This window comes from Marinobacter sp. Arc7-DN-1, from assembly GCF_003441595.1.
GTDB classification, from domain to species: domain Bacteria; phylum Pseudomonadota; class Gammaproteobacteria; order Pseudomonadales; family Oleiphilaceae; genus Marinobacter; species Marinobacter metalliresistant.
Genome location: NZ_CP031848.1, coordinates 2,816,483 through 2,931,825 on the forward strand (window position 1 = coordinate 2,816,483; position 115,343 = coordinate 2,931,825).

The window sequence follows — 115,343 nt, forward strand, 5'->3', positions numbered from 1 at the left end:
TGTATTTCGCCCCGAACCCAGTCGAGGGCGATGCTGTCATGGTGATTGCCCATAACCACTCCGGTTATTCTTCGTCAGTCTGGCGTTTGATCCACGCCAGCACATGTTCCGAGGGAACTCTCTGTAACCCTGGAGGCTGCCAATCGGTCAGTTCCCCCTGGCCCAGAACCAGCAGCCCCCCGGGCGCCAGCCGCTCTGCAAGTCGCCTGACAATTTCCCGCCGGCGCCAGCGGCGAAAATAAATCAGCAGATTCTGGCAGAAGATAATGTTCATCCCGTGCATGGGTGCCTTGTCGAGATCCAGAACGTTCAGTCTGGTAAAGCACACCCTGTCGCGGATGCTGTTCACAATTTCTACAGTATTCCGCTCGGCCGGGCGGAAATACCGGGATTTCATGTCCTCGTCCACTCCCAGCAATTTGCGGGGATTGAACTGGCCGTTCCTGGCCTTGTCGATCACGGGCTTGCTGATGTCAGAGCCGGTGACACCAAACAGCGGCTGCAACGCCAGCTGGCTCATGCACTCGTTCAGCACCATGGCCAGTGTGTACGGCTCCTCTCCGGTGGAGCATCCGACACTCCAGGCTTCCAGGGGACGCTTTTTCAACGGTTCCCGGGGCCGTGTCAGAACATAGTCGGAAACCAGCCGGAAGGCGTCGGGATCCCGGAAGAACCGGGTTTCCTGAACCGTCAGCCTGTCTACCAGCGTTGACCATTCCCTGATCGCATCAGGCCCGGAGACGATTTTTTCGTAATAGGCCTGATAGCTGCTGCAGCCGATTTCCCGCATCCGGATGCCAAGGTTGGTCTCCAGAAACGAACGGCGCCCGGCCGGCAGGGTTATGCCGGTGCGATGTTCCAGCAGGGTTTGCCACTGGCTGAACTGCGCCTCGTCCATATCCGGGAGTCGGCGCAGTGACCAGATGCCCTCGGCGGGTGACAGGTTGTTATGCATTTGCGCCATAAACCGTCAACAGCCCTGGATCCGAAATCAGCCCACCACCGGAACGTCGCTGTCTTCCTCTTCTTCCTGATCAGCCTCGTCTTCTTCCGGCAGGGTGAAGCCGGCAACGGAGGACCGCAGCTCGGACGCCATTTCCGCCAGGTTACCGATAGACTTCGCAGTGGCGTTGGTGCCGGAGGAAGTCTGGGACGTGATTTCCTGGATAACGTTCATGGTGTTGGAAATGTGCGCCGCAGACGACGACTGCTGTCGTGCCGCGTTGGAGATGTTCTGGATCAGTTCCGCCAGAGACATGGATACGTTCTCGATTTCCTCGAGGGCGATACCCGCGTCCTGGGCCAGACGGGCACCACGGACCACCTCGGCGGTGGTGTGTTCCATGGAGATAACGGCTTCGTTGGTGTCAGACTGGATCGTCTTGACCAGTGCCTCGATCTGCTTGGTTGCCGCAGAGGAACGTTCCGCCAGCCGCTGAACTTCGTCCGCAACCACCGCGAAGCCCCGGCCCGCGTCACCGGCCATGGAGGCCTGGATTGCGGCGTTCAGGGACAGGATGTTGGTCTGGTCGGCAATGTCGTTGATCAGGGATACGATGTCACCGATTTCCTGGGAAGATTCACCCAGGCGCTTGATCCGCTTGGAGGTTTCCTGGATCTGCTCACGGATGTTGTCCATGCCGCGGATGGTGTTCTGCACCACTTCCGCGCCTTTCTTCGCGATCGCAACCGACCGCTCCGCAACCGCGGAGGATTCCGCCGCGTTCGAAGATACCTGGTCGATGGACACCGCCATCTCATTCACCGCGGCGGAGGCGCCGGCAATTTCCTGGGCCTGGTGCTCGGAAGCATCGGCCAGGTGCATGGCCGTGGCCTGGGTTTCCTGGGCGGCTGAGGCTACCCGTACGGCAGTACCACGAATCGCCTGTACCAGTCCGCGCATCTGGTCAATCGCGTAGTTGATGGAGTCGGCGATGGCACCGGTGAAGTCTTCGGTGACCGTGGCCTCGGTGGTCAGGTCACCGTCGGCCAGGTCGGCCAGTTCGTCCAGCAGTCGCAGGATCGCGTTCTGGTTCTGTTCGTTCTGTTCCTGGGTGGCCGCCAGCCGGGCCTGGGCTCCCCGGTAAAGGGCGAGGCCGATGAACACAACAATGGCCACCATGGCGGCCAGGATAGCAAAGGCCAGGGTCGGGCTGATCAATCGCGAGCCGGGCTGGTTGCGGAAACTCTCCGCCAGTACAGAGAGTTCGGAAAGCAGGATTTCGGAATTCTGGAAGATGTCGCTGGCCGCAGTACGCACCTTGAAGAGGTCGGGAGAGGCTTCAAGGATGGCGTCTACGTTCTGGGAAACGAACTGGAACAACTCATCAACGGCCTCGAGGCCGTAAATGGCATCTTCATCGTTTACCCGGGAGATGCCCATGGCTTCATTGCCATTGAGCTGGCCTTCAAGAACCCGGCCAAACAGGCTGGCGTCCCGGCCGAAACGGTCGGCGGCGATAACCGCATCCTCGTCACCGGACAGTACGTTGTTAACCGAGCGGACAATCCGCTCCGCCAGCAGGGACTGGCGCTGCGCCAGTGCGATCTGTTCGGCGGGCGCGTTGTTGTCCAGCAGGATCTGTACGATGTCGTCGTACTCGACCTGAAGCTGCGGGATGGTTTCGTTGAGGGTCCGGGCTACTTCGTGCAGGCCAAGTACCGCGTGCTGGGTCGAGAGGATGCTGTCGGCGTTTTCCCGGACAGTGTTCCAGTTCTCCTGTACACCGCTTTGCCGGGCCAGCTCACTCGGTGGCAGGTCGGTCTTCGGGTTGCCCTCGGTCACGTTGGTCCAGAGCTGCTGGAAATCATCACGGGAGCTGCGCAGCTGGTTGAACGCTTCGGCGGTACCACCGGCAGCCTCAGTCGCGTTCTTCGCGATCTGCTGCGAGAGCACCCTCAGCTCGGCGGTGTTGGAGATGTATTCCTGATCGTGCTGGCTGTCTTTATTGAGAATGAACAGCACCACAACGAGCAGGACGGTGAGTGCGATCAGTGCGGCGATCAGGCTGGCAACCAGCTTGTTGCCTCCCTGTCCCATACTGAGTCTTCCGGCTCTGTTCTTCATTTTCTGGCTCCCGGCCTCTTCAAGAAATTGGCAAGTTTGTTTTATCGGGCTTCAGGCGGTCAGGGTGATGTTCCTGCCATTGTCACCACCCTTACCACTGTGCGACGTCCAGGAAGCGTTCGTCTTCGAGCAGGTCGACGGCCGAAAACACTTTCCAGACTTCTTCGTTGCGCTCGTAACCGCCTGAGACAAACGGCCGAACGTTTTCAGGTACGCCTTCGGGCGCATCCTTGAAACTGTCTGTTGCGAAGTACTGCATGCCCAGTACGCTGTCGACCACGAGCCCGCTGAAAATGTCCCCCTGTTCAACAACCAGTACCCGGCGCTCCCGTTGGCTTCGGGACGAGCGGGGAATATCAAAAAAGCCGGCGAGATCGACAAGAGGCAGGAGGCGGCCGCGAACATTGGCCGCTCCGAGCAGAAACGGGCGAACCCCCGGAATATGGGTAAACCGGGGGACGTGGAGGATTTCAGTGACTTCGCCCATTGGGGTAACGTAGCGTTCACCTGCAAGAACGAAGCCGATGCCGTTCCACAGTTCAACGGCTTCCTGTTGTTCCGGCAGGCCGGCGGCCATGGACCGGCTGCGCTGGGCGATATCCGTCAGAACGGCGAAAGGGGCGGCCTGGGCGGACATGCATACTCCACGGTTGGGGATCAGGCAATCAGGCTGTTGATTGTTTTGATCAGATCGTCTTCGTTAACCGGCTTGACCAGATAACCCTTGGCGCCCTGGCGCGTGCCCCACACACGATCAGTTTCCTGATCCTTGGTGGTCACGATAACCACGGGGATGGATGCGGTCTCCGGCGCGCGGGTCAGTTGACGGGTTGCCTGGAAGCCGTTCAGGCCCGGCATAACCACGTCCATCAGAACCAGATCCGGGGTTTCAGCACGGGCCTTGGCAACGCCGTCCGCGCCATTATCGGCGGTCAGGACTTCGTGCTTGTGCTTTTCCAGAATGGTGGAAATTTTCTTAACCTCGGTAGGGGAATCGTCAACAATCAGAATGCGGGCCATGGTTTCCTCGATGGTTCTTGGTGTCAGCAGGTTTACTGTTCCGCCTGCGGAACGTACTGGCGGATGGTATTAAGAAGCTCATCCTTGCTGAACGGTTTGGTCAGGTACTGGTCCGAGCCTACGATCCGGCCTTTGGCCTTGTCGAACAGCCCGTCCTTGCTGGAGAGCATAATAACCGGCGTCTTTTTAAAGGAGGAATTGTTCTTGATGAGTGCGCAGGTCTGGTAGCCGTCCAGGCGGGGCATCATGATATCAACAAAGATGATGTCCGGCTGGGAATCGGCAATCTTGGCGAGAGCGTCAAAGCCGTCAGTTGCGGTGATGACCTCACAGCCGACCTTTTTCAGAAGGGTTTCCGCGGTGCGACGTATGGTTTTACTGTCGTCGATCACCATGATCTTCAAGTTCTCGAAGTTGTCATCCATTGTCCAACTGCCTTGCGCTCAGCGACTGTCATTATTTTAAAACGGGGTTTTTAACACAAACCTTAGGGTTCTTCTATAAACCCCGCTCATTTATAGATTATCAATGGCCGGATAAAAAGTATTAGTTTGTGACCAAATGTACTTCTGCCCGCAACGTCACGTAACTGACTGAGGATTTCTCCGGATGCATTCGCAGCTCGGGTACAATACCATCTGATATCACAGCATAGCACTGTTTGCCCGGTGCACTCTGCAGACCGGTTCGTGTTTTTAATCCTCAGGAGCGCAAGAGAGCCTATGACCGTCCGCCTCGGGATCGTGATGGATCCGATTGAAGATATCCACTTCAGGAAAGACAGTTCACTGGCCATGTTGCTGGCTGCCCAGAAACGGGGCTGGCAGATCGAGTACATGGAACTGCCGGACATGTATCTGGATGGCGGCAAGGCAATGGCCCACACCCGGGATCTGACCGTGCACATGGATCCCGAGAACTGGTACAGCTTCGGCCCGGGCCAGGATAGGGCTCTGGGCGATCTGGATGTGATCCTGATGCGCAAGGACCCTCCGGTGGACCGGGAGTTCCTGATGGCCACCTATATTCTGGAGTCGGCCGAGCAACAGGGCGCGCTGGTGGTCAATCCTGCTTCAACATTGCGCGATTGCAATGAAAAGCTGTTTGCCACCCAGTTCGAGGATCTGACACCACCACTGTTGGTCAGCCGGTCGGCGACCCGTTTCCGGAAGTTCTACGCCGAGCACGGCGATGTCATCATGAAGCCGGTGGATGGCATGGGTGGTCACTCCATCTTCCGTATCCGGGAAAACGACTTCAATCTCGGTGTGATCATTGAAACCCTGACCAACTATGGCAGCCATCAGGCCATGGCCCAGAAATACATCCCGGAAATCAGTGATGGCGACAAACGCATTCTGCTGATTGACGGTGAGCCGGTGCCCTATGCACTTGCGCGAATTCCCTCCCAGGGAGAGAATCGCGGCAACCTGGCAGCTGGCGGGCGAGGCGAGGGCCGTGAGCTGACCGCCCGGGACCGTGAAATCTGTGACCGGGTAGCCCCGGCGATTCGGGAAAAAGGCCTCATCTTTGTCGGGCTGGACGTGATCGGTGATTACCTTACCGAGATCAATGTCACCAGCCCGACCTGCATCCGGGAGCTTGATACGGCCTTCGGTATCGATATCGGGGGCATGCTGATGGACGCCATTGCAAAGCGTCTGGGACAGGCGTAACCCGGCAACACTGGCGGGACAGGTTTAACGACAGGACCAAGATCAGGAATGGCAGTTCAGGTAAGCGACTTTGACCGGTTTTCCTTCACCCTTTTTATGGCATTGGCGGTGCACGCCATTGTTGTACTGGGGATCAGCTTTGCGCCTGAACCACCCCGGTCGTCCGCTCAGACCATGGAAATTACCCTCTCTCAGTTTGATGACGAGAAAGCACCGGAGAAAGCGGACTTTCTTGCCCAGACCAGCCAGCAGGGCAGTGGTACTGAAGAAGAGGTCCGGGAAATGACCACGCCCCTGCCGGCCGAGGTCAGCCAGCCGGAAGTGGCCCGGGTCCAGCCGGAGCCACCCGCGCAGACCGAGCCGCAGCCGCGCCAGGAAAAAACGGTGGTGCAGACCGAAAGCCGGTCCAGTCAGACAGTGCAGCAGCCGGAGGAGCGGACGACACCGGAAGAAGAGCCACTGCCGGTGCGCAAGAAAAGGAGCCTGATGGAGCGCAGTCTTGAGATCGCCAGCCTGGAGGCCCGCTTCGACGCCCAGCAAAGGGCTTACGCCCGGAAGCCGAGGGTGATGCGCGTAACCGCAGCCTCCACACTCAAATCCACCAACGCCTGGTACGTACAGAATTGGGTGACCAAGGTGACCCGGGTTGGCAATATCAACTACCCCACCGAGGCGCGCCGTGCCGGAATCTATGGCACACTGAGAATGCTGGTGTCCCTGAAGCAAGACGGCACCCTCAAAGAGGTAGCGATTCTGCAGTCCTCCGGCAGCACCGTTCTGGACGATGCCGCCATCCGGATTGTCAGAATGGCCGCACCTTTTGCCCCGTTCCCCGAGGAAATGCGGCAAGAGGTGGACGAACTTGAAATCATACGCACCTGGTCCTTCCAGCGTCGGGGGCTGACATCCGGATGACAGCGTCAAAACATTCTCCCCACAGCCTGCGGCACCACTTTCTGGTGGCTTCGCCTTACCTGGCCGACCCGCGTTTCCATGGCGGCGTCATCTATCTCTGTGAACATTCCGATGACGGTGCCCTGGGATTAATGATCAATCACCCGTTGGACATCCATCTGGGCGAGATTCTGGAGCAGCTGGACTTGCCTGGAGGTGAGCTGGATTTGCCGGTATTCAGTGGTGGCCCGGTGCAGCCGGAACGGGGCTTTGTCCTGCATTCTCCCGGGACCAGCTGGCAGAATACGGCAAAGGTGACCGAAGACGTTCTGCTGACCACATCCCGTGATGTACTGGCGGGCATTGGCCGTGGGGAAGGGCCGGAGGAATACCTGGTGGCGCTCGGATACTCGGGCTGGGGCGAGGGCCAGTTGGAGGACGAACTGGGCAGCAACGCCTGGCTCACGTGTCCTGCTACCACGGATATCCTGTTCCGGACTCCCTGGGCAGATCGTTACAAGGCCGTGCTTGAAGTGATTGGTATTGATCTTAACCAGCTCAGCGAATCGATTGGCCATGCCTGAGACCGGTAACCGTCGCGTGATGGCGTTTGATTTCGGAACCCGCCGGATCGGGGTTGCCACCGGCCAGGAAATGCTGGGAACCGGCCAGCCCGTGGCGCTGATAGCCGCCCGGGACGGTATTCCGGACTGGCAAAAGATTGAAATGCTGCTGCAGGAGTGGCGTCCGGATCTGGTGGTGGTTGGTCTGCCGCTGAATATGGACGACACTGAGAACGACATGTGTGCCCGGGCGCGCAAGTTCGGCAAGCGCCTCCACGGCCGTTACCATGTGCCGGTTGAAATGGTGGACGAGCGCCTGACCAGTTTTGAGGCCAAGGGCGATGTAATGGCAGCCGGTGGCAATCGCGACTTTGGCCGCCATGGGGTGGATGACCGGGCGGCGGTTCTGATTCTGGAAACCTGGTTTGGCCTGCAGGGCAACCTTGCCGGTGAATGACAGTAAGGATAGTCCCCGGCTTTTAATAACAGTGAGGCATTAATGACCGCATTGCTTGATATCGACCAGTTACTGGATCAGATGGAAACCGGATTGCGCCAGGTTCTTGAGCAACGGGGCGCTGAATCCCCAGTGCTCATTGGTATCCGTACCGGTGGGGTCTGGCTGGCGGATGTGCTTAGTAAGCGTCTTGATATTGAAGAGCCGTTCGGGGAACTGGATATTTCCTTTTATCGTGATGACTTCAGCCGCATCGGGCTGAACCCCAGGGTCAAGCCTTCCAGTCTGCCCTTTGATACCGAAGGACGGGACATCATCCTGATTGACGATGTCATCATGAGTGGCCGCACCATTCGCGCGGCAATGAATGAAATTTTCGATTATGGCCGTCCAGCCAGTATCATACTGGCCACCCTGATAGACCTCGGAGCCCGGGAACTGCCGATCCAGCCGGACGTGACCGGCAAGACGCTGGCACTGGACTCCCATCAGCGCGTCAAGCTCCGTGGCCCCGACCCGCTCCGCATCGAGTTCCAGGAAGCCAGACAGTAAACCTCCGAAACAGATAACAGGCGACCCATGACCGCAAACGACGCTTCCCCGCACCCCTTGCAGCTGACCCGGGATGGTCAGTTGCGGCACTTTCTCACCCTTGATGGCCTCGACCGCGCCTTACTGACCGACATCCTGGATACCGCCGATTCGTTTATTGAAGTCGGCGAACGCACCATCAAGAAAGTGCCCCTGCTTCGCGGCCGGACTGTGGTGAACCTGTTCTTTGAATCCAGCACCCGGACCCGCAGCACCTTTGAGCTGGCCGCCAAGCGTCTGTCTGCCGATGTGCTTAACCTTGATATCAGCACCTCGGCCACGTCCAAGGGCGAATCCCTGTCCGACACGCTTCTGAACCTGGAGGCCATGGCCAGCGACATGTTCGTGGTTCGGCATTCCCAGAGTGGCGCGCCGCACTTTATTGCCGAGAGCGTCACCCCGGGCGTGGCCATTATCAACGCCGGTGATGGCCGCCATGCGCACCCGACCCAGGCCATGCTCGACATGCTCACCATTCGCCAGCACAAGGGGCATTTTGAGGGCCTGAAGGTGGCCATTGTGGGTGACGTGCTTCACTCCCGGGTGGCCCGCTCCCAGATTCGTGCCCTGAATGTGCTTGGGGCGGAAGAGGTCCGGGTGATTGCCCCGGGGACCTTGCTGCCCAAGGATGTGGAAAGTCTGGGTTGTAAGGTCGAGTACGATATGACCCGAGGCATGAAGGATCTGGATGTGGTGATCATGTTGCGCCTGCAGAACGAACGGATGGAAGGCGCCCTGCTGCCGAGCGAGCGTGAGTTTTATCGGCTCTATGGCCTGAATCAGGAAAAGCTGGCTCTGGCTCATCCGGCGTGCATTGTGATGCACCCGGGCCCGATCAACCGGGGCGTTGAAATTGAATCGGCGGTGGCCGATGGCCCGCAATCCGTGATTCTCAATCAGGTGACCAACGGCATCGCCATCCGGATGGCGGTCATGTCCATGGCCATGGGTGGCCAGGTGGCCGAGCGCCAGCAGAAACTGAGTGGGAGGGGGCAGGCATGAGCAGTGTTGAAACATCCAGCGGCAACAGCCTGAAAATCACTGGCGGACGTCTGTACGATGGCGAAGGAAATGAGTCTGAAAACATCGCCTTGCTGGTTCGGGATGGCCGGATCGCCGCTATGGGTGAAACGGCCACCAGGGAGCGGGCGGACGAAACCATCAGCGCTGAAGGCTGTGTGATTGCCCCGGGTTTTGTTGATCTTTGCTGCAACCTCCGTGAACCGGGCAATGGCCAGAAAGGCAATATTGCCTCGGAAACCCGGGCAGCGGCCCACGGTGGCTTTACCACCGTCTGTGCCTCTCCGGAAACCTCTCCGGTGAACGATTCCAGTGCCGTTACCCACCTGATTCGTGACGGTGCCGCCAGCCGGTCGCCTATCCGGGTGCTACCCGTAGGTGCGATTACCAGGGGCCTTGAAGGCGACCTGCTCAGCGACATGGCTGGGCTGGCCGCTGCCGGTTGCGTGGCGGTCGGTAATGGCTCCCGGGGTGTGCGCAATGCCCGGATATTGCGCCGGTGCATGGCCTACGCCCAGACCTTCGGTTTAACGGTGATGTTCAGCCCCGAGAACCAGGCCCTGGCGGCGGACGGCTATGCCCACGACGGGCTGGTAACCTCCCGTCTGGGTCTGCTGGGTATTCCGGAAGTGGCGGAAACGGCGGCGGTGATGGAAATGCTGTTGCTGGCAGAGGAAACCGGCGTGCGGTTGCACCTGAGCCAGCTGTCCTGTGCCCGCAGTGTTGAGATGCTCGCGGATGCCCGCCGCCGAGGCATTGCCGTGACGGCCGACGTGGCCATGCACCAGTTGGTGTTCACCGACGACGCCCTGGCCGGATTCGACAGCCGGTTCCATGTGCGTCCGCCACTGCGCAGCGAGAAAGACCGAAAGGCCTTGATTGCAGGAGTCCGAGAGGGCGTCATTGATGCCATCGTGAGCCAGCATCAGCCCCATGACACTGCGGCCAAGCAGGCGCCCATGGCGGCCACCGAACCGGGGCTCTCCAGCATTGAGAGTGTGTTGTCGCTGGGGCTGGAACTGGTGGAAATGAACGAACTGGCTTTGCCTGACCTGGTCCGGGCGCTGACCACCGGTCCCGCCTCCGTGCTTGGCCGAACGGCCCGCCTTGCGGAGGGTGAGCCTGCCGATCTTTGTCTGTTTGATCCGGAAGCGTTCTGGGCACCGGGTCCGCAAACGCTTGTCTCGGTTGGCCGTCATGCGCCGGTAACCGACCGGGAATTGCCCGGCGTGGTCCGGCTCACTCTTGCTGAGGGCCGAAAAGCCTGGCAACAGCCGGCGGGCTGATTTCCGGTCGCCGGTCCAAAATGCGGCAGGGGTTGCGGAACCTCTGTCGACACCATCACAGAATCACCCCCTCTTGCTGAAAAACCCTTGATAGCAGGCACCCGTGCCGACGTATTCTTGTAGCCGTCGTCCTATGGTCGACCAAGGAACGTGTGGCCCGGCCGGTGCCCGACAATAAAAATCAGGAGTCATCCCGTGAAATCAACAAATCTCCCCCAGTGGGTAGCCATGGCGGCTGCCCTGTGTGCCAGTCTGGCGTTGCCCTCGCTGGGTCATGCTCAGGCACAGAACGAGCCTCTTGAGCGCAGCTTCTGCGTCTTCGACCCGGTTGGTGCCAATGGCCCGCTGTTCGCCATCACCAAAACCTTCCAGCCGGCTGCCCTGAATAGTGGCATCAAGCTGGATCTCCGGGCCTACACCGATGAGAAAGTTGCCGCCGAGGACTTCAAGGCAGGGCAGTGCGATGCCGTCCTGCTAACCGGCACCCGGGCCCGGGAGTTCAACAAGTTCACAGGCAGCCTGGAGGCCATGGGTGCTGTGCCCGGTGAAGCGGAAATGCGGCTGCTGTACAACACCCTGAGCCAGCCCAAGGCCCGGCCGTTCCTGATCGACGGCCCCTATGAGGTTGCCGGTGTCTTCCCGGGCGGTGCCATTTATCTGCACACCCGTGACCGCAGTATCGATTCGGTCGAGAAGCTGCAGGGCAAGCGGATCGCTACCCTGGACTATGATCAGGCGTCCGTCCGTATGGTTCGCCACGTAGGCGCATCGGTGGTGGGATCGAACTCGGCCAACTTTGCCGGCAAATTCAATAACGGCAGTGTCGATCTGGCGTACGCACCGGCGGTCGCCTATACCCCGCTTGAGCTCTACAAGGGTGTGCAGCCAAACGGCGCGGTGGTGAAGTACGCTTTGGGTTACATGAATTTCCAGGTGATCATCCGCCGCGACCGTTTCCCCGACTCCGCCGGCCAGATGGTGCGGGAACAGGCGATCAAACGCATTGATGAGGCCTATGAAATCATTGCCCAGGCAGAGGCGGAGATCCCTGAGGATGTCTGGATGATTCTGCCACAGGAAGACACGGCGGAGTATGACAAGATGCTGCGCAAGGTTCGTCTGTCTCTGCTGGAAGACGGGGTTTACGACGAGCGCGCCATCAAGCTGATGAAAGCGATTCGCTGCCGGGTTGATGCCACCCGTTCCGAGTGTGCGTCCGTGGCCGGAACCTGAAATTCGGTCAGAGGGTAAACAGGCCCGCGTCGGCGGGCCTTCGACTGCCTACCGGATCTTGTCTTTCAGTGCCTTGCCGGCCTTGAATCCGACCGTTTTGCTGGCAGGGATGCGAATGGTTTCGCCGGTTTTCGGGTTTCGCCCTTCCCGCGCCTCGCGGCTGCGGATATTGAACGTGCCAAAGCCGGTCAGGGTGGTATCTTCGCCCCGGGAAGCAGCGGCTGAGACCTGGTCGGTAAAGGCGGTGATCACTTCGCTGGCTTTTTCACGGGTCAGGCCTGTGCGGTCGGCAATGGCCGCGGCGAGTTCAGGTTTGCGCATCGGATACTCCTTTTTTGTAGTTCTGCTTTGTAATTCTGCTGTTTGGTCTGGGTCCTGGCCGGAATCACAACGACTCACGGTTGCTTCAATCTATAGTGGCTCGCGGCCTGTTGTGCAAACGATCGGGCGTTGGCGGTGTGTGTAATTTGGCGTCATTTGCGGCATCGGTCGCATAAAAACAGAATCTCGTACGCCATAATGCGTGCCTGATTACACTCTGTAACAAACCGGTTGGTTAGCCGGTGTGACCGGCATCGCATAAGAGTGCATCAGAACAAAACACGCAAAAGGTGAAGAAGGTATGACCCATTTCCGGAATCCATCCCGCAAGGCGCTTTTTACGGCGCGCCGTTTCCGTAACCTGGTGGCAGCCTGTACAGCCAGTGCGATCCTGAGCGGCTGCGGTGCGGTCAATCACATGATGTACAAGACCACCGGGGATGTCATGCAAGGCTTCTCCCGCGATCACACCGTTCCCTTTCTCATGGAGAGCGGTGACCTGGCCATGGGTTGTGCCATGAGTGAGGCGACGGCACCGTTGCTGATGTCTTTCGGCCGGGTGACCAGCGAGCCGGATCAGCTGGCGGTCATGCTCTATCTCTCTGCCGGCGGTTGTGCCGATGAACAGGCGCGGGAACATGAGCTGGCGGCCCTTGCCGCCCTGCACGCCATGAACGGGAATGCCGCAGAAGATGCGATGATCCGTCAGAAGCGGGCCCATGCCCTTGCTGCCCGGCGCTATTTCAAGGGCTGGCAGCACCACAACGCCCATTACGGTGAGCCAGGCAATGGCGAGTGTCCCGATTTTGACGACGACATGGATGAGTTCATCTACATGGCCGGCCTGCTTTCAGGTCTGCAGTCCCTGAACGCCCAGACCCAGTCCACCTCATCCATTGGCGTTCCGGCGAATATCGGTTCGGTCGTGGCCCGGGCCACCGGCTGTCTTGAAAATGACAAGTGGTGGGGCGCACCTATGGCTTTGCGGGCAACCGTATGGGCCATGATCCCCGGCGCCCAGCCGAAGGGTGAAGACGCCTTCGAGCGACTGGAAATTGCGGATGCCCAGGGGGAAGCGGCCGGTGTTCGGCTGCCCCATGTATTTCACGCCATCGCTGCCCTGAACAGGGGTGATGAGGCCATGGTCCGCGAGGTGATCCGGAACCATGCCGAGTCCCTGGAGAGTGCGCCAGCCAACGAGGACTGGCGGTTTGTAGATGCTATGGCAACGGACATGATCGTGGCAGTCTCCGACCGCCTCTGGGTTGAGAACACAGGCCACCGTACACCGCTTGGCCAGCTTGGTACCTTCTGGGATGACAAGCAGGAAGCCGTTGAAACCATGGATCTGGACGATCTGCTGTAACCATTCCATACCCAGAGTGATCAGTTATGTCGAAGCGCGGTTTTCATCGTAGCGGGCTGGAGTGGTTTTCGTCGCTGCCCGCGTGTCTGCTGTTGCTGGCAGTGGTCATCTTCTCCACCAGCAGTGATATCCATAACCAGATGTTGCGCGGAGGTGAGCAGCTGTGGAGCGGGTATTACAAGTTGCGCGTGGATCCGGTTCAGCCAACCTGTGATCCCGATCGGGACATTGAGGCGGCAGTGGCTGCTGAACTGGCCGCGGATGCCCCTGCAGACGACCCGATGGCCGCCTTGCTGGGCGCCGGGGAAAAGGACCCGGCAGACATCCGGCTGGCCATCGAGCGGTCTGTCGCCGACTGCAGGCAGGCCCATCGAAGCTTCGAGAACCTCCGGGACCAGCTGACGCCGGGTGTCACAGCCTACCGGACAGTGGAACTGTTCATTGCCGACCTGATCGCCTTTGGCCTGGAATCCCAGCGTTTCATTCTGGTGATTTTGGTCATGTTGTGCGCGGTGACCGCCACGTTGACCCGCCATCACATCGCCATGCGTGCGATGGAGACCCGGCTGGACCACACGGTATCCCATACGCTGCAAACCATTGCTAACGCCATGTTGCTGGGTTCCAGTGCCATCTTCCGGCAATCCAGCCTGGGCTCGGATACCGCGGTTTCATCGGAAGAACTGCTGCTGCACAATTTCTGGATTATCGGTTTTGCCTGCCTGACCCTGGCCAGCCTGTACCGGCTGTTCCGGGTGCCGGATGATCTGCCCGAAGGCGGCAGCCTGAACAAGGCCTTCCTGGCGGTGCCGCTCTACACCGTTATGACCCTGATTTCCGGTACCTATTTCGCCCTGATCGGGCACGCCTCGGGGATCGGCATCTATCTCGGCAAGATGATGGAACTGTCCGATATGTTCCTGAATGTCGGTCTTTACGTGTGGGTGGGTATGATGCTCAAGCAGACCCGACTTGCCACTCTGGTGTTCAATGTCTTTCGGCCCTGGCGCATGCCGCCGGAGATGCTGGCCGTCGTAGCCGTTCTGGTTGCGGCGGTGCCGACCGCCTACACCGGTGCTTCCGGCATCTTTGTGATTGCGGCCGGGGCGGTGATCTACAGTGAGTTGCGAGCCGCCGGCGCCCGCCGCCATCTGGCACTGGCCGCGACGGCCATGTCCGGTTCGCTGGGGGTGGTCTTGCGGCCCTGCTTGCTGGTGGTTGTGATTGCCTATCTGAACCGGGAAGTGACCACCGACGAGCTGTTCGGCTGGGGCATCTGGGTGTTTGTGCTGACCGCCACCCTATTTGCGGTGGTGGCCCTGACGGTAAACCGCCAGAGCCAGTTCAATCTTGCACCGTCCGCCGAGGCCTTCCCGGCCATGACTCAGGCCCTTTGGCCGCTGATTCCCTATGTGCTGGTGATCACCGGTGTGGTGCTGTTCTACCGTCTTGCCCTGGACGTGAGCATGGACGAGTTCTCCGCACCCAGGCTGTTGCCGGTGATTATGCTCGCAATCCTGGTGTTTGAGCATGTCAGCCTGAAAAACCGCAGGGGCAGGGCATCCGGGGAGATTAATCATCAGGGACTGGAGCGAAGCCTGCGTGGCGCCACCAATGACACAACGGCCGAGATCGGTGCACTGCTCCTGTTACTGGGGCTGTCGGTCAGCATTGGCGGGGTTATCGAGCGCTCCCACATCATGGCGGCCTTCCCGCAGTCCTTCGACAGTGCCTGGTCGGCGATGCTGCTGATGGTGGTCATTCTGGTGGTACTGGGCATGATCATGGACGCCTTCGGCGCCGTGATCCTGGTGACCGCCACGGTTGCGACCATTGCTTACTCCAGTGGCATTCACCCCATTCATTTTTGGATGGTCACTCTGGTGGCGTTTGAACTGGGTTACCTGAGCCCGCCGGTGGCCCTGAATCACCTGCTGACCCGGCAGGTGGTGGGCGAGGCAGAGGTGCTGGCCGCGCAGCAGGAACCCGGGACTTTCTATCAGCGCCACGAGCGCATTATCATGCCGCTGATTGTCATGGGCATCTCGTTGTTGTTGGTGGCCTTTGTGCCTTTGATGTTCTACGCGGGGTAACGGCAAAACGTGAACCCGGGGTCAGATGAACGCTTTCATCTGACCCCTCTTTCAGTATTTAGCCTCAGCTCAGCTTGGGGCCAGCGTCTACAATCGCCTCTGCCACATCGAACTTCTTGAAGTTCTCCACGAACTGGGCAATCAGCTCCTGGGCCTTGCCGTCGTAGTAGTCCGGGCTTACCCAGGTATTGCGCGGGTTCAGCAGCTTGGTATCCACGCCGGGTACACGTTTCGGAACGTCCAGATTCAGGGTGGGCAGGTGCTCGGTTGCCACATCGTCAAGATCACCGTTCTGGATCGCGGCGATGATGGCGCGGGTCGTCGGGATGCTGAAACGCTCGCCTTCACCGTAGGGACCACCGGTCCAGCCTGTATTGACCAGGAAGACCTTGCTGCCAAACTCGTCCATGCGCTTCATCAGCAGTTCTGCGTAAACGCCGGCCGGGCGCGGGAAGAACGGTGCGCCGAAGCAGGTGGAGAAGGTGGACTTCAGCTTGGAGGAAGATCCCATCTCGGTGGAGCCGACCAGCGCGGTATAGCCGCTCAGGAAGTGATAGGCGGCACCTTCACGGCTCAGGATGGACACGGGCGGCAGTACGCCGGTCATGTCACAGGTCAGGAACACAATGTGCGAGGGTTCACCGGCACGGTTCTCGATCACCCGTTTCTCGACGTGCTCGAGCGGGTAAGCGCAACGGGAGTTTTCGGTAAGAGAAACGTCGGTGTAATCCGGTTCGCGGGTCTCCGGGTCGATCATCACGTTTTCGACGATGGCACCAAAACGGATGGCGTTCCAGATGATCGGTTCGTTCTTCTGGGAGAGGTCGATGCACTTGGCGTAGCAGCCGCCCTCAATATTGAATACGGTGCCAGGGCCCCAGCCATGCTCGTCATCGCCGATCAGGAAACGGTGCGGGTCAGCAGACAGGGTGGTCTTGCCAGTGCCGGACAGGCCGAAGAACAGGCAGGTTTCGCCGTCCTCGCCCACGTTGGCGGAGCAGTGCATCGGCAGCACGTCTTTTTCCGGCAGCAGGAAGTTCTGCACGGAGAACATGGCTTTTTTCATTTCGCCGGCGTAGTGCATGCCTGCCAGCAAAACCTTGCGCCTGGCAAAGTTGATCATGACGCAGCCGTCACTGTTGGTGCCGTCCCGCTCGGGCACGCACTCGAAGTTGGCGGCGTTCAGGATCTGCCATTCCTGCTTGTCGGCCGGGTTGTAACTGTCCGGGCGGATAAACAGGTTGCGGCCGAACAGGTTCTGCCAGGCGGTTTCGGTGGTCATTTTCACCGGCAGATAGTGCTCGGGGTCGGAGCCGACGTGAACGTGGGATATAAAACGGTCTTTTTCGGCAATGTAGGCTTCAACACGGTCCCAGAGTGCGTCGAATTTTTCAGCGTCAAACGGACGGTTGATCGGACCCCAATGGATGTCGTCAGAGGTGCTTGGCTCCTCGATAATGTAACGGTCCATGGGAGACCGGCCTGTGCGATCACCGGTTGTTACCACCAGTGACCCGTTGGAAGCCAGCTGGCCTTCGTCACGTGCCAGTGCCACCTCGACCAGTCGTGCTGTACTCAGATCATGATAAGTGTTGCTCACTTCGACCTCGCCCTCGGGATGTCTTAGTGATTGCTCAGGCTGCCCCCAAAATTGACGGAAATCTGAACAATCGGGTCAATTCAGGCGCGCTATTATGCCAGACACGCCGGTAAAAAACGACTGCCCGGGAAGCCTTGCTATCAGTGGCTTCCCGGCGAATCAGAAGAGCTGTTAGTGTAGCGTATGACCGGTGAAAAGATGATCGATATCATTTCTATCGAAACGATAGTGAGCATGACAGAACTGGCAATCCATATCGATGGTGCCCTGTTCATCCAGAATGCTGTAGCACTCTTCACTGCCAATGGCCTCCAGTGCACCGAGGGTTCGTTCCCTGGAGCAACTGCAACGGAAGGCGACCGGTTCGGCATCGAACAGGCGCACGGTCTCCTCGTGGAACAGGCGGTGCAGGAGCGTTTCACTGTCCAGTTCCAGTAGCTCGGAGGCCTCTACCGTCCGGGCGAGATGGTTGACCCGGTCCCAAAGGTCGTCGTCCTCTTCGGTGGCGCCCGGCAGGCGCTGAAGCATCAGGCCGGCGGCGGCATTTTCATCGGCAAACAGGAACAGGCTGGTGGGAATCTGTTCCGAGCGCTCGAAATAGTCTTCCAGGCAGCCGCCGAGGGTGCCCTGTTCCCGTGGCACCACACCCTGATAACGGTTGCCCTTGTTCGGAGTAATGGTGATGGCCATACGGCCCTCGCCTAACAGGTCGTGGAAGCTGTCCTCGCTGACGGCGTGTTCGTCAAAGCGTGCCAGCCCCCGGATGTAGCGGTCATGGCTGCATTCTGCCATCAGTGTGCGCAGAGGCCCTTCCCCCTGGGCCTGGATCGACAGGGTGCCCTCGAACTTCAGGGTGCTGCTCATCAGAATGCTGGCAGCCAGGGCTTCGCCCATCAGGCCTCTTACGGTGTCCGGGTAAGGCGCCTGGCTGCCGATTTCGCGAAAGCTTTCTCCCAGCTGTACCCAGGCTCCCCGCACCTGACTGTGCTCGAAGATAAAACGCTGGAACTGGTCGCGGGATGCCATTATGTGTCTCCTGAAAACTGAATGCCGGTCTTGGCAGTGATGATCCCGACATACGTGCGGGGGTGCATGAATGGGCTCAGATGCGGTTTTGCTCGCGGAAGCGCTGAATATCCCGGCGGTCCTTTTTGGAAGGACGCCTGGCCGGAGGAAGCTGCGCTGCCTGCATGGTTTTACGCTGCCAGGCCATTTCCTCGCGTTTTTTTACGCTGTCTTCGGTTTCGTGGTAAAGCTTCTGGGCTTCCGGTGCACCGCGGCGCCGGTCGCTGATGTCATCAACAATGACCACCTTTTCCTGCCAGCCCAGGCGCAGGGTCAGTTTGGCACCGGTCTCCACCAGCCTTCCGGGCTTGCAGCGCTGGCTGTTGTAGTGAACCTTGCCGCCCTCAATCGCTTCCTTGGCCAGGGATCGGGTCTTGTAGAAGCGCGCAGCCCAGAGCCATTTGTCGAGCCTTACGTGTAGGTCGTCAGGGGTTGATGCCGTCATATCTCCTCACCTGATGGGCTTGTAACCTGATTATAACCCTGTCATCGGCCGGATGGCAGGGGTGAGCGCTTTCGCAGGGCCGGAAGGATTTCGTCAAAGTGGTGAATGCAGGGTATTTCCGGGTGCCGGGCCCGGGCCTGTTGCTGGCTGTCTGGTGCCAGTACCGCAAGGCATTGCGCAATGCCCGCACTTCGAGCGCTCTCCAGCACCGGAAAGCTGTCGTCCACCATCAGGGTGGTTTCGGCCCGGTAAGGCGCCAGCCCCTGAAGATCCTGCCAGAATTCGGGGTCTTCCTTGGGTTTGCCAAGCTGGTGGCTGGAAACAATGTCATCGACCCGCGCTTCAAGACCGGTACGCCGGAGTTTCAGGGCCAGGGGGGCCGGGTGGCAGTTGGTGACAATGACCGAGCGAAGGCCGGATGCCCGAAGGGCGTCAAGAAAATCGGTCACGTGGGGCCGGTAACCGATCCGGTCGCCGACTTCCGCTTTCAGGCCGGTGATGTCGAGGGAAAGCCGTTCACTCCAGTAGTCGGTGCAATACCAGTTCAGGGAGCCGCGTTCGGCCATGATCATCTGGATCAGCCGGTCCTTGGCCTCCTGAGGGTGGAGGTCATAGTGCTCGGCATAGCGTGCGGGCAGATGCTCGAGCCAGAAGTGGTTATCAAAATGCAGATCCAGCAGTGTTCCGTCCATATCAAGGAACACCGTTTCGAGGGAAGACCAGTCAACCATATACAAAAACAGCCTGAAAATTTTTCTTCAGGCTGCCGGAGATCGCTCGCCGGGGCAAGCCGTGATAGTACGGAGGCTGTCCCGCTGGGTCCGGATCAGTTGTCGGTCTGTTTAACCGTTTCCGGCTTGCGGCCGGTACGGGTGCAGCCGAGACAGCGTACAAAGGTGGCTCGCGCCGGGCCCATTACCAGCACTTCACCGGCTTCATCTGCGTTACCGCCCAGCAGGGAGAAGGGCAGTGATACGAGGTATACGGCGCTGCCCACGATGGTGGTTGCCAGCAGGGCCGGGCGAACAAAAATGGCGTCGCCGGTCATCGCTAACGCTGACGGGGTTTCATCCACAGCCTGAGCGTGTCCGAGGGATGAAAATACCAACAGGCAGGCCGCCACAGTGGCCACCAGGGTGCGGGAAATCTTGCGGGTCATCGTACTGTCTCCTGAGCTTTTTTGGCCCTTGTAGGTGCTGTCTCCAGAGAAAATGGCACCAGAATCGCATCGAGTGGATACAATCCTAATTGTAAACCGTGGGCGTTAATCCTCTGTTAACTATGAATCATATTTGCGCATTTTCAAACGATTTTCCGTTGCGGAATGTGCATTTTCGTTAGCGTTCAGTGCTGGCAGCGGGGGCAGTAAACCGTGGCACGGTTGTTCATGCGAATTTCTTTTAGCGGGGTTTCGCATTCCTTGCAGGGTTCTCCGCCACGGCCATACACCAGAAGAGACTGGGCGAAGTAGCCGGGTTTGCCGTCGCTGTTGACGAAATCTCTCAGGGTGGTGCCGCCCATCAGGATGGCTGCGCTGAGGGTCTCCCGAATGGCCTCAGCCAGCCGGTGATAGCGGTCCCGGCTGATGCGACCCGCCTTGCGCCGGGGGTGTATGCCCGATTTGAACAGGGCTTCATTGGCGTAGATGTTGCCAACGCCCACCACCACATGATTGTCCATGATGAAGGACTTCACTGGGGTGTTTTTGCCTCGGGAACGCCGGAACAGCATCGCACCGTTGAATTCCGGCGCCAGAGGTTCAGGTCCAAGGTGGCTGATCAGCGGGTGATCTGTGACGGAGTCGGCCCAGAGCCAGCAGCCAAAGCGCCGGGGATCGTTGAACCGCAGAATGACACCGGATTGTAGTGCCAAGTCAATATGGTCATGGGCCATAGGTGGTGTGTCATCAGTAATGATCCGGAGGCTGCCGGACATGCCCAGGTGAACAATCACCGTTCCCTGGTCCACATTAAGGAACAAATATTTCGCACGCCGGTCTATACTTCTTATCATCTGCCCCCTGAGTCTCTCGCCCAGATCCGCTGGAACGGGCCATCGCAGGCCGCTGTTTCGTACAGTAACGCCAACAATGGTCTGGCCTTCGCAATGGGGCGCAATACCGCGGCGGGTGGTTTCGACTTCAGGCAGTTCGGGCAAAGGGGAGTCTCCACAGGAAAAGGAATAAGTGTAATCAGTAACAATTTTGCAGCCAAATGCTGTTGTTGTGGCTTACAGCTGTACGCTAAAGTGATGAAGTTGGCCTTGCGCCAGGGATTATGATTTTGAGGGTTTGCTATGTGGTTTAATGGTCTTCTTGACCTGTCGGTGATGCAGCTCATTCTGGTTACGCTCGGAATGACCCATGTCACGATTGTCAGTGTAACGCTCTACCTGCATCGCCATTCGGCGCACAATTCGCTGGATCTGCATCCGGCTCTGAAACACTTTTTCCGGTTCTGGCTGTGGCTGACCACGGCCCAGAACACCAAGGAGTGGACCGCTATTCACCGGAAGCACCACGCCAAATGCGAAACTGAGGAAGATCCTCACAGCCCGGTGGTGCTGGGTATCCGCAAGGTACTGTTCCAGGGCGCCGAACTTTATGCCGATTCGGCAACGGCTGAGACCCTTGAGCGCTACGGCCAGCGCACCCCGGAGGACTGGGTCGAGCGCAACGTCTACAGCCGGCACAGGACGCTGGGCATTACCCTGATGGCGATCATCAATCTGGCGCTGTTCGGTGTTCACGGAATCTGGATCTGGGCGGTGCAAATGATGTGGATCCCGGTATGGGCCGCTGGCGTGGTGAACGGTATCGGCCACTGGATGGGTTACCGCAATTATGAATGTGCCGATAACGCCCGCAACATCTCGCCCCTGGGGCTGCTGATCGGTGGCGAAGAGCTGCACAATAACCATCACACTTACCCGAACTCCTCCAAGCTATCCCGTCGCTGGTTCGAAGTGGACATTGGCTGGGGCTACATCCGGCTGTTCCAGTTGTTCGGACTGGCGAAGCCGAAAGGGTTCCGCCCGATTGCCCATCATGTGCCCGGCAAGATCGATGTTGACGTGGAAACCGTTCAGGCTATTGCCAATAACCGGTTTGATATCATGCGTCAGTACCGCAAGCGGGTGATGGAGCCCGTGCTGCGCCAGCAGAAGGCGCTTATGGACGATGAAATCCGTCCCCGGTACCGGAAGCTCAAACGGCTGCTGTCTCGTGAAGTCACACTGATTCAGCCGACAGAAAAGGAGACCCTGGAGTCCGTATTGGCGCGAAATCCGGTGCTGCGTCAGATCTATGAGAAAAGTCATGAGCTGCAAGCACTCTGGCGCCAGCGTGGTCTCAAACCCCAGGACAAGCTCAACGCTCTGATGGAGTGGTGTCGGGAAGCGGAAGCCAGTGGTATTCGCTACCTGGAAGAGTTTGCCGAGCACCTTAGGGCTTATTCTCTGCGGCCTTCTGCCGGAGTTTGATAGGCGACTGAATATGGGGTCAGATGAACGCTTTCATCTGACCCCGTCTTTACCGTCTTTACCCTTTGTCATTCCGCCTCAGCCATCACCCGAAACAGGGAATAGGTCACCTGGCCAGCGCTTTTCTGGCGATGCAGCTGCCAGGTGCCTGGCACGGCAGGGGTCGGGATCTCGCTTTCGTGTTCCACGTAAACCCAGCCCCCGGGCCTGATCCATTCCTGTTGGTCAAGGAGTGGAAACAGTCTTCCCAGCCAGCCCTGACGGAATGGTGGATCCATGAACACAATGTCAAACGGTGGGCGGTTCCTCTGTTTCAGGTAGCTTTCAACGTCGGCACAGACCACTTCACCGCCGTTGGATTTCAACAGCCTTAGATTGTCTCTTAATGCCGTGGCCAATGCCGGGGTGTGGTCCACGAGGGTGACCGTGGCAGCGCCCCGGGAAAGTGCCTCCAGTCCCAACGCGCCCGAGCCGGCAAACAGATCCAGACAACTACTGCCGGCAAGGTGAAAGGTGAGCCAGTTGAACAGGGTTTCCCTGGCACGGGCTGGTGTCGGGCGGACGCCGCCGGCGTCCGGAAAGCGTAGTTTCCGACTGCGCCAGTCGCCGCCTATGATGCGCAGCTCGCCGGCACCAACCTCTTTCCGGGATGAGGAAGCACCCGGCCGGGGTTTTGGTTTTCCTGGCTGGCTCCGGTTTGCGGGGTTTCGGCGCGCCATGTTTGCAGCTCCAGAGGCGGGTCTGATTCGGAATATCCGGTGCATGGTAACGGAAAGCGGGCCCGGCGTGATAATCCGCGTAGTCCTCACTTCACCGGGACAGTCTGCTAGAATGTCGGCTTTAATTTGTCCCGCCCATTCAGACTGATGGTATGACTTTATGACGGCAGAGTGGATTTCGATCGGCCTTCTGGCCCTTCTTGTGCTCGTATTTGTTCTGGATATCGCCGGCAACCGAAGCCGCGCACCACGGCCACGGCCGGTTCCGCAACGTAAGCCGGAGGTCGCGAAGGGTCCGGCGCCTGCACCCGGGCCAGAATCATCCGAGGGCGAAGCACCGCCCGCCATCGTACCGCCGTCTCAGGCGGAACCGGAGCCCGAGGCAGCCCCCGAACCGGAGCGCACTCCGGAACCTGAGCCCCAGGTCAGTGTGTTTGAGCGCATCCGGCAGGGCCTGGGCAAAACCCGGGCGAATCTGACCGGTGGCTTGTCGGATATCTTCTCGCTGAGCAAGAAAATTGACGAGGATCTGCTGGAGGAAATCGAAACCACCCTCCTGATGGCAGACGTGGGCATTACCGCCACCTCCGAGATTATCGAATCTCTGACCGACAAGCTTGGGTGTAATCAGCTCAAGGATGGCGAGGCGCTTCGCAAGGCCCTGAGGGATGAGCTGAACGGTCTGCTGAAAGATGTCACCAAGCCCCTGGAGGTGGATGCCGGCAAGGCGCCCTATGTGATCCTGATGGTGGGTGTTAACGGGGTGGGTAAAACCACGACCATTGGTAAGCTCACCAAAAAATTCCTGAATGAGGGCAAGTCGGTGATGCTGGCGGCAGGTGATACCTTTCGCGCCGCCGCCGTTGAGCAGCTTCAGGTTTGGGGTGAGCGGAATAACGTGCCGGTGGTGGCGCAACACACCGGCGCCGACAGTGCATCGGTCATCTTTGATGCGATCCAGTCTGCCAAGTCCCGGGGCGTGGACGTGGTGATTGCGGATACCGCGGGCCGGCTGCAGAACAAGGATAACCTCATGAGCGAGCTTGAGAAGGTTGTCCGGGTGATGAAAAAGCTGGACGAATCCGCGCCCCATGAGGTGATGTTGGTGCTGGATGCAGGCACCGGCCAGAATGCCCTGAGCCAGGCCCAGGTTTTCCAGCAGGCGGTCGGCGTGAGCGGCATTACGTTAACGAAACTGGACGGTACCGCCAAAGGCGGTATTGTGTTTGCCATTGCCCGTCAGTTGCAGTTGCCCATCCGCTTTATCGGTGTTGGTGAGCAGGTGGACGACCTGCGCAGTTTCGATGCCGAAACCTTTGTGGGTGCACTGTTTGACGAATAGCCCGGAGTTAAGCCCAGCGGTAGCCGCCCATGATTGAGTTTCGTCAGGTCACCAAGCGATACGACAGTGATCACACCGCCCTGCGCCAGGTCAATTTTGGCCTGGAGCGTGGTGAGCTGGCGTTTCTCACCGGCCACTCCGGTGCCGGTAAAAGTACCCTGCTGAAACTCATCATGGTGATGGAGCGCCCCAGTGCCGGCGAGGTTATTGTGGGCGGGCAAGTGCTGAACCGTTTACCCCGTCGCCAGATTCCCTACATTCGCCGTCACATCGGAGTGGTCTTTCAGAACCATCAGCTGCTGTTTGACCGTACGGTCTTTGACAACGTGGCCATGCCTCTGGAGGTTATGGGGGCATCCCCGAGGGATACCGGGCGCCGGGTTCGGGCCGCCCTGGACAAGGTGGGGTTGCTGAACAAGGAAAAAATGAACCCGGTGCAGCTTTCCGGTGGTGAGCAGCAGCGCGTGGGTATTGCCCGGGCTGTGGTTAACAAACCCCCGGTCCTGCTGGCGGATGAGCCGACGGGTAACCTTGATCCGGCGCTGTCTGCCGACATCATGAACCTCTTTGGTCAGTTCAGCCAGGTGGGTGTTACCGTGCTGATCGCGACCCACGACACTGCCCTGATCAACAAAATGGGGCGGCGGACCCTGACGCTTGATCACGGTCGCCTGACAGCGGGTGGCGCACCAATGGCAGGGGGTGTGAGTGGCTACTGACCCCCGACGAAGGCCGGAGCAGACCCGTGGCGCAAACAGGGTCCGCTCGGCATGGCGCGAGCAGGTGGAAAGCTACCTGACCCACCACCGCAAGGTGGCCCGCGACAGCGCCCGGCGTCTGGGGCGCACCCCGGTTGCCAGCCTGATGACCTGGGCAGTGATGGGGGTGGCGCTGGCGCTGCCGGTCGCGTTGCTATTATTGCTGACCAGTCTTCAGGGTGTGAGTGCTGGCTGGGAGAACAGTGCGCGGGTGACCGCCTATATCGACCTGGAGGTGCCCCTGGAACAGGCTCGCGAGCTCCGTGATGAGATGGCGGCGGACGGCCGGATCGCCAGTGTCGAACTGGTGGACCGCGATCAGGCGCTGAAGGAGTTCCGGGCATCGTCCGGGCTTGAAGATGCCCTGGATTACCTGGAAGAAAATCCCTTGCCGCACACCCTGCTGGTGACGCCGGAGGAAGGTGCCCGCTCTGCGGAAGGTGTGGAAGCTCTGGTCCGGTTTATGGAGGGGATGGAAGGCGTTGAGCGGGTTCAGGTGGACCTGGGCTGGTTGCAGCGCCTGAATGCCATGACCGACCTGTTGGCCCGGGCGGTCTGGGCGCTGGCTATCCTGCTGGCGGCTGCGGTGGTGCTGGTGATAGGGAATACTGTGCGACTGTCGATCGAGAGCCGGCGGGATGAAATCCTCGTCGCCAAGCTGGTGGGCGGCACCGACAGCTTCGTTCGCAGGCCCTTTCTCTATACCGGCGCCTGGTTCGGTCTGGGTGGGGGGGTGGTAGCACTGATATTGTTGCAGCTCTCCTTATGGTGGCTCAGCGGGCCCATAGAGCGGCTGGCAGGCCTGTACCGGAGCGATTTCTCGCTCAACGGACTGAACTTTGATGGTGCGCTGGCGTTGATTATTGTAGCAATGCTGCTAGGCTGGCTTGGCGCCTGGGTCGCGGTGAAACGTCATCTGGATGACATGGAACCGGGCGATATTACCGGGGGTTAATGATCCGGATAGCGGGAAAACCGTATTGTGGAAACAGCTTCCGCTGACGTAGTGTCGAGGACAGCATATTCAGGGTGGATTTTCCAGATAGTTGATTCATAACGGTTTACTGGGGAGTCCGGGAACTATTAAGGTTCTTGGCGGTCTAAAACGCAGTTGGTATATTTAAGGATCGTCGGGTTCGGAGGTTAAAGCATGGGTACGAGTTTACAACTGGTTGACAGACTGGTTCCGGGCGCAAATCTCGAGTCGTACATTCAGGCTGCGAGTCGCATTCCGGTGCTCACAGCGGATGAAGAGCGGGAGCTGGCCGAGCGGCTCCATTATGAGGGCGACGTGGACGCAGCCCGTTATCTGGTTATGTCACACCTGCGTTTCGTGATCCACATTGCCCGGAGCTATTCTGGTTATGGCCTGGCACAGGCAGACCTGATCCAGGAAGGCAACGTTGGCCTGATGAAGGCAGTCAAGCGCTTTAACCCTGAGTATGGGGTTCGGCTGGTGTCTTTTGCCGTGCACTGGATCAAGGCCGAGATTCACGAGTTCATTCTGCGTAACTGGCGTATTGTGAAAGTGGCCACTACCAAGGCCCAGCGCAAGCTGTTCTTCAATCTGCGCAGCCAGAAGAAGAAGCTGGCCTGGCTCAGTCACGATGAGCTGAACGCGGTGGCGGAAGATCTGGGTGTTGCGCCCAAGGTTGTTCGGGAAATGGAAGGCCGGCTAGCCTCCCATGACACGGCGTTCGATGGTCCGATGGACGATGACGAGGACAACGCCTATCAGGCGCCGGCGTATTATCTGGAAGATACCCGTAGCAATCCGGCCACCCAGTTGGAGAATTCCGACTGGTCAGAGGATTCCAATGGCCGCCTGATGGAGGCTCTGGAGCAGCTGGATGAGCGTAGCCAGGACATCCTGCGCGAGCGCTGGTTGTCTGAAAGCAAGTCGACGTTGCATGAGCTGGCTGATAAGTATGGCGTGTCTGCGGAGCGAATTCGGCAGCTTGAGAAGAATGCGATGAAGAAGATCCGCGTGCAGATGTCTGAGGCTGCCTGATTTATCGGCCAGGCTTTCTGGGCTGCGCAGTTAAGAACGCCACCACCGGTTCCGGTTGGTGGCGTTTTTGTTTGGTGCGCCAGGCATGGCGCGTAGCGCCTTGACGGGCGCTGTTCCGGTACAGGTGGTGCTGGCCGGATGACTTGGGGGTGCAAGTCCCCTGTGGGCCCGGTAAGGGGAACCACTAGCCGGACGGCAAGGGTGTCCATCGCGAGGTGGAATCTGAAGGAAGCCGCAGGCAAAACACTGACCTGACGAACAGAAATCGCATACGAGGCGGTCACACCGGGTAAGGCGGCCAATATCGTCAAAGCCCGATACTTGCACAGAAGGTGTGAACGTAGATGCGGCGGGTATAAGTGTGAAGGTCACGCGTCTTACCCTGGGAAGTCTGGTTTTCTGCCACCGTGCTACTCACCTCGTGAGGGGTGGGGATGGGAAGCCAGAACTCAGCAGAGGCCATAGTAGGTGTGTCACCGCACACTGAAGGGCCTGAACATGGTTGACCGCAAGTAGGCGATGAGTGCTCGTGGTGTGCTTATGAAGACAGAAGCGGCCCGGATGGGTCAGGGCAATCAGGGAGGCGCCGGACGGAATCCGGCAGAGACTGGTGCCCGTGTCGAGGCAGACGCGGAGGCTCATTCGTGGACGAACGCGGAGCCGAACGCGCGGATGGAACAGGTGCTTGAGCGCCCGAACCTGATGCGTGCGTATCAGCGGGTGGGTGTCCAACAAGGGCGCAGCTGGCGTCGATCAGATGCCCACAACGGCCCTGAAAGGCCACCTGCAACAGCATTGGCCAACGGTGCGTGAGCGCTTATTGGCCGGACGCTACCATCCTCAGCCCATACGCCGGGTCAGTATCCCCAAGCCGCAAGGCGGCGAACGGGTACTGGGTATTCCGACGGTACAAGATCGCCTGATTCAACAAGCCCTTCACCAAGTGCTGAGCCCGATGCTGGAACCGACCTTCTCGGATCACAGTTACGGCTTCCGGCCTGGGGAGAAGTGCCCATCAGGCGGTCAAGGCGATGCAGCAGCACATCAATGAGGGCCACCGTTGGGTGGTCGATCTGGATCTGGCCCAGTTCTTTGACCGGGTCAACCACGATGTGCTGATGAGCCTGCTGGCTCGTCGCATCACCGACCGCCGGATACTGACCCTGATCCGACGTTATCTGGAAGCCGCATGCTGGGACGGTGGGGTGGTCAGCCCGAGACGGGAAGGGACGCCACAAGGCGGCCCGCTCTCGCCTCTGCTCTCCAATGTTCTTTTGACCGAACTGGACAGGGAGCTGGAGCGCCGGGGCCATCGGTTCTGCCGCTACGCGGACGACTGCAATATCTACGTTCGTAGCAAGCGAAGCCGGGCACCGGATCATGGCCAGCCTCACCCACTATCTGGAAACGCACTTGCGCCTGAAGATCAACACGGAGAAAAAGCGCCGTGGATCGGCCTTGGCGCCGGAGCTATCTGGGTTACAGCGTAAGCTGGCACAAACAGGTTCGGCTGAGGGATTTGCGCCCAAGAGCCTGAAAGCTCATCAGGCCAACCTGCGTCAGTTGCTCCGACGATCACGGGGGCGATCGCTGCTGACCACCATCCAACACCTGAATCCAGTGCTGCGAGGGTGGGCGAACTACTACCGCCTGACCGACTCAAAGCGCTCGGGTAGAGGCGATGGACGGGTGGGTACGGCGACGACTCCGCCTGATCCTGTGGCGACAATGGAAGCGAGTTCACACTCGAGCTCGCAACCTGATGCGGCTTGGACTGGTGGAGGAACGGGCTTGGAAAAGCGCGACAAACGGGCGCGGGCCTTGGTGGAATAGCGGGGCATCGCATATGAATGCCGCACTCCCCAAGAAGGTCTTTAACCGCCTGTCTCTGGTAAGCTTGTTGGATACGATGACTCGGCTTCAGAGCCAGCCATGAACCGCCGTATACGGAACCGTACGTACGGTGGTGTGAGAGGACGGGGGAGGTAACTCCCCCTCCTACTCGATTATAATCGGAAATTATAACTTGGGGGCAGAAGCGATTGGGTGGGCCTTTCCAAAACACGCTGTGAATACGTCCCTGTACGCTCGGCTCCGCCATTCATGGCTCCGCACGGTTTTGGAAAGGCCCACCCAATCCCTTCTCGAACTTCTGGTGTTAAGGCCTGAAAAATGACTACAAATCGTCTTCATATTGCCTTTCTGGGTATCGGCCTGATGGGCGCGCCGATGACCCGAAATCTTCTGAATGCGGGTTTCCCGATGACTTTGTGGAACCGGACTGCCAGCAAGTGTGAGCCGTTCGCCTCGGAGGCATCGATTGCCGAGTCTCCGGCAGAGGCGGTTGCCAGTGCCGATGTGGTGATCACCATGCTGGAGAACAGTGATGTGGTGGAGCAGGTGCTGGTGGTACAAGGGGCGATTGATGCCCTGAAGCCGGGTGCGCTGGTGATCGATATGAGCTCTGTTCAGCCGTCTGTGGCCCGGCGTCATGGCGAGCTGGCCGCGGAGCGCAATGCTGGTTATGTGGACGCGCCGGTATCCGGGGGCACGGTGGGTGCCGCTGAGGCCCGCCTGAGCATTATGGCCGGTGGCTCGGAGGCGGATGTGGACCGGGCCCGGCTGGTGTTTGATGCGCTTGGCAAGTGTACGAGGATTGGTCCGGTGGGATCCGGGCAGCTGGCGAAGCTGGCCAACCAGGCGGTTGTGGGGATTACCATCGGTGCGGTGTCTGAGGCGTTGTTGCTCGCTGCGAAGGGCGGGGCGGATCCAGCAGCGGTTCGGGAAGCCTTGTTGGGCGGCTTTGCTGGTAGCCGGATTCTGGAATTGCACGGTCAGCGGATGATTGACCGTGATTTCGCGCCCGGCGCTCCGGCCCGTATTCAGCTCAAGGACATGCGCATGATTCTGGATGAGGCTCGCGCGGAAGGTTTAACCCTGCCGCTGGCCCAGCAGACCCATAATGAATATCTGTCGCTGGTGGCCAATGGTCACAGTGAGGTTGACCACAGCGGTCTGCTGCTTGAGCTGGAGCACCTGAATGGTGCTCTGCTTGGCGCTCTTGGCCGCCGCCCCAAGGAGTAACGACGCCATGCCCCGTTTTGCTGCCAATCTGTCCATGTTGTTCACAGAAGTCGATTTTCCCGAGCGTTTTGCCATGGCCCGGGCTGCGGGATTTGAGGGAGTGGAGTATCTGTTCCCCTATGCCTACCCGAAAGACATGCTCAGTCAGATGTTGAACGACAATCAGCTGACGCAGGTGCTGTTCAATCTGCCGCCGGGTGACTGGGAGGCTGGTGAGCGGGGCATTGCCTGCCTGCCAGACCGGGTGGATGAGTTCAAAGCTGGTGTGACTCAGGCAATCGTGTATGCCCGGGCGCTGGGTTGCAGGCAGTTGAATTGCCTGGCAGGGCTGAAGCCGGCCGATCTGCCCGAGGATATCGCATGGCAGACCCTGGTGGACAACGTGGCCTGGGCGGCCGGAAAGCTGGCAGAGGACAACATCACCCTGTGCCTGGAAGCCATTAACTCACGGGTGGATATGCCGGATTTCTTTCTGGACACCTCCGGCAAGGTGCTTGCAGTGATTGAGGAGGTGGACGCAGACAACGTTCGCCTGCAGTATGACCTTTACCATATGCAGATCATGGAGGGGGATCTGGTGCGCTCAATGGAGTGTCTGCTGCCCTGGATTGGCCACATTCAGTTTGCCGATAATCCGGGGCGTCATGAACCGGGCACCGGGGAGATTAACTTTTCGAATGTTTTTGCGGCCATCGACAGCATGGACTATGAAGGTTGGGTAAGTGCCGAGTATCGGCCCTCAGGCGCCACGGGCGACAGTCTGGGCTGGTTTAAAGGTAAGGGTTGACCGTCGCCATAGGCGACACCCTCTTACAAGATGGTAACTGGCCGGCTTACCAAGTTCTTCGTACCCTTGTGGTCAATGAAATGTGGTCAATGAAATCGTGGTCAATGTAATCCGCTATCGGGAGGAGAGCCGGTGAAAGCGCTGGTAATCGAAGACGATCAGGACGTAGCAAATTATCTTGTCAAAGGGCTGAAGGAATCCGACTTCGTGGTGGATCATGCGGCCGACGGCAAGGAAGGCATGATGATGGCGGCCAGTGAGGACTACGACATCATGATTGTGGACCGCATGCTGCCGGGGATGGACGGGCTGTCTATCATCAAGACCGTCCGGGCCACCGGAAACCAGGTGCCGGTTCTGATTCTGAGCGCCCTGGGCGATGTGGACGACCGTGTTGAGGGTCTGCGGGGCGGCGGTGATGACTACCTGACCAAGCCGTTTTCCTTCACCGAGTTGTTGGCCCGCATCGAATCCCTGATCCGACGCAATCGGCAGACGGCGGAAACCGAAACCGTATTGCGGGTGGCCGATCTGGAGATGGATCTGCTGGCCCGGACCGTCAAGCGGGCAGGCCAGAACATTGATGTTCAGCCCCGCGAATTCCGGTTGCTGGAATATCTGATGCGCAACGCCGGCCAGGTGGTCACCCGGACCATGCTGCTGGAGAAAGTCTGGGACTATCACTTCGATCCCCAGACCAACGTCATAGACGTGCATATCAGCCGGCTGCGAGCCAAGATCGACAAGGAATTCGATACCCCCTTACTGCAAACCATCCGGGGTGCAGGGTACATGTTACGTGAAACTGCTTAGCCAGCTCAGGACCTCGTCTTTTCAGTTAGCCCTGCTGTACATGGTGGTGTTTGCCACCTCGGTATTTCTGTTACTGGCCTTTATCTATTGGCGTACAGCGGGCTTCATGACCGCCCAGACCGACGAAACCATTGAAGCGGAAATCGCCGGTCTGGCGGAGCAGTACCGGGGCCGTGGGGTAAACGGCCTGATCACCATTATTCGCGAGCGGGTTGCCCGCGATCCCAATGCCAAATCCATTTACCTGCTGACCACAGACGACTTCCTGAAGTTGGCCGGAAATATCGAGACCTGGCCGGAAGGCAGCCGTTCCGAGAGCGGCTGGATCAACTTCACCCTGAACGAATCGGTTGGCTGGACCGGGCCTGAACGGCTGGCCCGCGCCCGCATCTTCGAGGTGCAGGGTGGTCTGCGACTGCTCGTGGGGCGGGATGTGGACGAGCTCACCAATCTGAAGCGGGTGATTGAAACCGCCATCAACTGGGGGATGGGGATCACTCTGGGGCTCGCCCTGCTGGGCGGCTTTTTGATGAGCCGGAGCACCACCCGCCGCATTGAGATCATCAACAACACCTCCCGCCGGATCATGAATGGCCACCTGTCCCTGAGAATTCCTACCCGTGGAACGGACGACGATTTTGACCAGCTGGCGGAAAACCTTAACCAGATGCTGGACCGCATTGTTTATCTGATGGAAGGTATCCGGCACGTTTCCGACAGCATTGCCCATGACCTTCGCACCCCCCTGACCCGCCTGCGGAACCAGCTTGAAAATACCCTGATGTCGGTAGATAACGATGAAGCGAGGGAACAGGCCGGCCGCGCCGTGGCCGAGGCCGATCAGTTGCTGGCAACCTTCAACGCCTTGCTGCGGATTGCCCGGCTTGAAACCCGGGGCAATGCGGCTGATATGAAACCGGTATCGCTGGATGAACTGGTTACCGACGCCTGCGAACTCTATGAGGCGTTGTCGGAGGATAAAGACCAGTCCTTTGAGCAGTCCCTGGAAAGCGGCGTGATGATCGAAGGTGACCGGGATCTGCTGTTCCAGATGGTAAGTAACCTGATCGATAACGCGATCAAATACACTCCGGAACACGGGGTTATTGGTGTTGCCGTTCGAAAGGAAGGTGCCGAGGCGATCTTCGAGGTTCGGGACAGTGGTATTGGTATTCCCGACGCCGAGAAAGATCAGGTGTTCCAGCGCTTCTATCGTGTTGGCAAGAGCCGCTCATTGCCAGGCAACGGCCTGGGGCTGAGCCTGGTGAGCGCGGTTGCGGAAATCCACCAGGGCCGAATTGTTCTGAGCGATACCCACCCGGGGGATACTCCGCCCGGACTGACTGTGACCGTCCGGATGCCTGCCTTTACCGAGGCCCGGAAACGGATCCGGGCAGCGCAGGCAGAACAGCCAGCGGACTCAGCGGGAGCGGAAGCCCGAATCGCAACAGAATCCACTGGCGCAGAAACTCACTGACTGGCGCGGAACCGGTTAATCCTCGACAGTACCGGGCTTACCAGGGCATCTGTGCGGCATTCAATCTGGTGGGTGATCTTTTCAACCTGTGAACGGCGGCGATTCACCCGCACCTGAATACTGTCCCACTCCCCCTCCAGATGCTTCTGCTCGGCCATCAGAAAGGCCGCAATGTTATGGCGGTTCACCTTGCCGGTGATGCCGAACTGGTCCAGCCTATAACCCACGGCGTCTACGCCATTAAGCGCCATATTCAACAATTTTTGAGTATTCATGTCGGTATCTCCGTCACTGGAACCTGTAAAAAGTTATTTTGCAAAGTTATGCCTTGCCCCTAGAGTGTGCAACCTAATTCCCGGGGGAGAGGGTCGGCCATTTCCCTGACCAAAAGGTAATTCCTCGGCCACGCCGGTGTAATGCTCGCTGTGCATAATAGACACTGTAGCTTTGGAAGCATGCACGAATTGTTGCTTGCTTCTCCCTCCAGCACAGCGCTAGCCTTACCCCGTTTTTACGGGGTTTTTTTAGTGCGCCCGGCATGGGCGCACTCCTGGAGGTGCAAGTCCTCCCGTAAGCTGGCCACAGCGAACGAAGTGAAGCGCAACTGCGGAAGGGCGACCAACTGTGGAGAGGAAGCGTGGAGCGTAAACCGTGAGCCGATGAACAAGAATCGGATATAAGGCGCTGCCGAGCAGGGCGAGCGGGCTAGAAGCCGCGAAGCTCTTGTGGCCAAGGCGATGCGGCGTAAATCCGGCGGTTGTGCGGTGAAGGAGTGTGTTCTTACCCGGGGATATCTCGCCTTATGCCTGAAAGGGCAACGTGGCAACACGGAGCGAGAAGTCAGCAGAGGCCATAGTAGTTTCCGGAATGGAACGAAGGGCCGAACGAGAAGGAGCGTCAAACGCCTTGTCGATGAGCATTGTACGGCATCAGATGCCCGCGCCAGCGGGGCGGGTTACGGAGCGGGAAGGTGAAGCCTTGCCAGATGTGACCAGCGATGAAACAGGACTCCCGCGACGAGAACCGGAGGGCGCAGGGCGAGGCCTGCTTGAGCAGGTATTCGCACGAGAGAATATGCAACGGGCATGGAAGCGCGTGAAGGCCAACAAGGGAGCGGCGGGTATCGACGGTCTGGACATTGCCCAGACAGCCGAACACCTGCAATGGGCCTGGCCGGATCTCCGGCAACAATTGCTGGAAGGTCGCTATCGGCCTCAGCCTGTCCGTCGGGTAGGCATCCCGAAACCGGACGGAAGTGAACGGGAACTGGGTATCCCCACCGTGACCGACCGTCTGATTCAACAGGCACTGTTGCAAGTGCTGCAACCTCTGATCGATCCAACCTTCAGCGAGCACAGCCACGGCTTCCGCCCGGGCCGTCGGGCTCAGGATGCGGTTTTGGCTGCACACCGCTATGCCCAGCAGGGCCACCACATCGTGGTGGACGTCGACCTGTCGAAGTTCTTCGACCGGGTCAACCACGACATCCTGATCGACCGTCTGAAGCCGCGTGTGAACGACACCGGAGTCATCCGGCTGGTTCGGGCGTATCTGAATGCGGGCATTATGGATGGCGGAGTCGTCATTGAGCGACACGAAGGCACGCCGCAAGGCGGGCCTCTGTCGCCTTTATTGGCGAACGTCCTGCTGGACGAGGTGGATCGGGAACTGGAGCGCCGGGGCCACTGCTTCGCCCGCTATGCCGATGACTGCAACGTCTACGTACGCAGTCAGAAAGCCGGTGAGCGAGTGATGCGACTGTTGCGTCGCTGTTACGGCAAATTGCGCTTGACGATCAACGAATCCAAAAGCGCAGTCGCCAGTGCGTTCGGTCGAAAGTTCCTCGGCTATGCCTTATGGCAGACGAGGGACGGAGACGTCCGGCGCGCGGTATCAGCCAAGGCGTTACAGGCGTTCAAGTGGAGGATCAGGCAACTGACCCGACGCAACGGAGGGCGCAGTATTGAGCAGGTGGTAGAGCAACTCCGTAGCTACCTGTTGGGATGGAAAGGGTACTTCCGGCTGGCGCAAACGCCACGCATCTGGCGGTCGCTGGATGAGTGGTTACGCCGTCGCCTAAGAGCCTTGCATCTCAAACAGTGGAAGCGGGGCAGGACCATTTACCGGGAACTGCTGCGCCTTGGCGCGAGTCCCTGGGTTGCGGAATCAGTGGCGGCCCTGAGCCGTCGCTGGTGGCATAACAGTCGGTCTGCCATTCACAACGTGCTGACGATTGCCTACTTTGATCGGTTGGGCGTGCCGCGTCTCTCGTGATACCTCAACGTCTCGAACCGCCCGGTGCGGACCCGCTTGCCGGGTGGTGTGGGAGGGGCGGAGTCTAGTGGCTCCCCCCTATCCCGATTACCCTCATATTTTTCATACAGGCACAGGACGTTGTGAACCGATGACCGAGGCTCCCGGAAATGGTGCTCCGCGCCCCAGATACATCACCCCGGACGGTGAGCGGGCACTGCGTGACGAATTGCAGTACCTGTGGAAGGTGAAGCGGCCGGAAGTGACCCAGGCGGTGAGGGAAGCCGCTGCCCTTGGCGATCGTTCCGAGAATGCCGAATACATCTACGGCAAGAAGCAGTTACGGGAAATCGACCGCCGGGTTCGCTTTTTGGGCAAGCGACTGGAAGAGCTCACCGTTGTGGACCGGTTGCCGGATGATCGCAACAAGGTATTTTTCGGCGCCTGGGTGACGGTGGAAGATGAGGATGGCGACGAGCAGACCTATCGACTGGTAGGGGCGGATGAATTTGATCTGGATAAAGGCTATCTGAGCATCAACTCGCCGATGGCCCGGGCCCTGATCGGCAAGCGCCTTGATGATGAGGTGAGTGTCCGCACCCCGGAGGGCTGGAAATCGGTGTTTGTGGTTGGCATCCGCTATCAGGAGCTCTTGGACGACAAGTGAAAAGCGTCACAGAATCGTCGCCTGGCCAGGCAATCGGTGTGTTTTGGCGATAGACTGATCAAAAATCGTCACACTGCTTTTTACTGGCAAGGATCTGCCAGCCGGGATTGTCATCATGGGTATGCGTTCGGAATGCGGGAAAACGGAAAGGAATGCCAGTCATTCGCTGGCTTTTGTCGGGTTGGTGACAGCGTTGATGTGTCCGGCCTTTGCCCTGGCCGAGGAAGCGTCATCCGCTGAGAGTGAAGTCAGCGCCTTCCAGTTTGAAGAGCGGTCGACGATTCACACCATTCCGCTTCGTTCCATTGAGGAAGAAGCCTTGGCGAACACGGTGATTGAGGGCGGCATTGCGGTTCCGGCAATGACTGTTCCGCTGAAGCCCCGGGTAGAGGACGATTTCTATCTGGACCGTCTGGGTCTTCGCCCGGGCGACAACCGCACCGACCTGGGCCGCTCCGAGATTCCGGTGGAGTTCCGGTTCAGTAATCCCAAGTCCATACCCGGGCAAACCCATGGCAACAACTATGTGATCCGCCCGGGCGAGAACCGCACTTACGACGCCCTGAACATCAACCTGAACGAGCGCTGATCCCGGTCTCAGGCAGCGGCACAGCCGGTACTGTCCATCGACGCCTTGCCAAGCACATCCTCGTAAAAGAACGCCAGTGCCTGACTGGCCTGGTTGAATCGTGCCCGGGATACCCGGAGGCGATCGCTCAGATAATCCAGAAACAGCTGGCGGTCTTCATTGGCCAGGGCTTCCGGGTTCTTCGGATCGTGGAACAGCACGAATCGGGTGATCCAGTGAAGGTATGTCTGTTCGGAACGCTGATTGAGCTGATGTTTGCGGATGGCGTCCTTGACCCGGCCCACAAGGCCCGGCTGGCTTTGTTCCAGCGCCTCGGTGATGTCCATGAGAAACTCTTCCTGATGAATTGGTATTGTTATAGTGCGCGCATCTTATGACAGTCTTTTGACCGTCGCAAAACTTTTGGAAGGGGATTGATCCCGATCAGGCTCCTGACCGGGATCCGGGGCAGTGCGGCTTACTTTAGTGATTCGAGCTTGTCGATGTACTTCTGCATGGCATCGTCGCCGGACATGCCCTTGAGTTTTTCCCAGGCATCAAACTTGGCACGGCCGACAAAATCCATCATGCCCGGGCGCTTGCCAGACGCATCACCGGCGGTAGCCTGTTTGTAGAGCGCGTAGAATTCCAGTTTCATCTCGTTGGACGGTTTGACGTCACCCTCAGCGGTCTGGATGTAGTTGACGGCTTCGTCGAAGCGGGTTTTCAGGTCACTCATGTTGATCTCCTTACTGGTTACACTTTGTTCCTGTCAGTTGGGCGAGTATAGCCACAGCCAGGTGGTCCGTCATTGGCTCTACAACCCTGCACGGGCGGCGAAACGGAGGTATTCTGGCAAAAGCTTGCCCGGGCGCACATTCTGGAAGAATACTGGCCAGTTTTTGCTTGAGAAAGGCAAGTGATCTGTGTAGAGTCTTGATCGTTGCGCGCCAGGACGGTGCGTGCAAGGGATTGAAAAATCGCAAATGATTTGCACAGGGAGCAAGCGCATGTCTTCTAGAGACGGTTCCGTCGCGCCGAAAGAGCGCATTAATATCAAGTACGTCCCCGCCACCGGCGATCAGCAGGCTGAAACCGAGCTACCGCTGAAAATGTTCGTGGTTGGCGATTTCAAGGGACACGCCGAAGAAACCCCCATCGAAGATCGCAAGGCCATTTCCGTCGACAAGAACAATTTCCGTTCGGTCATGAAGGAAGCCGGCCTGACCCTTTCCACCACGGTTACCAACAAGCTGGAGGAGGACGCCGACGAATTGCCGGTGAACCTGGAATTCCAGACTCTCGACGACTTCTCCCCGGACAGCGTTGCCCGTCAGGTGCCCGAGCTGAACAAGCTGATTGAACTGCGGGAAGCTCTGGTGGCCCTCAAGGGCCCGCTGGGTAATGTACCGTCGTTTCGGTCCAAACTACAGGAACTGCTGGACAACGATGGCGCCCGGGACAAACTGCTGGCCGAACTGGAACTGGCCACCGACAGCGAGTAATCGAAGCCGGCGGGTAACGCCAGGTTCACAAAACTCTGTTTTCAACACGTACTGAAGGGATGTGGTATGTCTGATACTGCCGTGCAGCAATCTGCTGCCTCCGAATCCGCCGCAGATGCTATTCAATCAGGGGCTGAGGGCTCGTTGCTGGACCAGGTGATGGCCAACAGCCGAATGGCGCCGGCCGATGAGGGTTACGATGTCGCCCGCAAGGGCGTGGCAACGTTTATTGCCAACCTGCTGAAAAGCGATGAGAAAGGCCAGCCGGTCAACAAGGCGCTGGTGGACCAGATGGTGGTTGAACTGGACCGCAAGATCAGCGCCCAGATGGATGAAATCCTGCATGCGCCCAAACTGCAGGAACTGGAGTCCTCCTGGCGTGGCCTGAAGCTGATGGTAGATCGCACCGATTTCCGCGAGAACATCAAGGTGGATATTCTTCACGCCACCAAGACCGAATTGCTGGAAGACTTCGAGTTCGCGCCCGACGTCACCCAGACCGGCTTCTACAAGCATATTTACTCCACCGAATACGGCCAGTTCGGCGGTGAGCCGGTCGGCGCGGTGGTGGGTAACTACGCGTTCACCCCGTCCACGCCAGACATGAAGCTGCTGCAGTATGTCTCTTCCGTAGGCGCCATGGCCCACGCGCCATTCCTGTCCTCCGTGGCACCCTCGTTCTTTGGTGTCGACAGCTACCAGGAATTGCCGGCCATCAAGGAGCTGAAGGCGGTTTTCGAAGGTCCGAAATACGCCAGGTGGCGTTCCCTGCGTGAGTCCGAGGACGCCCGCTATCTGGGCCTGGCATCGCCGCGCTTCCTGCTGCGGGTGCCTTACGACCCCACTGAAAATCCGGTGCGCAGCTTCAACTACAAGGAAGACGTGTCCGCCGACCACGAGCATTACCTGTGGGGCAACACCGCCTACCTGCTGGCCACCCGCCTGACCGAAAGCTTTGCCAGGTATCGCTGGTGCCCGAACATTATTGGCCCGCAAAGTGGCGGTGCGGTGGAAGACCTGCCGGTGCACCTGTTCGAATCCTTCGGCCAGCTCGAAGCCAAGATCCCGACCGAAGTACTGATCACCGACCGTCGCGAATACGAAATGGCCGACGAAGGCTTCATCGCCCTGACCATGCGCAAGGGCAGCGACAACGCGGCCTTCTTCTCCGCCAACTCGGTGCAGAAACCCAAGCAGTTCCCGAACACCAAGGAAGGCAAGGAAGCGGAAACCAACTACAAGCTGGGTACCCAACTGCCTTACATGATGATCGTCAACCGCCTGGCCCACTACATCAAGGTGCTGCAGCGCGAACAGATCGGTTCGTGGAAGGAACGCCAGGACCTGGAGCGGGAACTGAACACCTGGATCCGCCAGTACGTGGCCGACCAGGAAAACCCGCCGGCGGAAGTCCGCAGCCGTCGCCCCCTGCGCGCCGCGCAGGTCACCGTCTCCGACGTGGAAGGCGATCCGGGCTGGTACCAGGTCTCCCTGGCGGTGCGTCCGCATTTCAAGTACATGGGCGCCAACTTCGAACTGTCACTGGTTGGCCGACTGGACAAGGATTAATCCGTGTTCCATCACCCGGCCAGCGACGGATCGCAGGCCAGCAGCGGCAGCCTGTTCGAACGACTGGAACAGGCCGCCGCGCCGCCCGGTCAGAGCATGGGAGACGTCACCCATGTTGTTGAATCCATCAAACGCCACCTGGTCCGCCTGCTGAACGCCCATCCGGGCAACAGCGCCAGCGTACCAGATCTGGGGTTGCTGGATTTCAACGACGCCACGCTCGGCACCCACGATCTGAGTGTTCAGATCCGCGGCGCGATCCGGCAGTGCATCGAGAAGTTCGAACCCAGGGTGAAGCGGGTGGATGTCGTTAATCTGCCCCAGGGACCAGATCCGCTGCAGCTGCGATTTCAGGTGACGGTCTATCTGAACGTCGGTGACAACGACGACAAAACAACCATAGATTTGGTTCTGGATGACAAGCGGTATTACCGCGTGATTTAGACAGCAGGGATAGGAGGGGGTGGCGACACTTTTCTTCTGGGAAAAACAACTCGCTTCGCTCAGACATCTTTTTCCCGCCAGAAAAGCATCCCCACCCCCTCCGGCAAACCTGAGTGGTATTTGCTCCGGACTGTTTTGAAGGCAAGGATGAGAGCGGGGGTGTGGTTGGTCTTTCCAAAAGTGTGCGGAGCCATGGATGGCGGAGCCCAAGCGTCCCATGGACGGGCTCGAAGCGTCTTTTGGAAAGACCAACCACACCCCTGCTCGGAGCCAGACAAGGTGCAGTAACGATGAAGTTGAATCGATTTTACAGGGACGAGCTTAGCTTTCTCAGGCTCCAGGGCCGGGAATTCGCGGATGCTCATCCGCAGCTGACCCGGTTTCTGTCCGAGCAGAGTACCGATCCGGATGTTGAACGGCTGCTGGAAGGTTTTGCTTTCCTGACCGGAAAGCTCCGGGAAAAGGTCGAGGACGAGTTTCCGGAGATTACCCACTCGCTGCTGAACATGTTGTGGCCCAATTATCTGCGGCCGGTGCCCAGCTGCACCATCATGCGCTTTGATCCGCAGCTGCACGCCATCAGTGAGCGCCAGCGGGTGGACCGACACACCGAGATCAAGAGCCGGCCCCTGGGCGACACCACCCGCCAGACCCAGTGCCGGTTCCGGACCTGCCGGGCTGTGGACGTGTTTCCGGTGAGCGTGGCCGCGGCCCACGCCGAGCACTCACGGGAAGTGTCCTCGGTAACCCTGGACCTGGCGTTACACACCGATCAGCCGCTGTCATCCATGGGCATGGACAGCCTGCGCTTTTACCTGGGCGGTGAGAGCCACATTGCGGAAACCCTGTTTCTCTGGCTCAACCACTATCTGGAGCGGATCGAACTGGTGGTGGGTGAATCGGTCTACCGCCTGCCCGCCTCGCTGTTGCAGCCGGTCGGCTTCGGCGATGACGAAGCCTTGCTGCCGTATCCAAAGAATGCCTACCCAGGCTACCGCATTCTGCAGGAATATCTGAGCTTCCCCGAGGCGTTCCGGTTTGTGGACATTCAGGATCTCGGGCGGCGGCTGCCGGCCGTGCAGGCGGACGAAATCAGCCTGCGTTTTCATTTCAGCCGGATACTGCCGCCGGATGCCAAGGTTCGGGAAGACAATTTCCAGCTGTACTGCACGCCGGCGGTGAACCTCTTTACCCACGAAGGCGAACCGGTGGATCTGAACGGCCGGCAGACCGAGTACCGGATTTCACCGTCCAGCCGGTCGCCGGACCATTTTGAGGTGTTCAGCATCGAGCAGGTGGAAGGCTGGCTGGAAGGCCGGTCCGGGCGTGGTGAGCCCCGCATCTACACCGCCTTCGAGAGTTTCCAGCATGAGGTGGAGCGGGATCGGGGCCGTACGGCGTTGTACTACCGGGTTCGGGCGCGGAACAGTGTTCGCGGCGACGGCTTTGATCATTACATGTCGTTCGTCCGGGGTGACGAGTCCGAGTGCCTGAGCCGGCAGGAAGCGATTTCCCTGACACTAACCTGCACCAACCGGCAGTTGCCAAGTCAGCTGGCGGTGGGCGAAATCTGCATGGCAACCGAGAGCACGCCGGCGTTTGCCACCTTCAGTAATATTACCCGGCCCACCGCCACCCTGAGGCCGACCCTCGACGGCAGCCTGTTGTGGACGCTGATATCGAATCTGTCCCTCAACTATCTGTCCATGCTGGATGTGGATGCCCTGCGCACGGTGCTGCGGGTCTACGACTTCCGGGCACTTGTGGACCGGCAGGCGGAGCGGGTGTCCCGGAAGCGCCTGGCCGGTATCACCGGCATCGAGACAAGCCCGGTGGACCGGATGGTGAAAGGGCTGCCCGTGCGGGGCATCCGCTCGGTGCTGAAGCTGGACCAGCAGGCATTTGCTTCCGAGGGTGATCTTTACCTGTTCGGCACGGTTCTCAGCCAGTTCTTTGCCCTTTACGCCAGTATCAACGCATTTCACCAACTGGAAGTGGTGAATACCGACAATCAGGAACGGTACACATGGACGTTACAGCAAGGTCAGCAGCCGCTGATGTAGCCGGGCTGCAACCCGTTCTGGGCAATGCGCGGCGATACAGCTTTTTCCAGCTGGTGGACCTGATTCACCGGCATCATGGCGATGATCTCGAGCGAAACAGCGACGATCAGCCCCGCCAGGAACGGATCCGGTTTTCCGCCTCCGCGGGTCTCGGCTTTCCCGGCAGCGACGTGGTATCGGCACTGTCCCCGGAGCACGAGCACGGGCCTTATCAGATGGAAGTCAGCTTTCTGGGGCTGCACGGTTCCCAGTCGCCGTTGCCGGGATATTATCTGGAGGATCTGGCCTGGGAGGCGGGCCAGAATCTGGGCATCCGCCGCCATTTTCTCGATTTCTTCAACCATCGCCTGGTCACCCTGTTTCACCGGGCGTGGCGCAAGTACCGCTACTACGTTCGGTTTCAGCCCGGCGCCTCGGACGGTTTTTCGGAACTGATCTTTGCCCTGGTGGGCCTCGGCGACAGCCGGTTGCGGGAGGCCACGCCGGTAAACTGGTCCAGGATGCTGGCGTATTCCGGTCTGATGGCGGGCCGCAGCCGCTCGCCAGAGGTGGTGAGTGGCATCGTGGCCCACTGCTTTGATCTGGATGACGTCAGTATTGAGCAATGGGTCTTGCGCAAGGTGGCCATCGCCAGCGATCAACAGACCCGGCTGGGGCAGGCTAACGCCTGCCTGGGCAACGACACGCTGGTGGGATCGGCCATTCGGGACCGCAGTGGCAAGTTCGTGCTCCGGTTGCGGAACCTCAGCCGGCAACGATTCGCGGATTTCCTGCCCAATGGCCAGGATCATCAGCGCCTGGTCAAACTGGTGGAGTTCGCCACGCGGGAGCAACTGGCCTACGACCTGGAACTCCAGATGCGTCCGAAGGATATCCGCCCCATGCAACTGGGTGAGGATGTGTGCCTGGGCTGGAATTCCTTTGTCACCCCCGACAAGGCCCAGCGCCGGCCGGCGGTCCGGATTCAGATACGCCGGTAGATCCGGCAGGGAAGGCACTCATGGAAGAACAACAGGCCGCGGGCCTGAAACTGACCATCACCAATCCGACCGTTGCCGGCGGTGGCGCGACCATCGAGCACTGTTTCAGCGTTCGCGGCGGCTCCATCGGCACGGCCGCCAGCGATACCTGGCGATTGTCGCCCCAGCGAACGGGCGCAGTTCCGGGCCACGCGGAAATCCGGTTTCTGGATGGTGGCTTCTGCCTGATTGATCGCAGTGGCCGGACCTACATCAACAGCGCCAGTCAGCCCGTGGGGCGGGGCCGCCGGGCACGACTGAAGCATGGCGACAGGATAAGTGTCGGGCGCTACCGGCTTCGTGCCGAGCTGGCCGAGGCCGTCTCGGAGACATTCATTGAGAGCGGTGAGACAGAGCAGACCACTCACCTGGTTGATGTGGGCGAGGGGCAACTGGTCCGGGGGCCGGATCCCATGGGCCTGAACGAGAATCCGGAGCCGTTGCAGAAACTCGCTTCGGTAGCCGTGGCGGCCATGAGTGAGGACCCATTGGCGCCCTGGAATGGACAGCCCGGTGAAGAAGAGCCGGATACCGACGCCCTGATGGCCGGCGAGGCCTCCTGGTATGCCGCGGAAAGGAATGTGTCGGATGAGTACCGGGAAAACCGCGACGTGGCGGTCGGCCTACCCGTTCGCAAAGGAGAGAGAGACAGGATGTCTGAGATTACAAAGACGGGTGATCGCCGGGATGCGTCAGATCAGAGCAGCAAACACATCAGTGGTGCCCCCCTGCTGCGGGGCATGGAAGCCGGGCTGGACTTTGCCGACAGCGACGAGATGCGGCTGTTCCTGGAGGAGGCGGGGCAAACCCTGAAGGCCACCATGGAAGGCCTGCTGGCCCTGCACCAGGGCGAAGACAGCCGGCATCAGGCGCTGAGGACCCGTCTGCAACCCATTGAAGACAATCCACTGCGTCTGGGTGAGGATTATGAGGACACGGTACAGACCCTGTTCGCCAGCCACCGCAGCCCGGTTCACCTGTCGGCGCCGGCGGCGGTGCGGGAGAGCCTGCAGAGCCTGAATCATCACCAGCAGGCCACCCGGGAAGCGATCAGCGAAGCACTGGAAGCCATCCTGCATGCCTTTTCGCCGGAGGCCTTGCTACGCCGTTTTCACGGATACCGTCGTGGCCTGCGGGAGAACGAAGACGAAGGCCACTGGGCCTGGGACATGTACCAGCACTATTACCGTGAACTGAAATCCAGTCGTCAGCAGGGATTCGAGCGCCTGTTCCGGGAGGTGTTCGAACAGGCTTACGACCAACACCTGCGCCAACTACAGAGGGAGAACCCGTTGTGAAGACCTGCAAATGGAGTTTGCTGGCCATCGTATTCGTGCTGGCAGGATGCAGTACCCCCTACAACGCGGTCACCAAAACCGCGAAAGTACTCTGGGACCCGGATATCCCAGTGGGGTACGCGGAAGATCTGCCCAGCCGGGTGGGGCTGACCATGGTCGCCGAGCCGGATGTAAACCCGAATGAATCCCTGGCACCCACCCCCATTGCATTTCAGGTCATTGAGATGCGCGACAGCTCCCTGTTGATGGCCGGAGATTTCGACCAGTTGCTGAGTGATCTTGAGTCGTCACTGGGCCAGAACTATGTGGACCACAGCGACTATTCCCTGGTGCCGGGCCAGTTCAAGTTCATTGAGCCCTTTGAAATCGGCAAGGACACCCGTTTTATCGGTGTGATCGCCTTCTACGCCTATCCGAACCTGTCCCAGTGGAAAAAGGTGGTGAAGGTGGATCCGATCGGAGGCCGCTACAACCTGCTGGTGAACCTTCGGGAGCGGGAAGTTCAACTCAAGCATTCGGATGACACCTGATGGCGGTAACCAATCGAGTCGTCTGGAGTGACGGCCTGTTCATCAAGCCCCAGCACTTCCAGCAACAGCAGCGGTACCTGGAGCACCAGATCAACGAGTGCGCCCTGGCGATCTCCGATTATCTGTACGGCTTCAGTGACCTGGAACTGAACGCGGAGTATCTGAGTTTCGGCCGGGTCGGTCTGGTGCGGGCATCCGGACTGTTTCCCGATGGCACCCGCTTCAGTCTGCCCCAGGACGATGTGATGCCGGAGCCGATGGAAATCACCGATGCCTCCGTGGCCAATCAGATCGTGTACCTGGCCCTGCCACTGGGCAGTGACAGCCTCGCCGAAGTGGAATGGCCGGACGCCCCGGTGGCGGGCCGGTTCCGTGCCGACTCCCTGGAAATCCGGGATCTGCATTCGGTCGACGGTGATGCCCACACCATCAATGTGGGCCGGGTTGCACCCCGCCTGATGCTGGAGCGGGACGATCGCAGTGCCTATGCGGCCCTGGCCATCGGCCGGATTCTTGAGAAGCGCCCGGACGGCAGCCTGGTGATGGACCCGAACTTCATCCCGACCATGCTGAGTGTGCGAGCGGCACCGAGGCTGCAGCGATTTGTCGGGGAAATGGCGGGCCTGATGCGGGAGCGCGCACGCACTATCGCCGAGCGTGTCGGTGCGCCCGGGCAGGGCGGCGTTGCGGATGTGGCGGATTTCATGTTGCTGCAGATGCTGAACCGGGCCCATCCCAGGTTCATGCACCTGGCCCGACTGCGTCAGCTGCATCCGGAGCGACTGTTCGAAGCCCTGCTTGAGCTGTGTGGCGAGCTGGTGACCTTCACCGATGAGGGGCGCCTGCCGAGGGAGTACCCGGCCTATGATCACGATCTGCCGGAAGACTGTTTTACGCCGCTCATGCAGGTACTGCGACAGTCCCTGAGCACGGTGCTGGAACCACGGGCTCTGGCCATCCAGCTCCAGCAGCGCCAGTACGGCCTGACGGTGGCGCCGGTTCAGGATGCCCAGTTGGTCCAGGGCGCGGAATTCATTCTTGCGGTCAAAGCCGACATGCCGCTGGACGATCTGCGCAAGCAGTTCACCCAGCAGTGCAAGGTGGCCTCGGTCGAGAAAATACGGGACCTCATCAGCTTGCAGCTCCCGGGGATTCCGCTCTCTGCGCTACCGGTTGCACCCCGGCAATTGCCGTATCACGCCGGTTTTGTGTACTTCCGGCTGGACGACCAGAGCCAGGCCTGGCAGATGCTCGACAACGCCAGCGGATTCGCGTTCCACGTGGCCGGCAGTTTCCCGGGCATGGAAATGCAGTTCTGGGCAATCAGGAGCTAAACCATGGCAGATGCACAGGTAATGGATTTACCCGATGGCAGCACGCATCCCGGCCGCAGTGCGTTCAGTGATCTGATGTTTGCCGACAGCCAGGGCCCCGCTGAGGGCAACCGTGAAGGCCAGGTCGATGAACAGTTCCAGCTCAGGGGACTGGAACACAACCGCCTGATTGATGCCGCCACGCCATTGCTGGGCCTGGTTATCCGGATACGCAGACTGGTGGATTATCGCGCCGTGGAAACCCTCTATCAGCAGGTGGTGGATGAGATCGCCGCCATTGACCGGGAACTGGTGGAGCAGGGTTACGACCGGCCGGTCGTTGTGGCCTACCGGTACGTTCTCTGCGCCTTCATTGACGAGGCAGTGCTGGGAACCGACTGGGGCGCCCACAGTGTCTGGTCCCAGCATTCCCTGCTGTCCCGTTTCCACAACGAAACCTGGGGCGGGGAAAAGGTCTTTGCCATCCTCGCCCGGATGGAGCAGGAACCGGCCCGCTACCGCGACATGCTGTCGTTTATCTACCTGTGTCTCTGTCTCGGTTTCGAGGGCCGGTACAAGGTGATGGAGAACGGCCGGGATGAATACGACCAGATTGTCCGCGGCCTTCACGAGCAATTGAAAGCGTTGCGGGAGCAGCAGGATCACGCCCCCCTGGCGGATGCCCGCACCAACGTCACGCCAACCCGTAACCGGCTGCGGAGTGGTTTGCCGGTCTGGGGGATCGCCGGTTTGTTTGTGGCCGCGATGGCCGGGATCTACTCCCTGTATAACATGGCATTGAACGAGCGCATCACGGACGTATTGCGCGTATTGGATCAACTACCGAAATAAGGACATCACTGTGATTCGGGTAGAACTGCCGGCGCTGATCGGGCGCCTCAACGAACTGTCACGCCAGGCCCTGGAGGCCTCCGCGGCCCTGTGCATCAGCCGCCAGGGCGCCGAGATTACCCCGGCGCACCTGCTGTTCAAACTGCTGGAAACCCCGTTTTCCGACGTACGCCAGATTCTGGAACACACGGGAATCGATCATCAGCAACTGCGGCCAGTCGTGGGCGACAGCCTGAACGGCGAACCGCAAACCGCCGAGGCCTATCCTTCGTTTTCACCACTGCTGGTGGAACTGATGCAGGACGCATGGCTGCTGGCCTCCACCGAACTGGGCCACAGCGAACTGCGCTCAGGCGCCGTGTTCCTGGCCCTGCTGATGAACGCCGACCGCTACCTGATGCCCCGGGTGGCCCAGGCCCTGGTGGAGATCAATCGTGAGCAGTTGCGCAAGCAGTTTGACCGGCTCACCGAGGGCTCCGCGGAGCATCCGGAACTGAACGTGCAAGAGTCCGGAGAACCGGTGGCGAGTGCTGATCTGGACCCGCTCAAACGCTACGCCACCGACTTCACCAGACTGGCCCGGGAAGAAAAACTGGACCCGGTGGTGTGCCGGGACGCCGAGATCGACCAGATGATCGACATCCTCTGCCGCCGCCGCAAGAACAATCCCATCGTGGTGGGGGACGCCGGTGTGGGTAAAAGCGCCGTGGTGGAAGGCCTTGCCCTTCGCATCGTTAACGGCGATGTACCAGACCGCCTGAAACAGGTGGAGCTCTGGACCCTCGATATGGGAGCGCTGCAGGCCGGTGCTTCGGTGAAAGGGGAATTCGAGAAGCGCCTCAAAGGCGTGATCGAAGCGGTCAAAGGCTCCGCCACCCCGATCATCCTGTTTATCGACGAAGCCCACACCCTGATCGGCGCCGGCAACAGCGAAGGCGGCTCCGATGCCGCCAACCTGCTGAAACCGGCCCTGGCACGGGGCGAGCTGCGGACCATCGCCGCCACCACCTGGCGCGAGTACAAGAAATACTTCGAAAAAGACCCGGCCCTGAGCCGCCGTTTCCAGCCGGTCGCCCTGGACGAACCAACCCCGGGTGAAGCCGTTCACATCCTCCGTGGCCTGCGCAGCGTCTACGAACAGGCCCACAAGGTTCTGGTCGCCGACAGCGCCCTGAAAGCCGCCGCCGAACTATCTGCCCGCTACCTGGCCGGCCGGCAGCTCCCGGACAAAGCCATTGACGTACTGGACACCGCCTGCGCCCGGGTCAGCCTGAACCTCAGCACGCCTCCGCGTCGGTTGAGCCACGTGCGCAGCGAGCTGCACCAACTGGCCATGGAGCAGGGCCTGCTTAACCGCGAACACGCCCTGGGCCAGAGCGTTGATAATGAGCGTGAACAGACACTGGACCAGCGCATCGCCGAGCTGACAGCGGAATCGGAAACCCTGGAACAGAGCTGGAACGACCAACGCGTGCTGGTGGCCCGCCTGGTGGAGATCCGTGAACAACTGCTTACCGGTGAAGAGCCTGAAATACAGGATACTGGAGATCAGCCGGCAAAGGGCGATGAGCAATGCCCGGACCTGAAAAGCGAGGCCGGGGCCATTGAGCAGGAACTGGCCGAACTCCAGGCCGACGAACCTCTGGTGCACGCCCGCGTCGATGCCCGCCAGGTGGCCGAAGTCATCGCCGACTGGACCGGCATCCCGGTCAACCGCATGACCGCCGATGAACTGGAAAAAATCACCCACTTGCCGGCGTACCTCCAGACCCACATCAAAGGTCAGGACACCGCCATCGACTGCCTGCACCAGCATCTGCTCACCGCCCGCGCCGACCTGCGCCGGCCCGGCCGCCCCATGGGCGCGTTCCTGCTGGTTGGCCCCAGCGGCGTCGGCAAAACCGAAACCGTGGTGCAACTGGCCGAACTGCTCTACGGCGGCCGCCAGTTCCTCACCACCATCAACATGTCCGAATACCAGGAAAAGCACACCGTCTCCCGCCTGATCGGCTCACCGCCGGGCTACGTCGGCTTCGGCGAAGGCGGCATCCTCACCGAAGCCATCCGCCAGAAACCCTACTCCGTGGTACTGCTCGACGAAGTCGAAAAAGCCCACCCGGACGTCCTCAACCTGTTCTACCAGGCCTTCGACAAGGGCGAACTGGCCGACGGCGAAGGCCGGCTGATCGACTGCAAAAACGTCGTCTTCTTCCTCACCTCCAACCTCGGCTACCAGACCATCGTCAACCACGCCGAGTCCCCGGCCAGCCTGGAACAGGCCCTCTACTCGGAACTGGCCAACTTCTTCAAACCGGCATTACTGGCCCGAATGGAAGTGGTGCCCTTCCTGCCGCTGGGCGAAGACACCCTCAACCGAATCGTCGGCGACAAACTCCATCGGTTGGCGGACCAGATTAAAGCCCGTTACCACGCCGAAGTGGAACTGGAAGAAGGCCTTATCGAAGCCATCCGAAGCCGGGCGACACGAAGTGAAAACGGCGCAAGGATGCTGGAGTCGATCATAGAGGGTGAGTTGCTACCACCGGTTTCATTGGCGTTGCTTGAGAAACTGGCGGCCAGGGAACCGGTAACAAAGGTGACTCTTGGGGTAGATGAGGACCGATTCGTGGGGACCGTTGTTTGAGGCAACTGGGAGGTAGCGGCCCCTGTGGTTCGGCTTTCCAAATACCCTGCGGAGCCATGGATGGCGGAGCGGAGCTTACAGGGACGTATTCACAGCGTGTTTTGGAAAGCCGAACCACAGGGGCCGCGGTCGGCGAAGACTCAACAAAGGGAACAAGAAGAATGGGACGGATGCAGATGGAACTGCACACCGGCATCGACCTGGCGGTGGCACTGATCCGGCAGGACAACCTGCCGGATCTGCTGAAAACCGCCACAAGACAGCTGGAAAACGCCTTCGGCCTGACCCGCTGCTGGGCACTCGAACTCGACCTCAGCGGCCGAACCCTGCACTGCAGCGACCTCGCCGAACCGGGCGAATTCGATTGTGGCGACTTCAGCCACCCCTTTGCCCACGTACTGCAAACCGGCAAAGCCCGGGAACTGACCCGCGTTGCCAGCTACCGCCTCGACCACACCGGCTTCCAGGCACTGTTCGACGCCAGTGACCGCCCCCGATCCCTCTGGCTCGAGCCCCTGACCGGCAATGACGGCCGAACCCTCGGCATACTCGTGCTCTGCCGGGACGAGCCCGACTGGGACGGTATCACCGGCCAGCCCCTGTATTGTGGCCTCCGGCAACTGCTTATCCATCAATGGATTGCCCAGTTGCAGAGCCGTGACCAGGTCTGGCAGCGCCGCCTGCTCAAACGCTCCCTGGATCATCTGCACGACGCCGAAACCGTCCGCAGCCGCTGCGAACAGCTGGCCCGAACCCTGGTAGGCAACTCCGAAGCCATGACCAGACTCCGGGCCCAGATCGTCCGGGCTGCCAGCAGCCAGTTGTCGGTGCTGGTGCAGGGCGAAACCGGTTGTGGCAAAGACGTGGTTGCCCGCGGTATTCACGAGCTGTCCGACCGGGCCGGAGGCCCCATGGTCGTGGTCAACTGTGCTGCCATCCCGGACACCCTGCTGGAAAGTGAACTCTTCGGCCACACCAAAGGCGCGTTTTCCGGTGCCGATCAGGACAAACAGGGGCTTCTGGCCCAGGCGAATGGCGGCACCCTGTTCCTTGATGAAATCGGCGACATGCCCATGGCCCTTCAATCGAAGCTGCTCCGGGTGCTGGAAAGCCGCCAGTTCCGCCCCCTGGGCGCCCGTGAGGAACAGCGTTCGGACTTCCGCCTGGTGGCGGCCACCCACCAACCGTTGCAGGCAGGAATCGAAGGCGGCAGCTTCCGGCGGGACCTGTTTTACCGTCTTAGCCAGTTTCCGCTGCGGGTAACCCCTTTGCGGGAACGCCCCGACGACCTCGAAGCCCTGAGCCGTCACTTCATCCGGCTATATACCGAGCGTGAGGGTAACGGCCCCATGGGCATTTCCAGCCACGCCCTGCACCTGCTGGCCGGTTACGACTTCCCCGGCAACGTCCGGGAGCTGCGCAACATCATTGAGCTGGCCTGCCTGCAGACGCCGGGCGGGGATGATATCCAGCCGGAAGTTCTCAGGCTCAATGATCTGTTTGAAGAACCCGATAGCTGGAGTACCGCACCTTGGGATGCCGGAGGTGGCGCGTCCGTTGAGGGGCCGGCCCTGGACGAGATCCGGGACCTGAAAGCTGCAGCCCAGGCCTTCGAAGCGACGATTATTCGTGAGCGTCTGCGCCAGTACGGTGGCAACCGCGCCCAGGCGGCGGAAAGCCTCGGGCTGCCAAAGCGGACCCTGGCCCACAAATGTCTGAAGTATCGGGTGACGGATTTATGATGTCCCGGAAAGTGCGTTTTCCCGGTCGCGTTCCGGCGGCGCTGGCGTTGGTTTCCCTGCTGTTTTCCCTGCTGTCGCATGCTTCCGCTGACCAGCTTGAGGATGCCCGGTTTTGTACAGGCGAGCCTCAGCGACTTGAACGGCTGGCCTGCTTTGATGACGTTTTCGGTACGCCGCTGGCGGCACCCGGAGCCGATAGCACGGCCCCGGATGCCCGGCGGTCTGAACGCTGGCGACAGGCCTATGCCGGCCTTGATGAGCAAAACGGTGGCTCCGGTGTGATTTACCGGAATACCGGGCGGGCGGCCGGCCAGCTGGTCACGGTTCCGGCTCTGGGCGTGCAGCCTCCCCGGCCTCTGCTGGCCCTGCAGTGCCACAACAACATCACCGAACTCACCCTGATGCTGCCAGAGGCGCTGGACGAGGAACGGGTGCGTCTGGGATTTGGCGGGGCACAGACAGTCTGGCGGGTGCGGGACAACGGTTTCGTACTCAGCGGTGGCCGGGGGCTGCCGGCCATTCGCACCGTGAAGGCCATGATAGCCAGCACAGAGGTTCGCATCGAATCGCCCAACGGTCGCATCCATGGCCTGCTGTTTGATCTGACGGGATACCGCCAGGCGATCGAACCGTTACGCGAGACCTGTGGCTGGTAAACGCAGGCTGAACACAGAAAGTCAGGATAGAAATATGCAGATCATTGAGCAACATCCCTACGTTGAACTGGTTGTCCCGCCACTGCCCGGTGAGTCGGATGTGGGCGAGGCACTCGGAGACGATGCAGCGCTTGAGTATCTGGAAAACGAGATCATGAAGGTGGGCTCGCTGGCCCATACCGACATCGACTGGAGCAAAGTCGAAAGCGCTGCCCTGACCATTCTCTCGGACCGCAGCAAGGATCTGAAGGTGCTGGGCTTTCTGCTGATTGCCCTGCAACGCGGTGGCGACGGTGAACGGTTTGCCCTGTCCCTGTACCTGTTGCACAGGGTTCTGGACGGATGGTGGGAGCAGGCCTGGCCCTACCCCGGGGACAAGGGCAAGCGGGCCCGCAAGATGATGTTCACCCAGATGCTCCAGCGCGCCGGCAAGGGTGTGGATAGCCTGGCGTTCGATGGCAGTGTTGGCGACGGCCGCGAGTTCTGTCTTGATGTTCTGGCCAGGCTGATGGACCAGGCGGCAAGCCGGGAATTGCCGGAGGAGTCACTGCTGGATCTCAAGCGGGCCGTGGAAAAGCTGCCCAGGGTCAATGATGCCACGGCAGCGCCCGAGACCCGTCCGGTAGCATCGCGGGCCAGCCAGGACTCAGACACTGAGACGCGGGATCCAAAACCCGCACAGGCAACGCCTTCCCTGGGTTCGCTCACCCTGGACCCGGGCGACGAGCGGGCAACCCGGCAGAGTCTTCTGAAAGTTGCCGACATGCTTACCGAAACGGGACCGGACCAACCTCTGGGGTATCAGCTTCGCCGGTACGCTATCTGGCAGAACATCACCACGGTGCCGCCGACACGGGACGGCAAGCGGACCGATCTTGCGGCCGTCAGCGCTGATCGTGTGGCCGATTACCGGGAAGCGCTGGAAAAATCTCCGGACCTGGCGTTGTGGCAGCGGATCGAGCAGAGCCTGTCGGTCAGTCCGTTCTGGCTCGATGGGCACTGGTTAAGTGCCCGGGCGGCAGTTGCTCTCGGCCATGCTGCCTGCGCCGAAGCCATTCGTGTTGCCGCAAAAGACTTTGTCGAGCGGCTTGCCCAGTTGCCGGAGCTTACCTTCAACGACGGCACCCCGTTCCTATCCCCGGAAGCTGAAGAATGGCTCTGGTCCGCGCCGGCCAGCGGCGGTCCTGCCGGCAGCGCCAATGCCTGGGAACAGGCCTATGACAAGGCCCGGGACCTGGTTGCGCAAAAGGGGCTGGCTGCCGCGATGCAGCTTCTGGAAGACGGTCTGGCGGAGGCCAGGGAGCCAAGAGCCCGTTTCTACTGGCGTCTTGCCAGCGCACGATTGATGAAAGACGCGGGCCTGAAATCCCTCGCCGCGCAGCAGGTTCAGGACCTTCAGGCACAGGTCCGCGGGCTGGCTCTCGAGGACTGGGAGCCCGCCCTGATCAGGCAGCTTGAAAAGCTGGGCTGATCCCCGGAACACACCAAGGAATCACAGCAGGAATGGACACCATGTGGAGAAAAGCTTTACTCATCGGTCGCTGGCTTCTGCCATACCTTAAAAACGCAGCCCCGGTCACCCTGACACTGGGCGTTATTGCATTGCTGGTGGCCACCTGGTGGCTGGGACCACGCTGGGAAGTGAATGGCGAATTCCCTCTGGCGGCCTGGCAGATGCGGGCTCTGGTAACCCTGGGCGTTGTGCTTGTTGTCGCCATGGTGTGGGGCATGATACTGGCGCGCCGCCTGCGCAAGGTGAACGTTAAGCAGGCGGAAGAACAGAAGGAGCAGGAAGATCCGGTTCTGCCGATGGAGCGCAAACAACAGCGTTTGCTGGATCGCCAGCTGGCGGCCCTGAAAAGCAATCTCCCGGGCCGCAAAGGCATTTACCGGTTGCCCTGGTATCTGGTGATGGGCCTTGAAGGCGCTGGCAAGACCAGCCTGATTCAGCGCTCCGGGCAGACGTACACGCTCACCAACGTAACCCGAAACAACCGGGTTGATCGCAACCCCTTCGGCTTCGACTGGTGGATCGGCGATGAGGGCGTGCTTATTGATCCGGATGGTAAGCTGCTGAGCCAGAGTCAAGGCGAGGGCGCTGGCGCGGAGATCCAGCAGCGCCTGTGGAATCATTTCATTGCCTGGCTTGAGCGAAATCGCCCACAACGCCCCCTGAACGGGGTGGTGCTGGCGATTGATCTGGCCAGTCTGAGCGTGGCAGATCCCGGCCAGAGGCAGGACCGGGCAATCCTGTTGCGCACGCGTCTTCGGGAACTGATGGAACAGATCGGTTCGCGCCTGCCCGTTTATGTGACCTTTACCAAGATGGACCTGCTCTATGGCTTTGGTCCGCTGGTGCGAACCCTGAGCAAGCAGGACAAGGAGCAGGCCCTTGGCTTTACCTTCAGCCTCGGAGGTCAGCCGGCTAATGACGACTGGCTGAACCAGTTTGGCGACGGATACACAGCCATGGTTGAGCGGCTCACTGATCGCCTGCCGGATGTCCTGGCCAATACCCGGGACGCCGAGGAACGGGCGGCGGCTTACTCCTTTACCCGCCAACTGGCCGGACTGAAGCCGGTACTGGAGCATTTCCTGACCGACCTGTTGTCCGCGGATGTGTTCTCGACGCCGGCGATGGTTCGCGGCACCTATTTTACATCTGTGTTGCAGGAGGGCGTGCCGGAGGATGCGTTTGTATCAGCGGCTGCTGCCAACTACCAGATAGCTGGCCCCATCCAACCTGCCCAGAGGGCGGGGCAGTCAGCCAACCTGTTCACCCGGGCACTGTTTCCGGAGATCATCTATCCGGAGGCCGGCCTTGCCGGTGATAACCGAAGGGTGGTTCAGACCCGGCAACGCAGGCTGGCCGTGGCCGCAGTGGTGGCAGTATTTGCCGGCGCGGGCCTGACCGCCGGCTGGCAGCATTTCTTTATCAGGAATGCGGAGGCTGCCACTGCCGTTGAAACCCGTATCCGGGGGTTCATCGACAACTGGCAACCGGTGGGGCTTGAACCGGACAACACTGGCCGGAACCTGCTTGGCCCGCTGGACGAGCTTCGCGAGGCGACCCTGGCTTTTGGTGATCATCGCCGGAAGTGGCCGCTGCTCAGCGACATGGGTCTTTACCGTGGCCACGAGGTCGGGCCGGAAGTGGAGGCATCCTACCTGGATATGCTGGCTTACCAGTATTTGCCGGCGCTGATGTTTGGTGTGATGGCTGAAATGGGCCGGGCACCGGACAATAGCACTGAGCGCCTGGAGCACCTGCGGGTGCTGCGCATGCTTTACGACGCCAGTGGTCGCCGGGACGATATCGTGACCCGCTACATGCAGGACTACTGGCAGCACGCGTTCCCCGGCCAGAGTGAATTGCAGCAGCGGTTACTGGGTCACCTGGACTATGCCATGGCCCATACCGACCTGGCACAGCTGACCCGCCAGGGCGATGCCGTCGCCGACATGACCCTGGCGCCGTTCCGCAGCAGCGTTCAATGGGCACAACACGAGCTTGGCCGGATTGCCACGCCAGACCGGGTCTACCGGGATCTGGAAGCCGAAGCGGAACGGGAATTCCGGGCTCCGCTGGAACTGGCCCGGGCATCCGGGCCGGCATTCAGCACGGTGTTCACCCGGGTGGATGAGTATGGCGAGCCGGCCGACTCCGGGCCAGTGGTGGATGACGATCCCCTGATCATCCCCGCGTTGCTGACCCGGGCGGGGCTGGAAAAGTGGTTCCTGCGCAAGTCCGGCTCGGTAACGGATCTGGCCCTGGTGGATGCCTGGGTGCTGGGCCGCCGGGACAACGTCGATTTCAGCAAGGCGGACGAAGCCGAACTGCTGGCCAGTTTGCAGACCCTCTATGCAGAGCACTATGCCGAGGCCTGGCGCATGGCACTCAGCCGCATCAATATTCAGCGGTTTGAGGACCTGAACCACGGCGTACGCATTCTTGAGAGCCTGACCAGCGGCCACAAACCCCTGGCAAACCTGCTTGGGCAGGTTCGCCTCAACACGCGCCTTGTTCCCTCGGCTGAAGGGGAGAATGCTGCGGCCCGGGAGCTTCTGGAGCAGTCGCCCCATTTTCGCATGTTGCAGGACATTGAGCGGCAGTTTGCGGACCTCAACCAGTTGACCCGGAACAATGGCGATCAGCCAACCGGGCTCGAACAGGTCATGATGGTGGTCGGTGAGCTGCACGAATACATGCGCAACATCCAGGAAGCGCCAGACAAGGGCAAGGCCGCCCTCGCCGCTGCCCGGGCCCGAATGGGCCTGCAGGGCGCCGATCCGATCTTCACCCTGCAGCGCATGGCCGGCAACCAGCCGGAGCCCCTGAACCGGCTTCTGAGCCGGCTGGCCACGGAAAGCTGGCGGGTGGTTCTGGACCAGGCCGTGGCACAGCTGGAGCGTGAGTGGTACCGCGAGGTATACCAGCCCTTCCAGCAGAACCTGGCACGCCATTATCCGTTCAACCCTGATTCCGGGCGTGATGTCGCGCTGCAGGACTTTGAGCAGTTCTTTGCCCCGGGCGGGGCACTGGACACCTTTTATCAGGACAACCTGAAACTGTTCCTCGAGGATCACCCCGAACAGGTGGGCGATGCCCGGCGTGCCGGACTGGTGCGCCGTGAGGTACTGGCCTCCCTGGAAAACGCAGACCGGATCCGCAGGGCCTACTTCACCGGCGGTGGCGCCCTGGATGTGGAGTTCGCGTTGGAGCCTCTCAATCTCTCATCCAACAAGCGCCGCAGTGTGGTCAACGTGGATGGACAGCTGGTGGAGTTCAGCCACGGCCCGCGCCAGAGTATTCCGCTGGTCTGGCCCAATACCCTCCGGGACTCTGTGGAGAGCCGCATTACCCTGGTTCCGGTCCAGGTCAACCGTTCGCCCCGCAGCCTCTCGGAGAGCGGCCCCTGGGCGCTGTTCCGCCTGCTCGATAAAGCCGACATTACCGGCGTGAGCAGCAGCGCGGTGGATGTCCGGTTCCGGGTCGACGACGGCGAGATGCGCTATCGCCTCCATGCCGCCAGCAACACCAACCCGTTCACACAGCAACTGCTGGCGGGGTACCGTATACCCCGCAGCCTGTATTAGACTATCCAGGCCCAGGTGATGGCAGGATGTTGTCACCGGGCCTCAGGAAAATCCTCACTCTTCAGGGACCGAAGACATGCCCCAGGCAAGCGGACTGCAGTTTACCGCCACCATTGGCGAATTCCCCTCTGATCACTTTTCCGTTGTTGGCTTTGCGCTGACAGAACGGCTGTCCGAGCTGTTCCAGGGCCGCCTTGACCTGGCCAGTACCGATCCGTCCGTTGGCGCGTCCGACGTGCTGGAGCAACCGGTGGATCTGGTGATCTGGCGGGACGGGGCACCGCTGCGGCGCTTCACCGGTGTGGTCAGCGAATTTGCCCGCGGCGATTCCGGCCACCGGCGCACCCGCTACCAACTGGTTATTCTGCCGCCGCTCTGGCGCCTGGAACTGATGCACAACAGCCGCATTTTCCAGAACCAGGGCACGGACGTGATCGTGCGCACCCTGCTCGAGGAGCGGGGGATCGTCGACACTATCTTTGATCTCAAACGCAGGCCCCAGGAGCGGGAATACTGCGTCCAGCATCGGGAAAGCGATCTGGCCTTTGTCGAACGACTGGCTGCTGAGGAAGGGTGGCACTATCGCTACCAACACGGCAGCCTGGATGGTCAGGAACCACCTGCCCTGATTTTTGCCGATCACCATGGTGACGCGCCACGGCTGGAGGCTGTGCCATACAACGGAAAAGCAGGGGGCAATACCCGAACGCCTTGTATTTTCCGTTTCGCGTACCGAGAGCGGGTGCGTCCTGCTTCGGTCGCCATGAAGGATTACACCTTCAAAAACCCGGCCTACGCCCTGATGCATGAACCGTCCGGCGACCAGCTCGTCCACCGGGAGGATTACCAGCACTACGACTACCCCGGCCGATTCAAACAGGACGCCAGCGGCCGGCCTTTCACCGAAGCGAGGCTGGAGGCACTGCGCAGCGACGCCAGCACCGCCCGTGGTGAAAGCAATCGCCCGGATTTTGCGCCTGGCGCCAGGGTCCTGCTGACCGACCATGACAGCGAAACCTTGAACCGGGACTGGCTGCTCATGGCGATCACCCATACCGGCTCACAGCCCCAGGCCCTTGAAGAAGAGGCTGGCCGCGAACCGACAACCTACGGCAATCACTTCAACGCCATTCCGGCGGACCGCGTCTGGCGGCCACTGTGTGAACACAAACCCCTGATGGATGGGCCCCAGATGGCCATGGTCACCGGCCCGGAAGGCGAAGAAATCCATTGCGACCAGTTCGGCCGGGTGAAAGTAAGGTTCCCCTGGGATCGCTACGCAAAAAATGACGAACACAGCAGTGCCTGGCTCAGGGTCAGCCAGGGTTGGGCCGGCGGCCAGTATGGCTTCATGGCCCTGCCCAGAATCGGCCACGAAGTGATTGTTTCTTTCCTGGACGGCGACCCGGACCAGCCCATCATCACGGGGCACACCTACCACGCCACCAACACACCGCCCTACGCGCTGCCGGAACACAAGACACGTACCACCCTCAAGACCCGGACACACAAGGGCGAGGGTAGTAACGAACTGCGATTCGAAGACGAAGCAGACCAGGAACAGATCTACATCCACGCCCAGAAAAACCTGGACCTGCTGACGCAAAACAATCGCACCGAAGTCATTCGGAACGACAGCCACCTGACGGTAGAAAACAACCGCTTCAGCCATGTCAAAGGCAGCAGCCATCACACCGTGGACGGCGAAAAACGTGATCAGACTGGCAAGGACCACAGCTTCAACGTTACCGGCACCCTGCACCTGAAAGCCGGCACCGCCTGGCTCAGTGAATCCGGCACCGAACTGCACATCAAGGCCGGCCAGAAAGCCGTGATTGAAGCCGGCGCCGAAATCACCCTCAAGGCTGGTGGCAGCTTTGTGATGATCGATCCCAGCGGCGTGGCCATGGGCGGGGCGGCGATCCAACTGAATGCCGGAGGTTCGCCAGGGAAGGGTAGCGGACAGAAGGTGCAGGTGCCGGAGATGCCTGGGTCGGTGGCCAGGGAAGGGATTGTTAGTAACGCGCCTGAAAAACTGCCAGAGGCCCCCCAAAGGCCGATGGCCAAACCAGATCAGATACGGGCCATCAAGAATGCAGCGAATCAGGGCAAGGGGATTTGCCAGGTCTGCTCACCGGAACCACGAGGAACGACCTGATGGGCAATCTGGCTGGCCTTGCAGAAGAAAGTAAAACTTTCCTGCTAATTGATGGCGCCAAGGTGAAAGACCTGGCACAGGCCATCTACCGCGAAGAAGCGAACCCTCGCTGTGATGCGCTTTACCGGGGAACTGAACTCGCCGATTTGTTGGAGGTATCGCCCTGGTTGGTCGAAACACACTTGAACAGTGCACTGGCACGGAAGTGTTTTGAGGAGTGGAAGCAGCTGGGGGCTGCTATCGTTTTGCAGGCCGATTGCCCGTTCGAAGATGTTCTGGACCATTTGCGCGGGCTGCTTATAGCCCGGCTGGCGACGGGAGAAGAGGTGATTTTTCGGTTCTATGATCCTGAAATCGCGCGGCACCTGTTGAAGCGCGATTCATCAGGTAAGGGTGTCAGGCGGTTTATGGGGCCCTGCAGTGTCTTTGCCATCCAGGACCGCCGTTCGGGCGAGTGGGAATGCCTATACAATCACCAGCCATCGGATGAAAGTCAGCAAGAGGTGTTCACCGTTCACAAGGAACACCAGGTTGCCATGGAACGCGCCGCAGAGCGGACAGCCAGAAGCAAGCTGGAAATTCACACTGCAAAATACTTTCCGCATCTGCTTCACCATCCTGATACAACCGGTCAGGCTTGGGGAGTGATATCTGATCTGGTCAGCCAGGCCAGAGGCCGAGGTCTATACAGCACCCGTGATATTGCTCTGTACATCAATACGATTGGCTGGCTTGGGCACCATGCATTCGAAGACAGTGATGTGCAGAGCCTGTGGAGGGAGAATTCCGCATCACCGGCTAAAGCCATAGTGCGAATTGCAGAATTTGCCGAGAAAAAGTCAAAGGAGGGACTGGCTCATGGGTAGTGCTAACAGCTCAGCATTTTTGCAGGGTGCCGATGACATCGACTCGGCGGCACAGGTCTGCCCGCTCCAGCTCAAAACCGTTGCGTTGTATCCGGTGCGCTGGGCGATCAGTCAGGAAGAAGTTGCTTTGCCCGCCAATTTCCAACCACCTTCCGTCGCGCTTGGAACTACTCATTACTGCGTTCGCAAACTGACGGCCGGTTGGGTCTACATGTTCTCCGAAGCCTTCGGAACGTTGCATGAGTACCGGGTCAATGAGCAGGGCCAGATAACGGAAGTGCAGCCTGGTGTAAACTCTGTACTGCTGCCAGATATTGAAGCGCAAAGTGCTTTGCCCGCCATACACCACCCCGCGGAAGGCAAGGTGCTTCTGAAATTCGTGCAGCATCGATGGACTGTGCGTTTGCAGGAACTTGTGCGAACGGACGTGCAAGTTCGTGAAGAACACATGCAGTCATTCGACTTGAGCGGGCTCCCGGAAAAGCGTGAAGGCGTAAATATCAGCGAAACCGAAGCGATAAGCGGGGTGGTTGAAGATTTTCGGCCAGAGCCAATGGATTTCGAGTGGAGCCTGACGGAGTTTGCACAGGGAATCGGAGAGTCGGATTTGCAGGGGCAGTGCAAAAAGGAAACTGAATTTTCGTACTGCGTTGCTCTTGATGATGAAATCGGTATCACCTCCGAATTAGGCCAACTGCATGCACTTCATGTAAATCTGATCATGAATTACGCGGAGGAGAACGCCTACGCCTACACCACCTCCCAGATGGTGGACGCGCTCATTGCCCGTGAGGCCAGCAAGAAGGAAACGGAAGACGAACGGAATGAGACAATAGAGGAACTCAAGGAACGCATCCGTTCCGCTGACAAGGACGCGTTCATAGAGGGTTACCATAAGAAAATTGAGGAATACGACCAGGCACGTGGCCGCATATTTGATGATTGGAAAAGATGGATCGACTCTGTGCAACTGGCAAAGAAGCTGGAGTTCAACGACATATATTGTGCAACTGGGTTTGAAGCCGTCGAGAAAGAGCTTGCAGACATCCTCGACGGTTACGTCGGCGCAGAAAAGGGCAGGCAAGATGCAGAGAAATGGATGGTCGCAGAAGATGATGGGGCCGGTACTCTAGAAACCTTGCTCAAAAGTGTGTTGTTCCTAACATCGGCTGCAAACAAGATTACTCGAAAACTGCAAGATCTCCCCGAATTCGATTATGGCAGCCTGAAGGTGGTGGATCGGATTTATGACATGCCGTCGTATGTGCCGGTAAATCTCTCTACCGACACTCTAATGCTGGAGTTTGCCGCCCCCGCTGCCGTCATGGGGGAGTGGGCGAAAAACGAACAAACCCGTCCACAGTGGAAGAAGTGGATCAGGCATGTCTCGAAACGTTACGGCATCGAGCTCCACGAGCGTGAAATCAATCTGAATGACGCAACAGAATTACTTCTGGAAGTTAATCGCAGATCGCTGGACGCGGCGTTGGGTCACAACCTTTCTGAATTCTCAATGACACCACTGGCAGCCGGCATGGCCGATGCTAGGATCAGGGGTTATCTGCGCGAAGGGTTGATGAACGTGTTCCACCTTGATCCGAATCTAAGAGACAACCCATTCGGGTGGCTTCACACACGCCTTGGTCCGTTTGTTGAGAGTATCAAGGAGAACCGGGGAAAGTTTATTGGGGCGGTGACCTTCTTTCAGGCGATCAATATGGCCAACCTGTTCTCGGGTTTGAAAGAGACCCGGGAAGACGTGATGCTGGGGGATCGCTCGGTACTCGACCGTTGGCTGCCTTTTATGGATAGTCTGGCCAATGTGGCCGAGGGTGTCATTAACGGCAGCGCTTTATTGGCAAAGTCAGAACACGTGCATGCTCTGAAATCGAGGATGTCATTGGCAACAGGGTCAAAGGCTTCAGTGGCCCTTAGCGCATCTAAAGAACTTAGGGTGGTGGGGCTTGTAACGAAGATAATTGCAAAAGGAATGGTTAAGACTGTTGCAATAGCTGGGCCGATATTAACGATGTGGTTGGAGTTGAGGACGATTAACAGATCCCTGGAAACTGGACACCACGCCTCCACAGCCCTAGGAAACGTTCAATTCGGGCTCAGTGTCAGTCTTCTTGTTTTACCCGGCTTGGCTGCGATTGGGGTTTTCTCATTAGGTGTGGGGGTGGCCGTAGGGGTTGCGTTGATCATAATTTCCATCGCGATTGGCATGGTACAGGCCTATATTGCCCGATCCCAGATTGAAGATTTTCTATCTCTGTGTTTCTGGGGTAACGCGCCCACGCTGCGATACTGGAATGAACAGTCCAGGCCATTGAGCGGAGAGCTGCTGGAGGAAAGCCGAACCGTAATTTCGCCGGATGAGGGCGTTGAAGTCAGGCGCTATTTCGAAGCGGAACTGGATGCGTTCTACTACATGCTGTTCTCCCCCATAGTGCAGATAACCGAGTACATGCCCAAGCATTGGGACGTTACCCAACAGGGCGAACAACGAGTTCTGTCGGAATTCACGAGTCTCGTAGTGTATTTCCCGGGTTTTATCGAGGGGACTTGCGCGGTTTCCATCAAGCTGTTCGAGGCGAATAGAAACTGGTTCTCTGACGACGATTCGAACGAGATTACCCGTCTGTTTGATAATAGGAAGAAGGTAGAGGCTACTTCCCATGGGGCGATTTACCGGTTTACCCACTACAACCACGACAATTGGGAGCAGCTTGAAATGCTGATTGAGTACGTAAAGGATGGCCGGAAAATCACGGGCGAAAACGGACTCCGCCTCATTTTAAATGGAAATGACGTAGAGGAGTTGAGTGTCGATGAAAGACTCACCTTTGATTTGTGATTTTCCAGAAACGGATCTGGAAGACCTGCTTGAAACCAGGGTATTCCATACGCGGGGAGCACGGCTTGCGAGTCCACCGGCGAAGCCAGTGGTTGGTGTATCTGATTCGTCGGAAGAGATGGAATTGGCCGTTGCTTACATCTGCGAACGATTTATAGATTTACGGACGGCATTTTCCCTTTTCCGAAGAGGTATGCTGGTTGTCGTAAATCTATTTATGGTGGCCATCCTGTTACTAATGTGGTTAATGGATAACTTCTATTCGGAAGCGCTAATGGCAACAGCGGCTTTCCTTGTGCCCGTATGGGCTGCGTGCTATTTATTCGAGATCTTCTTTCCGCTAACGCTGCCAGTCAGAATAGATCGCGAGGGCAAGTGTGTCTACGTTGTCCGTCGGGGTACCTGTTACCAGATCCCCTGGCAAGAGCTAGAGGTGGCCTTTTCATACAATTGGCAATATTTTGGTTCAGGCGTGATGTGGGATAAGCAATATTACGCCCATATCTATCTTCGGGATAAGAATTATTTATGTGGTAGACGCCCTAAAAAGCAACTGGAGCGTAAGAAGTTTTTTTCTTGTTATAAAGAGGAAGATCTTTATCGGAGGTGGAACTTTGTATTGAGATTCTTTAATCGAGGCAGACTTCCTGAAGATTCTGATAATCTTGCTTTGGCTAACTACGATTCATATTTGGATGAGATGCAAGGGAAGTCTTTAAGAGCCAAAGTTTTTGGTCATCTGGTTTTTATTTTTCTTATGCCAACCGTTATTTGGTGGAAATTCTCTCCTTTCAAATACAAGTGGCCGAAGGAAATAGAAGCCATTTTCGGGAAAGCCAACTACTACTAGCGTACCGGGGCAGGGCACTACAAAGCCATCCTCGTCAAAAAAGACAGCTATTTTCTGGAGCTTTGTCGGTACATTGTTCTAAATCCGGTTCGCGCTGCCATGGTTCGACCCGCTGTTGATTGGCTATGGAGCAGTTATCGAGCGACGGTGGGTTATCAACAGGACTTAAAGGCACCTTGAAACGCTATGCTGACATCGCCTCCTTCCGGAACGAGGCAATCATTCTATCCTGTGCAAGCGGGGCATACCGCATGAAAGAGATTGGTGATTTCTTTGGGCGGCATTATTCCCGTGTCAGTAGAATTCCTCGAGAGGCAAAAGGCAAGACTTGACCCCGGTTGTTGATGCGTCCATGTTTACCGCCACCCGTGCAGACGAGACATAGACGGCGTAGATAATTCGTACCTTTAGTGGACCTTCAAAGTGGATAACACTTCGTCGGAAACGCTATCAGTAGTGCTGATAATAATCCATGATGAAGGGTGTTGCGACGTTGCTATAAATGCAGTGGTGTAGCGGTTTACGGCCACAGAGAAGCCAAAGATTCCCTTGCCTAAGTCCAGTTCCGTCACGTTACCGGAGGATTTCTGCGCTTCCCGAAAACCCTGTCTGACTTCTTCTACTGCCGTTGAGAAGTCTGGGTTGGTTTCCATCGTCAGTATAGAGCCCACCAATTCCGTGTCGAGCCAGAGCTGAGTCTCAAACGGTTGGACATTGACACTATCAAATCGTCCACTACTGAGTTCAAATTTGATGTTATTGGAAGTGTGAAATTCGATGGATTCTTGATTAAGAGAGGCACAACCTGAGATCAGGCTGACCCAAAAAATCCCGCAAGCGATGAACGCTTTCATTAAACGGATCCCTGTTCAATTTAAAGAGTCGATGATACCAGGTTTGAATTGCGCAGCGCGGAAGCGCTTACACATTAGGTTAATGCGCACGTTTCCCAGTAGAAAGGGCTCTCCAGACTTTCTGATGATTCGCAGAGCCCACTTTCTTAATTTATTGCCGGGCATAAGCAAATCCTGCGGGCTGGGAACTGCGTCAATCCAAGTGCTGCAGTCTTCCGTTTCTGCCAATAATTCCACCACTTTAATAATAGTTCCATCCGTGATTGTGGATGAGGTAAACAGACGGGCATTGCCTTGCCCATAAAACGACCTGATGATTGCTTGAATGATATCAACATCATTCTGAATAATTGGGTCGCTCATGCTCTTCGTTCCTTGGAGTTCCAAAGCGGATACTCCGAACACCTCTCGGCCTCCGGAGCATCCATTCCGCTAGTGGCGGTCTGACTTACGCCTCGATCGGCGAGCGCCAGTCGTCGGCACCGGAAGTGCCGGCAACGGCGTGCTCCCAGGTGACCTTGCGGTAGGACAGGGAAACGGTGACCAGTTGGGTGAAGTCGGCGTTGCCGGCATCCTGGCAGTGCGGCATGTTGCAGTTGATGTCGATGATGGTGGCATCTTCGAGAATGGTGGAGAAGAAGTGCTCCTGCTTGCCCTCAACGGAGGTGCGGTACCACTTCAGTTCGACCTTCGGCAGCATTTCGCCGGAAGCCAGGGCGTTGTACATCAGCGGGGTGGCCTTGTTCAGTGCCGAGGTGAACTTGAATGGCTTGTGCACACGCTGGCCGGAGGGCTGACCGGACTGGGGGTCGGTCGGTACGGTGACAACGTGGCTGAATTCCTGGACCAGCACTTCGTCTTCGTGGCCTTCGACGTAGATGTTGCCTACGGAATCGGACGTGAATGCGCCGGCAGTGATGTTGCCCTGAGTCTGGCCTTCGATGCTGATATAACAAGGAGTTGGCATAGTCTGCTCCATGACGGGTGAGTGAGTAACGTCCCCGGGGTGTTCCCTGGACGGTTACTGATATTACAAAGCCTGTGCCAATTCAGTTAAAGCCAGTTAAAACGAGTTAAAACAGATGGTTGCCGGATTTCCGGGATTGCTTTCCACACTGGCGGGCAATCCCGCGCCCGCTTGCCAGGCAACGGATTGCTGGCGAGGCAAGAAATTGCTCGAGTGGCCCCTGCGTTAGTCAAAGGCCAGGGAGGTCAGCAAGGCCAACAATAGCAAGGCGGATACACCTTGCCAGAAGGCGATGGGATGCCGCTCGATCAGCGGCGGACGCTGCCGCCTGTGCCAGTCCATTGCAGGGTGGCGGAGGTCGTACAGGTACTCCGAGAGTGCCGGGTAGCGTTTGTGGGCCTGTGGATGAACCGCCTTTCCGATGGCCTCATCGAACCAGCCGGGTACATCCTCCCGGAACAGCCGGACCGATTGGTAATTGAGTCGGCGCAGCTGGTTGCGGCTATGCAGTTTCGGAACTTCGGCTCCGTAAGGCAAGCGGCCGGTAAGCAGCTGGTAGGTGATCACCCCGAGGGAGAACAGGTCGGATTCGGGGCCACCGGGTTCTCCGAGGAAGGTCTCGGGAGCACTGAACAGGGCGGCACCCCGTGGCCCGGTCTGCTCTTCCGGGGTTTCGGACTCCTCCAGGCCGGCGACCCGGGTGGCGCCGAAATCAATCAGGGTAATGGTGCCGTGGGCGTCCACCAGAACATTGTCCGGTTTCAGGTCCTGGTGCACCATTTCCAGCCGGTGGAAGGCTCGCAGGCCCCGGGCGATCTGCTCTACCAGATTGCGCACGGTTTCCAGGTCCGGAGCCGGGTTGTCCAGCATCCATTGCCGGAGTGTGCAGCCGTCCACGAATTCCGTGGCCAGGTACAGAAACCCGGGTTGCCGGTCCGGCGCAAACGGGCGCACAACATGGGCATTGTTGAGTCGCCGGGCAATCCACTGCTCGGTAAAAAACTGCTCCAGGTACACCGGGTCATGCCGCTGCTCCATGGATGGCAGCTTCAGTACCACGCGGGCTTCGGTGGCTTCATCCGCAGCGAGGTAAACATGGCTGCGGCTGCTGGCATGTATCTGCCTCAGAATCCGATAGCCATCAAGGCTTTGCCCGGGGCGAAGCTCGGGTGCGAAGGGCAGTCCCGCGAACTGCCGGAACAGCTCGTCGTTCCCGCGCTCCGAGGGCACCGAGTCAACCCGGATAATCTGTGCGGTCAGGTTGTCATCGCTTCCCCGCTCAAGGGCGGCGGCCGACAGGCGGCGGGCGGCTTCGTCGAGATCGTCTCCGGATTCACGGATGATGGCCGCCATGCCGCGCTCATCAATGTGCTCATGGATGCCGTCCGTTGCCAGCAGGAAGGTGTCGCCCGGCTGGATCGGCAGGCTCTGGTAATCGATATCCAGCTGGTCCCCGATGCCCATGGCCCGGGTCAGGCAGCTGTCCTCCCGTGAAAGCCAGAGCCGATGGTCGGTGGTCAGGAGCTCAAGCTGAGCCGGGTGAACCCGGTAGATGCGGGAATCACCGATATGAAACAGGTGTGCCGTGGCGGATTTGAACACCATCACGCTCAGGGTGCAGACATAGCCACGGTCCCGGGCATAGCGGTACTGGCTTTGCCTGGTCTGGGCATACAGCCAGGCATTCGTTGCCCGCAAAACACGTTGGGCAGACTGCTTGACGGACCAGCTGTCTGGCGTTGAAAAATAATCACTGAGAAAACCGGCGACCGCGGATTCGCTGGCGATCTGGCTGACATTGCTGGAGCTGACGCCGTCGGCGATGGCAACGGCAATGCCTTTGGTCACCAACTGATGATTGTCCGGCACCAGCAGTCCGTGAAAATCCTGGTTGACCGGTTTTTTACCGACTTCTGAGTGCTGGCCGGCAGAGATGGCAAGGAAAGCTGTCATCGTCAGGCAGGGTTTCCACTGTAAAAGAAAAGGCAACTCCGGCGGGTGCGGCTACCGGAGTTGCGGGAGTGCCGGGCTTAGGTGGACCGCGCCAGGGCGGCGGCGTTACGGGCGGCCGGAGCCTGACGTTTCGGTGCTGTGCGGACGTGGGTGGTGTAAAGGGTCAGACCGGTGAACGCGATCCCCCCGACCAGGTTGCCAAGAACGGTCGGGATTTCGTTCCACCACAGGTAGTCCATCACCGAGAACTCGCCTCCCATGATGAGCGCAGACGGGAACAGGAACATGTTGACGATGGAATGCTCAAAACCCATGAAGAAGAACAGCATGATCGGCATCCACATGGCCAGGATCTTGCCGCTGACGTTGGTGGAGATCATGGCGCCAACCACCCCCATGGAAACCATCCAGTTGCACAGCATGCCGCGGATGAAGATGGTGGCCCAACCGGCAGCGCCGTACTCAGCGTAACCCAGGGTACGGGCTTCACCAATACTGGCAATCTTGGTGCCAACCGCGCCAGGATCTGTGTTGAAACCATAGGTGAAGATAAACGCCATCATGAAGGCAACGGTCAGCGCACCACCGAGGTTGCCGAGAAAGACCCAGCCCCAGTTCCGCAGGATGCCTTGCACGGTCACGCCGGGCCGTTTGTCGAGCAGCGCCAGCGGTGTCAGCATGAACACGCCGGTGAGCAGATCAAACCCCATCAGGTACAGCATGCAGAACCCGATGGGGAACAGGATCGCCCCGATCAGAAAAACGCCGGTCTGGACCGCAACGGTGATGGCAAAAGCTGCCGCCAGAGCCAGGATGGCCCCGGCCATGAAGGCCCGGATCAGGGTGTCCCGGGTGGACATATAGATTTTCGATTCGCCCGCGTCGACCATTTTGGTGACGAACTCTGAAGGCGCGATGTAAGACATAGTGTGTTCCTCTGACCTTAACCTGATAACCAACCCGATGGACTGGCCACAAAAAACGGCGTTACCCGCCGCCTGCATTTCGCAGGTGCAAGTAGACGCCGTCGTCTGAATGAAGCTGTTGCCGTGAACAGAACCCACATTGGTTCCGTTAGCAGGAGAGATTGCAGAGACCGTGCCAGAGTGATTATGGTTTGCCAAACAGCACTGATTTCAATGAGGTAAAGGTCGGTGGCGGGTTTGTGGTGGTCGTCATGGTAACTGCGCTTACCCGAGCCTGCGCACCTGTTCGGTGCGTGGCCGGCCCCTTATGCTGCAGGCTGGCGCAATCAGCGGGGCAAGCTGTCAGCGCAAACTGAAGCGCACCGGCAGCGCGTAGCGGAAGCGATTCCCTGAGATCTCCCTGGGCACGGCGGGCAGAGGCGCGGCCTGTTCCAGCATGGCCAGGGCAGAGTCGTCCAGCAACGAGTGGCCGGAGCCGGTTTGCAGGCTGTGTGCTACCAGAGAACCATCTCGCCGGAATTCGAAGACGATCACCGGTGTGCCTTCCTGCCCTAGTCGCCTGGCCCGCCGGGGGTAGTCGTAAAAACGGGCCAGGTGGCGCCTGAGGCGGCTCAGATAGTGATCGACCTCGGAGCGCTCGCCTGCGTTTTGCAGTGGAATGGTGGCGCGGGACTCGGCTTCCTCCACCTCACTTTCCGCCGGTTGGGAAGTGGAAGATTCTGCCGCTGCCCCAGTCTGGGTACGCTCAGGCTCTATGGGGGTTGATTCCGGCTCCGGTACCTCCGCCACCATTTCTGGCTCTGGCTCTGGCTCTGGCTCTGGCTCTGGCTCTGGCTCTGGCTCTGGCTCTGGCTCTGGCTCTGGCTCTGGCTCTGGCTTCGCTTCGGGTTGCGGGCTGGGCTCGCGCGTAACTTCCGGTTCAGGCCCAGGTTCCGCGGCAAGCTTGATGCGGATGGCCGGTGCCGTGTTGATGGCGGCCTCGCCCAGGGAATTGAGCTCCACGGTTTTCCCGGGTGCGGTCAAGACCAGAGCGCCGGCTGTAATTGCCGCTGCAAGCATCAGCAAAACGAAGCGTGAGGGTTGGGGTTGCAGAGTCATTCACCCGGCTCCGTCAGCAACAGAATATCCGTGTGGCCACCCTTCTCAAGCACCCGGAACAGGGTTTCCAGATCCGCCATGGTGATCGTTTGTGCTGCAGCGATTCTCAGGGGGTGCAGCTCATTCGGGGCAGGCAGAGTTGATAGAAGGGACTCTTCATCAAGTGTCTCTCCGGCAATCCGCCAATTGCCCCCGGCATCCACTGTCAGATCGGCATCGGGTGGCCGCTGCTCCCGGGTCTGCGTTGTGGCGGGGAGCTCGGGCAGCGGGTCGTCGGCAAGCTGGCCTGCCACAATGAAAAACATCAGCAGCAGGAACACCAGGTTGATCAGCGGCAGAAGGGCATCTTCCACTCGCTCCATCAGGGATTTGCCAGAAGAAAACGGGGGTGGAACCAGGTCGGTCATGGTGCTTTGTCGTTTTCCCGTTTCCAGTGAGTGTCGATGCCACTGTCGGTCAGTTGGCTGAGTGCCAGGGTGAAGGCGCCAAGGCTGGCGTCGTTCGTCGTGGCGAGGTTGACCTCGGTTATCCCGGCCTGTGCAAGTTCAGGGAGGAGATGCTCCAGTGGCATTGTCATGTCCTGCCACTGAATCTGACCGTTTGCGATAACGGTCAGCTCCGGAAGCGGTTCACCAGTCGCCGGACTCCGGGCGGACGGGTTGTTGGCCAGTTCCAGGTGATCCACCGGCTGCAGGCGGCTGGTGAGCATAAAAAACACCAGTAGAATGAACACCACATCAATCAACGGCGTGATGCGGATTGGTATCGGGCGATTCGGCCGGGGTTCAACCAGTTGCATGGGCGAATCGTCGATCGCTGGCGCTGTCGTATGAGAGATCGGCCCCGGGCTGGGTTGACGCACACTCCCGGGTTGCCACGGCCTGCCGGGCATCAGCCTGCGCTTTGGCATCGGGGTCAACGGTTACGTTCAGGATCGAAACCAGGGTGCTGTTGATGGTTTTGTGAATGCGGCGTAAACGGAATTCCACCCAGGCTGCCAGTGCTGCAAAGGGTATGGCAACAACCAGGCCGGCTGCAGTGGTGGTCAGGGCCTCATAAATACCGCCACTCAACTGGGTGGCGTTGGCGCGTCCTTCGGTGGCTGCCATGGCGCTGAAGGCTTCCATCATGCCCAGCACGGTTCCCAGAAGTCCCAGCAAGGGTGCCAGGGCCGCAATCACTTCAATGATTTTAAGGGGCGCTTCGAACGGCTCCAGTGACTGCTGCGCGTCCCGTGCCGCGGTTTCACGAATCTGCCGCTCATCCTGCTGGCTGTTCAGTGCTTCAAAGGTGTTGGTAACCAGGTGCAGCAACGGATTCAGCCTGCCCCAGCGACCAGCCTGTTCACGAATGGCGGCGGGCGACACAGAGCCGGGGTTTTGTTGCCAGCTGATTACGGTTTTTTTAAGACTACCCGGCAAGCGGGGTGCGTATAGTGTCCCCAGCAACATCAGGTAGATAAAGGTAACGACGCCAAGCACGGCGATCACCAGGAGCACGACCATCACCGGCCCGCCCATCTCGGTCAGTTGAGCCAGCAGGCCGTTGCTAAAAGGCGCGGAAATGTCTGTCATGGCATGACCCTCAGGCGCAATGAAGTTGGATCTAAATAATAAAGATTATTATTTAATATGCAAGAGTGTAACCTGATACCGGTGATGCCTCTGTTAGAATTCGGTCAGAAATAAGAAGCAAAGGTATGCGATTGGAATCGGAGGTAAAGATCATCACTGTTGGTCGGGCTTACCCGAAAATGTGGCTGTTGTGTTGATCAAGCGTTGGTTGGGCAGTCTGGTTAACCGGGCGGTTGCCCTGGTGGTTGTGGTAATTGTTCTCTCGGCACTGTTGGTCACCGTTGCTGGCGCCCTTCTCAGCCGGGCAGAGCTGGAGCAACAGGCCCGTAGCCAGGTTGAGACCATTGCCGAACTGGTGGCGGGGGAACTGAATGACAAGCTGGTGCTGAGGCTTGAAACCCTGAGCCATGTCGCCCGGAGCCTTACCATGTCCATACACGCTCTGGATGCCCGCGCCCGCTTGCTGGTTCGGCGCCAGACGGCACTGCAGCATCTGTTTGATGGCATTTACCTGATCAATGAGTCAGGCCAGGTACTGGCGGAGTACCCGGAATCCTTCCAGCAAACCGGGCTGAATGTCAGTGACCGAGAGTATTTCCGGCGGGTCGCCTCCACCCTGACACCGGTGATCAGTGAGCCATATATATCAAACTATCAGGATAAACCCGCCGTTATGGTGGCGACGCCGGTCTTTGATCATCGCCAGCGTTTTGTCGGAATGATTGGCGGTGCCATCCTGCTGGATGGCGATAACTTTATGAAAGAGTTCATTAACCTCCGGATCGGTGAAACCGGCTACCTTGGCGTTGCTACCCGAAGCGGGGTGACGGTTGCTCACGGTCGTTCTGGCCGGCCAATGGCACCGGTGCGGGTCGCCAATCCGGTTTTGCGGGATGCGATGGAAGGTTTTGAGGGTACGCTGCAAACCCGCAATGGTGAGGGGGAGGCCACGATTATGTCGGTACGGCAACTGACCCAGGTACCCTGGTTCGTGTCTGCAGTCTGGCCATCCCGTGAAGCCTACGCGCCGATAACCCGCACCGCAGATGCCTTTATCTGGGTGCTGTTGTTGGTGATTGTATTGATAGCACCCATCGCCCTGTGGCGGTTCCGCCGGCTGATGGCGCCGCTGGAGATGCTGGGCAATCAGATTCGTGAGCGTCATCTCGGGATGCGGTCTGACCCGGTCGATGTATCTGGGGGTACCGAGATCCGACAAGTGGCGGAGATTTTCAATACCGTCATGGATGAGCGGGATGAAGTGCTGGTCTCGCTCGCTGAGCGCGAAGCGTTCTTTCGTTCACTTACTCAGAGTGCGCCTATCGGCATTGTGCAGACCGACGTTCTGGGTCGCATCGAATTTGCCAATCCTGCCTTTGAAGCCATTATCGGCCGTCCCTCGGAGGACCTTACTCAAACCTGGCTTGCAGGTCGCGTGCACGAGGCAGACCGTGACGCTGCCATTGCCGGCTGGAAACATGCGATCCGTAACCAGAGTGTGTTCCGGGGGCGGTTTCGTCTCGCGCCCCGCGAGCCTGACCGGCTGATCTGGGGAGACGTGATGACCGCACCTATTCAAACGCCGGAGAAAGCACTGGGTACGGTTACCGTTGTCAGGGACATTTCTCATGAACTGGAGGTGGAAGAGGCTCTTCGGGATGAGCAACAGCGGGCCGAGACACTCCTCGGTGTGCTTCAGGAAGGGGTTCTGATGGTCGATACCGAGGGTGCCATTCGTTACGCCAACGACGCAGCCTGCCGTTTTCTGGGTGCGGAAGGCGAATGCCTGCTTCGCAATTTTTTCCAGTTGGTAACAATCAAGGACCACGACCGCGAATTGACACGGCAGGAGTTTCTCACTGGCGAGGATCTGGGCAGCCTGTATGTAACGCTGTTGAACACGGCCAGTGAAACCTTCGATATCGACCTGACCCTGCTCCACATCCGCCGGGGCCTCGAGGATGAACGTCTGGTCTTCGTGTTGCGTGACGACAGTGATCGCCGCCGGCAAGAGGAGCGGCTCTCCTGGGAGGCGACCCACGACAGTCTCACCCAGCTGCTTAATCGCCGGGCATTCAATGCCGCCCTGGTCAGGTGCATGGGCGAGGCCGGCCGCCAGGAGGTGCGCTCAGTGCTGATGCTGATAGACCTGGATCACTTCAAACCGGTAAACGATGAGGGTGGGCACCTGCTCGGGGATGAGCTGTTACGCCGGCTCGCGGACCTGTTCAAGGAATCCGTCCGCCAGTCCGATACGGTAGCGAGGCTGGGTGGAGATGAATTCGGCATTATTCTGCCGGCCTGTGGGCTTGCCAGAGCCGAGGCGCTTGCCGAGAAGATACGGGCGAATGTTGAAGACCTTCGCATAGAACACGACGGTCGGTCGTTTGGTGTCACTACTTGTATCGGTCTGACCGAGCTGGCGCCGGATGACAGCAGCCCCAGGGAGTCCATGGGCCGGGCCGATGAGGGTTGCTATCTTGCCAAGTCCCGCGGCCGTAACGCGGTTGTTGTGGTGCCGTCACCACCAGCCGGCTGAGGCGCTGGCCTGCCAGAGCAGGCGAACCGCCAGGGCGGTTAACACGAGGTTGAAGATCAGGCTGAACCAGCGGTTGCTCAGGGATTTCAGCACACGCAATCCGAGCCAGGTGCCGGCAAACCCGCAGGCGATCATGGCGAGAATGAACGGCAGCCATTCCAGGAACACAAACCCTGCAATTCCAAACACCAGTGCCTTGGGTGCATGCTGTAACGTCATGGCAGTGGCAAAGGTGGCAACGGTTTTGAATCGGTCGGCGTGAATCTGCTTGATGAAGGCGGCAACCAGTGGCCCGGTGGCGCCCACGAATAAGCTCACGAAGCTGGTCAGCGCCGAGGCCAGGAAAACCCCTGGTGCTCCGAAAGCGCCCTTGGGCAAAGCCGGGCCCCAGCAAAGGTAAAGCACAAACAGGGCGATTGTGAGCTGCCAGATATGGGCCGGAAGATTTACCAGCAACCAGGCGCCCAGAGCCGCGCCAACGAGAACTCCGGGGGCGAAGGCGGCGATGACCCGCCAGTCCACATGGCGCCAGGTCAGTGTGGCCCGGCCAAAATTGGAACCCAGCTGAATCATGCCGTGCACGGGAATAATCGCCGCTGGCGGCATCCAGGTAGCCATCAGTACCAGCAACAGTACGCCTCCCCCGGCGCCCAGGCTGGCGGTAATCATGGAAGTGATGGTGGAGCTGGCAAGCAGGAAAAGCGCCACGGGAAGGCTCAGGCTTTCGGGAATCAGGTAGTCGGGAATAAACGCTACTTCCATTCACAGAATTCCGTTGGTTTCAGGCGCGGCGTGCGGCACAGCGCTTCGGTAGCCAGCTGCACATCGGCAACATAGTAAAGTGAAGCCAGCCCCAGTCTATCGCGGCCCAGGTTGTGGAAGATCAGGCCGAAGGCAATGTCGCCTGCGGTAAAACGTTCATGGTTGTCGGCAAAGTACTCTGACGGCTGTGACAGAACAGGGTCTTCGAGCAGAGCCTGAACCCGCCCAACGCCGCCGTGATAAGCCTGAATCAGCAAGAGGCTGAACAAGCGGTTCCGTTTGCTGTCGGGCAGATCGCCGAAACGTTGCTGGAATACCGGCTCAAGGTTGCGAGCGTTCTGGTTCATCAGGCGCAGGGCGCAGTCAATCTGGGCCAGCCGGTGCCAGGTGTTTCTCGGCGCGATTTCGCAGTCACCCAGGGCGGCGGGCGACAATTGCAGTATGCCTCGGGCATCAGCCCGGGAATGGGCCCGGGCCTGTGCCCCGCTTTCGATCAGAATCTGGCCGGCCAGATACCGGGGCAGGGTTTTGGGCAGAGAGAGGCGGTTCTGGCTGTTCCGGTATTGTGAAACATAAAGCAGGGCATCATGAAGCGCGCCCGGCGCCCCACTGGTGGCGAAGGAAAGATCATCCCAGGCGCCCCAGATACGGTCGCCGGGCAGCGTTCCGAGGTAGCGGGCAACCGCCTCATTGATGTTCACGTGTGGCTGGTTACACGACAGGGCAAAGGGATAGCCGGTTTGTCCGGCATCGCCCGGCACCCAGGTTTCCACACGGCCCTTGTCGTACAGGGATTGCCGGGCTTCGTTGAGACGGCGCTGGGTCGCTTCGCGGTCATCCCCGTCACTGATCCAGGCCAGAAACTGGCCACGCATGTCGAATATGATGTGGCGGTCGGGGCTTGAACAGTAGCCGGATTCCTTCAGCACCCAGCGCCGGATGGTCAGAATGTTTTCGAATACCCCCTGGCTGACCCAATAGGGCGATGTCCGGACAATTCGGGTCCAGTCACTGTCGCCGGCCGAGATCTCCTCACCCTCCTGAGCCAGGGCGGCTGTTGTTGCGGTCAGGATGAAAAACCAGGCCAGTTGGCGTAAGCTCTTGAGAAATCTGATCATAAGTGTTTTGTCCGTGACCTTCCCCAAAATACAATAACAAATGGAACCTGCCATGAAGCAATCCGAATACCTTCGTTACGACGCAACTGCACTGGCTGATCTGGTCCGCCGGGGCGAGGTAAGCTCCAGGGAAGTATGCGAGGCGGCTGTGGAACGGGCAACCCAGGTGAACGGTACGCTCAACGCCATTTGTTACCCTCAGTTCTCCGAGGCGCTTGGCCAGAACTTTCCCGGGCAGGCCGTTTTTGCCGGCGTGCCCCTGTTGCTCAAGGACCTGGCCCAGGAGCAGGCGGGGCACCCGTGTACCTATGGCAGCCGGGGATTGAAAAGGAACGTCGCGCCCCAGGACTCGGAATTTGTCCGCAGGGCCCGCAATGGCGGGCTGGTCTTTCTGGGACGAACCGCAACCCCCGAGTTTGGTTTAAAAGCGGTGACAGAGTCCGAGCTGTGGGGCCCGACCCGCAATCCCTGGAACACGGAACTGACGCCTGGCGGTTCAAGTGGCGGCTCAGGTGCCGCCGTCGCGGCCGGTATCGTGCCCATGGCCGGCGCCAACGATGGCGGCGGTTCCATCCGGATACCGGCTGCCTACAACGGCCTGTTCGGCCTGAAGCCGTCCCGTGGCCGCATTTCCGTGGGCCCCTTCATGGGGGAAGCCTGGACCGGCGCGTCCACCGATCATGTGGTCAGCCGGACGGTGAGAGACAGCGCGGCCATGCTGGATGTACTCAGTGGCCCTGCTCCGGGTGATCCTTTTGCGATTCCGTCGCCGGCCTCGGCCTATGCTGATCTGATGCAGAAGTCGCCGGGCAGCCTGCGAATCGGCGTGTTCACCTCCTCTCCCTACAACACCGAGGTGGCCCCCGAGTGCGTTGCGGCGGTTGAAGAAACGGCGCGGGTCCTGGAGAACCTGGGCCACAAGGTCGAGTACGCTGCGCCGGAATTCGACGGCATGGCCCTGGCGCGCTGTTATCTGGCCCTGTACTTCGGCGAAGTGTCGGCGCTGATGGCGAAGGCGAAAGAGCAATTCGGCGCCAGTGACCGTGATTTTGAGCTGGATACCCGCCTGATCGGCATGCTGGGCCAAACCATGCCGCTGTCGGAGTATGTCCGCCGTCGCCAGCAGTGGAATGAATTTGCCCGGGCCCTGGGGGCCTTTTTTGGCAGCTATGATCTCTATCTCAGTCCCACCACCGGGCAACTGCCGGCGGTGATCGGGGAGCTGGAGACACCGCCCCATCTGAAACTGGCGGCCCGGCTGATGCTCAAGCTCAATGCAGGCAAACTGGTGCACCGATCCGGCCAGGTAGACCAGATGGCCCTGGAAAGTCTGGCCCGTACGCCATTCACTCAGTTGGCGAACCTCACCGGAACACCGGCCATGTCTGTCCCCATGCACTGGACTTCCGGAGGTTTGCCGGTTGGTGTCCAGTTCGGTGCGCGCCACGGGGCCGAAGCGGTTTTGCTTCAGCTGGCGGCCCAGCTGGAAGAGGCGAACCCCTGGTTCAGCAACTACGAAAAGCTTGAGGACGCGTTTTGAGACAGCAGGGGTTGTGATCCGGCTGGTGAAATTCCACGTTTATCTTTGCAGGCGGAACAGGCTATGCTGTCAGACAGGAAGGCCCTTCTTCCTGACAGATCCTGATGGCATCGAGGAGGCGAGCGTATTATGAACCAACCGATGGCAATCGACGAACTGGTATCAGTAGCACAGGCCGAGGCCATGGGGGAGCTTGACGCCCCGATGATGGCCATTGTCCTGTCCAGCGAACAAAGCTATGACTTGCCCATCAATTCCCTTGAAACCGATGCCGACAAGGCCCGCTGGGGGTTAATCCTCCGCGCCGCCCGCGAGCATGTTGAAGCGGATGCCGTGGCCGTGCTCTATCCGGCCTGGACTACCATCCGCCATAAGAAACCGGACCTGGAAGCCGAAGCGGCCTCCGAGGATGTGCCGGACGAGTCCGATGACTTTGACGACTCAGACGGGCCCATCGATACCCTGTTTGTGCAGCTGCACACCCGGGATCATGTCTACTGGCGGGGTTTTGAACAGATCCGGGATCCCAAACACCAGCGCATTATCGGCTTTCGCCGGATCAAGGCGCTGTCCACCGACTACAAGCGTGATGAAGCGCCTTCGGTTGCCTCGTGGCTGAGTACGCTGTTTGAGCCGCTGCCTGAAGACGGTGCGGAGACCGATGTGGACCGCGAACTGGCGGATCTTCTGGAGGAGCCCGAAGTGAGTGCTGCACTCTACCCAAGGCAGTTGCGGGCTCTGCATTGACAGGCACACCCTTTACCCGGGGCAAAAGCCCCGGATATCAGCGGCTGGAGAGCAATGTAAGGCAAAGCTGGGCGTTCCGGATAAAATGCCCGAACGCTGACAGCTGCTCCTTCGAGGGCACATAGGCGCAGGCTGCGTTGTCCGCGTAGAACAAGCCTACCAGCCGACCGTTTGCCGTGATCGGGCCGGTCAGGGCGGGCACCTTGCCAAGCCACCGGTCGTAAGGCACGCCTTCCGATGCCGGTTCGGGTTCATAAATGGTGCAGTGGGCAGGAGGCAGAAGCGAGCCCAAAGGCCCCGTTCCATCTTTCTGAATGACCAGGTTCTCGCGCCATTCCTCAGTTCCGCGCCCGCCCAGTTTCCGCGGCACCAGTTCGTTACCGGTCCGGTCGCTCATCAAAAGGGCCACCCGCTGCATGCCGATTGACCTGTGGATGCCTTCGATCACAAGCTGGCACACCTCGTTGATGTCCGGCTTTTCCGTGAGGCATTGGCTTAACTCACGCAGGATTTCCAACTGCAGTTCGGCGTCCATGTCCGGTGCCCGTGCGGCATCACCTGAGTCTCGCTCCGCGCCCGGCATCATGGCCGTGACCTGGGGAATGCCCAGGGAGACCGCGACGCGAGTTGCTTCCGAGGCGTTTACCTTGAGCTGATCCCGGACCACGGCCGGGCTTTCGCCGATATTCCTGCCAAGCCGCTCCAGAACCTTGTTCATCTCCGGGCCGCTCCAGCCCTGTTCCGACAGCCTGGCCATCTCTACGGAGTTGCGCACCAGGCTGGACGCCACGGAATTGGCCTGGCCCGGGGAAACGACGTCCCGGATGAACGGCCCCAACGACCAGGCCTCTACCAGACCGCGGGTAATTTCGGTAAACGTTGTATGCAGTACGGACTTTTGCGCCTCCGCCGGGGGCTCATCCAGTCGAAGTCGTTCCTCCAGTTCGGTGGCCTGCTGAGTTTCGCAGGACCAGAATGCCAGCTCGCCAATGTTCATCAGCAGCGCCCCGATGAACACTTCCTCCAGCGCGGTTTCGTTCCTTTTGGGCATCAGGCTCCGGGCCTGCACGGCCGCATGGATTGCCCGGGCCAGGCAGCGCAGCAAGTGGGGGCGGTCATTGCGTTGCAGTAGCGTGTCCACGATCAGTGAGGAAATCGCCATGGATTTCACGGCGTCGAAACCGATCAGGGTAATGGCCCGGCTGACGGTGCTCACCTGGGTGCGGGTCTGGTTGTAGAATACGGTATTGGACAGCCGCAACACCTGGGAGGTCAACTGGGCATCATTGAGGATAACGTTGGCCAGTTCGTTGACGGTGCTGTTCCGGCTGTCCGTCAGTTCGCTGATGCGCCGGAGCGTATTTGCCAGTACCGGTAGCTCGACTTTGCTGAGATAGGTGACCCATGCCTGGGTGGAGTTCATCCTTGGGGGCGTTGATTGTTTTTCGTTGGTCACGTTAGTGAGTCTCTGGGCAGCGCGCCTCTGGGAAATGGAAGGTTATTCTGTGGCCCACAGTCTAGTTCAGGCGGGTGTCCGGTGTCAGGTAACCGTTTGTGTAGGGATATCTACCCACCCGGCGAATTCTGCCGGAATTCGGGTTTGCCCGCCGTATCGGCTATAATCGCCGGTTTTAACGCTGCACCCACAAGGCGCTGACCGTGATTGTATTTGACCAGGTACAGAAGTCGTATCAGGTAGGCGGCCGGGCGATCCCCGCGCTACACCCCACCGATATGACCATAGAAACCGGCGAGGTATTCGGCATCGTTGGCCACTCCGGCGCGGGCAAATCGACGCTGGTGCGTCTGATCAACCTGCTGGAACCACCCACCGGCGGCCGCATTCTGATCGACGATGAGAATATTACCGATTATGACGCCGCCGAACTGCGGGCCTTCCGCCGTAAAGTCGGAATGATTTTCCAGCATTTTAACCTGCTGTCTTCGAAAACCGTGGCCGACAACATTGCCTTCCCCATGAAGCTGGCGGGCATCTACCCGAAAACGGAAATCCGGGAGCGGGTCCGGGAATTGCTGGCCCGCGTCAGCCTCACTGACCATGCCAGCAAATACCCGTCACAGCTCTCCGGTGGCCAGAAACAGCGGGTAGGCATTGCCCGGGCTCTGGCTTGCCGGCCCACGATCCTGCTCTGCGACGAAGCTACCAGCGCCCTGGACCCGCAAACCACCCAGTCGGTCCTGAAGCTGCTGGCGGACATCAACCGGGAACTGGGCCTGACCATTGTACTGATCACCCACGAAATGGACGTGGTCCGCCGTGTCTGCGACCGGGTAGCGGTAATGGACGCCGGCCAGGTGGTGGAAATGGGACCGGTCAGCGAGGTATTCCTGCATCCCAGGCACCCGACCACCCGGGATTTTGTGTTCGAGAGTGAAAGTGTTGACCGGGACGAACTGCGGCAGGACCTGAGCAAGGCCGATGGCCGGATCCTGCGGCTGACGTTCAAGGGTGAATCAACCTACAAGCCATTACTGGGCAGCGTGGCCCGGGAATCCGGCGTGGATTTCAGCATTCTGTCCGGGCGTATTGACCACATCAAGGACACCCCTTATGGCCAGCTTACACTGTCCCTGGTGGGCGGTGACCTGCGCGTTGCCATGCAGGCGCTGGATGCCGCCGACGTTCATGTGGAGGTGCTGCGCTGATGGAAGCCCTGTTGAGCAATGTAGACTGGAGTGAGATCGGCTGGGCCAGCTGGGATACCCTGGTCATGGTCGGCCTGTCGCTGTTGTTCAGCGTGCTGATTGGCCTGCCCACCGGTGTGCTGTTGTTCCTGTTTGGCAAGCGCCAGTTGCTGGAGCAGCCCGTTGCCTACGCGGTGCTGTCGTTCGTGGTGAACGTGCTGCGCTCAGTGCCTTTTATCATCCTGTTGATCGTGATGATTCCCTTCACCGTAATGCTGATCGGAACGTCTCTCGGCGTTGCCGGTGCGATTCCGCCGCTGGTGGCCGGTGGTGCGCCGTTCTTTGCCCGGCTGGTGGAAACGTCCCTTCGGGAGGTGGACCGGGGCATCATCGAAGCCACCCAGGCCATGGGCGCCAACGTGCGCCAGATCATCTTCGGTGCCCTGCTGCCAGAGGCGCTTCCTGGCATTATCGCTGGCATTACGGTGACAGCCATCACGTTGGTATCTTACGCCGCCATGTCCGGTGTCATCGGTGGCGGCGGTCTCGGCGATCTGGCCATCCGCTTCGGTTATCAACGGTTCCAGACCGATGTTATGGTCATTACTGTGGCCCTATTGGTCATTTTCGTCCAGATCCTGCAGATGGCCGGCGACCGTCTGGTTTTGTATTTCAGCCGCAAATAGGTACAGCCAGATATAGGCACGCGGTCGGAAACCCCTTCCGAAAACGTGGAGCGCCAGGGATGGCGCGACCGAGCCCTACATGGATGTATTTACGGGCGTTTTTCGGAAGGGGTTTCCGGCCGTGGGCCGTACTCCCGGACTGATTTCATTGTTCGTAATTTCTCAAAGGAGAACAGACGTATGAATCTGAAGAAAACATTCGCAGCACTGGCTGCGGCCGCTACTTTCTCTGGCGCAGTTGCTGCCGGGGAGCTGTCTGTAGCCGCAACTCCCGTACCCCACGCGGAGATCCTGGAATTTGTGAAGCCGCAGCTGGCTGAACAGGGTGTGGAACTGGACGTTAAGGTATTCACCGACTACATCCAGCCGAACATCCAGGTGGACCAGAAGCGGATGGATGCGAACTTCTTCCAGCACCAGCCGTATCTGGATGAGTTCAATGACGGCCGTGGTACCAGTCTGGTGACCGTGACCGGCGTTCACGTTGAGCCGTTCGGCGCCTACTCCAGCAAGATTGATTCGCTGGATGACCTCAAAGAGGGCGCTGTGGTCGCTATTCCGAACGACCCCACCAACGGTGGCCGTGCACTGCTGCTTCTGCAGAAGGCCGGTCTGATCAGGCTTGAGGATGCCAGCAAGATCACAGCGACACCTCGTGATATTGCCGAGAACCCGAAAGGTCTCGAGTTCAAAGAGCTTGAGGCCGCCACTCTGCCGCGCATCCTGAACCAGGTTGACCTCGCACTGATCAACACCAACTACGCACTGGAAGCGGGCCTGAACCCATCTGACGATGCGCTGGTGATTGAGGGTTCCGAATCACCCTACGTGAACATCCTGGTTGCCCGTCCGGACAACAGGGACAGTGACGCGATGCGGAAGCTTGCGGCCGCGCTGAACTCTGATGCCGTTCGCGAATTCATCATGGAGAAGTATGAAGGTGCCGTGGTTCCGGCATTCTGATAACCGAGAAGGTCGGAGAAGCCCGGAAGCCCGGGGTCAGATGAAAGCTTTCATCTGACCCCAATTTCATGACCCCAATTTCAGTTATCCAATCAATCACCGCTCCAGTTGGATTTCGGATCCGGTGTCATCCGCAGGTAGGACTTCACGGCCTTGTAGCCTTTCGGGAAGCGCTCTTTGATCTCTTCCTCATCCTGCAGGGACGGCACGATGACCACATCGCCGCCATGCTCCCAGTTACCCGGGGTGGCAACCTTGTGTTCATCGGTCAGCTGCAGCGAGTCGATAACCCGCAGCACTTCGTTAAAGTTACGGCCGGTGCTGGCGGGGTAGGTGATCATCAGCCGAACCTTCTTGTTCGGATCAATCACGAACAGGGAGCGTACAGTCAGGCTGCTGTCGGCGTTGGGATGAATCATGTCGTACAGCTCGGACACTTTGCGATCCTGGTCTGCGATGATCGGGAAGTTTACTGCGCAGCCCTGGGTTTCGTTGATGTCCTTGATCCACTCCTTGTGGGAGTCCACCGGATCCACGCTCAGGGCGATGGCTTTGACATTGCGTTTGGCAAACTCGTTCTTGAGCTTGGCGGTCAGGCCCAGCTCAGTGGTGCACACGGGCGTAAAGTCAGCCGGGTGCGAGAACAGAACGCCCCAGCTGTCGCCCAGCCAGTCATAAAACGAAATTTTCCCTTCACTGGACTCCTGCTCAAAATCCGGTGCGGTGTCTCCGAGACGTAAAGTCATGTTTACTCTCCTGTGATCATGGTTGTGACGATTTCGTTTGTCATTCCGGCTCAACAGTGACCGGGGTTACATTCCGAATGTATAAGACAGACCTTGGTGCCGGGTGAGGCAATTACAAGGGGCTCAGAGCCCCATTGCCTTCTCTTTTTCAAAGTGCTCCCGGGTCAGCTTGAATACCACAGGGCTGAGCAACAACAGGGCGATCAGGTTTGGCAGTGCCATCATGGCATTCAGCGTGTCTGCCAGCAGCCACACAAAACCCAGGTTCATGGTGGCCCCCACCGGTATGGCGAGAATCCAGGCGACCCGGTAGGGCACGATGGCTTTCACGCCGAACAGGAATTCGACACTGCGCTCACCATAGAACGACCAGCCGAGAATGGTGGTGAAGGCGAAGACCGCAAGCGTAATGGCCACAAGGTAGTTGCCAATACCGGGCAGCGCGCCCTCGAAAGCCATGGAAGTGAGGGCTGCGCCGGACTCCCCGGAAGTCCAGGTGCCGGAGGTGATGATCACCAGGCCGGTAATGGAGCAGATAATGATGGTGTCGATGAAGGTGCCGAGCATGGCCACCATGCCCTGATTGATGGGATTCCTGGTTTGCGCGGCAGCGTGGGCAATGGGCGCGGAACCCAGCCCCGCTTCGTTGGAGAAAATGCCCCGGGCAACACCGAACCGGATCGCTGCCCAGACGGCAGCACCGGCAAAGCCGCCTTCGGCGGCAATGGGGCTGAAGGCATGCCCGAGCACCTGGGCCAACGCCGCGGGAATGTCCGCGGCATTGATGGCCAGAACCACCAGCCCCGCGATCAGGTAGGAAACCGCCATCAATGGCACCAGGGTGCTGGCGACGTGGCCGATCCGGCGGATACCGCCGATCAGCACCATGCCGACGAGAACCATCAGGATCAGGCCGGTTACCCAGTGCGGCAGACCAAAACTCGTCTGCATCACATCGGCCACCGAGTTGGCCTGGACAGTATTACCGATACCGAATCCGGCAATGGCGGCAAAAATGGCAAACAGGATGCCGAGCCAGGCCCATTTGCTACCCAGCCCGTTGCGGATGTAGTACATGGGGCCGCCGACGTGGGCGCCGCGTTCGTCTACCTCCCGGAAACGGACCGCGAGGACCGCCTCGGAATATTTTGTGGCCATGCCAACCAGGGCCGTGAGCCACATCCAGAACAGGGCGCCCGGGCCACCGAGGAACACGGCCGTGGCAACACCGGCGATGTTACCGGTGCCGACAGTGGCGGACAGAGCCGTCATCAGGGCCTGGAAAGGAGGGATTTCGCCTTCGGATTCAGCACCCGCCGCGGTGCGGCCACTCCACATCAGTTTGAAACCGGCGCCAAGTTTGAGGACCGGCATCAATTTGAGGCCCAGGCTGAGGAACAGCCCGACACCCAGAATCAGGACCAGCATGGGGGGGCCCCAGACCAGTCCGTTTACATCTTTGACAAATTGTTCAATGGCTTCCATGGGTTCTCCCTGTGCGTGCCATGTATTGGATTCACTGTTTGGCCCAAAGAGGGTATAACCGACTGAGTTTAGTCGGTTATATTCCCGTGTAAACTGATAGGCCGGTAAAAGTGGTGGATTCGGGTGTGATTGCCTATGCTCATAGCAGAGGCGAGCATCCACAAACAGGAGGGATTGTGTCCATGCGTTCACTCAAAGTTTCAGATGTTATGTGGAATCACATTGAGCCGATTCGGTGTGGTGTGCCGCTCACCAGGGTCGTGAAAATCCTGCTGCACAACCATGTGACCGGTTTGCCGGTGGTTGATGAGCACCGCCATGTGCTTGGGTTCGTGTCCGAGCACGATTGCATCCATGCCCTGCTGGTGAGCAGCTATCACTGCGAGGGGGACCCGATCGTCGACGATGTCATGTTCCGGAAGCCGCTGACCATTTCGCCGGAGATGGCGGTTGTGGATCTCGCCCAGAACCTCGGTGCCGGCAAGCCAAAGGTGTATCCTGTCGTGGATCACGGCAAACTGATCGGCATTGTGACGCGCAGTGCCATCCTGGCAGAACTGGCGCGTACCGGTTTCGGGCTTGAGCTGCCCAAATACGCCAGCGCGGAGGACTGATCCACATCCCTCTCAAAGATCGAGGACACTATGGAACTCTTATCCACGAACGTCAGTTTCGAAGGAGAGCATCGCCGTTACCGGCATACCTCCGCTACCCTCGAATGCAACATGGAATTTGCGGTGTATCTGCCGCCAGCGGCGATGGGCCTGAACCCGAAAAAAGTGCCGGTTCTGTACTGGCTCTCCGGGCTGACCTGCACCGACCAGAACTTCATGCAGAAAGCCGGCGCCCAGAAACGGGCCGCGAAACTGGGCATGGCGATCGTGTGCCCCGATACCAGTCCCCGCGGACTGAACCTGCCCGGCGAAGACGACAGTTACGACTTTGGCTCAGGCGCCGGGTTCTACATCAACGCCACCCAGCAACCCTGGGCACCCCATTACCGGATGTACGACTACGTAGTTAAGGAATTGCCGCAGTTGATCGAGAGCGAGTTGCCGGTAACGGACAACCGGGCGATCAGTGGCCATTCCATGGGAGGTCACGGCGCGTTGGTCTGTGCCCTGAAAAACCCGGGCCGCTATGCGTCGGTGTCGGCCTTCGCGCCCGTCGCCAACCCGACCGAATGCCCCTGGGGGCGGAAAGCCTTCACAGGGTACCTCGGTGACAATACCCGCAACTGGGAAGAGTGGGATGCGACCCTGCTGATCCCGACGGCCCGGGAGCGCCTGCCGTTACTGGTGGATCAGGGCACTGCGGACGAGTTCCTCGATAGTCAGCTTAACCCTGATGCCCTGGCTGATGCCTGTGAGAAGTTTCACCATCACATCAATTTGCGTATGCATCGGGGTTACGACCACAGTTACTTTTTTATTGCCTCGTTTATTGATGATCACCTGGACCATCATGCCGACGCGCTGGGATTATGAATTCAGTCCCCAGACCAGGCCGAAGTCTATGGATGGCATGATTTCGGGCTCCTCAAGAGCCCGGACGTTGAATTCCGGAAGGCTGGTATCGCGTTCAAAGGTTCCGGCATAACGGTTGCCCCGGGGGCCGAAGATCGCCTTGACGAAAGGCCCTCTTGCCCTCACCGGTCGCCCGGTGACTACGCCCACCTCATTGTTTTCCAGGCGCACCAGGATGCCCGGCGGGAATTCGCCGAGAACCTGCAACAGAGCTTTTGGTATCGCCGGCCGGAATTTCCCATCGGCCAGATTGGCAATGAGTTTTCGGGCGTTTGCCACATCCATCCGGTCGCGGTAGGCGCGTTTGGTAATCATGGCGATATAGCGCTCGGCCAGGGCCAGAATTTCCGCCTCCGGTCGGATGTCGGTGCCGCTCAGGCCTCTCGGATAGCCACTGCCGTCGGCCTGTTCATGGTGCTGGGCAATGATGGTAAGCATCAGTTTGTTATTGATGCCCGCTGATCGGAGGGCCTGAATGCTGCGCTCCGCGTGCTTGCGGATGACACCTCGCTGCTCATTGCTGAGTACCTTGTTTGACGCGTTAAGTTTGTCTGCTATCGGAACGAGCGCAAGGTTTGCGGTGAGTGCCGCGGTTGTGAGAACACTGATGCGCTTTTCTTCCAGCCCGAACTGCCGGCCAATGAACTGGCAAAGGATGGCGTGAAACAGAATCTGTTCATGAATGACCGGACCGATGGAGTATAGATGGATCAGCGCCAGACTTGCGTCAGGTGACTCGGTACAGGTGCGTTCAATCATTCGTGCCAGACCAAGCAGACGCTTATGTGCCGAAGGGTCGGCTCCGGTAATGGCGTTCAGCGTGGCTTCCAGGGTATGCAGCAGGTCCGGGTAGTCCGCGAAGGGGTTGCGTTCCCGGTTATCCTCGAAGATTTCCTCCTGTGGACGTTCAATCTTACGGGGCTTGAATCGGCCCCGCTCGAACAGCTGCTCCAACTGGGAGTTGGTCTGAATCACATAGCCCTGGCGCAACAGCACATTGCCGTCGGCGTCGTAGACGTTCCACGGTAACGGACGGCCAATGGTGAGGGCGCCGGGAGCGATCCGGACGAGATTGGTCAAAACAGGTGTCTCGGGTACAGGTTCATGATGTGTCAAGTGTAACCCTGAATAACAGTCTCCCTCCACTCGGGGAAGGTATCGGTTTTTGCTCTGTTCCCGGGTTTTACCTGATTTGACAAGTGTGCAGGGTTTGGGGCCATGGAAGCTGGGCGTTCATCCACAATTTGTGGAAATAGATAGAGAATATGTAAAGAATCGTAGCGGAACAACGACCGCTCACATGACTTGCGCTACTCTGGAGCCCTGAAAAACTCTTATTGTCGGACGATCACTCTGTATGCTCCAGCGCCTCAAGACCGATTTCCGGTTGTCGATCATTACCCTGCTCGGCGTAAGCGCATTTCTGGGGGTCACGCCGTTCGCCGTGATGCGTTTTCTGCAGGGCAATCTGCTGGCGGGGCTGGTCGACACGGCCATCCTCCTCGCTATCGGTTCAGCGCTGGTCTACGCCTGGGTAACGGGTGATACGCGCAGAAGCGGGCTGGTAGTGGCGAGCACTGCCTGCAGTGGTGCAGTGGTTGTGGGAATCGTGGTGGGAGAGCCCGGACTTTTCTGGCTGTACCCCGCTCTGGTCACTACCTTCTTTCTCGTCAATCCCAGGATGGCCGTTGCCCTTAACGTTGCCTCCGTGGTGGCCCTGATGGTGCATGGCGGCGCCTTCCGGTCGGATGCCCAGATGTGGTCTTTTGCCTCAACAGCGTTTGTGGTCAGCGCCTGTGCCTATGTGTTTGCGCACCGGAACCACGATCAGCGACAGCGCCTGGAGCATCTGGCGACGATTGATCCGCTGACCGGAATCAAGAACCGCCGCTCCATGGATCAGGAGCTGGACCTGGCGGTGGCAAACTCTGAACGCACCGGCCTGCCCTATGCCCTGGCGCTGCTGGATATCGATCATTTCAAGAAAATCAACGACGAGCACGGTCATGGGGTGGGCGATAATGTGCTTATTGATCTCGTCGCCTTGCTGCAGCAGAACACCCGCAAGTCGGACCAGCTGTTCCGCTATGGTGGTGAGGAGTTTGTGCTGTTGTTATCCGGGGTCGATGGCGTGAGTCTGAACGCGGTGATGAGCAATCTTCAGCAGGTCTTGCGCAAGTATATGAAACATCCGGGAGGGACGGTCACTGTCTCATTTGGCGTCGCGCTGCTCGAACAAGGTGAAAGCGTAGACAGCTGGCTGGCCCGGGCGGATGCCGCGCTTTATGAGGCCAAGGAAACCGGCCGTGACCGGATCGTATTTGCGGATAGTCACTCACCACCGGAACTGGTAACGGCCACGGCCTGACCACCGCCGGGCGCATAGAGAAAGAGTCTCCAGCCAAGCAGGATGCCGGCAGAGGCCAACCCGCCGGTCAGCCCGACCCAGAAGCCGGCCGCCCCCATCGCCGGTACCAGCCAGTCCGTGAAGGTCAGCAGGTAGCCCAGTGGGAGGCCCAGCCCCCAGAATGAAAACAGCATGATGAACATCGGAATCCGGGTATCCTTGTAACCCCGCAATGCGCTGATGCAGGTCACCTGAATGACGTCGGCAATCTGGAATATCGCCGCGAACATCAGCAGTCTGACGGTCACGTCCCGAACGTCGGTATCACGGGTATAGAGTGCCGAGATCTCGCGGGACAGAGCCAATAGCATCAGCGCGAAGACCAGCGCCGTTGCCGCGGCCAGAATCAGGGAACTGCGGGAGATCAGGCGCGCTGTCTCCGGCGCCCCGGCACCCACCAGAAAACTGACCCTGAGCGTCAGTGCCATACCGATACTAAGCGGCAGCATGAATAACAGCGACACAACGTTCAGGGCAATCTGATGCCCCGCCACGACCACCGGGCCGAGGGGGGCCAGAAACAGGGCGATCACCGAAAACATGCTGGCCTCGACAAAAATAGTGAAGCCGATGGGTACACCGATTGCCAGAATGTACCGAATGCCCGGCAAATCCGGCTTCACCCAGTCTGAAATCAGATGGAAATGCTGATAGACACGGCTTCGGTTCAGATACACCAGCAACGCAATGGCCGCGACGCCGTTGGAGATGGCGGTGGCCCAGCCGCAGCCGACGCCGCCCATGGCTGGCAGCCCGAGCTTGCCGTAAATAAAAATGTAATTCATGGGCAGGTTGATGAGTGTGCTGAGCACGGAGAACGCCATGATTACCCGGGTATGGCCCAGGCCATCGGTGAGTCCCCTCAGTGCTGTGATCAGCAGCAACGCCGGTACACCCCAGGCGAAGGCGTCCAGGTAGCCCTGGGTAATGCGTGCCGTGCTGGCTTCCAGGTTCAGAATCGCCAGCACCGGGTGCACGTTGGTGAGCAACAGGATCATGATGACGGACCCGGCCCCCGCCAGGTACAGGCCCTGCCAGGTGGCCGGCATGATCTTTCCGACGGCCCGGGCACCGTTGTAGCCGGAAATAATGGGTTGCAGCGCGCCAAGCATTCCCATGAAGAACAGGAACAGCGGCATCCACAGGCTGCTGCCGATGCCAACGGCCGCCAGATCTTTGGCACTGGCGTGCCCGGCCATCACCGTATCAATCACGCCATTGGCCATCTGGGCAACCTGGGCGATCAGGATTGGCCCACCGAGAATGGCCAGGGTCCGCCATTCCGTGAGTGTTCGGGCGAACAGCGTCTGACGTGCTTCCGGTAATGGCTGGTGTCGTTCATCCATAGGGCGTGGGGTCCCGTGTTCCTTCAGATTCCTGGATGCGCGCCGGCAGCGCCGCACAGACCAAGCATCCTACCCGATTTGGTCCCTATCAGGGCATCGGGGTTTATCCTGTTCATCGTCCTTGCCGCCAGCACTGGCATCGCAGCGCCAGTGCTGGCAAAATCTTGCAGCAATTGCCCCGGCAGCGCCGTGGCTGTGTCTTTTTTAAGACCTTTCTCAGCCAAACGCACAGGAACACAACATGACTCAGTCCAACTCGGTTTCGGGTAACGGTACAGGGGCCGCTCGTGGTCTCTGGTCCTCCCGGTTGGCGTTTATTCTGGCGGCAACCGGTTCTGCCGTTGGTCTTGGCAACATCTGGAAATTTCCCTACGTCACCGGTGAAAACGGTGGTGGCGCCTTTGTGCTGGTTTACCTGCTGTGTATCGCGGTTATCGGTATTCCCATCATGATGGCGGAAGTGTTCATCGGTCGGAATGGCCGGCACAATCCCATTACCAGCATGCGCCTGGTCGCCGAACGCAACCTCAGTTCCCCGGGCTGGCGGATCTCGGCGATCATCGGGATGATTGCCGCGTTTGTTATCCTCTCTTTCTATTCCGTGATTGGTGGCTGGTCTGCTTCCTATGTCGGCCACGCTGCCATGGGTGATTTTACCGGCGGCACGGCGGATTCCATCGGCGAACTGTTTGGTGGTTTGCTGGCCAGCCCCGGCCAGTTGCTGCTGTGGCACACGATCTTCATGGCGCTGGTGATTCTGGTGGTTTCCCGCGGCCTCAAGGGTGGCCTGGAGCGGGCCGTGACCATCCTGATGCCGGCCCTGTTTATCCTGCTGCTGCTGGTGGTCGGCTATGCCGCAACAACCGGTCACTTTGGCGAGGCTGTCAGCTTCCTGTTCACACCGGATTTCGGAGCTCTCACGATCAATGGGGTTCTTATTGCCCTCGGCCATGCCTTCTTTACCCTCAGTCTGGGTATGGCCATCATGATGGCCTACGGGTCCTATCTTGGCCGCGATATCTCCATCGGTCGCACAGCGGTCAGTGTCGCCCTTATGGATACCGTGGTGGCACTGCTGGCTGGCCTGGCTATCTTTCCGGTGGTGTTTGCCAATGGTCTGGAAGCCGGCGCCGGGCCCGGACTGATCTTCCAGACCCTGCCGCTGGCGTTCGGCAACATGCCCATGGGTGGCCTGTTCGGTACCCTGTTCTTCATTCTGCTGCTGTTCGCGGCCTGGACTTCCGGCATTTCCCTGCTGGAGCCGGTGGTTGAGTGGGTGGAAGAAAAGACCAGCCTGGCCCGAACTGGCAGTGCCATCCTGGTAGGTGTGCTCTGCTGGGCCCTGGGTATTGCCTCGATTCTGTCCCTCAACGTCTGGGCCGATGTTGCTCCGCTGGCCATGTTCGAGCGCTTTGAGGGCAAGACCATCTTCGACCTGCTGGACTTCTTTACCGCCAATGTGTTGCTGCCGCTTTCCGGCCTGCTGACGGCGGTATTCGTCGGTTGGTTTGTGGCGAAGGAGTCACTTAAAACCGACCTGGCCCTGAAAGGCGGTGCCTTCACGCTGTGGTACAACCTGATCCGGTTTGTCACACCCATCGCGGTTGCTGTCGTATTCGTCTACAACCTGGTGGCGTGAAAACCATCCTGATCGGTTAGCTGACTGGCATTACAGAAAAAGCCCGGCGTGTTTTATGGCCGGGCTTTTTCTTTGTTTTGTCTAAGGGGCCTTTTCCTCAGCGATGGCTCTCAGGGCATTGATGCGGGGACGAACGGCTTCGACATCGGCTGCAGGCGCATTACCTGCACTGTGAACCTGCCCCGCTTTGTCCCCGTTGCATGGGTTACCCGGTTGGTGCCACCATGAGGCCCTGTGTCAATCCGGCGATTTTTCCGTGTCGTTGTTTGGGGCGTCAGCGTCCGTTGCATCGGCGGGCAGGGAGTCCTGGCCCACACTCACTGAATCCATGGGGTGTGACGCCCGGCGCTGAAGAAGCTGCGCAAACTCCAGGAGAAGCTGACGGTCTTCCTCAAGGAGGGAAATGAAGGTTGCGTTTAATGCGACCTGCCCGGAATCCAGTTGTTTTTTCTCGGCAACCGAGAAAATGTCGGTGAGAGATAGGCTCAGGGCTTGCGCCAGGCGGTAGAGCAGCTCCAGGCTCGGTTTTGCCTGTTCCCTCTCAATGCGCGACAGATTGCCCACATGAGAGTTACAACGCGCTGCCAGGTCTGCCAGTGTCATTCCCCGCTGTTTTCTTAAACGCCTGATTGCCTGACCTAAACTCATCTTGTGCCTCGGTTTCCAAGACGATGATTTTACAGCTAAAATCCGGGACAGACAAAGTTGCAAAATGCATATAAACCGGGCCAAAAAAAGCCTTCAGAGCATTAAATCATCTCTGGTGATTCATGTGCCTAGCTTTCAACCATCCTATTCCCAAAGCGCCTGGTTGTAACCCGCTTTCGGGCTCGCGGCAGTACTCCCGCCTTGTTATCTCAGTTCAGCACTTGTTCCGCTATGCCTTTCCCCGCTTGGCGAGCAATGCCAGAAGGTCGGGTTCCGGCATGGGCCTGGCGAAATAGAAACCTTGCCCGAACTGGCAACCCAGACCACTCAGCATGCGCCATTGCGCCTCGGTCTCAATGCCTTCAGCCACGGACTGGATGCCAAGGCTCTCTGCCATATGGGCAATTGCCCGCACCATCTTGACCGCATTTTCGTCTTCCGGGGTTCCCATAAGGAAACTTCTGTCAATCTTGAGAGTTGAAATAGGCAGTGACTTCAGTCGGGCCAGGGATGAGAAGCCGGTGCCGAAGTCGTCGATAGCCACCCCGATTCCGACACTTCGAAACTCTTTTACAATCCCTTCCATCCGATCGACATCGGTCATCAGTGAGCCTTCGGTCAGTTCCACGATGAGTGAGCACGGAGGCAGCTCCAGGTCGTTCAGGCGAGCAACGATGCTATTGACCAGCTCCGCCTGCCACAGTTGGCTGATGGCCAGGTTGACCGCGATCTGGAGGTCGGGAAAGCCCGCCTCCCGCAACCGCTTGATGGTTTTCAGTGACTCTTCGATGACCCACTCGCCAATGCCCAGGATAAGACCGTTCTCTTCAGCAGCGGGCACGAATTCGGCGGGCGAAATGCTGGATCCATCGGGCTGTGGCCAACGTAGCAGGGCCTCGGCGCCCGAAATGTGTCCATCGGCCAGATCAATGACAGGCTGGAAAGCAAGCTGGAAGGCGTTGTCTTCGCTGGCCCGGTACAAACGGTTTGCCAGTTCGAGACGATGCTGCTGTCGCTCGGAATGCTCACAAGAGAAAACCTGAAAGCTGTTACCTCCGAGTTTCTTGGCCTCGTGCATGGCGCTGTCTGCCTTCATCAGCAACGACAATGCGTCCTTGCCGTGCAGGGGGCAAAGACTGATGCCTACGCTCGCTTCGATGTGATAATCCCGGCCACGGACCTGAACCGGCGCTTCCACCGAGTCAAGTAACCGCTGGGCCAGCGTGGTCATTGTTGATCTCAGTTGGGCCGGTTCGCCGATGCCCGTGTCATGAAAGGCGATAACTATGAACTCATCGCCGCCCTGGCGCGCGACCAGGTCCGTATCCCTTACGGACGACTGGAGTCGCCGGCTGACTTGGCTCAGAACCTGGTCTCCGGCGTCGTGGCCCAGGGCATCATTGATCAGCTTGAAGCCATCCAGATCGAGGTACAGCAGGCCGGTGGCCGGTGAGTGGGGGCCGCTTGAACGAAGGTGCTGATCCAGGACTTCGATCGCGGCTGTGCGGTTTGCCAGGCCGGTCAACCCGTCCAGGTAGGCCAGTCTGCGGGCTTCCTGTTCGCTCTGTATACGACGGGATTTCTCGCGCAGGGCCTCAATGGCGTAAATCGTGTAATCGACCATCTGTTGCAACAGGTGGATTTCAGGTTCATGAAATCCGCCCGGCGAGTCCGTGTAAACGGCCAGACAGGTTTCGGGACTGCCATCTTTGCTGGTCAGCGGAAAGACAGTGACCGCATTCCGGCCTGAGAGGGCATTGCGTGAATGCCTCTACCCGGCGTCTGCGTTGGGGGTCTTCAGAAAACGGCGGCCGCTCCCGAAGGTGTGTTCCATCGGACGGGTGTCAAGAGCACCCACCGCTGAAGCACCCTGCTGGCTGAGGACCACGCCGGAAACGGCGACTGGCTTGATGGTACCGCCTCTTTCGCCATGAGTCGTGCCAACCCATGCAAATGGGTAGCCTCCTTCACGGGTCAGGCTCTTGCAGACATCCGACAGAATTTCCTGTTCGTTGCAAGCATGAATGACACGATCATTGCAGGCTATAAGCGCCTGCAATACCCTCGAATCTCCGGCTGGCTCCCCCGTGACTGGCTCAGTATTCGGCCTGCAGCCGCCAGCAAGGCGGGTCAGGCGAATCAGGCATTCGATCCGTGCCGTCAGCTCAACGGCTGAGACCGGAACACGAATCACATCGTCAGCAAGGTCTCCGATGAAATGACCTGCCTGTGGCAGATCATCATCGGAAACAAGCAACAGGATCGGCACCGGAAAAGGCCGCGCGCTGTGCCTGATACCGCGAACTTCGTCTTCACACTTCGCCAGTGTGGCAATGTCAAAGATAGCAAGGGTAAAGGGCGTCGTTCTCAGGGCCTGAAGGTCGGGCTCGATGCAGCTATAGCCGGCCAGTTGCTCCAGAAACGACAAGCCGGTTTTCTGGTCCACCATCACCGCGACTAACGGTGATGGTGTCCGAGGCGGTTTATTGGTCAGTGGTTGTGGTATGGGATTCATGCATAGGCGTCCAGTAAAATTTTTAATTACTGTTACTTACGAAACCTTGAAACGTTCGGATACCCGCTGAAGATCGCTGCCCAGGCGCGCCAGATCGTTGGATGAGATCGCAATCTGGCTGTTGGCGGTAGCGGTCTGGTCGGTCACTTCACGAATGTTGACCACGCTCTGGCTGATGTCCTCGGCAACCGATGTCTGTTCTTCCACGGCGGTCGCGATCTGCTGGTTCATTGCCTGGATCGTGGACACTGAACCTGCGATGCTGGACAGGGCCTCTCCGGCGCTGCGTGTTACGCGAACGGCTGATTCCGCGCTCTCACTGTTGCCGTGCATGCTTTCAACCGCTTCATTCGCGCCTTGCTGAAGCGTCTGCACCAGCGTTTCAATCTCGCCTGTGGATTCGTGGGTCCGGAGGGCCAGCGCACGGACCTCATCCGCAACGACCGCAAAGCCCCGGCCCTGTTCTCCCGCCCGGGCGGCTTCGATTGCGGCGTTGAGTGCCAGCAGGTTGGTTTGCTCGGCGATGCTGCGGATGACGTCAAGAACGGTTCCGATATTTGCGCTGTCATCTCTCAGCTTGGAAATAAGTTTGGCACTGCTGTTGATGTCCTCCGTCAGGGTTTCAATTTTCGCCATGGCTGAAGACACGACCTCATGGCCTTCTTTTGCTTCCGTGTCCGATTCGGAGGCGGAGCTGGCCGCGGATTCCGCGTTCTGTGCCACCTCCTGGATGGTCGCGGTCATCTCGTTCATGGCCGTGGCAACCTGGTCGGTCTCGTCGCGCTGCTGGTTGGCACCGGCGCTGGTTTGTTCGGTCACGGAAGAAAGTTCTTCCGCGGAACTGGCGATCTGCGAGATGCCGTCCGAGACCTCCTTCACCATGTGTCTCAGGTTTTCCGTCATAACCTGCATGGCCATCATCAGTCGGCCCAGATCGTCTTTTCGGTCTGTATGGATGTTGTTGGACAGATCGCCATCGGCGACCTTCCCGGCATGAGAGACAAGCTCATCAAGTGGCCCGACAATCGTTCGGGTAACCAGCAGGGCCGCCCCGATACCGAAAACCAGAGCCGTAATGGTTGCGCCAAAGAGAATCAGCAGTGCATTGTCCCTGACTTCGTCCATGATCATCCGTTCTTCGGCCAGGGCCGCCCCGGCCTGCGCTATCGTGTCCCTTGCCAGCTCGGTGACGCGGGCTTCATCCTGATTCATGTCTTCAACGTTGCGGGTCAGCCTGACGAATTGCTGTCCGTAGGATTCGAGGGCGGTTTCGAGCTGCTCAATGCGTGTTTGGGCTGCCGTTGTGTCGGCAAAGCCGGCAAGCTCTGACAGACCGTCCTCGACGGAGTCGATCCGCTGGTTCAGTTCAGCGGCCGCTTCAGGGTTCTCCGAAATCACGAAGTTTTTTTCAATACGGCGGGCATCCAGTACGTCTCGTGCCAGCTCACCTGCCAGCCGAACGAGCCGCAACGTTTCCTGTGCATCATTGTCCTGGCCCGCTGCCAGTTGTTCCAGCAATCGAGCCTGGAAAAACTGTTCCAGGTGCGTGAAGCCTTCGACCGCTTCCCGGGCGCTCGCCTCCATGGCTTTCAGGGCCGCTCCGCTTTGGGCGCGTTGCTCCACCATGCGTAGAAGTGCTGCCTGGTACCCGACGAGATCCTTCTGCACTTTCTCCATGGCTGTTTTTTGCTCGGGGCTTTCGAGGGTCTGGGCGGCGAGTTCGGCGGTCTCGCCGGCGGCTTTGATGGCGCTTAGAGTGTTCTCGACATAGCGCTGATCGTTGCGCATGAAGAAGTTTTTTTCATTAAACCGGGCGTCTTTAACAAGATTGTTGATAGAAGCGACGTCTTTAACCTTTTTATTTCCATCGGTGAGGTTGTCGAACGCCGAATAAGAGGCCAGGGAGGCGCCCACGGTTAGTAGTAGTAACAAACCGAAGGCTGTTAAAAGTTTGAGCTTCACAGGCATGTTTAATAAAACATTATTCATTCTCAGAACCTAATATTTAAAGTGAATAATTGCAGCGTATTAAAAATTATGCTTCTGATTTTTATGTGAAATTAGGATAACAGGTTTTATTGTGAATACTCTTTAATGACTGGGCTGTATAGTAAAATATAGTCTTGATAATGGAATGTCTAATTCGATTATTCAGGGGGGGAAGTTATATTCATCGAGCGCAAAAAATAAGTTTTCATTTGCCTTAAAGGCAAACCGCATATTGCGAGTTGTGTATTATTTGTTTTGATTTGTTTCAGTTTTGTCGGAGCGCAAACAGAAAGGTCCTTCGGGGTGAACGGTAAGTGTGAGGTGACCACGGTGTCCGGCAGCATCTGCTGCTCTTCGTTGAGTCGGAAATCCATGGTCGCCTCCTTAAAGCCCGAGAATCATTTTCGACACGATGTTTTTCTGGATCTCGTTGGATCCGCCGAAAATCGACAGCTTGCGGTTGTTGAAGTACTGGGCAGCCAGCGGCGCCGCGTTCTAGTCAGAGAGGAAGTCGCCGTCGTAGTCCATTTCCAGTTCCTCTTCCACGAACGGAATGGCATAGGGGCCAATGGCCCGGCGAGCCAGATCACTTGAGCACATTGCGCACTTTTAACGTGGTCGAGAGTTTGCATTGGACCCAAAAGGCTATATGTTTGTAATAGACGAGACGTTCAAATAACGACAGCAGACCCTCCATATGCCGAGTTGCTCCATTAACAGAAGCAGCGTGAATCTCAGCCTCCTGGCACTGCTGGTCACCGGTCTGTTTGTGTTGTTCCTCAACGGACCGTCCCACCCGGCAATTGATCCCCAGATTGATGACCACTTTACCCCGACACTGATTTCGGTTGATGGTGCGGGGGATTCCTCGTCGCCGGATGCTTCCGTCTTCATCACGTCGTCCCTTCTGTTCCCGGAAGGGGATTTTCGGCCCGTCTTCTCCGCCAGCCTTGATTTTATTCGGCCGCCATTGAGGTTGCTGAGCTACCCGGTACTGCCTCAAGGGCCGCCCCGCCTCGCCTGATTCTGACAACAACGGGATTGCTCATGCCTGCGCAGGGCTGTTCCAACCTGAATTCAGATTCACGAGGTTTATCATGAACAGTGTATTCAATGCATTGCCAGTGCGGGATCTGGCGCGCACCGGTGCGTTACCGACCGCCAAGCCGCTGTCGCACATTGGTAGAGAAGATTCGGCCGTTCACCTGCTCACCGATTTTGCCGAGCAGAAACTGTCGGAGCTGAATTCCGATATGTCCGTCTCCGAGGCGAGACTCTGGATGAAGCTTGCCGACAACTCCTTCAAGGTAGTGGAAAACCAGGCGGGTGACTGCCTCGGTATTCTGGCCATCGAGGATGTGAACGGCGAGAAGCCGATGAGTGTGGCCAGCCGGCAGGGTGTGGCCCTGAAAGACTTGCGGGTGCGAGACATCATGCGCCCCATCAGCGATTTGCCGGCCATTCATTACCGTGATTTGCGGGCGGCAACTGTCGGGGATCTGGTCAGCACTTTCCGTGAGGTCCGTGAGGAGTATCTGTTGGTGCTGGATGATGATCGGCACCAGCAATCCCGTTCCTATCTCAGAGGCCTGGTATATGCCCGGGAGTTGTTGCAGCGGCTTGACCTGGCCATCGATCTGGAGCACCGGGCAACCAAGTTCTATGAAATTGTCCATGTGGTAAAAGGAGGCTTCTAGATCGGGCAACGGCTTCGGTGCCCATACGGCGCCGAAGCTTTCATCAATCGAAAAAGTCGATGCTTCTCACCCAAAAAACCGTATTGAACCGATGTGATAATCACGTGACACTGACTAAGACTTTAGTCACCTTAAAGGACGCCCATGCAGGACGCCCACCAAAATTGCCGGATTCAGATGCTACGCCTCGTTATCATTCTGGCACTGGGTCTGGATTCATTGCTCGCCTATTCTGCTGAAAATACGCCGGTGCTCCCGGGCTGTGAGCCGGTCTCCTGCCTGTTGTGCTCAGATGCGATGGGCGATGGTGCTCAGGAAGGAGACGTGCCCGGCAGCGACCGTCTCCGGGATTTCACTCTGACGCCCGGCGGTATCCTTTGCGAGATCCGGAGCTTTTCCGGATTGGTGCCCTGCGCCAGTTTCCCGGTGCTGCCACAGGCACCGCCCCTGGCCTGACGGCCATCTGTGTGAGCGGCACTCGTGCCACTCCAACCGACCTTTCGATTCAAACGACTTCCATCACCTGGAGGATTTTCCATGGCTATACGGAAGCTGCTGATCGCCAATCGCGGAGAGATTGCGGTCAGGATTGCCCGGGCCTGCAGCGAACTGGGTATCCGCTCAGTCGCCATTCATTCGGAGGCTGACGAGTACTCCCTGCACGTCAAGAAAGCCGACGAAGCCTATCAGATCAGCAAGGATCCCCTGTCGGGGTATCTGAATCCGCACCACATCGTGAACATGGCGGTGGAAACCGGCTGCGATGCCTTGCATCCCGGCTACGGTTTCCTGTCGGAAAACGCCGAGCTTGCGGCTATTTGTGAGCGGCGTGGCATTACTTTTGTGGGACCCACGGCCGACGCCATCGCGTCGATGGGGGACAAAACCCAGGCCCGGCAAACGGCTTTAGCCGCTGGTGTGCCGGTAACCCCCGGCTCCAAAGGTAATCTCAACGACGTGGAAGACGCTGTGGCCCAGGCTGCCGACATTGGTTACCCGGTGATGCTGAAAGCCACCTCCGGTGGTGGCGGGCGCGGCATCCGACGATGCGATAACGAGAAGGAGCTGCGGCAGAATTACGAGCGGGTGATTTCCGAGGCCACCAAGGCCTTCGGCAGCGCCGAGGTATTCCTGGAAAAGTGCATCATCGAGCCCCGTCACATTGAGGTTCAGATTCTTGCGGACACTCATGGCAACGTCGTTCATCTCTATGAACGGGACTGCTCGATCCAGCGCCGCAACCAGAAGCTGATCGAGCTGGCACCGTCCCCCCAGCTGGAGGAGAGCCAGCGGGAGTATATCGGTGATCTCGCCAGGCGGGTCGCAAAACAGTGTGGCTACGTTAATGCCGGCACCGTGGAATTCCTTCTGGACCACGATGGCAGCTTTTACTTCATGGAAATGAACACCCGGGTTCAGGTGGAACACACCATCACTGAGGAGATTACCGGTGTGGACATCATTAAGGCCCAGATTCGAATAGCCGCGGGTGAGCCTCTTGGGCTGAAGCAGGAGGATATCTCCTATCGGGGGTTCGCAGCCCAGTTCCGGATCAACGCCGAGGACCCGAAGAACGGTTTCCTGCCCAGCTTTGGCCGGATCAGCCGTTACTATTCGGCCGGCGGCCCCGGTGTCCGTACCGATGCCAATATGTACACCGGCTACGAGATTCCACCTTACTACGACTCCATGTGCGCCAAGCTGATTGTCTGGGCCATGGACTGGCCGGAGCTGATTGCCCGCTCCCGCCGTGCGCTGGGCGACATGGGCATCTACGGTGTCCAGACCACCATTCCGTATTACAAACAGATTCTGGAGCATCCGGATTTTCAGGCCGCTGAATTCAATACCGGCTTCGTAGAGCGTAATCCGCAGTTGCTCGAGTACAGCGCCAAGACCCGCCCCGAATCCATTGCCACAGCCATTGCCGCTGCCATCGCGGCCCAGGCGGGCCTTTAAAAGAATATCGGAGAGATCCCATGACCAAGCGCAAGATCCATATTACCGACGTTATCCTGCGGGACGCCCACCAGTCACTGATAGCCACCCGACTGCGTACCGAAGACATGCTGCCGGCCTGTGAATGGCTGGACCAGGCTGGCTACTGGTCGCTGGAATGCTGGGGCGGTGCCACCTTCGACGCCTGCGTGCGTTTCCTGAAGGAAGATCCGTGGGAGCGCCTGCGTACCCTGCGCAAGGCCCTGCCCAACACCCGTCTGCAGATGTTGCTGCGTGGCCAGAACCTGCTGGGCTACCGCCATTACGGCGATGACGTGGTCGAGGCCTTCGTGGCCAAGGCCGCCGAAAACGGAATAGACGTGTTCCGCATTTTTGACGCCCTGAACGACGTGCGCAACCTGGAAACCAGCATCAAGGCTGTGAAGAAGGCCGGCAAGCATGCCCAGGGCACCCTCTGTTACACCGTGAGCCCGGTACACGGCAGCGATGCCTATCTGGAGCAGGCCAAAGCCATGGCTGATATGGGCGCTGACAGCATCGCCATCAAGGACATGGCCGGTTTGCTGACGCCGGCGGTGACCGCTGAGCTGGTCGGCAAGCTGAAGCAGACGCTGAACCTCCCGGTGTTCCTGCACTCCCATGCCACCTCGGGCATGGCGCCCATGTGCCAGTGGGCCGCGATGGAAGCGGGCGTCGACCACATTGACACCGCCCTGTCGGCCTTTGCCGGTGGTACCAGTCATCCGCCCACCGAGTCTCTGGTGGCGGCATTGCACGATGCTGGTTTCGAAACGGGTCTGAACCTGGAGCTGCTGGACAAGGCCACGCGCCACTTCCGGGAGGTGCGAAAAAAGTACCACCAGTTCGAAAGCGACTATAACGGCGTGGACACCTCGGTACTGCTGTCCCAGGTGCCCGGCGGCATGATGTCCAACCTGGCCAACCAGCTGAAGGAGCAGGGCGCCCTGGATCGTATCCAGGAGGTGTTCGAGGAGATCCCCCGTGTCCGCAAGGATCTGGGCTATCCACCGCTGGTGACCCCCACGTCCCAGATTGTTGGCACCCAGGCGGTGATCAATGTGCTGGGGGGCAAGCGCTACGAGTCCATCACCAATGAGGTGAAAAAATACCTGCAGGGCTGGTACGGCAAGGCGCCCGCCAACGTAGATCAGGAGCTTCAGCGCCGGGCCGTGGGTAAGGAAGAGCTGGTGGATGAGCGCCCGGCCAACCTGATCCCCCGTGAGCTCGACGAGTTGCGAAAACAGGTGGGAGAGCTGGCGACCAGTGAAGAGGATGTGCTCACCTACGCCATGTTCCCGGATCAGGCCCGGGGCTACCTGGAGCAGCGCCGCGATGGCAACCTGCAGCCAGAGCCGCTGGAGCCGATAGCAGCGAAAGGCAGCGGCGGGCCGGTGGCGACCCGCTTCAAGATTACGGTGCATGGTGAGAGCTACGACATTCATGTGACCGGTGCCAACCCGGTCAGCGACAATGAGCGGCGCTTCTACATGACTGTGGATGGCGTGCCCGAGGAAATCCACCTGGCCTCGGAAGGTGATGAAAACCAGGCTGGCGGCAAGGGCGGTGGCCGCGCGAGTGCGACCAAAGAAGGCCATGTCACTACAAGTATGCCGGGCAATATCGTGGATGTCCTGGTCAAGGAAGGTGACGATGTCCAGGCCGGCGATCCGGTGCTGATCATCGAGGCGATGAAGATGGAAACCGAAGTTAAGGCGACCATCGCCGGGTCGGTGAAAGGCGTGTTCATTGCCAAGGGTGACCGGGTGGTTCCCGGCGAGGTGCTGATGGAGATTGAATAAAAGCGCTATCGCCTGACGCGAAACAGCCCCTCATCGTGAGGGGCTGTTTCGTTTTCGGGCGTCTCCGTGGGTATCAGTTGAATGCCTGGATCCCGGTCTGGCCCCGGCCAAGAATCAGGGCGTGCACATCGTGGGTGCCCTCGTAGGTGTTCACCGCCTCCAGGTTCATGACATGGCGGATCACGTGGTACTCATCGGCAATGCCGTTGCCGCCGTGCATGTCCCGGGCAACCCGGGCGATGTCCAGAGCCTTGCCGCAGTTGTTACGTTTTAGCAGCGAGATTGCATCCGCAGTGGCGGTTCCGTCATCCATCATGCGGCCGAGCTGCAGTACCGCTTGCAGGCCGAGGGTGATCTCGGTTTGCATATCCACCAGCTTTTTCTGGATCAACTGATTGGCGGCCAGGGGCCTGCCAAACTGCTTGCGCTCCAGGGTGTAGTTGCGGGCGGCGTGCCAGCAGAACTCGGCCGCACCCAGTGAGCCCCAGCTAATGCCAAAACGGGCCTTGTTCAGGCAGCTGAACGGACCCTTCAGACCTTCAACCTCCAGCCTGTTTTCGTCCGGCACAAACACTTCGTCCATAAAGATGGAACCGGTCTCGGACGCCCGCAGGGAGAATTTGCCCTCGATCTTCGGCGTGTCCAGACCCTCTGCGCCTTCACGCTCGATCACGAAGCCGTTTACCTTGCCGTCAAGCTTGGCCCAGACCACGCAGATGTCCGCGATCGGGGAGTTGGTGATCCAGGTTTTCGAGCCGCTCAGCAGGTACCCGCCGTCGACCTTTTTGGCGCGGGTTTCCATGCCACCGGGATCGGAGCCATGGTTGGGCTCGGTCAGGCCGAAGCAGCCCACGTATTCGCCGGAAGCCAGTTTTGGCAGGATGCGTTTTTTCAGGGCTTCCTGGCCGAAGGCATGGATGGGGTGCATAACCAGAGAGGACTGTACGCTCAGAGCCGAACGGTAGGCGGAATCCACCCGCTCCACTTCCCGGGCAATCAGGCCGTAGCACACGTGATTCAGACCCGGGCCGCCATACTCTTCCGGCAGGGTGGCGCCCAGCATGCCCAGCTCGCCCATCTCGTTGAAGATGTTCCGGTCGAACTTCTCATGCCGGTTGGCCTCGACGATGCCGGGCATCAGTTGCTGATCGCAGAAGTTGCGGATGCTGTCGCGGACCTGACGCTCGGTTTCTTCAAGTTGTTTGTCAAATTGCAGCAGGTCATCCCAGGGTGCGGAAGCCATGTGTATTCTCCTGAAAGCAACAATCGGAAAACCCTTTCATTGGGATTTCCTGGCAATATGCACTAACATAGTTTCGATTAGCGAAATACAGTTTTGTAATTGAGAGTCGAAAGACTAATCCGGGTGTTGGGCAAATGCAAGCGTGTTCAAGCCCGACCGATGGCGCTGCCGGACAATCCGCGCCCGGACACCGGAGCAGGCGACGCGGTTGGAGGGCGTCCCATTATGGCAAGAACAAAGCAGAGTTCACCAGAACTGAAAGTGGCATCCAGTGACGGTGAACCCGTGAAGCCGGAGAAAGACCGCAAGTTTGTCGAGGCCCTGTCCCGCGGCCTGGATGTGCTCCGTGCGTTCAGCCAGGGCCCGGTCATTCTGGGCAACCAGGACATTGCCCGCATCACCGGGCTGCCCAAACCGACCGTTTCCCGGATGACCTACACCCTCACCAAACTCGGTTACCTGAGCTACAACACCCAGTTGGAGAAATACCAGCTGAGTTCCGGAGTGCTGGCGCTGGGCTATGCCTATGTTTCCAACCTCAAGGTACGCCAGCTGGCCAAACCCTACATGGACGAGTTCGCCCGCCAGACCAGTATGTCGGTTGGCCTCACCTGCCGGGACCGGTTGCACATGATTTATGTGGAAAACCGGTTGCCGCCTGAGGCCTCCCTGTTGCGCATGGACATCGGTCTGAAACTGCCCATGGCCACCACCTCGGCTGGCCGCGCCTATTACTGCGCCATCAGCGACAAGGCCCGCCTGGTCATCGACGACGCCATGGCCGTGAAATACAGCGATGCCTGGCCAGAAAAGAAAGAGAGCCTCGATCAGGCCATGAAAGACTACAAGGAGCACGGTTTCTGCCTGTCCATTGGCGAGTGGGACCGGAATATCAATTCCGCCGGCGTTCCCATCCACCTGCAGGATGGCACCATCATGGCCCTGACCTGTGCCGCACCGTCCTACCTGGTCCCAGCTGAAAAGCTCCGGGGTTCCATTGCTCACCAGCTGGCGATGTTGGCAGGTGATATAGAATCATTGGGCGTCTGATTTTCGTAACCTTGGGGAATGCCCTGCCCGACGGCTCCCGTAATTTGTGGGAGCCCCTTGCCGACGAACTCCGAATCAGAAAAACCGCAGAAGAAACTGCGGTTTTTATATCTGTAGTTTAACGGGTGGTTGAAACCGTCACGGAACTTGTGTTGAATCGTACTCATATTTCGCTAGTTAAAACCCTATTTCAGAAATAACGCGAGGAGACATTATGTCAGAAGTCGTTAGCTATAACCGGGAAGGCAAGATCGGCGTTATTACCGTGAACTACCCGCCGGTGAACGCCCTCGGCCAGGCTGTCCGCTCCGGTCTGCTCGCAGCCCTGGAGCAAGGTCAGAAGGACGCAGACGCCAAGGTGCTGCTGCTGGTTTGTGAAGGGCGCACCTTTATTGCCGGTGCCGATATCCGGGAATTCGGCAAGCCGATGCAGGAGCCGACCCTGCCGGCGCTGGTGAATACCTTTGAGAACAGTGACAAACCGCTGGTTGCCGCAATCCACGGCACGGCCCTGGGTGGTGGCCTGGAAACGGCGCTGAGTTGCCATTATCGCGTTGCGGTCAGCAGTGCCAAGGTGGGACTGCCGGAGGTGAAACTGGGGCTGCTGCCCGGCGCGGGCGGTACCCAGCGACTGCCGCGCCTGACCGGCGCCAGGAAAGCGCTGGAAATGATCACCACCGGTGAATTTGTCGGTGCCAGGGATGCCCTGGCTCTGGGTATTCTGGATGCAGTGGACGATGGCGATGATATCCGCGCGGCGGGCCTGGCTTATGCGCAAAAGGTGGCCGATGAGGGCAAACCTGTGCGTCGGGTTCGGGACATTACCGACAAAATTGAAGCGGATAAGGGCAGCGATGTTTTCGATCAGTTCCGCGACGAGCTGAAGAAGCGGGCCAGGGGTCTGTTCTCTCCGTTCAAGTGCGTCGATGCCGTGGAAGCCGCGTTCAGCCTGCCCTTCGATGAAGGCATGAAGCGCGAGCGGGAACTGTTCATGGAATGCATGGAATCGCCCCAGCGCGGGGGTCTGATCCATTCGTTCTTTGGTGAGCGTGAGGTCTCCAGGGTGAAGGGGCTGGCCAAGGACACCCCGGTCCGTGACGTGAAGAGTGTCGGCATCATCGGTGCCGGCACCATGGGTGGCGGTATTGCCATGAACTTCGTGAACGTGGGGATTCCGGTCACCATCGTCGAGGTAAAGCAGGAAGCCCTGGACAAAGGCCTGGCCATCATTCGCCGTAACTACGAGAACTCCGCGAAGAAGGGCAAATTGACCCAGGCGCAGGTGGAACAGCGCATGGCGCTGATAACCCCGAGCCTGACCTACGACGATTTCCGGGATGTCGACCTGGTGATCGAGGCGGTGTTCGAGAACATGGCCATCAAGAAAGAAATCTTTGCCAGGCTGGATGAGGTCTGCAAGCCCGGGGCCATCCTGGCGTCCAACACGTCGACCCTGGATATCGACGAGATCGCTTCTGCCACCAAGCGTCCGGAAGACGTTGTGGGCATGCACTTCTTCAGCCCCGCCAACGTCATGAAGCTGCTGGAAAACGTGCGCGGCAGCAAGACCTCCGATGAGGTAAAAGCCACCGTGATGGCGGTGGCCAAGAAGATCAGGAAGGTCGGTGTCATGGTTGGCAACGGTTATGGCTTTGTCGGTAACCGGATGCTGCACAAGCGCGGCACCGAAGCCATGTCACTGGTGGACGAGGGGGCAACCCCGCAGCAGGTAGACAAGGTGCTGACTGATCTGGGTTTCCCGATGGGCCAGTTTGCGATGTCCGATCTGGCCGGGATTGATGTGGGTTACCGTATCCGGGAAGAGCGCCGCAAGGCGGGTGAGGACATTCCGGCCAGCTGGATGGACAAGCTGGCGGAGCAGGGCCGTCTTGGCCAGAAGACCCTGGCAGGTGTATACAAGTATGAAGAAGGCAGCCGCAAGCCGGTTCCGGACCCGAAAGTGGAGCAGCTGATCGAGCAGTTCCGCAAGGAGCAGGGAATTACGCCGCGGGCGATTACCGACCAGGAGATCCTCGAGCGCTGTATGTATGCGATGATCAACGAAGGTGCCAGGATCCTGGAGGAGGGTATCGCCGACCGTCCGCTGGATATCGACATTGTCTGGATCTACGGTTACGGCTTCCCGGCCCACCGCGGCGGCCCCATGTTCTGGGCCGACCAGGAAGGTCTGGACACCATTCTCTGTGCGGTGAAGAAATACCGGGATACCGTCGGCGGTGAGCAGTGGGAGCCTTCAGCCCTGCTGGAGAAGCTGGTCAGCGAGGGCAGGAAATTCGGTGACCTTTGATTTTAACACGGGGTCAGATGAAAGCTTTCATCTGACCCCACTTTCTACTTGAGCTGGTTACCCGGACCTACCCTATTGAGGCGGCCGCCCAGGCTTTCGATGATATGGTGGCAGGTAAGAACGGCCGGGGCGTAATCGTATTTGAGTAAGGGGAAGAATATGAGAGAACTGAGCAAGAACTACATCAACGGCCAGTGGGTTTCCTGGACCGGCGAGATGATCGATGTTCACGAAGCCGGCACCGGCGAGGTCATTGCCCGGGTGCCCGCGTCCGGCCCTGGAGAAATGGAACAGGCGGTTGCGGCGGCGGACGCTGCTTTTGGCAACTGGTCCGAGAGCACGCTTGAGCAGCGTATTAAGGTGCTGGAGCAGCTGCACGCGGGCCTCAAAGAACGCGCTCCCGAAATTGCCGAAACCGTCTGCCGGGAAGTGGGCATGCCGATCAAACTGGCTGCCCCGATCCAGGCGGGCATGCCGGCCGCTGTGACCAAGAGCTACCTGAAGATGCTGCCGGACTTCCCGTTTACCGAACAGTCCGGCAACTCCGAAGTGCAGTACGCGCCGGTGGGTGTGGTGGGCTGTATCACCCCCTGGAACTATCCCCTGCACCAGGTGATCCTGAAAGTCGTACCTGCGATTGCGGCCGGTTGCACGGTGGTGCTCAAGCCGTCGGAAGTTGCACCCCAGACCGCTTATATTCTCGCCGAGATCCTGGACGGTACCGACCTGCCCAAGGGTGTCTTCAACATGGTGTGTGGTCTGGGACAGACCGTCGGCGACACTCTGATAAAGCATCCGGATGTGCGCATGGTGTCCTTCACCGGCTCCACCCGGACCGGGCATCAGATAGGCCACGCTGCCGCGGAGGATTTCAAGCGGATTGCCCTGGAGATGGGGGGTAAGTCCGCCTCGGTCATCCTTCCGGACGCCGACCTGGCCGCAGCGGTCAAGGGCACCGTGAACAACTGCCTGCTGAATTCGGGTCAGACCTGCACCGCACTGACCCGCATGCTGGTGCCGGCCGACAAGCACGACGAAGCCTGCGAACTGGCCGCTGCTGCTGTGGCGAAAATGACCCCCGGCAACCCGCTGGAAGAAACCACCCGTCTTGGCCCACTGGCTTCCGCGCAGCAGCGTGACAAGGTGATCGATTACATCAAGTTGGGCATCGAGGACGGCGCCACACTGATTGCCGGCGGTCCGGAAGCCCCGGAAGGGTGTGATAAAGGCTACTTTGTGAAGGCCACGGTCTTCGGCGACGTGAAACCTGACAGCCGCATTGCCCAGGAGGAAATCTTCGGGCCGGTGTTGTGCGTCATTCCCTACAAGGATGAGACGGACGCCATTAGAATCGCCAATGGTACCCGCTATGGTCTCTCCGGAGCCGTATGGTCCGCGGATGCCGGCAAGGCGAAGACAATTGCCGGCAAACTGCGCACCGGCCAGGTATTCGTCAACGGTGGCGCGTTCAACACCATGGCGCCGTTTGGCGGCTTCGGGCATTCGGGCATCGGCCGCGAGTTTGGTAAGTGGGGGCTTGAAGAGTTCCTGGAAGTTCGGTCGCTGCAGCTATAGTACGAACATGGGGTCAGATGAAAGCCTTCATCTGACCCCGCCCTCAGCCGACCAGCCTGCAAATTCACGCGAACATGGGGTCCGAACATGGGGTCAGATGAAAGCTTTCATCTGACCCCGCCTTCACGACCAGCTCCCGACGTCAGGCCTTCCCTCCAAGCAAAATCCGCACAGCCGTACAGGCATCCTCCAGCTCCTCATCCCGGGGGTCGCGGCCGCCGATTATGTCGCTGTACAAGCAGGATTCCGCCAGCCGCACCATGAAGTAGGACAGGCTGTCGATATTCATCGGCGGGTTGATATGCCCGGCCGCCACCTGCTCCTTCAGCATCCGGGTGTTGGCTTCCACCGTGCGGGTGTGCAGGACAGACTGGGAAGATGTCAGGATTTTCAGGGCGTACTCAGGGTCCTGATTGATGAAGCGCCGAAGCGGCTCAAAGTGCAGGATGGTGGAGTTGGTGCGGCGGTAAACGCCGACAATAAAATCCACGCCGTCACCGGGTGTTTTTTCCAGCGCTTCCAACCGCAGAGGATCGTAGAGGGACCAGAGAACCTCTCCGATCAGCAGGTCCTTGTTGCCGACCCAGCGGAACAGGGTGGCCCGGCCAATTCCGAGTTCGTCAGACAGAGATGCCAGGTGAATGCGCTCACCCTTGAGCCACATGCGCCGTGCCCGCTTGAACGCATCCGCGGGTGTCGCCCTGCTTATGGTTTTGTCTGCCACTGGAACCTCGTGCCGTAATTTCGATTCATTCTAACGACTAAACATGGAGGCCGCTATGCAGGCCCGGAAACGGGGCTGTGATGGTTTTGTGAACTTTTCAGCCTACACTCCCCTTTGAATAGCAGTGAAAGCCACCGGTGGTTACAACGAGTCCGGAGATCATGACAAGAACCGTACTGATTATTGAGGACAACCCCGGCATCGGAGAGCTGGTCCGCATGCAGGTATCGGACCTGGGTATGAAGGCGGTCCTGATGGATCGGGGCGACACCGGTCTGGAGCGTTTCCGTGAGGGCGGCATCGATCTGGTGATTCTGGATCTGATGCTGCCCGGGCTGGATGGTCTGGCGGTGTGCCGGGAGATCCGGGCCGAAGGTGGCTACGTGCCGGTGCTGATGCTGACGGCCAAAAGTACCGAGCTCGACCGTGTTCTGGGGCTTGAAATGGGGGCGGATGATTACCTCACCAAGCCGTTCAGCGTGGCTGAGCTGTCGGCCCGCATCAAGGCGCTCTTTCGGCGTGTGGACGCCCTTTCCTCCCATCGTGCTTCCGACAATGACGCCCGAGAAATCGAAGTCGACGGGCTGCGTATCGACCCTGTCCGCAGACGGGTCTTTATGCAGGCGGTGGAAGTGGAACTCACCGCCCGGGAGTTCGATCTGCTCTGGCACTTTGCCAGCCATCGGGGCCGGGTGTTCAGCCGGGCGCAACTGCTGGATGCGGTCTGGGGCTACAACCACGAAGGCTACGAGCATACCGTGAATACCCATATCAACCGCCTGCGCAACAAGATTGAAACTGATCCCGCCGCCCCCCGGTATGTGCAGACCGTTTGGGGCGTTGGGTACCGGTTCATGGATTAATCATGGCTCTGTCGGTGTTCCGAACGCTCTATGCCCGGCTGGCAATTGGCCTGTTCCTTCTGCTGTTGGTGGTGGGGGGGCTGTTTACCTTCCTGAGCCTGGCCTCGGTCCGGGAGTATTCCGCGGCGGTGAGCCATCAGCTCAATCGCGATCTGGCCCGTAACCTGGTGTCAGATCGCAACCTGGTTACCGACGGCAAGCTCAACCGGGATGCCCTCAGGCAGTTGTTCGAACTGTACATGACCATCAATCCAAGCATTGAGATTTACCTGTTGGACAGGGAGGGGCAGATCCTTTCCTATTCCGCCGACCCGGACAAGATCAAGCGTAACCGGGTTTCCCTGGAACCGATCCGGACCCTTTTGGAAAATCCGGAGGCCTACCCGCTGCCCGGTGACGACCCCCGCAGCCATGACCGGCACAAGGTGTTCTCGGTAACGCCTGTCCCTTCCGCAGAGGATCCCACCGGCTACCTGTATGTGGTGCTTCGGGGAGAGGAATACGATCTGGCCGAAAGCATGGTGCACAGCGACCGGTTACTGCAGATGGGGGCCGGAGCTCTGGCGGTGAGCCTGGTTGTCGGACTGCTTGCGGGCCTGGTGTTTTTCCGCCTGCTGACCCGTCGGTTGTCCCGACTGACCGAGCGGGTTGAGGCCTTTGAGAGCGGCATGTCTCCTGAACGAACGCCCGCAGTCGACGGTAAAGGCGACGATATCGATTACCTGACCGCCAGGTTTGACCAGATGGCGGGGCGCATTGCCGCGCAACTGGACCAGTTGAAAGACAAGGACGCCCAGCGCCGCCAACTGGTAGCCCAGGTGTCTCACGACCTGCGCACCCCCCTGGCGTCGATCCAGGGCTACATTGAGGCGTTACGCCTTAAGCAGGATACCCTGAGTGGCGATGAGCGCGCCCGGTTTCTCGATGTGGCACTGGCGGAAACTCACCGGCTCGGACGCCTGGTGGAAGAACTGTTTGAGCTGGCAGCCCTGGATGCCCGGGAAAAGCAGCCCACACCCGAGCCGTTCGTGGTTGCCGAACTGCTGCACGATGTGGTGCAGAAACACCGGCCCGAAGCCGAACACGCCGGCGTGTCCCTGTCCATTGTCGAGGTTGCTCCTGTGCGGGTTCTGGCCGACATCGCCATGACCGAGCGGGTACTGGATAACCTGATAGGAAATGCCATCAACCATTCGCCCAGGGCCAGCGAGATCACCCTTGGCGTCGCCGCCAGGGAGCATGGCGCGGAGATTACCGTGGCTGATGCCGGCCCCGGTATTGACGCGGCCGATATGGATCACCTGTTCGAACCTTTCTATCAGGCCCCTGGCTCCTCTCGCATCGGCCACGCCGGGCTCGGCCTGGCCATTGCCCAGCGGATGGTATCCCTGCAGCAGGGCCGGCTCTCGGTCCGCAGTGACACCGGCGCTGTTTTCTCTGTCTGGCTTCCGCTGGCGGATGAGCCAGAGGGTGCCGCCGGTAAATAATCCACGATGTTATGGATTCGTGACAACTACCGAACGCTTTCGTGAATCCGGGGCGGTACGCTGTCGGCATGGAATCACGTAGAGGAGAGTTATCATGAAACGCACGATTACGGGTATGTTGGCCGCCTTGGCGCTGGTGTCTTTCGGTGGCCTGTTTGCGGCTTACGCGACCGCTGACAAGCAGGATCGCAAAGACACAGAATTCGCACCGGATGATCCCGGGCTGGCGGTGGCCACCTTTGCCGGCGGCTGTTTCTGGTGTGTCGAGGCCGGTTACGAAAAGATCCCCGGCGTGGTCGAGGCGGTCTCGGGTTACGCCGGTGGCGATGAACAGAATCCCACCTACCAGCAGGTCTCGTCTGGCCGCACTGGCCACACCGAAGCAGTCCAGGTGTATTACGACCCGGAGAAAATGACCTACGAAGGTCTGCTGGCCGGGCTGTGGCGGATGATGAATCCGACCGACATCAAGGGTCAGTTTGTGGACCGGGGTCGGCAGTACCGCCCGGCGATCTTCTACCACAACGATGAGCAGAAGCGCCTGGCGGAGGCGGCCAGGCAGGCGCTTGAGGCATCAGGTATCTACGACAACCCGGTGCTGATTGAAATTGTGCCGTTGAAAACCTTTTATCCGGCAGAGAAGTACCACCAGGACTATTACAAGAAAAATCCGATTCGCTATAACTTCTACACCTTCAATTCAGGCCGTTATCAGTTTATCGAGAAGGTGTATGGTGAAGACTACGAACTGGACTTTTCCCGATTCAGGCCGGCAGCCATGGCGACCGGCGAGGCGGACCCGGGCTTTGATCGCCAGAGCTTTGTGAAGCCTGATCAGAAAACCCTGAAACAGCGGCTGACCGATAGGCAGTATGAGGTCACCCAGGAAGACGGCACCGAACCGGCATTCAATAACCCGTACTGGGACAACAAGCGGGCGGGCCTGTATGTGGATATTGTCTCAGGTGAGCCCCTGTTCTCCTCCCGGGACAAATACACATCCGGCACCGGCTGGCCCAGCTTTACCCGTCCCATCACGCCGGATGCGGTGGTTGAGCGGGATGACAGCTCATTCTTCACGAGCCGGACGGAAATTCGCAGCCGCTACGCGGACTCCCACCTGGGCCATGTGTTCAACGATGGCCCGGCCCCCACGGGACTGCGCTATTGCATGAATTCCGCTGCCATGAAGTTCATTCCCCTGGAGGACATGGCTTCGGCGGGTTATGGCGAATGGATCAACGAGGTCCAACCCAAGGCCGATATGGCCAGTCAGTAGCCGGGCCGGACGCCCAGGCGGCGGGATTGGGGCATCTGGGAAGGTTGGATTGGCGCAGCGTAATCCGACAATAAGGCTACAGCCAGAGATCGCCAATCGCCGTTTGCCGGCTGAAGTGATGCAACACCTGGGCCTGCAACAACTCCGCCGTGGCAATGGCATCGATCAGCGCGTTGTGGGCCGCGTAATGGGGCAGCCCATAACGCAGCCTGCTGTCCGCTAACCTGATCGATACCGGACATTTCCCCAGGAATCGCTGCCACATGGTAGGTTGGCGGTTCGGGTGCAGGTGGGCCTCAATGGCCATGGTGTCGAGGACCGGAAAGCGGATGCCTTCACCAAGCCGCCACTTCAGCGCCACATCCAGGAACGGTCGTTCGATATTCCGGTAGTGGACAACAGGGACACGGCCACTCAGGCAGGCAAACAGATCCTCAAGAATGTCTTCCAGATCCGGTGCCTTGTCGATATCGCTGTGGGTGATGCCGTGGATGGCAATGGAGGTCTGGTGCAGGGGCAGTTTCGGGCGCACGATCCAGTGCCTGGCCTCGGCCAACCGGATCCCGTCCAGCGTGAAGGGCACCAGACCGATACTGACAATCGAGTTCTGGTTGGCATCGAGGCCTGTGGTCTCAAAGTCGACAGCCACCAACGGAACCTCTGACAGCGGCGTATCGGGCGATACGCATCCGCTCTCGTAAAAAGCTTTCAGAAGCGGTGACTTACTCTGGTCGGCCATGGCCTGATACTGCTCCGGCCATGGCAGGCTGGTGAGGGAGTGTTCAGCCCGCGAGTCATCAGACATTGCGGGTCACCTGGGTGTTGTACCGGAATTTCAGGAATTTCTGGGCATTACTGACCACCTGGAAGGCATCCTTGAGGTGGCTGCGCTCAAAGGGTGACAGGTCTTCCGGCCGGACATTGTTGTCCGGCTCCCGCCCCGCCTCAATGGCCAGGGCCTGGTGTCGTATCCGGACAATCGAAATGAATTCCAGGGCGTCCCGAAGGTTGCCGAGATCATCGTCCAGCAGCAGCTTGGTATTGCCGATGGCTTTCAGCCGCTCGAAGGAATTCTGGGCCCGGGAGCCGCAGGCCAGGGCGTGGACCCGGATCAGGTCCGACAGCGGAGCGGTGCCCCGGCGTTTGAGGTTGAAGGTTTTCTGCTGTTTGCCGTCCTCTTCCAGCACAAAGGTGCGGAAAAAGCCGATGGGCGGTGTCCGGTTCAGGGCGTTGCGGGCCAGGAGTGACAGGAACCGCTGGCTGTTGCTGGCCTTGTCGGCCACCAGGGTTTTCAGCTGCTCGGCAAATTCGGTCTGGCCATAGATGCCGTCCAGATCGAAGAAGATGTTGCTGTTGAGCAGGGCCTGGGCCTTCGGGTTGTCAATCCAGTCGGTGAAGTAGCCTTTCCACACCCGCAGCGGCTGCCGCCACTTCTGGTTGGTGGCCATGATATCGCCGGTGCAGTAGGTGTATCCGCATTCGGCCAGTCCGTCACTGACAAATTTCGCCAGCGCCAGGAAATACTCATCGTGCTGTTCGGGAACAAACCCGTCGTCCAGGATCATGGCGTTGTCCTGGTCCGTCACTACCAGTTGCTCATCACGGGCCATGGAACCCAGGGCCATGAAACAGTAGGGAACCGGGGGCGGGCCGAGTTTTTCCTCGCCCAGCTCAAGCAGCCTCTGGGTAAAGCTGCGCCCGATTCCGGCCATGGCACTGCCGATCATGTGGGAATTGGCGTCTTCGTTTACCATCCGCACGAAACTGTCGCGCACATCCCGGCTGATCTTCCTCAGGCCTTTAACATCCTGCTGATGGTAGATATTGCTGACCAGGTAAAGGCTGCTCTGGCTCTCGTATTTCACAATGTCGGACAGGGCGATCACGCCCCGCACCTCGTCCCGATCCATCACGGGGAGGTGGTGCACATTGTTGTGAAGCATGGTGAGCATGGCTTCGAAGATGAAGGCGTTCGAGCGGATGGTGATCAGGTCCTCCGACATGATGTCACTGATGGGTGTCTCCGAGGGCAGGGCTTCGCTGAGCGCACGGGTGCGAAGGTCGCGGTCGGTAATAATGCCCTTTAGCAACGGCTTTTCACCTTCCTCGTCCATCAGTAGCAGGGCGGAAACGCCATTGTCCGTCATGATCCGGGCGGCTTCCTGGAGCCGGACCGTGCAGGGCGCCGAGACCGGTTCCCGGGCAATCAGGCGGGTGACTTTTGAGGTCATCAGTTGGTTCGACTTTTCCCGCCGGGAAAGGGCGGATCGCAGGCGGCTGCGGTCCTCGATTTCCACGAAATCGGCAAAATTCTCATCGTTTTCCCACAGGTAGTGGAAGGTTTCACCGGGGATCTTGTAGATCAGCGTGTCTTCGAGGGCCTTCGCCGGAAACCGCACCTTCTTGCGCATCAGCAGGCCAAACTGGCCGAATATCTCTCCTTCGCCGATCCGGTTATACAGCTCGCCGGTGCGCCGATAGATCTCCACGGCCCCGCTGCGCACATAGCAAAGCCAGGTGTTCTGCTCACCGAACTCCAGGATCT

General features: G+C 59.1%; 103 protein-coding genes and 2 pseudogenes (2 of these 105 running past the window's edge). 62 read left to right on the forward strand and 43 right to left on the reverse strand.

Annotation, left to right across the window (positions count from 1 at the left end; translation table 11 throughout):
* The 6 genes from D0851_RS13215 to pilG all read right to left on the reverse strand — a co-directional run.
* Window positions 1–53, reverse strand: partial view of an Hpt domain-containing protein gene (locus D0851_RS13215; protein WP_117619054.1) — the start only. 7,495 nt of this gene lie to the left of the window's left edge; the window shows 53 of its 7,548 coding nt (coding positions 1–53); it begins with the start codon at window positions 51–53; the stop codon falls past the left edge of the window.
* An 11-nt stretch (window positions 54–64) separates the two neighbouring features.
* Window positions 65–964, reverse strand: coding sequence for a CheR family methyltransferase (locus D0851_RS13220; protein ID WP_117619055.1), 900 nt, complete (start codon window positions 962–964; stop codon window positions 65–67).
* A gap of 27 nt (window positions 965–991) precedes the next feature.
* The gene (locus tag D0851_RS13225) at window positions 992–3,067 is read right to left on the reverse strand and encodes a methyl-accepting chemotaxis protein (protein ID WP_162893734.1); all 2,076 of its coding nucleotides are present in this window, start codon (window positions 3,065–3,067) and stop codon (window positions 992–994) included.
* Between the two features lie 91 nt (window positions 3,068–3,158).
* On the reverse strand, window positions 3,159–3,704 hold the full coding sequence (locus D0851_RS13230) for a chemotaxis protein CheW (RefSeq protein ID WP_117619057.1): 546 nt from the start codon (window positions 3,702–3,704) through the stop codon (window positions 3,159–3,161).
* A 20-nt stretch (window positions 3,705–3,724) separates the two neighbouring features.
* Window positions 3,725–4,087 (reverse strand): twitching motility response regulator PilH, encoded by a 363-nt coding sequence (pilH, locus tag D0851_RS13235; protein ID WP_011787171.1) that lies wholly within the window; start codon window positions 4,085–4,087, stop codon window positions 3,725–3,727.
* A 32-nt stretch (window positions 4,088–4,119) separates the two neighbouring features.
* The gene (pilG, locus tag D0851_RS13240; protein ID WP_008175635.1) at window positions 4,120–4,512 is read right to left on the reverse strand and encodes a twitching motility response regulator PilG; all 393 of its coding nucleotides are present in this window, start codon (window positions 4,510–4,512) and stop codon (window positions 4,120–4,122) included.
* Window positions 4,513–4,809: 297 nt separating this feature from the next.
* On the opposite strand from pilG, the gene gshB reads away from it, so the two are divergent.
* The 8 genes from gshB (at window position 4,810) to D0851_RS13280 (ending at window position 11,807) form a co-directional block, all read left to right on the forward strand.
* A complete protein-coding gene (gshB, locus tag D0851_RS13245) occupies window positions 4,810–5,763 on the forward strand; it encodes a glutathione synthase (protein WP_117619058.1) in 954 nt (317 codons plus the stop codon).
* Window positions 5,764–5,811: 48 nt separating this feature from the next.
* Complete coding sequence (locus D0851_RS13250; RefSeq protein WP_117619059.1) at window positions 5,812–6,678, forward strand: energy transducer TonB; 867 nt, start codon at window positions 5,812–5,814, stop codon at window positions 6,676–6,678.
* Window positions 6,675–7,241 (forward strand): YqgE/AlgH family protein, encoded by a 567-nt coding sequence (locus D0851_RS13255; RefSeq protein WP_162893735.1) that lies wholly within the window; start codon window positions 6,675–6,677, stop codon window positions 7,239–7,241. The genes D0851_RS13250 and D0851_RS13255 overlap by 4 nt, the downstream gene beginning before the upstream one ends.
* Entirely contained in the window at window positions 7,234–7,677 is a 444-nt protein-coding gene (ruvX, locus tag D0851_RS13260; RefSeq protein ID WP_117619060.1) for a Holliday junction resolvase RuvX, read from the forward strand. Before D0851_RS13255 ends, ruvX begins: the two co-directional genes overlap by 8 nt.
* Before the next feature lie 42 nt (window positions 7,678–7,719).
* Complete coding sequence (gene pyrR, locus D0851_RS13265) at window positions 7,720–8,229, forward strand: bifunctional pyr operon transcriptional regulator/uracil phosphoribosyltransferase PyrR (RefSeq protein ID WP_117619061.1); 510 nt, start codon at window positions 7,720–7,722, stop codon at window positions 8,227–8,229.
* A 27-nt stretch (window positions 8,230–8,256) separates the two neighbouring features.
* A complete protein-coding gene (locus tag D0851_RS13270) occupies window positions 8,257–9,270 on the forward strand; it encodes an aspartate carbamoyltransferase catalytic subunit (protein ID WP_117619062.1) in 1,014 nt (337 codons plus the stop codon).
* The gene (locus tag D0851_RS13275) at window positions 9,267–10,574 is read left to right on the forward strand and encodes a dihydroorotase (RefSeq protein ID WP_117619063.1); all 1,308 of its coding nucleotides are present in this window, start codon (window positions 9,267–9,269) and stop codon (window positions 10,572–10,574) included. The genes D0851_RS13270 and D0851_RS13275 overlap by 4 nt, the downstream gene beginning before the upstream one ends.
* Before the next feature lie 228 nt (window positions 10,575–10,802).
* Window positions 10,803–11,807, forward strand: a complete 1,005-nt coding sequence (locus tag D0851_RS13280) for a putative solute-binding protein (RefSeq protein WP_117620409.1) — start codon at window positions 10,803–10,805, stop codon at window positions 11,805–11,807.
* 48 nt (window positions 11,808–11,855) lie between these two features.
* On the opposite strand, the gene D0851_RS13285 is transcribed toward D0851_RS13280, so the two are convergent.
* On the reverse strand, window positions 11,856–12,128 hold the full coding sequence (locus D0851_RS13285) for an HU family DNA-binding protein (RefSeq protein WP_117619064.1): 273 nt from the start codon (window positions 12,126–12,128) through the stop codon (window positions 11,856–11,858).
* 301 nt (window positions 12,129–12,429) lie between these two features.
* Here D0851_RS13285 and D0851_RS13290 point away from each other — a divergent pair, with 301 nt between their 5' ends.
* Window positions 12,430–13,494, forward strand: a complete 1,065-nt coding sequence (locus D0851_RS13290) for a hypothetical protein (RefSeq protein WP_117619065.1) — start codon at window positions 12,430–12,432, stop codon at window positions 13,492–13,494.
* Between the two features lie 26 nt (window positions 13,495–13,520).
* Window positions 13,521–15,587: a TRAP transporter large permease subunit gene (locus D0851_RS13295; protein WP_117619066.1), complete on the forward strand. Its 2,067-nt coding sequence runs from the start codon at window positions 13,521–13,523 to the stop codon at window positions 15,585–15,587.
* A gap of 64 nt (window positions 15,588–15,651) precedes the next feature.
* Here the strand turns inward: D0851_RS13295 and D0851_RS13300 are convergent, their stop codons facing one another.
* The 6 genes from D0851_RS13300 to mutM form a co-directional block, all read right to left on the reverse strand.
* On the reverse strand, window positions 15,652–17,187 hold the full coding sequence (locus D0851_RS13300) for a phosphoenolpyruvate carboxykinase (RefSeq protein ID WP_117619067.1): 1,536 nt from the start codon (window positions 17,185–17,187) through the stop codon (window positions 15,652–15,654).
* 171 nt (window positions 17,188–17,358) lie between these two features.
* Window positions 17,359–18,213 carry an Hsp33 family molecular chaperone HslO gene (gene hslO, locus D0851_RS13305; protein ID WP_117619068.1) on the reverse strand — a complete coding sequence of 285 codons (855 nt, stop codon included), beginning with the start codon at window positions 18,211–18,213 and terminating at the stop codon, window positions 17,359–17,361.
* Window positions 18,214–18,289: 76 nt separating this feature from the next.
* Window positions 18,290–18,697 carry a ribosome-associated heat shock protein Hsp15 gene (gene hslR, locus D0851_RS13310; protein ID WP_117619069.1) on the reverse strand — a complete coding sequence of 136 codons (408 nt, stop codon included), beginning with the start codon at window positions 18,695–18,697 and terminating at the stop codon, window positions 18,290–18,292.
* Between the two features lie 41 nt (window positions 18,698–18,738).
* Complete coding sequence (gene yrfG, locus D0851_RS13315) at window positions 18,739–19,428, reverse strand: GMP/IMP nucleotidase (RefSeq protein ID WP_117619070.1); 690 nt, start codon at window positions 19,426–19,428, stop codon at window positions 18,739–18,741.
* 95 nt (window positions 19,429–19,523) lie between these two features.
* Entirely contained in the window at window positions 19,524–19,856 is a 333-nt protein-coding gene (locus D0851_RS13320) for a hypothetical protein (RefSeq protein WP_117619071.1), read from the reverse strand.
* 185 nt (window positions 19,857–20,041) lie between these two features.
* Complete coding sequence (gene mutM, locus D0851_RS13325; protein WP_117619072.1) at window positions 20,042–20,854, reverse strand: bifunctional DNA-formamidopyrimidine glycosylase/DNA-(apurinic or apyrimidinic site) lyase; 813 nt, start codon at window positions 20,852–20,854, stop codon at window positions 20,042–20,044.
* Window positions 20,855–20,992: 138 nt separating this feature from the next.
* Here mutM and D0851_RS13330 point away from each other — a divergent pair, with 138 nt between their 5' ends.
* The gene (locus D0851_RS13330; protein WP_117619073.1) at window positions 20,993–22,177 is read left to right on the forward strand and encodes a fatty acid desaturase; all 1,185 of its coding nucleotides are present in this window, start codon (window positions 20,993–20,995) and stop codon (window positions 22,175–22,177) included.
* Between the two features lie 68 nt (window positions 22,178–22,245).
* Here D0851_RS13330 and rsmD read toward each other — a convergent pair whose 3' ends face one another.
* A complete protein-coding gene (gene rsmD, locus D0851_RS13335) occupies window positions 22,246–22,896 on the reverse strand; it encodes a 16S rRNA (guanine(966)-N(2))-methyltransferase RsmD (RefSeq protein WP_117619074.1) in 651 nt (216 codons plus the stop codon).
* A gap of 160 nt (window positions 22,897–23,056) precedes the next feature.
* On the opposite strand from rsmD, the gene ftsY reads away from it, so the two are divergent.
* From ftsY to D0851_RS13380, 9 genes and pseudogenes are all read left to right on the forward strand, one after another.
* On the forward strand, window positions 23,057–24,238 hold the full coding sequence (gene ftsY, locus D0851_RS13340; RefSeq protein ID WP_117619075.1) for a signal recognition particle-docking protein FtsY: 1,182 nt from the start codon (window positions 23,057–23,059) through the stop codon (window positions 24,236–24,238).
* Between the two features lie 29 nt (window positions 24,239–24,267).
* Window positions 24,268–24,957 carry a cell division ATP-binding protein FtsE gene (gene ftsE, locus D0851_RS13345; RefSeq protein ID WP_117619076.1) on the forward strand — a complete coding sequence of 230 codons (690 nt, stop codon included), beginning with the start codon at window positions 24,268–24,270 and terminating at the stop codon, window positions 24,955–24,957.
* Complete coding sequence (gene ftsX / locus D0851_RS13350) at window positions 24,947–25,951, forward strand: permease-like cell division protein FtsX (RefSeq protein WP_117619077.1); 1,005 nt, start codon at window positions 24,947–24,949, stop codon at window positions 25,949–25,951. Before ftsE ends, ftsX begins: the two co-directional genes overlap by 11 nt.
* A 195-nt stretch (window positions 25,952–26,146) precedes the next feature.
* Window positions 26,147–27,007, forward strand: a complete 861-nt coding sequence (gene rpoH, locus D0851_RS13355; RefSeq protein ID WP_117619078.1) for an RNA polymerase sigma factor RpoH — start codon at window positions 26,147–26,149, stop codon at window positions 27,005–27,007.
* Window positions 27,008–27,568: 561 nt separating this feature from the next.
* A pseudogene (gene ltrA / locus D0851_RS20350) lies at window positions 27,569–28,943 on the forward strand (group II intron reverse transcriptase/maturase).
* A gap of 236 nt (window positions 28,944–29,179) precedes the next feature.
* Window positions 29,180–30,091 carry an NAD(P)-dependent oxidoreductase gene (locus D0851_RS13365; protein ID WP_117619079.1) on the forward strand — a complete coding sequence of 304 codons (912 nt, stop codon included), beginning with the start codon at window positions 29,180–29,182 and terminating at the stop codon, window positions 30,089–30,091.
* 7 nt (window positions 30,092–30,098) lie between these two features.
* Window positions 30,099–30,878 (forward strand): hydroxypyruvate isomerase, encoded by a 780-nt coding sequence (hyi, locus tag D0851_RS13370; protein ID WP_117619080.1) that lies wholly within the window; start codon window positions 30,099–30,101, stop codon window positions 30,876–30,878.
* Between the two features lie 132 nt (window positions 30,879–31,010).
* Window positions 31,011–31,691 (forward strand): response regulator transcription factor, encoded by a 681-nt coding sequence (locus tag D0851_RS13375; protein WP_117619081.1) that lies wholly within the window; start codon window positions 31,011–31,013, stop codon window positions 31,689–31,691.
* Window positions 31,678–33,168, forward strand: a complete 1,491-nt coding sequence (locus D0851_RS13380; protein ID WP_117619082.1) for a sensor histidine kinase — start codon at window positions 31,678–31,680, stop codon at window positions 33,166–33,168. Before D0851_RS13375 ends, D0851_RS13380 begins: the two co-directional genes overlap by 14 nt.
* Here the strand turns inward: D0851_RS13380 and D0851_RS13385 are convergent.
* Window positions 33,162–33,443, reverse strand: coding sequence for a hypothetical protein (locus D0851_RS13385; RefSeq protein ID WP_117619083.1), 282 nt, complete (start codon window positions 33,441–33,443; stop codon window positions 33,162–33,164). The genes D0851_RS13380 and D0851_RS13385 overlap by 7 nt on opposite strands.
* A 631-nt stretch (window positions 33,444–34,074) precedes the next feature.
* Between D0851_RS13385 and ltrA (D0851_RS13395) the strand changes: the two genes are divergently transcribed.
* From ltrA (D0851_RS13395) to D0851_RS13405, 3 genes are all read left to right on the forward strand, one after another.
* Window positions 34,075–35,442, forward strand: a complete 1,368-nt coding sequence (gene ltrA, locus D0851_RS13395) for a group II intron reverse transcriptase/maturase (RefSeq protein WP_162893738.1) — start codon at window positions 34,075–34,077, stop codon at window positions 35,440–35,442.
* 130 nt (window positions 35,443–35,572) lie between these two features.
* Complete coding sequence (gene greB, locus D0851_RS13400; protein WP_117619085.1) at window positions 35,573–36,088, forward strand: transcription elongation factor GreB; 516 nt, start codon at window positions 35,573–35,575, stop codon at window positions 36,086–36,088.
* Window positions 36,089–36,203: 115 nt separating this feature from the next.
* The gene (locus D0851_RS13405) at window positions 36,204–36,677 is read left to right on the forward strand and encodes a hypothetical protein (protein WP_227539303.1); all 474 of its coding nucleotides are present in this window, start codon (window positions 36,204–36,206) and stop codon (window positions 36,675–36,677) included.
* 8 nt (window positions 36,678–36,685) lie between these two features.
* On the opposite strand, the gene D0851_RS13410 is transcribed toward D0851_RS13405, so the two are convergent.
* Both D0851_RS13410 and D0851_RS13415 read right to left on the reverse strand, forming a co-directional pair.
* Window positions 36,686–37,003 carry a site-specific integrase gene (locus tag D0851_RS13410; protein WP_117619086.1) on the reverse strand — a complete coding sequence of 106 codons (318 nt, stop codon included), beginning with the start codon at window positions 37,001–37,003 and terminating at the stop codon, window positions 36,686–36,688.
* A gap of 131 nt (window positions 37,004–37,134) precedes the next feature.
* Window positions 37,135–37,395, reverse strand: a complete 261-nt coding sequence (locus tag D0851_RS13415; protein ID WP_117619087.1) for an acyl-CoA-binding protein — start codon at window positions 37,393–37,395, stop codon at window positions 37,135–37,137.
* A gap of 271 nt (window positions 37,396–37,666) precedes the next feature.
* Here D0851_RS13415 and tssB point away from each other — a divergent pair, with 271 nt between their 5' ends.
* From tssB to D0851_RS13505, 18 genes are all read left to right on the forward strand, one after another.
* Entirely contained in the window at window positions 37,667–38,161 is a 495-nt protein-coding gene (tssB, locus tag D0851_RS13420; protein ID WP_117619088.1) for a type VI secretion system contractile sheath small subunit, read from the forward strand.
* A gap of 66 nt (window positions 38,162–38,227) precedes the next feature.
* Window positions 38,228–39,730 carry a type VI secretion system contractile sheath large subunit gene (gene tssC / locus D0851_RS13425; protein ID WP_117619089.1) on the forward strand — a complete coding sequence of 501 codons (1,503 nt, stop codon included), beginning with the start codon at window positions 38,228–38,230 and terminating at the stop codon, window positions 39,728–39,730.
* Between the two features lie 3 nt (window positions 39,731–39,733).
* Window positions 39,734–40,174: a type VI secretion system baseplate subunit TssE gene (tssE, locus tag D0851_RS13430; RefSeq protein WP_117619090.1), complete on the forward strand. Its 441-nt coding sequence runs from the start codon at window positions 39,734–39,736 to the stop codon at window positions 40,172–40,174.
* A 290-nt stretch (window positions 40,175–40,464) separates the two neighbouring features.
* Window positions 40,465–42,237 (forward strand): type VI secretion system baseplate subunit TssF, encoded by a 1,773-nt coding sequence (gene tssF, locus D0851_RS13435; RefSeq protein ID WP_117619091.1) that lies wholly within the window; start codon window positions 40,465–40,467, stop codon window positions 42,235–42,237.
* A complete protein-coding gene (gene tssG / locus D0851_RS13440; protein WP_117619092.1) occupies window positions 42,201–43,217 on the forward strand; it encodes a type VI secretion system baseplate subunit TssG in 1,017 nt (338 codons plus the stop codon). The genes tssF and tssG overlap by 37 nt, the downstream gene beginning before the upstream one ends.
* Window positions 43,218–43,237: 20 nt before the next feature.
* A complete protein-coding gene (gene tagH, locus D0851_RS13445) occupies window positions 43,238–44,554 on the forward strand; it encodes a type VI secretion system-associated FHA domain protein TagH (protein WP_117619093.1) in 1,317 nt (438 codons plus the stop codon).
* Window positions 44,551–45,084: a type VI secretion system lipoprotein TssJ gene (gene tssJ, locus D0851_RS13450; RefSeq protein ID WP_117619094.1), complete on the forward strand. Its 534-nt coding sequence runs from the start codon at window positions 44,551–44,553 to the stop codon at window positions 45,082–45,084. The genes tagH and tssJ overlap by 4 nt, the downstream gene beginning before the upstream one ends.
* Window positions 45,084–46,418, forward strand: a complete 1,335-nt coding sequence (tssK, locus tag D0851_RS13455; protein ID WP_117619095.1) for a type VI secretion system baseplate subunit TssK — start codon at window positions 45,084–45,086, stop codon at window positions 46,416–46,418. Before tssJ ends, tssK begins: the two co-directional genes overlap by 1 nt.
* A 3-nt stretch (window positions 46,419–46,421) precedes the next feature.
* Window positions 46,422–47,249 (forward strand): type IVB secretion system protein IcmH/DotU, encoded by an 828-nt coding sequence (gene icmH / locus D0851_RS13460; protein ID WP_117619096.1) that lies wholly within the window; start codon window positions 46,422–46,424, stop codon window positions 47,247–47,249.
* A gap of 10 nt (window positions 47,250–47,259) precedes the next feature.
* A complete protein-coding gene (gene tssH / locus D0851_RS13465) occupies window positions 47,260–49,893 on the forward strand; it encodes a type VI secretion system ATPase TssH (protein WP_117619097.1) in 2,634 nt (877 codons plus the stop codon).
* A 170-nt stretch (window positions 49,894–50,063) separates the two neighbouring features.
* Window positions 50,064–51,635 carry a sigma 54-interacting transcriptional regulator gene (locus D0851_RS13470; RefSeq protein ID WP_117619098.1) on the forward strand — a complete coding sequence of 524 codons (1,572 nt, stop codon included), beginning with the start codon at window positions 50,064–50,066 and terminating at the stop codon, window positions 51,633–51,635.
* Entirely contained in the window at window positions 51,605–52,291 is a 687-nt protein-coding gene (gene vasI / locus D0851_RS13475; protein ID WP_227539304.1) for a type VI secretion system-associated protein VasI, read from the forward strand. Before D0851_RS13470 ends, vasI begins: the two co-directional genes overlap by 31 nt.
* A gap of 34 nt (window positions 52,292–52,325) precedes the next feature.
* Window positions 52,326–53,762, forward strand: coding sequence for a type VI secretion system protein TssA (gene tssA / locus D0851_RS13480; protein WP_117619100.1), 1,437 nt, complete (start codon window positions 52,326–52,328; stop codon window positions 53,760–53,762).
* Window positions 53,763–53,794: 32 nt separating this feature from the next.
* Complete coding sequence (gene tssM / locus D0851_RS13485) at window positions 53,795–57,388, forward strand: type VI secretion system membrane subunit TssM (protein WP_117619101.1); 3,594 nt, start codon at window positions 53,795–53,797, stop codon at window positions 57,386–57,388.
* Between the two features lie 76 nt (window positions 57,389–57,464).
* The gene (locus D0851_RS13490) at window positions 57,465–59,546 is read left to right on the forward strand and encodes a type VI secretion system Vgr family protein (RefSeq protein WP_117619102.1); all 2,082 of its coding nucleotides are present in this window, start codon (window positions 57,465–57,467) and stop codon (window positions 59,544–59,546) included.
* Window positions 59,546–60,412 carry a DUF4123 domain-containing protein gene (locus D0851_RS13495; protein WP_117619103.1) on the forward strand — a complete coding sequence of 289 codons (867 nt, stop codon included), beginning with the start codon at window positions 59,546–59,548 and terminating at the stop codon, window positions 60,410–60,412. The genes D0851_RS13490 and D0851_RS13495 overlap by 1 nt, the downstream gene beginning before the upstream one ends.
* Complete coding sequence (locus tag D0851_RS13500) at window positions 60,405–63,269, forward strand: toxin VasX (RefSeq protein ID WP_117619104.1); 2,865 nt, start codon at window positions 60,405–60,407, stop codon at window positions 63,267–63,269. Before D0851_RS13495 ends, D0851_RS13500 begins: the two co-directional genes overlap by 8 nt.
* The gene (locus tag D0851_RS13505; RefSeq protein ID WP_117619105.1) at window positions 63,244–64,119 is read left to right on the forward strand and encodes a DUF6708 domain-containing protein; all 876 of its coding nucleotides are present in this window, start codon (window positions 63,244–63,246) and stop codon (window positions 64,117–64,119) included. The genes D0851_RS13500 and D0851_RS13505 overlap by 26 nt, the downstream gene beginning before the upstream one ends.
* 407 nt (window positions 64,120–64,526) lie before the next feature.
* On the opposite strand, the gene D0851_RS13515 is transcribed toward D0851_RS13505, so the two are convergent.
* From D0851_RS13515 to D0851_RS13555, 9 genes are all read right to left on the reverse strand, one after another.
* Window positions 64,527–64,973: a hypothetical protein gene (locus D0851_RS13515; protein ID WP_117619106.1), complete on the reverse strand. Its 447-nt coding sequence runs from the start codon at window positions 64,971–64,973 to the stop codon at window positions 64,527–64,529.
* 15 nt (window positions 64,974–64,988) lie between these two features.
* Window positions 64,989–65,336, reverse strand: a complete 348-nt coding sequence (locus tag D0851_RS13520) for a hypothetical protein (RefSeq protein ID WP_117619107.1) — start codon at window positions 65,334–65,336, stop codon at window positions 64,989–64,991.
* Window positions 65,337–65,421: 85 nt separating this feature from the next.
* On the reverse strand, window positions 65,422–65,940 hold the full coding sequence (locus tag D0851_RS13525; protein WP_008176957.1) for an Hcp family type VI secretion system effector: 519 nt from the start codon (window positions 65,938–65,940) through the stop codon (window positions 65,422–65,424).
* Window positions 65,941–66,165: 225 nt separating this feature from the next.
* The gene (locus tag D0851_RS13530) at window positions 66,166–67,893 is read right to left on the reverse strand and encodes a bifunctional protein-serine/threonine kinase/phosphatase (protein WP_117619108.1); all 1,728 of its coding nucleotides are present in this window, start codon (window positions 67,891–67,893) and stop codon (window positions 66,166–66,168) included.
* Window positions 67,894–67,970: 77 nt separating this feature from the next.
* Window positions 67,971–68,819, reverse strand: coding sequence for a formate/nitrite transporter family protein (locus D0851_RS13535; protein WP_117619109.1), 849 nt, complete (start codon window positions 68,817–68,819; stop codon window positions 67,971–67,973).
* 342 nt (window positions 68,820–69,161) lie between these two features.
* Window positions 69,162–69,917, reverse strand: coding sequence for an energy transducer TonB (locus D0851_RS13540; RefSeq protein WP_117619110.1), 756 nt, complete (start codon window positions 69,915–69,917; stop codon window positions 69,162–69,164).
* Window positions 69,914–70,324, reverse strand: coding sequence for an ExbD/TolR family protein (locus tag D0851_RS13545; RefSeq protein ID WP_117619111.1), 411 nt, complete (start codon window positions 70,322–70,324; stop codon window positions 69,914–69,916). Before D0851_RS13545 ends, D0851_RS13540 begins: the two co-directional genes overlap by 4 nt.
* Window positions 70,321–70,716, reverse strand: a complete 396-nt coding sequence (locus tag D0851_RS13550) for an ExbD/TolR family protein (protein ID WP_117619112.1) — start codon at window positions 70,714–70,716, stop codon at window positions 70,321–70,323. Before D0851_RS13550 ends, D0851_RS13545 begins: the two co-directional genes overlap by 4 nt.
* Window positions 70,703–71,491 carry a MotA/TolQ/ExbB proton channel family protein gene (locus tag D0851_RS13555; RefSeq protein WP_117619113.1) on the reverse strand — a complete coding sequence of 263 codons (789 nt, stop codon included), beginning with the start codon at window positions 71,489–71,491 and terminating at the stop codon, window positions 70,703–70,705. The genes D0851_RS13550 and D0851_RS13555 overlap by 14 nt, the downstream gene beginning before the upstream one ends.
* A 190-nt stretch (window positions 71,492–71,681) precedes the next feature.
* On the opposite strand from D0851_RS13555, the gene D0851_RS13560 reads away from it, so the two are divergent.
* Complete coding sequence (locus tag D0851_RS13560) at window positions 71,682–74,030, forward strand: GGDEF domain-containing protein (RefSeq protein WP_117619114.1); 2,349 nt, start codon at window positions 71,682–71,684, stop codon at window positions 74,028–74,030.
* On the opposite strand, the gene D0851_RS13565 is transcribed toward D0851_RS13560, so the two are convergent.
* Both D0851_RS13565 and D0851_RS13570 read right to left on the reverse strand, forming a co-directional pair.
* Window positions 74,013–74,792 carry a sulfite exporter TauE/SafE family protein gene (locus D0851_RS13565; RefSeq protein ID WP_117619115.1) on the reverse strand — a complete coding sequence of 260 codons (780 nt, stop codon included), beginning with the start codon at window positions 74,790–74,792 and terminating at the stop codon, window positions 74,013–74,015. The two genes, D0851_RS13560 and D0851_RS13565, sit on opposite strands and share 18 nt — an antisense overlap.
* A complete protein-coding gene (locus tag D0851_RS13570) occupies window positions 74,783–75,910 on the reverse strand; it encodes a hypothetical protein (RefSeq protein ID WP_117619116.1) in 1,128 nt (375 codons plus the stop codon). The genes D0851_RS13565 and D0851_RS13570 overlap by 10 nt, the downstream gene beginning before the upstream one ends.
* A 52-nt stretch (window positions 75,911–75,962) precedes the next feature.
* Here D0851_RS13570 and D0851_RS13575 point away from each other — a divergent pair, with 52 nt between their 5' ends.
* Together D0851_RS13575 and D0851_RS13580 are read left to right on the forward strand one after the other, a co-directional pair.
* Window positions 75,963–77,450: an amidase gene (locus D0851_RS13575; RefSeq protein WP_227539306.1), complete on the forward strand. Its 1,488-nt coding sequence runs from the start codon at window positions 75,963–75,965 to the stop codon at window positions 77,448–77,450.
* Window positions 77,451–77,579: 129 nt separating this feature from the next.
* On the forward strand, window positions 77,580–78,197 hold the full coding sequence (locus tag D0851_RS13580; RefSeq protein WP_117619118.1) for a hypothetical protein: 618 nt from the start codon (window positions 77,580–77,582) through the stop codon (window positions 78,195–78,197).
* 37 nt (window positions 78,198–78,234) lie between these two features.
* Here D0851_RS13580 and D0851_RS13585 read toward each other — a convergent pair whose 3' ends face one another.
* Window positions 78,235–79,653 (reverse strand): HDOD domain-containing protein, encoded by a 1,419-nt coding sequence (locus tag D0851_RS13585; protein WP_117619119.1) that lies wholly within the window; start codon window positions 79,651–79,653, stop codon window positions 78,235–78,237.
* A 203-nt stretch (window positions 79,654–79,856) separates the two neighbouring features.
* Between D0851_RS13585 and D0851_RS13590 the strand changes: the two genes are divergently transcribed.
* The 3 genes from D0851_RS13590 to D0851_RS13600 all read left to right on the forward strand — a co-directional run bounded on the left by D0851_RS13590 (window position 79,857) and on the right by D0851_RS13600 (window position 82,492).
* The gene (locus tag D0851_RS13590) at window positions 79,857–80,864 is read left to right on the forward strand and encodes a methionine ABC transporter ATP-binding protein (protein ID WP_117619120.1); all 1,008 of its coding nucleotides are present in this window, start codon (window positions 79,857–79,859) and stop codon (window positions 80,862–80,864) included.
* Window positions 80,864–81,529, forward strand: a complete 666-nt coding sequence (locus tag D0851_RS13595; RefSeq protein WP_117619121.1) for a methionine ABC transporter permease — start codon at window positions 80,864–80,866, stop codon at window positions 81,527–81,529. Before D0851_RS13590 ends, D0851_RS13595 begins: the two co-directional genes overlap by 1 nt.
* 180 nt (window positions 81,530–81,709) lie before the next feature.
* Window positions 81,710–82,492, forward strand: a complete 783-nt coding sequence (locus D0851_RS13600; protein ID WP_117619122.1) for a MetQ/NlpA family ABC transporter substrate-binding protein — start codon at window positions 81,710–81,712, stop codon at window positions 82,490–82,492.
* 92 nt (window positions 82,493–82,584) lie between these two features.
* Here D0851_RS13600 and D0851_RS13605 read toward each other — a convergent pair whose 3' ends face one another.
* Window positions 82,585–83,238, reverse strand: a complete 654-nt coding sequence (locus D0851_RS13605) for a peroxiredoxin (RefSeq protein WP_117619123.1) — start codon at window positions 83,236–83,238, stop codon at window positions 82,585–82,587.
* Window positions 83,239–83,361: 123 nt separating this feature from the next.
* Window positions 83,362–84,723 carry an alanine/glycine:cation symporter family protein gene (locus tag D0851_RS13610; RefSeq protein ID WP_117619124.1) on the reverse strand — a complete coding sequence of 454 codons (1,362 nt, stop codon included), beginning with the start codon at window positions 84,721–84,723 and terminating at the stop codon, window positions 83,362–83,364.
* Window positions 84,724–84,905: 182 nt separating this feature from the next.
* Between D0851_RS13610 and D0851_RS13615 the strand changes: the two genes are divergently transcribed.
* Together D0851_RS13615 and fghA are read left to right on the forward strand one after the other, a co-directional pair.
* Window positions 84,906–85,337 carry a CBS domain-containing protein gene (locus D0851_RS13615; RefSeq protein ID WP_117619125.1) on the forward strand — a complete coding sequence of 144 codons (432 nt, stop codon included), beginning with the start codon at window positions 84,906–84,908 and terminating at the stop codon, window positions 85,335–85,337.
* Between the two features lie 30 nt (window positions 85,338–85,367).
* Complete coding sequence (fghA, locus tag D0851_RS13620; RefSeq protein ID WP_117619126.1) at window positions 85,368–86,210, forward strand: S-formylglutathione hydrolase; 843 nt, start codon at window positions 85,368–85,370, stop codon at window positions 86,208–86,210.
* On the opposite strand, the gene D0851_RS13625 is transcribed toward fghA, so the two are convergent.
* Window positions 86,205–87,329, reverse strand: a complete 1,125-nt coding sequence (locus D0851_RS13625) for an HD-GYP domain-containing protein (RefSeq protein WP_117619127.1) — start codon at window positions 87,327–87,329, stop codon at window positions 86,205–86,207. The genes fghA and D0851_RS13625 overlap by 6 nt on opposite strands.
* 277 nt (window positions 87,330–87,606) lie before the next feature.
* Here D0851_RS13625 and D0851_RS13630 point away from each other — a divergent pair, with 277 nt between their 5' ends.
* Window positions 87,607–88,617, forward strand: a complete 1,011-nt coding sequence (locus D0851_RS13630) for a GGDEF domain-containing protein (RefSeq protein WP_117619128.1) — start codon at window positions 87,607–87,609, stop codon at window positions 88,615–88,617.
* Here the strand turns inward: D0851_RS13630 and D0851_RS13635 are convergent.
* Window positions 88,581–90,002, reverse strand: coding sequence for an MATE family efflux transporter (locus D0851_RS13635; protein WP_117619129.1), 1,422 nt, complete (start codon window positions 90,000–90,002; stop codon window positions 88,581–88,583). The genes D0851_RS13630 and D0851_RS13635 overlap by 37 nt on opposite strands.
* Window positions 90,003–90,243: 241 nt before the next feature.
* On the opposite strand from D0851_RS13635, the gene D0851_RS13640 reads away from it, so the two are divergent.
* Window positions 90,244–91,641: a sodium-dependent transporter gene (locus tag D0851_RS13640; RefSeq protein ID WP_117619130.1), complete on the forward strand. Its 1,398-nt coding sequence runs from the start codon at window positions 90,244–90,246 to the stop codon at window positions 91,639–91,641.
* Window positions 91,642–91,878: 237 nt separating this feature from the next.
* Here D0851_RS13640 and D0851_RS13645 read toward each other — a convergent pair whose 3' ends face one another.
* From D0851_RS13645 to D0851_RS20850, 6 genes and pseudogenes are all read right to left on the reverse strand, one after another.
* On the reverse strand, window positions 91,879–92,289 hold the full coding sequence (locus tag D0851_RS13645) for a helix-turn-helix domain-containing protein (RefSeq protein WP_117619131.1): 411 nt from the start codon (window positions 92,287–92,289) through the stop codon (window positions 91,879–91,881).
* A 229-nt stretch (window positions 92,290–92,518) separates the two neighbouring features.
* Window positions 92,519–93,913, reverse strand: a complete 1,395-nt coding sequence (locus D0851_RS13650) for a putative bifunctional diguanylate cyclase/phosphodiesterase (protein WP_117619132.1) — start codon at window positions 93,911–93,913, stop codon at window positions 92,519–92,521.
* A 147-nt stretch (window positions 93,914–94,060) separates the two neighbouring features.
* Complete coding sequence (locus D0851_RS13655; RefSeq protein WP_162893740.1) at window positions 94,061–94,804, reverse strand: hypothetical protein; 744 nt, start codon at window positions 94,802–94,804, stop codon at window positions 94,061–94,063.
* A gap of 36 nt (window positions 94,805–94,840) precedes the next feature.
* Complete coding sequence (locus D0851_RS13660) at window positions 94,841–96,793, reverse strand: methyl-accepting chemotaxis protein (RefSeq protein ID WP_117619134.1); 1,953 nt, start codon at window positions 96,791–96,793, stop codon at window positions 94,841–94,843.
* A 158-nt stretch (window positions 96,794–96,951) separates the two neighbouring features.
* Window positions 96,952–97,167 (reverse strand): hypothetical protein, encoded by a 216-nt coding sequence (locus D0851_RS13665; protein ID WP_117619135.1) that lies wholly within the window; start codon window positions 97,165–97,167, stop codon window positions 96,952–96,954.
* Window positions 97,168–97,177: 10 nt separating this feature from the next.
* A pseudogene (locus D0851_RS20850) lies at window positions 97,178–97,384 on the reverse strand (pimeloyl-CoA dehydrogenase large subunit); the annotation flags it as partial.
* Between the two features lie 136 nt (window positions 97,385–97,520).
* Here D0851_RS20850 and D0851_RS13675 point away from each other — a divergent pair.
* The 5 genes from D0851_RS13675 to oadA all read left to right on the forward strand — a co-directional run bounded on the left by D0851_RS13675 (window position 97,521) and on the right by oadA (window position 102,269).
* A complete protein-coding gene (locus tag D0851_RS13675) occupies window positions 97,521–97,817 on the forward strand; it encodes a hypothetical protein (RefSeq protein ID WP_117619136.1) in 297 nt (98 codons plus the stop codon).
* 73 nt (window positions 97,818–97,890) lie between these two features.
* Window positions 97,891–98,490 carry a hypothetical protein gene (locus D0851_RS13680; RefSeq protein WP_117619137.1) on the forward strand — a complete coding sequence of 200 codons (600 nt, stop codon included), beginning with the start codon at window positions 97,891–97,893 and terminating at the stop codon, window positions 98,488–98,490.
* A 177-nt stretch (window positions 98,491–98,667) separates the two neighbouring features.
* On the forward strand, window positions 98,668–98,946 hold the full coding sequence (locus D0851_RS13685; RefSeq protein ID WP_162893741.1) for a hypothetical protein: 279 nt from the start codon (window positions 98,668–98,670) through the stop codon (window positions 98,944–98,946).
* A gap of 81 nt (window positions 98,947–99,027) precedes the next feature.
* Complete coding sequence (locus tag D0851_RS13690; RefSeq protein WP_117619139.1) at window positions 99,028–100,449, forward strand: acetyl-CoA carboxylase biotin carboxylase subunit; 1,422 nt, start codon at window positions 99,028–99,030, stop codon at window positions 100,447–100,449.
* A 20-nt stretch (window positions 100,450–100,469) separates the two neighbouring features.
* On the forward strand, window positions 100,470–102,269 hold the full coding sequence (gene oadA, locus D0851_RS13695; protein ID WP_117619140.1) for a sodium-extruding oxaloacetate decarboxylase subunit alpha: 1,800 nt from the start codon (window positions 100,470–100,472) through the stop codon (window positions 102,267–102,269).
* A gap of 73 nt (window positions 102,270–102,342) precedes the next feature.
* Here oadA and D0851_RS13700 read toward each other — a convergent pair whose 3' ends face one another.
* A complete protein-coding gene (locus D0851_RS13700; RefSeq protein ID WP_117619141.1) occupies window positions 102,343–103,512 on the reverse strand; it encodes an acyl-CoA dehydrogenase in 1,170 nt (389 codons plus the stop codon).
* Window positions 103,513–103,737: 225 nt separating this feature from the next.
* On the opposite strand from D0851_RS13700, the gene D0851_RS13705 reads away from it, so the two are divergent.
* The 3 genes from D0851_RS13705 to D0851_RS13715 all read left to right on the forward strand — a co-directional run bounded on the left by D0851_RS13705 (window position 103,738) and on the right by D0851_RS13715 (window position 108,445).
* Window positions 103,738–104,562 carry an IclR family transcriptional regulator gene (locus D0851_RS13705; RefSeq protein WP_117619142.1) on the forward strand — a complete coding sequence of 275 codons (825 nt, stop codon included), beginning with the start codon at window positions 103,738–103,740 and terminating at the stop codon, window positions 104,560–104,562.
* A gap of 214 nt (window positions 104,563–104,776) precedes the next feature.
* Window positions 104,777–106,870 (forward strand): 3-hydroxyacyl-CoA dehydrogenase NAD-binding domain-containing protein, encoded by a 2,094-nt coding sequence (locus tag D0851_RS13710; protein ID WP_117619143.1) that lies wholly within the window; start codon window positions 104,777–104,779, stop codon window positions 106,868–106,870.
* Window positions 106,871–107,029: 159 nt separating this feature from the next.
* Window positions 107,030–108,445: an aldehyde dehydrogenase family protein gene (locus D0851_RS13715; RefSeq protein ID WP_117619144.1), complete on the forward strand. Its 1,416-nt coding sequence runs from the start codon at window positions 107,030–107,032 to the stop codon at window positions 108,443–108,445.
* A 142-nt stretch (window positions 108,446–108,587) separates the two neighbouring features.
* On the opposite strand, the gene D0851_RS13720 is transcribed toward D0851_RS13715, so the two are convergent.
* A complete protein-coding gene (locus tag D0851_RS13720; RefSeq protein WP_117619145.1) occupies window positions 108,588–109,169 on the reverse strand; it encodes a QsdR family transcriptional regulator in 582 nt (193 codons plus the stop codon).
* A 161-nt stretch (window positions 109,170–109,330) separates the two neighbouring features.
* On the opposite strand from D0851_RS13720, the gene D0851_RS13725 reads away from it, so the two are divergent.
* The 3 genes from D0851_RS13725 (at window position 109,331) to msrB (ending at window position 112,798) form a co-directional block, all read left to right on the forward strand.
* Entirely contained in the window at window positions 109,331–110,032 is a 702-nt protein-coding gene (locus D0851_RS13725) for a response regulator transcription factor (protein WP_117619146.1), read from the forward strand.
* Between the two features lie 2 nt (window positions 110,033–110,034).
* On the forward strand, window positions 110,035–111,519 hold the full coding sequence (locus tag D0851_RS13730) for a sensor histidine kinase (protein ID WP_117619147.1): 1,485 nt from the start codon (window positions 110,035–110,037) through the stop codon (window positions 111,517–111,519).
* 94 nt (window positions 111,520–111,613) lie between these two features.
* Entirely contained in the window at window positions 111,614–112,798 is a 1,185-nt protein-coding gene (gene msrB, locus D0851_RS13735; RefSeq protein ID WP_117619148.1) for a peptide-methionine (R)-S-oxide reductase MsrB, read from the forward strand.
* A gap of 76 nt (window positions 112,799–112,874) precedes the next feature.
* Here the strand turns inward: msrB and D0851_RS13740 are convergent, their stop codons facing one another.
* Both D0851_RS13740 and D0851_RS13745 read right to left on the reverse strand, forming a co-directional pair.
* Complete coding sequence (locus tag D0851_RS13740) at window positions 112,875–113,603, reverse strand: 3'-5' exonuclease (protein WP_117619149.1); 729 nt, start codon at window positions 113,601–113,603, stop codon at window positions 112,875–112,877.
* Window positions 113,596–115,343: the 3' portion of a putative nucleotidyltransferase substrate binding domain-containing protein gene (locus D0851_RS13745; RefSeq protein WP_117619150.1), read on the reverse strand. Its footprint extends 127 nt past the window's final position; the window shows 1,748 of its 1,875 coding nt (coding positions 128–1,875); its start codon lies off the right edge, out of view — the gene reads right to left on this strand; it ends in the stop codon at window positions 113,596–113,598. The genes D0851_RS13740 and D0851_RS13745 overlap by 8 nt, the downstream gene beginning before the upstream one ends.

Bases quoted from the DNA above. Each gene is read 5' to 3' on its own strand.
- D0851_RS13685 (WP_162893741.1), top strand. From the start codon at position 98,668: ATGCTACGCCTCGTTATCATTCTGGCACTGGGTCTGGATTCATTGCTC.
- tssM (WP_117619101.1), top strand. From the start codon at position 53,795: ATGGACACCATGTGGAGAAAAGCTTTACTCATCGGTCGCTGGCTTCTG.
- D0851_RS13715 (WP_117619144.1), top strand. From the start codon at position 107,030: ATGAGAGAACTGAGCAAGAACTACATCAACGGCCAGTGGGTTTCCTGG.
- D0851_RS13525 (WP_008176957.1), bottom strand. From the start codon at position 65,940: ATGCCAACTCCTTGTTATATCAGCATCGAAGGCCAGACTCAGGGCAAC.
- gshB (WP_117619058.1), top strand. From the start codon at position 4,810: ATGACCGTCCGCCTCGGGATCGTGATGGATCCGATTGAAGATATCCAC.
- D0851_RS13270 (WP_117619062.1), top strand. From the start codon at position 8,257: ATGACCGCAAACGACGCTTCCCCGCACCCCTTGCAGCTGACCCGGGAT.
- rpoH (WP_117619078.1), top strand. From the start codon at position 26,147: ATGGGTACGAGTTTACAACTGGTTGACAGACTGGTTCCGGGCGCAAAT.
- D0851_RS13660 (WP_117619134.1), bottom strand. From the start codon at position 96,793: ATGAATAATGTTTTATTAAACATGCCTGTGAAGCTCAAACTTTTAACA.
- D0851_RS13575 (WP_227539306.1), top strand. From the start codon at position 75,963: ATGAAGCAATCCGAATACCTTCGTTACGACGCAACTGCACTGGCTGAT.
- greB (WP_117619085.1), top strand. From the start codon at position 35,573: ATGACCGAGGCTCCCGGAAATGGTGCTCCGCGCCCCAGATACATCACC.
- D0851_RS13230 (WP_117619057.1), bottom strand. From the start codon at position 3,704: ATGTCCGCCCAGGCCGCCCCTTTCGCCGTTCTGACGGATATCGCCCAG.
- D0851_RS13605 (WP_117619123.1), bottom strand. From the start codon at position 83,238: ATGACTTTACGTCTCGGAGACACCGCACCGGATTTTGAGCAGGAGTCC.
- D0851_RS13580 (WP_117619118.1), top strand. From the start codon at position 77,580: ATGAACCAACCGATGGCAATCGACGAACTGGTATCAGTAGCACAGGCC.
- yrfG (WP_117619070.1), bottom strand. From the start codon at position 19,428: ATGGTTGACTGGTCTTCCCTCGAAACGGTGTTCCTTGATATGGACGGA.
- D0851_RS13415 (WP_117619087.1), bottom strand. From the start codon at position 37,395: ATGAGTGACCTGAAAACCCGCTTCGACGAAGCCGTCAACTACATCCAG.
- hslR (WP_117619069.1), bottom strand. From the start codon at position 18,697: ATGACGGCATCAACCCCTGACGACCTACACGTAAGGCTCGACAAATGG.
- D0851_RS13730 (WP_117619147.1), top strand. From the start codon at position 110,035: ATGGCTCTGTCGGTGTTCCGAACGCTCTATGCCCGGCTGGCAATTGGC.
- tssA (WP_117619100.1), top strand. From the start codon at position 52,326: ATGCAGATCATTGAGCAACATCCCTACGTTGAACTGGTTGTCCCGCCA.
- D0851_RS13280 (WP_117620409.1), top strand. From the start codon at position 10,803: ATGGCGGCTGCCCTGTGTGCCAGTCTGGCGTTGCCCTCGCTGGGTCAT.
- D0851_RS13570 (WP_117619116.1), bottom strand. From the start codon at position 75,910: ATGATCAGATTTCTCAAGAGCTTACGCCAACTGGCCTGGTTTTTCATC.
- tagH (WP_117619093.1), top strand. From the start codon at position 43,238: ATGGAAGAACAACAGGCCGCGGGCCTGAAACTGACCATCACCAATCCG.
- vasI (WP_227539304.1), top strand. From the start codon at position 51,605: ATGTCTGAAGTATCGGGTGACGGATTTATGATGTCCCGGAAAGTGCGT.
- D0851_RS13530 (WP_117619108.1), bottom strand. From the start codon at position 67,893: ATGACAGCTTTCCTTGCCATCTCTGCCGGCCAGCACTCAGAAGTCGGT.
- ruvX (WP_117619060.1), top strand. From the start codon at position 7,234: ATGCCTGAGACCGGTAACCGTCGCGTGATGGCGTTTGATTTCGGAACC.
- D0851_RS13690 (WP_117619139.1), top strand. From the start codon at position 99,028: ATGGCTATACGGAAGCTGCTGATCGCCAATCGCGGAGAGATTGCGGTC.
- D0851_RS13515 (WP_117619106.1), bottom strand. From the start codon at position 64,973: ATGAAAGCGTTCATCGCTTGCGGGATTTTTTGGGTCAGCCTGATCTCA.
- D0851_RS13220 (WP_117619055.1), bottom strand. From the start codon at position 964: ATGGCGCAAATGCATAACAACCTGTCACCCGCCGAGGGCATCTGGTCA.
- D0851_RS13600 (WP_117619122.1), top strand. From the start codon at position 81,710: ATGAATCTGAAGAAAACATTCGCAGCACTGGCTGCGGCCGCTACTTTC.
- tssF (WP_117619091.1), top strand. From the start codon at position 40,465: ATGAAGTTGAATCGATTTTACAGGGACGAGCTTAGCTTTCTCAGGCTC.
- D0851_RS13500 (WP_117619104.1), top strand. From the start codon at position 60,405: ATGGGTAGTGCTAACAGCTCAGCATTTTTGCAGGGTGCCGATGACATC.
- D0851_RS13705 (WP_117619142.1), top strand. From the start codon at position 103,738: ATGGCAAGAACAAAGCAGAGTTCACCAGAACTGAAAGTGGCATCCAGT.
- pyrR (WP_117619061.1), top strand. From the start codon at position 7,720: ATGACCGCATTGCTTGATATCGACCAGTTACTGGATCAGATGGAAACC.
- D0851_RS13565 (WP_117619115.1), bottom strand. From the start codon at position 74,792: ATGGAAGTAGCGTTTATTCCCGACTACCTGATTCCCGAAAGCCTGAGC.
- tssB (WP_117619088.1), top strand. From the start codon at position 37,667: ATGTCTTCTAGAGACGGTTCCGTCGCGCCGAAAGAGCGCATTAATATC.
- D0851_RS13545 (WP_117619111.1), bottom strand. From the start codon at position 70,324: ATGACCGACCTGGTTCCACCCCCGTTTTCTTCTGGCAAATCCCTGATG.
- D0851_RS13665 (WP_117619135.1), bottom strand. From the start codon at position 97,167: ATGGATTTCCGACTCAACGAAGAGCAGCAGATGCTGCCGGACACCGTG.
- D0851_RS13540 (WP_117619110.1), bottom strand. From the start codon at position 69,917: ATGACTCTGCAACCCCAACCCTCACGCTTCGTTTTGCTGATGCTTGCA.
- D0851_RS13700 (WP_117619141.1), bottom strand. From the start codon at position 103,512: ATGGCTTCCGCACCCTGGGATGACCTGCTGCAATTTGACAAACAACTT.
- D0851_RS13410 (WP_117619086.1), bottom strand. From the start codon at position 37,003: ATGGACATCACCGAGGCGCTGGAACAAAGCCAGCCGGGCCTTGTGGGC.
- pilG (WP_008175635.1), bottom strand. From the start codon at position 4,512: ATGGATGACAACTTCGAGAACTTGAAGATCATGGTGATCGACGACAGT.
- D0851_RS13650 (WP_117619132.1), bottom strand. From the start codon at position 93,913: ATGGTCGATTACACGATTTACGCCATTGAGGCCCTGCGCGAGAAATCC.
- D0851_RS13645 (WP_117619131.1), bottom strand. From the start codon at position 92,289: ATGAGTTTAGGTCAGGCAATCAGGCGTTTAAGAAAACAGCGGGGAATG.
- D0851_RS13610 (WP_117619124.1), bottom strand. From the start codon at position 84,723: ATGGAAGCCATTGAACAATTTGTCAAAGATGTAAACGGACTGGTCTGG.
- D0851_RS13725 (WP_117619146.1), top strand. From the start codon at position 109,331: ATGACAAGAACCGTACTGATTATTGAGGACAACCCCGGCATCGGAGAG.
- oadA (WP_117619140.1), top strand. From the start codon at position 100,470: ATGACCAAGCGCAAGATCCATATTACCGACGTTATCCTGCGGGACGCC.
- D0851_RS13295 (WP_117619066.1), top strand. From the start codon at position 13,521: ATGTCGAAGCGCGGTTTTCATCGTAGCGGGCTGGAGTGGTTTTCGTCG.
- D0851_RS13520 (WP_117619107.1), bottom strand. From the start codon at position 65,336: ATGAGCGACCCAATTATTCAGAATGATGTTGATATCATTCAAGCAATC.
- D0851_RS13490 (WP_117619102.1), top strand. From the start codon at position 57,465: ATGCCCCAGGCAAGCGGACTGCAGTTTACCGCCACCATTGGCGAATTC.
- D0851_RS13225 (WP_162893734.1), bottom strand. From the start codon at position 3,067: ATGAAGAACAGAGCCGGAAGACTCAGTATGGGACAGGGAGGCAACAAG.
- D0851_RS13255 (WP_162893735.1), top strand. From the start codon at position 6,675: ATGACAGCGTCAAAACATTCTCCCCACAGCCTGCGGCACCACTTTCTG.
- tssK (WP_117619095.1), top strand. From the start codon at position 45,084: ATGGCGGTAACCAATCGAGTCGTCTGGAGTGACGGCCTGTTCATCAAG.
- D0851_RS13615 (WP_117619125.1), top strand. From the start codon at position 84,906: ATGCGTTCACTCAAAGTTTCAGATGTTATGTGGAATCACATTGAGCCG.
- D0851_RS13655 (WP_162893740.1), bottom strand. From the start codon at position 94,804: ATGAATCCCATACCACAACCACTGACCAATAAACCGCCTCGGACACCA.
- D0851_RS13385 (WP_117619083.1), bottom strand. From the start codon at position 33,443: ATGAATACTCAAAAATTGTTGAATATGGCGCTTAATGGCGTAGACGCC.
- D0851_RS13320 (WP_117619071.1), bottom strand. From the start codon at position 19,856: ATGACCCGCAAGATTTCCCGCACCCTGGTGGCCACTGTGGCGGCCTGC.
- pilH (WP_011787171.1), bottom strand. From the start codon at position 4,087: ATGGCCCGCATTCTGATTGTTGACGATTCCCCTACCGAGGTTAAGAAA.
- tssG (WP_117619092.1), top strand. From the start codon at position 42,201: ATGGACGTTACAGCAAGGTCAGCAGCCGCTGATGTAGCCGGGCTGCAA.
- D0851_RS13405 (WP_227539303.1), top strand. From the start codon at position 36,204: ATGGGTATGCGTTCGGAATGCGGGAAAACGGAAAGGAATGCCAGTCAT.
- D0851_RS13635 (WP_117619129.1), bottom strand. From the start codon at position 90,002: ATGGATGAACGACACCAGCCATTACCGGAAGCACGTCAGACGCTGTTC.
- D0851_RS13470 (WP_117619098.1), top strand. From the start codon at position 50,064: ATGCAGATGGAACTGCACACCGGCATCGACCTGGCGGTGGCACTGATC.
- D0851_RS13740 (WP_117619149.1), bottom strand. From the start codon at position 113,603: ATGTCTGATGACTCGCGGGCTGAACACTCCCTCACCAGCCTGCCATGG.
- ftsY (WP_117619075.1), top strand. From the start codon at position 23,057: ATGACGGCAGAGTGGATTTCGATCGGCCTTCTGGCCCTTCTTGTGCTC.
- D0851_RS13275 (WP_117619063.1), top strand. From the start codon at position 9,267: ATGAGCAGTGTTGAAACATCCAGCGGCAACAGCCTGAAAATCACTGGC.
- msrB (WP_117619148.1), top strand. From the start codon at position 111,614: ATGAAACGCACGATTACGGGTATGTTGGCCGCCTTGGCGCTGGTGTCT.
- D0851_RS13555 (WP_117619113.1), bottom strand. From the start codon at position 71,491: ATGACAGACATTTCCGCGCCTTTTAGCAACGGCCTGCTGGCTCAACTG.
- fghA (WP_117619126.1), top strand. From the start codon at position 85,368: ATGGAACTCTTATCCACGAACGTCAGTTTCGAAGGAGAGCATCGCCGT.
- D0851_RS13330 (WP_117619073.1), top strand. From the start codon at position 20,993: ATGTGGTTTAATGGTCTTCTTGACCTGTCGGTGATGCAGCTCATTCTG.
- D0851_RS13630 (WP_117619128.1), top strand. From the start codon at position 87,607: ATGCTCCAGCGCCTCAAGACCGATTTCCGGTTGTCGATCATTACCCTG.
- ftsE (WP_117619076.1), top strand. From the start codon at position 24,268: ATGATTGAGTTTCGTCAGGTCACCAAGCGATACGACAGTGATCACACC.
- D0851_RS13250 (WP_117619059.1), top strand. From the start codon at position 5,812: ATGGCAGTTCAGGTAAGCGACTTTGACCGGTTTTCCTTCACCCTTTTT.
- D0851_RS13285 (WP_117619064.1), bottom strand. From the start codon at position 12,128: ATGCGCAAACCTGAACTCGCCGCGGCCATTGCCGACCGCACAGGCCTG.
- D0851_RS13550 (WP_117619112.1), bottom strand. From the start codon at position 70,716: ATGCAACTGGTTGAACCCCGGCCGAATCGCCCGATACCAATCCGCATC.
- D0851_RS13640 (WP_117619130.1), top strand. From the start codon at position 90,244: ATGACTCAGTCCAACTCGGTTTCGGGTAACGGTACAGGGGCCGCTCGT.
- hslO (WP_117619068.1), bottom strand. From the start codon at position 18,213: ATGGCATCCCGCGACCAGTTCCAGCGTTTTATCTTCGAGCACAGTCAG.
- D0851_RS13505 (WP_117619105.1), top strand. From the start codon at position 63,244: ATGAAAGACTCACCTTTGATTTGTGATTTTCCAGAAACGGATCTGGAA.
- hyi (WP_117619080.1), top strand. From the start codon at position 30,099: ATGCCCCGTTTTGCTGCCAATCTGTCCATGTTGTTCACAGAAGTCGAT.
- D0851_RS13365 (WP_117619079.1), top strand. From the start codon at position 29,180: ATGACTACAAATCGTCTTCATATTGCCTTTCTGGGTATCGGCCTGATG.
- D0851_RS13595 (WP_117619121.1), top strand. From the start codon at position 80,864: ATGGAAGCCCTGTTGAGCAATGTAGACTGGAGTGAGATCGGCTGGGCC.
- rsmD (WP_117619074.1), bottom strand. From the start codon at position 22,896: ATGGCGCGCCGAAACCCCGCAAACCGGAGCCAGCCAGGAAAACCAAAA.
- D0851_RS13680 (WP_117619137.1), top strand. From the start codon at position 97,891: ATGAACAGTGTATTCAATGCATTGCCAGTGCGGGATCTGGCGCGCACC.
- D0851_RS13290 (WP_117619065.1), top strand. From the start codon at position 12,430: ATGACCCATTTCCGGAATCCATCCCGCAAGGCGCTTTTTACGGCGCGC.
- tssC (WP_117619089.1), top strand. From the start codon at position 38,228: ATGTCTGATACTGCCGTGCAGCAATCTGCTGCCTCCGAATCCGCCGCA.
- D0851_RS13710 (WP_117619143.1), top strand. From the start codon at position 104,777: ATGTCAGAAGTCGTTAGCTATAACCGGGAAGGCAAGATCGGCGTTATT.
- D0851_RS13495 (WP_117619103.1), top strand. From the start codon at position 59,546: ATGGGCAATCTGGCTGGCCTTGCAGAAGAAAGTAAAACTTTCCTGCTA.
- D0851_RS13535 (WP_117619109.1), bottom strand. From the start codon at position 68,819: ATGTCTTACATCGCGCCTTCAGAGTTCGTCACCAAAATGGTCGACGCG.
- icmH (WP_117619096.1), top strand. From the start codon at position 46,422: ATGGCAGATGCACAGGTAATGGATTTACCCGATGGCAGCACGCATCCC.